Annotated in this window: 111 protein-coding genes (2 of these 111 cut by a window edge); 65 read left to right on the top strand and 46 right to left on the bottom strand. The window is 65.5% G+C overall.

Features of this window, described 5'->3' with window-relative positions:
* Together AB4099_RS17160 and AB4099_RS17155 are read right to left on the bottom strand one after the other, a co-directional pair.
* Positions 1-211: the 5' portion of a GYD domain-containing protein gene (locus AB4099_RS17160; RefSeq protein ID WP_441478918.1), read on the bottom strand. Its footprint begins 83 nt before the window's first position; 211 of the gene's 294 nt are visible here — the first part of the coding sequence; it begins with the start codon at positions 209-211; the stop codon falls past the left edge of the window.
* A gap of 200 nt (positions 212-411) precedes the next feature.
* Complete coding sequence (locus tag AB4099_RS17155) at positions 412-1017, bottom strand: TetR/AcrR family transcriptional regulator (RefSeq protein ID WP_113515457.1); 606 nt, start codon at positions 1015-1017, stop codon at positions 412-414.
* 117 nt (positions 1018-1134) lie between these two features.
* Between AB4099_RS17155 and AB4099_RS17150 the strand changes: the two genes are divergently transcribed.
* On the top strand, positions 1135-2358 hold the full coding sequence (locus tag AB4099_RS17150) for an MFS transporter (protein ID WP_441478917.1): 1224 nt from the start codon (positions 1135-1137) through the stop codon (positions 2356-2358).
* A 148-nt stretch (positions 2359-2506) separates the two neighbouring features.
* Here AB4099_RS17150 and AB4099_RS17145 read toward each other — a convergent pair whose 3' ends face one another.
* A complete protein-coding gene (locus tag AB4099_RS17145; protein ID WP_441478916.1) occupies positions 2507-3499 on the bottom strand; it encodes an aldo/keto reductase in 993 nt (330 codons plus the stop codon).
* A 96-nt stretch (positions 3500-3595) separates the two neighbouring features.
* Here AB4099_RS17145 and AB4099_RS17140 point away from each other — a divergent pair, with 96 nt between their 5' ends.
* From AB4099_RS17140 to rplT, 4 genes are all read left to right on the top strand, one after another.
* Positions 3596-4489 (top strand): LysR family transcriptional regulator, encoded by an 894-nt coding sequence (locus AB4099_RS17140; RefSeq protein WP_441478915.1) that lies wholly within the window; start codon positions 3596-3598, stop codon positions 4487-4489.
* Between the two features lie 102 nt (positions 4490-4591).
* Positions 4592-4921, top strand: a complete 330-nt coding sequence (locus AB4099_RS17135; protein WP_441478914.1) for a VOC family protein — start codon at positions 4592-4594, stop codon at positions 4919-4921.
* A gap of 212 nt (positions 4922-5133) precedes the next feature.
* The gene (rpmI, locus tag AB4099_RS17130) at positions 5134-5334 is read left to right on the top strand and encodes a 50S ribosomal protein L35 (protein WP_043233081.1); all 201 of its coding nucleotides are present in this window, start codon (positions 5134-5136) and stop codon (positions 5332-5334) included.
* Between the two features lie 28 nt (positions 5335-5362).
* A complete protein-coding gene (gene rplT, locus AB4099_RS17125; RefSeq protein ID WP_043233082.1) occupies positions 5363-5737 on the top strand; it encodes a 50S ribosomal protein L20 in 375 nt (124 codons plus the stop codon).
* Between the two features lie 59 nt (positions 5738-5796).
* Here the strand turns inward: rplT and AB4099_RS17120 are convergent, their stop codons facing one another.
* From AB4099_RS17120 to AB4099_RS17105, 4 genes are all read right to left on the bottom strand, one after another.
* Positions 5797-6558 (bottom strand): LOG family protein, encoded by a 762-nt coding sequence (locus AB4099_RS17120; protein WP_441478913.1) that lies wholly within the window; start codon positions 6556-6558, stop codon positions 5797-5799.
* A 113-nt stretch (positions 6559-6671) separates the two neighbouring features.
* A complete protein-coding gene (locus AB4099_RS17115; RefSeq protein ID WP_441478912.1) occupies positions 6672-7268 on the bottom strand; it encodes an SCO family protein in 597 nt (198 codons plus the stop codon).
* On the bottom strand, positions 7265-7780 hold the full coding sequence (locus AB4099_RS17110; RefSeq protein WP_441478911.1) for a hypothetical protein: 516 nt from the start codon (positions 7778-7780) through the stop codon (positions 7265-7267). Before AB4099_RS17110 ends, AB4099_RS17115 begins: the two co-directional genes overlap by 4 nt.
* A 3-nt stretch (positions 7781-7783) precedes the next feature.
* Positions 7784-8218, bottom strand: coding sequence for a hypothetical protein (locus AB4099_RS17105; RefSeq protein ID WP_113515463.1), 435 nt, complete (start codon positions 8216-8218; stop codon positions 7784-7786).
* A 129-nt stretch (positions 8219-8347) separates the two neighbouring features.
* Here AB4099_RS17105 and pheS point away from each other — a divergent pair, with 129 nt between their 5' ends.
* The 8 genes from pheS to AB4099_RS17065 all read left to right on the top strand — a co-directional run bounded on the left by pheS (position 8348) and on the right by AB4099_RS17065 (position 17259).
* Positions 8348-9430 (top strand): phenylalanine--tRNA ligase subunit alpha, encoded by a 1083-nt coding sequence (pheS, locus tag AB4099_RS17100; protein ID WP_113515464.1) that lies wholly within the window; start codon positions 8348-8350, stop codon positions 9428-9430.
* Positions 9431-9458: 28 nt separating this feature from the next.
* The gene (locus AB4099_RS17095; protein ID WP_441478910.1) at positions 9459-10646 is read left to right on the top strand and encodes a ceramide glucosyltransferase; all 1188 of its coding nucleotides are present in this window, start codon (positions 9459-9461) and stop codon (positions 10644-10646) included.
* Between the two features lie 2 nt (positions 10647-10648).
* Positions 10649-11065 (top strand): ASCH domain-containing protein, encoded by a 417-nt coding sequence (locus AB4099_RS17090; protein WP_113515466.1) that lies wholly within the window; start codon positions 10649-10651, stop codon positions 11063-11065.
* Positions 11062-13485, top strand: coding sequence for a phenylalanine--tRNA ligase subunit beta (gene pheT, locus AB4099_RS17085; protein WP_441478909.1), 2424 nt, complete (start codon positions 11062-11064; stop codon positions 13483-13485). Before AB4099_RS17090 ends, pheT begins: the two co-directional genes overlap by 4 nt.
* A gap of 363 nt (positions 13486-13848) precedes the next feature.
* Positions 13849-14646 (top strand): alpha/beta fold hydrolase, encoded by a 798-nt coding sequence (locus tag AB4099_RS17080; RefSeq protein ID WP_441478908.1) that lies wholly within the window; start codon positions 13849-13851, stop codon positions 14644-14646.
* Entirely contained in the window at positions 14643-15722 is a 1080-nt protein-coding gene (locus AB4099_RS17075; RefSeq protein ID WP_441478907.1) for a tartrate dehydrogenase, read from the top strand. The genes AB4099_RS17080 and AB4099_RS17075 overlap by 4 nt, the downstream gene beginning before the upstream one ends.
* Before the next feature lie 73 nt (positions 15723-15795).
* Positions 15796-16500 carry a TerC family protein gene (locus AB4099_RS17070; protein WP_441478906.1) on the top strand — a complete coding sequence of 235 codons (705 nt, stop codon included), beginning with the start codon at positions 15796-15798 and terminating at the stop codon, positions 16498-16500.
* Positions 16501-16518: 18 nt separating this feature from the next.
* A complete protein-coding gene (locus AB4099_RS17065; RefSeq protein WP_113515470.1) occupies positions 16519-17259 on the top strand; it encodes a TerC family protein in 741 nt (246 codons plus the stop codon).
* 8 nt (positions 17260-17267) lie between these two features.
* Here the strand turns inward: AB4099_RS17065 and AB4099_RS17060 are convergent, their stop codons facing one another.
* A complete protein-coding gene (locus tag AB4099_RS17060) occupies positions 17268-17876 on the bottom strand; it encodes a 4'-phosphopantetheinyl transferase family protein (protein WP_441478905.1) in 609 nt (202 codons plus the stop codon).
* Between the two features lie 134 nt (positions 17877-18010).
* Between AB4099_RS17060 and AB4099_RS17055 the strand changes: the two genes are divergently transcribed.
* From AB4099_RS17055 to AB4099_RS17040, 4 genes are all read left to right on the top strand, one after another.
* A complete protein-coding gene (locus tag AB4099_RS17055) occupies positions 18011-18739 on the top strand; it encodes an AzlC family ABC transporter permease (RefSeq protein WP_441478904.1) in 729 nt (242 codons plus the stop codon).
* Positions 18726-19043 (top strand): AzlD family protein, encoded by a 318-nt coding sequence (locus AB4099_RS17050; protein WP_113515472.1) that lies wholly within the window; start codon positions 18726-18728, stop codon positions 19041-19043. Before AB4099_RS17055 ends, AB4099_RS17050 begins: the two co-directional genes overlap by 14 nt.
* Positions 19044-19168: 125 nt before the next feature.
* Positions 19169-20035 carry a branched-chain amino acid aminotransferase gene (locus AB4099_RS17045; RefSeq protein ID WP_113515473.1) on the top strand — a complete coding sequence of 289 codons (867 nt, stop codon included), beginning with the start codon at positions 19169-19171 and terminating at the stop codon, positions 20033-20035.
* 8 nt (positions 20036-20043) lie between these two features.
* Positions 20044-21021, top strand: a complete 978-nt coding sequence (locus AB4099_RS17040; protein WP_441478903.1) for an NAD(P)H-dependent flavin oxidoreductase — start codon at positions 20044-20046, stop codon at positions 21019-21021.
* A gap of 12 nt (positions 21022-21033) precedes the next feature.
* Here AB4099_RS17040 and murJ read toward each other — a convergent pair whose 3' ends face one another.
* On the bottom strand, positions 21034-22560 hold the full coding sequence (gene murJ, locus AB4099_RS17035; protein WP_441478902.1) for a murein biosynthesis integral membrane protein MurJ: 1527 nt from the start codon (positions 22558-22560) through the stop codon (positions 21034-21036).
* Positions 22561-22699: 139 nt separating this feature from the next.
* The gene (locus AB4099_RS17030) at positions 22700-23734 is read right to left on the bottom strand and encodes a glycosyltransferase family 2 protein (protein WP_441478901.1); all 1035 of its coding nucleotides are present in this window, start codon (positions 23732-23734) and stop codon (positions 22700-22702) included.
* A 163-nt stretch (positions 23735-23897) separates the two neighbouring features.
* Here AB4099_RS17030 and AB4099_RS17025 point away from each other — a divergent pair, with 163 nt between their 5' ends.
* Both AB4099_RS17025 and AB4099_RS17020 read left to right on the top strand, forming a co-directional pair.
* Positions 23898-24728: a ChbG/HpnK family deacetylase gene (locus AB4099_RS17025; RefSeq protein ID WP_441478900.1), complete on the top strand. Its 831-nt coding sequence runs from the start codon at positions 23898-23900 to the stop codon at positions 24726-24728.
* Between the two features lie 170 nt (positions 24729-24898).
* The gene (locus AB4099_RS17020) at positions 24899-26560 is read left to right on the top strand and encodes a methyl-accepting chemotaxis protein (RefSeq protein ID WP_162768149.1); all 1662 of its coding nucleotides are present in this window, start codon (positions 24899-24901) and stop codon (positions 26558-26560) included.
* Between the two features lie 73 nt (positions 26561-26633).
* On the opposite strand, the gene AB4099_RS17015 is transcribed toward AB4099_RS17020, so the two are convergent.
* Entirely contained in the window at positions 26634-27233 is a 600-nt protein-coding gene (locus AB4099_RS17015; RefSeq protein ID WP_069877416.1) for a superoxide dismutase, read from the bottom strand.
* A gap of 326 nt (positions 27234-27559) precedes the next feature.
* On the opposite strand from AB4099_RS17015, the gene AB4099_RS17010 reads away from it, so the two are divergent.
* Positions 27560-28984, top strand: a complete 1425-nt coding sequence (locus tag AB4099_RS17010) for a hypothetical protein (RefSeq protein ID WP_441478899.1) — start codon at positions 27560-27562, stop codon at positions 28982-28984.
* Here AB4099_RS17010 and AB4099_RS17005 read toward each other — a convergent pair whose 3' ends face one another.
* Positions 28985-31111, bottom strand: coding sequence for a S9 family peptidase (locus tag AB4099_RS17005; protein ID WP_441478898.1), 2127 nt, complete (start codon positions 31109-31111; stop codon positions 28985-28987). It lies immediately after the preceding gene.
* A gap of 471 nt (positions 31112-31582) precedes the next feature.
* On the opposite strand from AB4099_RS17005, the gene AB4099_RS17000 reads away from it, so the two are divergent.
* Positions 31583-31999 carry a Ros/MucR family transcriptional regulator gene (locus AB4099_RS17000; protein WP_043233741.1) on the top strand — a complete coding sequence of 139 codons (417 nt, stop codon included), beginning with the start codon at positions 31583-31585 and terminating at the stop codon, positions 31997-31999.
* 275 nt (positions 32000-32274) lie between these two features.
* Here AB4099_RS17000 and AB4099_RS16995 read toward each other — a convergent pair whose 3' ends face one another.
* Complete coding sequence (locus tag AB4099_RS16995) at positions 32275-32700, bottom strand: SufE family protein (RefSeq protein WP_113515478.1); 426 nt, start codon at positions 32698-32700, stop codon at positions 32275-32277.
* A gap of 110 nt (positions 32701-32810) precedes the next feature.
* Positions 32811-33086, bottom strand: coding sequence for a hypothetical protein (locus tag AB4099_RS16990; protein ID WP_113515479.1), 276 nt, complete (start codon positions 33084-33086; stop codon positions 32811-32813).
* Positions 33087-33413: 327 nt separating this feature from the next.
* Between AB4099_RS16990 and AB4099_RS16985 the strand changes: the two genes are divergently transcribed.
* From AB4099_RS16985 to AB4099_RS16975, 3 genes are read left to right on the top strand one after another with little or no spacing between them, the layout of a single operon-like run.
* A complete protein-coding gene (locus AB4099_RS16985; protein ID WP_113515480.1) occupies positions 33414-35237 on the top strand; it encodes a PAS domain-containing sensor histidine kinase in 1824 nt (607 codons plus the stop codon).
* Positions 35238-35250: 13 nt separating this feature from the next.
* Entirely contained in the window at positions 35251-35856 is a 606-nt protein-coding gene (locus AB4099_RS16980; protein ID WP_441478897.1) for a hypothetical protein, read from the top strand.
* A gap of 24 nt (positions 35857-35880) precedes the next feature.
* Entirely contained in the window at positions 35881-36216 is a 336-nt protein-coding gene (locus AB4099_RS16975) for a DUF1491 family protein (protein WP_113515482.1), read from the top strand.
* A gap of 22 nt (positions 36217-36238) precedes the next feature.
* On the opposite strand, the gene AB4099_RS16970 is transcribed toward AB4099_RS16975, so the two are convergent.
* Positions 36239-37372 (bottom strand): DUF2336 domain-containing protein, encoded by a 1134-nt coding sequence (locus AB4099_RS16970; protein ID WP_441478896.1) that lies wholly within the window; start codon positions 37370-37372, stop codon positions 36239-36241.
* A 181-nt stretch (positions 37373-37553) separates the two neighbouring features.
* Here AB4099_RS16970 and AB4099_RS16965 point away from each other — a divergent pair, with 181 nt between their 5' ends.
* Together AB4099_RS16965 and AB4099_RS16960 are read left to right on the top strand one after the other, a co-directional pair.
* Positions 37554-37763 carry a hypothetical protein gene (locus tag AB4099_RS16965; protein WP_441478895.1) on the top strand — a complete coding sequence of 70 codons (210 nt, stop codon included), beginning with the start codon at positions 37554-37556 and terminating at the stop codon, positions 37761-37763.
* A complete protein-coding gene (locus tag AB4099_RS16960) occupies positions 37760-38554 on the top strand; it encodes a hypothetical protein (protein ID WP_162768150.1) in 795 nt (264 codons plus the stop codon). Before AB4099_RS16965 ends, AB4099_RS16960 begins: the two co-directional genes overlap by 4 nt.
* On the opposite strand, the gene AB4099_RS16955 is transcribed toward AB4099_RS16960, so the two are convergent.
* From AB4099_RS16955 to AB4099_RS16945, 3 genes are read right to left on the bottom strand one after another with little or no spacing between them, the layout of a single operon-like run.
* Positions 38555-39196 (bottom strand): DUF1254 domain-containing protein, encoded by a 642-nt coding sequence (locus AB4099_RS16955; RefSeq protein ID WP_441478894.1) that lies wholly within the window; start codon positions 39194-39196, stop codon positions 38555-38557.
* The gene (locus AB4099_RS16950) at positions 39193-39768 is read right to left on the bottom strand and encodes a DUF1214 domain-containing protein (RefSeq protein ID WP_113515486.1); all 576 of its coding nucleotides are present in this window, start codon (positions 39766-39768) and stop codon (positions 39193-39195) included. Before AB4099_RS16950 ends, AB4099_RS16955 begins: the two co-directional genes overlap by 4 nt.
* A gap of 12 nt (positions 39769-39780) precedes the next feature.
* Positions 39781-42006, bottom strand: a complete 2226-nt coding sequence (locus AB4099_RS16945) for a transglycosylase domain-containing protein (protein WP_113515600.1) — start codon at positions 42004-42006, stop codon at positions 39781-39783.
* Between the two features lie 274 nt (positions 42007-42280).
* On the opposite strand from AB4099_RS16945, the gene AB4099_RS16940 reads away from it, so the two are divergent.
* The 11 genes from AB4099_RS16940 to nadC all read left to right on the top strand — a co-directional run bounded on the left by AB4099_RS16940 (position 42281) and on the right by nadC (position 54073).
* A complete protein-coding gene (locus AB4099_RS16940; RefSeq protein ID WP_113515487.1) occupies positions 42281-42778 on the top strand; it encodes a YcgN family cysteine cluster protein in 498 nt (165 codons plus the stop codon).
* A 178-nt stretch (positions 42779-42956) separates the two neighbouring features.
* Positions 42957-45641: a pyruvate, phosphate dikinase gene (ppdK, locus tag AB4099_RS16935; protein WP_441478893.1), complete on the top strand. Its 2685-nt coding sequence runs from the start codon at positions 42957-42959 to the stop codon at positions 45639-45641.
* 128 nt (positions 45642-45769) lie between these two features.
* Positions 45770-46591, top strand: a complete 822-nt coding sequence (locus AB4099_RS16930; protein WP_441478892.1) for an alpha/beta fold hydrolase — start codon at positions 45770-45772, stop codon at positions 46589-46591.
* A gap of 3 nt (positions 46592-46594) precedes the next feature.
* Entirely contained in the window at positions 46595-47299 is a 705-nt protein-coding gene (locus tag AB4099_RS16925; RefSeq protein ID WP_441478891.1) for an HAD-IA family hydrolase, read from the top strand.
* Between the two features lie 526 nt (positions 47300-47825).
* Positions 47826-48035, top strand: a complete 210-nt coding sequence (locus AB4099_RS16920; RefSeq protein ID WP_043233725.1) for a cold-shock protein — start codon at positions 47826-47828, stop codon at positions 48033-48035.
* A gap of 193 nt (positions 48036-48228) precedes the next feature.
* Entirely contained in the window at positions 48229-49674 is a 1446-nt protein-coding gene (locus AB4099_RS16915) for a DEAD/DEAH box helicase (RefSeq protein ID WP_113515491.1), read from the top strand.
* A gap of 83 nt (positions 49675-49757) precedes the next feature.
* Entirely contained in the window at positions 49758-50030 is a 273-nt protein-coding gene (gene infA, locus AB4099_RS16910) for a translation initiation factor IF-1 (protein WP_054207590.1), read from the top strand.
* An 8-nt stretch (positions 50031-50038) separates the two neighbouring features.
* Positions 50039-50308 (top strand): hypothetical protein, encoded by a 270-nt coding sequence (locus AB4099_RS16905; protein WP_113515492.1) that lies wholly within the window; start codon positions 50039-50041, stop codon positions 50306-50308.
* A gap of 179 nt (positions 50309-50487) precedes the next feature.
* Positions 50488-51591: a quinolinate synthase NadA gene (gene nadA / locus AB4099_RS16900; RefSeq protein ID WP_441478890.1), complete on the top strand. Its 1104-nt coding sequence runs from the start codon at positions 50488-50490 to the stop codon at positions 51589-51591.
* Between the two features lie 54 nt (positions 51592-51645).
* On the top strand, positions 51646-53205 hold the full coding sequence (locus AB4099_RS16895) for an L-aspartate oxidase (protein ID WP_441478889.1): 1560 nt from the start codon (positions 51646-51648) through the stop codon (positions 53203-53205).
* A gap of 13 nt (positions 53206-53218) precedes the next feature.
* Positions 53219-54073: a carboxylating nicotinate-nucleotide diphosphorylase gene (gene nadC / locus AB4099_RS16890; protein ID WP_113515495.1), complete on the top strand. Its 855-nt coding sequence runs from the start codon at positions 53219-53221 to the stop codon at positions 54071-54073.
* A gap of 84 nt (positions 54074-54157) precedes the next feature.
* Here the strand turns inward: nadC and AB4099_RS16885 are convergent, their stop codons facing one another.
* The 4 genes from AB4099_RS16885 to AB4099_RS16870 all read right to left on the bottom strand — a co-directional run bounded on the left by AB4099_RS16885 (position 54158) and on the right by AB4099_RS16870 (position 57319).
* Positions 54158-54754, bottom strand: a complete 597-nt coding sequence (locus AB4099_RS16885; protein WP_441478888.1) for a hypothetical protein — start codon at positions 54752-54754, stop codon at positions 54158-54160.
* A gap of 103 nt (positions 54755-54857) precedes the next feature.
* A complete protein-coding gene (locus tag AB4099_RS16880; RefSeq protein ID WP_441478887.1) occupies positions 54858-55472 on the bottom strand; it encodes a class I SAM-dependent methyltransferase in 615 nt (204 codons plus the stop codon).
* A gap of 49 nt (positions 55473-55521) precedes the next feature.
* A complete protein-coding gene (locus AB4099_RS16875) occupies positions 55522-55767 on the bottom strand; it encodes a GDCCVxC domain-containing (seleno)protein (RefSeq protein WP_441478886.1) in 246 nt (81 codons plus the stop codon).
* Between the two features lie 259 nt (positions 55768-56026).
* The gene (locus AB4099_RS16870; protein WP_441478885.1) at positions 56027-57319 is read right to left on the bottom strand and encodes a cell wall hydrolase; all 1293 of its coding nucleotides are present in this window, start codon (positions 57317-57319) and stop codon (positions 56027-56029) included.
* Between the two features lie 267 nt (positions 57320-57586).
* On the opposite strand from AB4099_RS16870, the gene AB4099_RS16865 reads away from it, so the two are divergent.
* Both AB4099_RS16865 and acuI read left to right on the top strand, forming a co-directional pair.
* Positions 57587-58825: an MFS transporter gene (locus tag AB4099_RS16865; RefSeq protein ID WP_113515499.1), complete on the top strand. Its 1239-nt coding sequence runs from the start codon at positions 57587-57589 to the stop codon at positions 58823-58825.
* A 95-nt stretch (positions 58826-58920) separates the two neighbouring features.
* On the top strand, positions 58921-59907 hold the full coding sequence (gene acuI / locus AB4099_RS16860; RefSeq protein WP_441478884.1) for an acrylyl-CoA reductase (NADPH): 987 nt from the start codon (positions 58921-58923) through the stop codon (positions 59905-59907).
* Between the two features lie 103 nt (positions 59908-60010).
* Here acuI and AB4099_RS16855 read toward each other — a convergent pair whose 3' ends face one another.
* Both AB4099_RS16855 and AB4099_RS16850 read right to left on the bottom strand, forming a co-directional pair.
* Complete coding sequence (locus AB4099_RS16855) at positions 60011-60916, bottom strand: LysR family transcriptional regulator (protein WP_441478883.1); 906 nt, start codon at positions 60914-60916, stop codon at positions 60011-60013.
* Between the two features lie 70 nt (positions 60917-60986).
* A complete protein-coding gene (locus tag AB4099_RS16850) occupies positions 60987-61985 on the bottom strand; it encodes an L-threonylcarbamoyladenylate synthase (RefSeq protein ID WP_441478882.1) in 999 nt (332 codons plus the stop codon).
* A gap of 162 nt (positions 61986-62147) precedes the next feature.
* Here AB4099_RS16850 and AB4099_RS16845 point away from each other — a divergent pair, with 162 nt between their 5' ends.
* Positions 62148-63923, top strand: coding sequence for an acyl-CoA dehydrogenase (locus AB4099_RS16845; protein WP_441478881.1), 1776 nt, complete (start codon positions 62148-62150; stop codon positions 63921-63923).
* 17 nt (positions 63924-63940) lie between these two features.
* Here the strand turns inward: AB4099_RS16845 and AB4099_RS16840 are convergent, their stop codons facing one another.
* Positions 63941-64729: a class I SAM-dependent methyltransferase gene (locus AB4099_RS16840; RefSeq protein WP_441478880.1), complete on the bottom strand. Its 789-nt coding sequence runs from the start codon at positions 64727-64729 to the stop codon at positions 63941-63943.
* A 74-nt stretch (positions 64730-64803) separates the two neighbouring features.
* Between AB4099_RS16840 and AB4099_RS16835 the strand changes: the two genes are divergently transcribed.
* The 3 genes from AB4099_RS16835 to AB4099_RS16825 all read left to right on the top strand — a co-directional run bounded on the left by AB4099_RS16835 (position 64804) and on the right by AB4099_RS16825 (position 67633).
* Positions 64804-65667, top strand: a complete 864-nt coding sequence (locus AB4099_RS16835; RefSeq protein ID WP_441478879.1) for an SDR family NAD(P)-dependent oxidoreductase — start codon at positions 64804-64806, stop codon at positions 65665-65667.
* Between the two features lie 14 nt (positions 65668-65681).
* Positions 65682-66542, top strand: a complete 861-nt coding sequence (locus AB4099_RS16830) for an SDR family oxidoreductase (RefSeq protein WP_441478878.1) — start codon at positions 65682-65684, stop codon at positions 66540-66542.
* Between the two features lie 101 nt (positions 66543-66643).
* Positions 66644-67633 (top strand): magnesium transporter CorA family protein, encoded by a 990-nt coding sequence (locus tag AB4099_RS16825; RefSeq protein WP_441478877.1) that lies wholly within the window; start codon positions 66644-66646, stop codon positions 67631-67633.
* A 93-nt stretch (positions 67634-67726) separates the two neighbouring features.
* Here the strand turns inward: AB4099_RS16825 and AB4099_RS16820 are convergent, their stop codons facing one another.
* Both AB4099_RS16820 and AB4099_RS16815 read right to left on the bottom strand, forming a co-directional pair.
* Positions 67727-68293 (bottom strand): hypothetical protein, encoded by a 567-nt coding sequence (locus AB4099_RS16820; protein WP_441478876.1) that lies wholly within the window; start codon positions 68291-68293, stop codon positions 67727-67729.
* A gap of 4 nt (positions 68294-68297) precedes the next feature.
* Positions 68298-69344 carry a cysteine synthase A gene (locus AB4099_RS16815; RefSeq protein ID WP_441478875.1) on the bottom strand — a complete coding sequence of 349 codons (1047 nt, stop codon included), beginning with the start codon at positions 69342-69344 and terminating at the stop codon, positions 68298-68300.
* Between the two features lie 192 nt (positions 69345-69536).
* Between AB4099_RS16815 and AB4099_RS16810 the strand changes: the two genes are divergently transcribed.
* Both AB4099_RS16810 and AB4099_RS16805 read left to right on the top strand, forming a co-directional pair.
* A complete protein-coding gene (locus AB4099_RS16810; protein WP_441478874.1) occupies positions 69537-70790 on the top strand; it encodes a class I SAM-dependent RNA methyltransferase in 1254 nt (417 codons plus the stop codon).
* A gap of 13 nt (positions 70791-70803) precedes the next feature.
* A complete protein-coding gene (locus AB4099_RS16805) occupies positions 70804-72210 on the top strand; it encodes an FAD-binding oxidoreductase (RefSeq protein WP_441478873.1) in 1407 nt (468 codons plus the stop codon).
* A gap of 41 nt (positions 72211-72251) precedes the next feature.
* Here the strand turns inward: AB4099_RS16805 and AB4099_RS16800 are convergent, their stop codons facing one another.
* Complete coding sequence (locus AB4099_RS16800) at positions 72252-72989, bottom strand: SOS response-associated peptidase (RefSeq protein WP_441478872.1); 738 nt, start codon at positions 72987-72989, stop codon at positions 72252-72254.
* Between the two features lie 105 nt (positions 72990-73094).
* Here AB4099_RS16800 and AB4099_RS16795 point away from each other — a divergent pair, with 105 nt between their 5' ends.
* Positions 73095-73580 carry a hypothetical protein gene (locus AB4099_RS16795; RefSeq protein WP_441478871.1) on the top strand — a complete coding sequence of 162 codons (486 nt, stop codon included), beginning with the start codon at positions 73095-73097 and terminating at the stop codon, positions 73578-73580.
* A 102-nt stretch (positions 73581-73682) separates the two neighbouring features.
* Here AB4099_RS16795 and AB4099_RS16790 read toward each other — a convergent pair whose 3' ends face one another.
* Positions 73683-74411: a TlyA family RNA methyltransferase gene (locus tag AB4099_RS16790; protein ID WP_441478870.1), complete on the bottom strand. Its 729-nt coding sequence runs from the start codon at positions 74409-74411 to the stop codon at positions 73683-73685.
* 18 nt (positions 74412-74429) lie between these two features.
* Positions 74430-76340 (bottom strand): 1-deoxy-D-xylulose-5-phosphate synthase, encoded by a 1911-nt coding sequence (gene dxs, locus AB4099_RS16785; RefSeq protein WP_113515513.1) that lies wholly within the window; start codon positions 76338-76340, stop codon positions 74430-74432.
* 163 nt (positions 76341-76503) lie between these two features.
* On the opposite strand from dxs, the gene AB4099_RS16780 reads away from it, so the two are divergent.
* A complete protein-coding gene (locus AB4099_RS16780; RefSeq protein ID WP_113515514.1) occupies positions 76504-77745 on the top strand; it encodes an MFS transporter in 1242 nt (413 codons plus the stop codon).
* Between the two features lie 126 nt (positions 77746-77871).
* Here AB4099_RS16780 and AB4099_RS16775 read toward each other — a convergent pair whose 3' ends face one another.
* Positions 77872-78792: a pirin family protein gene (locus tag AB4099_RS16775; protein ID WP_441478869.1), complete on the bottom strand. Its 921-nt coding sequence runs from the start codon at positions 78790-78792 to the stop codon at positions 77872-77874.
* Positions 78793-78915: 123 nt separating this feature from the next.
* Between AB4099_RS16775 and AB4099_RS16770 the strand changes: the two genes are divergently transcribed.
* On the top strand, positions 78916-79584 hold the full coding sequence (locus AB4099_RS16770; protein ID WP_441478868.1) for a GntR family transcriptional regulator: 669 nt from the start codon (positions 78916-78918) through the stop codon (positions 79582-79584).
* Between the two features lie 109 nt (positions 79585-79693).
* On the top strand, positions 79694-80284 hold the full coding sequence (locus AB4099_RS16765; protein WP_441478867.1) for a biotin transporter BioY: 591 nt from the start codon (positions 79694-79696) through the stop codon (positions 80282-80284).
* Here the strand turns inward: AB4099_RS16765 and AB4099_RS16760 are convergent.
* Positions 80238-80723 (bottom strand): DUF6220 domain-containing protein, encoded by a 486-nt coding sequence (locus AB4099_RS16760; protein ID WP_441478866.1) that lies wholly within the window; start codon positions 80721-80723, stop codon positions 80238-80240. The genes AB4099_RS16765 and AB4099_RS16760 overlap by 47 nt on opposite strands.
* Positions 80720-81277 (bottom strand): NAD(P)H-dependent oxidoreductase, encoded by a 558-nt coding sequence (locus AB4099_RS16755; RefSeq protein ID WP_441478865.1) that lies wholly within the window; start codon positions 81275-81277, stop codon positions 80720-80722. The genes AB4099_RS16760 and AB4099_RS16755 overlap by 4 nt, the downstream gene beginning before the upstream one ends.
* 85 nt (positions 81278-81362) lie before the next feature.
* On the opposite strand from AB4099_RS16755, the gene AB4099_RS16750 reads away from it, so the two are divergent.
* Entirely contained in the window at positions 81363-82259 is an 897-nt protein-coding gene (locus tag AB4099_RS16750) for a LysR family transcriptional regulator (RefSeq protein ID WP_441478864.1), read from the top strand.
* A gap of 19 nt (positions 82260-82278) precedes the next feature.
* Here AB4099_RS16750 and AB4099_RS16745 read toward each other — a convergent pair whose 3' ends face one another.
* From AB4099_RS16745 to AB4099_RS16730, 4 genes are all read right to left on the bottom strand, one after another.
* Complete coding sequence (locus AB4099_RS16745; protein ID WP_441478863.1) at positions 82279-82536, bottom strand: exodeoxyribonuclease VII small subunit; 258 nt, start codon at positions 82534-82536, stop codon at positions 82279-82281.
* Positions 82537-82597: 61 nt separating this feature from the next.
* On the bottom strand, positions 82598-83062 hold the full coding sequence (locus AB4099_RS16740) for an Lrp/AsnC family transcriptional regulator (RefSeq protein WP_441478862.1): 465 nt from the start codon (positions 83060-83062) through the stop codon (positions 82598-82600).
* Between the two features lie 123 nt (positions 83063-83185).
* Entirely contained in the window at positions 83186-84175 is a 990-nt protein-coding gene (locus AB4099_RS16735) for an NUDIX hydrolase (protein WP_113515520.1), read from the bottom strand.
* Between the two features lie 34 nt (positions 84176-84209).
* A complete protein-coding gene (locus tag AB4099_RS16730; protein WP_441478959.1) occupies positions 84210-84722 on the bottom strand; it encodes a tyrosine phosphatase family protein in 513 nt (170 codons plus the stop codon).
* Positions 84723-84843: 121 nt separating this feature from the next.
* Between AB4099_RS16730 and AB4099_RS16725 the strand changes: the two genes are divergently transcribed.
* Complete coding sequence (locus tag AB4099_RS16725) at positions 84844-85404, top strand: thioesterase family protein (protein WP_441478861.1); 561 nt, start codon at positions 84844-84846, stop codon at positions 85402-85404.
* Between the two features lie 18 nt (positions 85405-85422).
* Here AB4099_RS16725 and AB4099_RS16720 read toward each other — a convergent pair whose 3' ends face one another.
* Positions 85423-88986 (bottom strand): hybrid sensor histidine kinase/response regulator, encoded by a 3564-nt coding sequence (locus tag AB4099_RS16720; protein ID WP_441478860.1) that lies wholly within the window; start codon positions 88984-88986, stop codon positions 85423-85425.
* A 329-nt stretch (positions 88987-89315) separates the two neighbouring features.
* On the opposite strand from AB4099_RS16720, the gene mscL reads away from it, so the two are divergent.
* The 3 genes from mscL to AB4099_RS16705 all read left to right on the top strand — a co-directional run bounded on the left by mscL (position 89316) and on the right by AB4099_RS16705 (position 92231).
* Positions 89316-89735, top strand: coding sequence for a large conductance mechanosensitive channel protein MscL (mscL, locus tag AB4099_RS16715; RefSeq protein WP_113515523.1), 420 nt, complete (start codon positions 89316-89318; stop codon positions 89733-89735).
* Between the two features lie 121 nt (positions 89736-89856).
* The gene (locus AB4099_RS16710) at positions 89857-91047 is read left to right on the top strand and encodes a pyridoxal phosphate-dependent aminotransferase (protein WP_113515524.1); all 1191 of its coding nucleotides are present in this window, start codon (positions 89857-89859) and stop codon (positions 91045-91047) included.
* Between the two features lie 119 nt (positions 91048-91166).
* Positions 91167-92231 carry an AbrB family transcriptional regulator gene (locus AB4099_RS16705; protein WP_113515525.1) on the top strand — a complete coding sequence of 355 codons (1065 nt, stop codon included), beginning with the start codon at positions 91167-91169 and terminating at the stop codon, positions 92229-92231.
* A gap of 7 nt (positions 92232-92238) precedes the next feature.
* Here AB4099_RS16705 and AB4099_RS16700 read toward each other — a convergent pair whose 3' ends face one another.
* Positions 92239-93174 carry an SMP-30/gluconolactonase/LRE family protein gene (locus tag AB4099_RS16700; RefSeq protein ID WP_113515526.1) on the bottom strand — a complete coding sequence of 312 codons (936 nt, stop codon included), beginning with the start codon at positions 93172-93174 and terminating at the stop codon, positions 92239-92241.
* A 100-nt stretch (positions 93175-93274) separates the two neighbouring features.
* Complete coding sequence (locus AB4099_RS16695; protein WP_113515527.1) at positions 93275-94180, bottom strand: LysR family transcriptional regulator; 906 nt, start codon at positions 94178-94180, stop codon at positions 93275-93277.
* Between the two features lie 136 nt (positions 94181-94316).
* Between AB4099_RS16695 and AB4099_RS16690 the strand changes: the two genes are divergently transcribed.
* The 8 genes from AB4099_RS16690 (at position 94317) to AB4099_RS16655 (ending at position 103586) form a co-directional block, all read left to right on the top strand.
* Complete coding sequence (locus AB4099_RS16690) at positions 94317-95753, top strand: FAD-linked oxidase C-terminal domain-containing protein (RefSeq protein ID WP_441478859.1); 1437 nt, start codon at positions 94317-94319, stop codon at positions 95751-95753.
* The gene (gene glcE / locus AB4099_RS16685) at positions 95750-96937 is read left to right on the top strand and encodes a glycolate oxidase subunit GlcE (RefSeq protein ID WP_441478858.1); all 1188 of its coding nucleotides are present in this window, start codon (positions 95750-95752) and stop codon (positions 96935-96937) included. The genes AB4099_RS16690 and glcE overlap by 4 nt, the downstream gene beginning before the upstream one ends.
* A 92-nt stretch (positions 96938-97029) precedes the next feature.
* Positions 97030-97584 carry a DUF2585 domain-containing protein gene (locus tag AB4099_RS16680; protein WP_441478958.1) on the top strand — a complete coding sequence of 185 codons (555 nt, stop codon included), beginning with the start codon at positions 97030-97032 and terminating at the stop codon, positions 97582-97584.
* A gap of 3 nt (positions 97585-97587) precedes the next feature.
* Complete coding sequence (gene glcF / locus AB4099_RS16675; protein ID WP_441478857.1) at positions 97588-98976, top strand: glycolate oxidase subunit GlcF; 1389 nt, start codon at positions 97588-97590, stop codon at positions 98974-98976.
* 119 nt (positions 98977-99095) lie between these two features.
* A complete protein-coding gene (hisS, locus tag AB4099_RS16670) occupies positions 99096-100619 on the top strand; it encodes a histidine--tRNA ligase (protein WP_441478856.1) in 1524 nt (507 codons plus the stop codon).
* A 205-nt stretch (positions 100620-100824) separates the two neighbouring features.
* The gene (locus AB4099_RS16665; protein ID WP_441478855.1) at positions 100825-101937 is read left to right on the top strand and encodes an ATP phosphoribosyltransferase regulatory subunit; all 1113 of its coding nucleotides are present in this window, start codon (positions 100825-100827) and stop codon (positions 101935-101937) included.
* On the top strand, positions 101934-102908 hold the full coding sequence (gene hisG, locus AB4099_RS16660; RefSeq protein WP_441478854.1) for an ATP phosphoribosyltransferase: 975 nt from the start codon (positions 101934-101936) through the stop codon (positions 102906-102908). The genes AB4099_RS16665 and hisG overlap by 4 nt, the downstream gene beginning before the upstream one ends.
* A 195-nt stretch (positions 102909-103103) precedes the next feature.
* Positions 103104-103586, top strand: coding sequence for an META domain-containing protein (locus tag AB4099_RS16655; protein ID WP_113515608.1), 483 nt, complete (start codon positions 103104-103106; stop codon positions 103584-103586).
* A gap of 104 nt (positions 103587-103690) precedes the next feature.
* On the opposite strand, the gene AB4099_RS16650 is transcribed toward AB4099_RS16655, so the two are convergent.
* From AB4099_RS16650 to groES, 5 genes are all read right to left on the bottom strand, one after another.
* Complete coding sequence (locus tag AB4099_RS16650) at positions 103691-105790, bottom strand: ABC transporter ATP-binding protein/permease (protein ID WP_441478853.1); 2100 nt, start codon at positions 105788-105790, stop codon at positions 103691-103693.
* A 130-nt stretch (positions 105791-105920) separates the two neighbouring features.
* Positions 105921-106307, bottom strand: a complete 387-nt coding sequence (locus tag AB4099_RS16645; RefSeq protein WP_113515536.1) for a DoxX family protein — start codon at positions 106305-106307, stop codon at positions 105921-105923.
* A gap of 182 nt (positions 106308-106489) precedes the next feature.
* Complete coding sequence (phnD, locus tag AB4099_RS16640; protein WP_441478852.1) at positions 106490-107404, bottom strand: phosphate/phosphite/phosphonate ABC transporter substrate-binding protein; 915 nt, start codon at positions 107402-107404, stop codon at positions 106490-106492.
* Positions 107405-107593: 189 nt separating this feature from the next.
* The gene (gene groL / locus AB4099_RS16635) at positions 107594-109231 is read right to left on the bottom strand and encodes a chaperonin GroEL (RefSeq protein ID WP_113515538.1); all 1638 of its coding nucleotides are present in this window, start codon (positions 109229-109231) and stop codon (positions 107594-107596) included.
* Positions 109232-109277: 46 nt separating this feature from the next.
* Positions 109278-109565 carry a co-chaperone GroES gene (gene groES / locus AB4099_RS16630; RefSeq protein ID WP_112578552.1) on the bottom strand — a complete coding sequence of 96 codons (288 nt, stop codon included), beginning with the start codon at positions 109563-109565 and terminating at the stop codon, positions 109278-109280.
* Between the two features lie 333 nt (positions 109566-109898).
* On the opposite strand from groES, the gene AB4099_RS16625 reads away from it, so the two are divergent.
* The 3 genes from AB4099_RS16625 to AB4099_RS16615 all read left to right on the top strand — a co-directional run bounded on the left by AB4099_RS16625 (position 109899) and on the right by AB4099_RS16615 (position 111328).
* The gene (locus tag AB4099_RS16625; RefSeq protein WP_441478851.1) at positions 109899-110285 is read left to right on the top strand and encodes a MarR family winged helix-turn-helix transcriptional regulator; all 387 of its coding nucleotides are present in this window, start codon (positions 109899-109901) and stop codon (positions 110283-110285) included.
* 81 nt (positions 110286-110366) lie between these two features.
* A complete protein-coding gene (locus tag AB4099_RS16620; RefSeq protein WP_113515539.1) occupies positions 110367-110852 on the top strand; it encodes a PaaI family thioesterase in 486 nt (161 codons plus the stop codon).
* Positions 110853-110914: 62 nt separating this feature from the next.
* Entirely contained in the window at positions 110915-111328 is a 414-nt protein-coding gene (locus AB4099_RS16615; protein WP_441478850.1) for a DUF1801 domain-containing protein, read from the top strand.
* Positions 111329-111425: 97 nt separating this feature from the next.
* Here the strand turns inward: AB4099_RS16615 and AB4099_RS16610 are convergent, their stop codons facing one another.
* A protein-coding gene (locus AB4099_RS16610) for a helix-turn-helix domain-containing protein (RefSeq protein WP_441478849.1) crosses the window boundary here: on the bottom strand, positions 111426-111513 show its end. Its footprint extends 680 nt past the window's final position; only the last 88 of its 768 coding nucleotides appear in the window; its start codon lies beyond the right edge, outside the window; its stop codon occupies positions 111426-111428.

Raw genomic sequence — 111513 nt, 5'->3', positions numbered from 1 at the left:
CCAGTTGCAGGCAGAAGCGTGCCAGCACGGCATCGTCGGGTGCCTCGCAGACGATGACCATGTCGTATTTCCCCATCGTCATGAAGAAGGCCTTGAAGTCGCCGCCCATGTCGCGCAGCAGCTTCCTGGCCGTATCGAGGCGGGTGGGCGAGTCCTTGACGTTGCGCGCACCCTGGTCGGTCCAGTTGGTCAGCAGGATATAGGTCGTCATCACGCTTCTCCCTGGCTGGGCCCGGCCCTTGCGTCGGAAGCGTCATGCGGCGGCCCGATCGTCGCCGCTCGGTCTAGGATGGGATATTGCGCCATCCTCCGGGCCTCTGGCGCCAGTCTAGCACGCCCGTAAGGGGGGCGCGGCAGAACTTCTCGGCCAATTATAGGGAGCGGCGGGCGAGGCGCTGGAGGATCAAGCCCTTAATCAATCATGGCAGGGCGAAGCAGCAATCCGTCCAGCATGGCATCGAAGGCCGCGATCGCCCGGTGCGACGCGGTCTGCGGATCCTCGGCATGGGCGATCCACTGCGCGGCATGCAGCGTCGCTCCGGCGATCAAGCGGGCAGCCGCCTCCGGATCGATCGCGCGCAGGGTCGTATCCTCGACAAGGCTATCGAGGCTGGCGGTCATAGAGCGGATACAGGCGCTCTGCGTTGGCCAGTTCCAGGGATCACCGAGAACGGCTGGCCCATCGCGCAGGACGATGCGCTGAATCTCCGGCTCCAGGGCCATCTCGATATAGGCGGTGCACTCGTCGCGAAAGCCGGCCCATGCATCTGCTGCGCTGGTGGAAACGATGCGAAGGCGCTCGTTCATTTCATCGTCGATCTCGGCGATCACGGCCCTGAGCAGGCCTTTCTTGTCACCGAAGTGATGGTAGAGCGCCCCGCGAGTCAGTCCGACTGCGGCGGTCAGTTCATCCATCGAGGCGTCGGCATAGCCCACGGTGCCGAAGGCATGGCGCGCCGCGCCGAGGAGCTTGGCTCGCGTCTCGGCGATCATCTCCGTGCGTGGTCTGCGAGCCATCCATGTTCCCTTCGCATACGCGGCGTATGTCAATTGACACGGGCCGGGTCGGCTCCTACTTCCCTCACATACGCTCCGTATGTAAGTGGTACAGAAACTTCTGGAAAGAGGCCCGTCATGGCCAACCCCTATCGCGAGATCTTCAGGGCGCCAGGCGCTATCGCGTTCTCGGCGACGGGCTTCATCGCGCGCATGCCGGTCTCGATGGTGACGCTCGGCGTCGTCACCATGCTGTCCCAGGCGCGCGGCGAATACTGGCTGGCAGGGGCGGTCGCGGCGACCTTCGCCTTGTCCAACGCGCTGATCGCGCCTCAGCTCTCCAGGCTGGTCGATCGCTACGGGCAGCGTCGGCTGCTCGTTCCCGCAACACTCGCGGCGATTGCGGCGCTATCGGGCCTGATGCTGTCGACCCGCTACGAAGCGCCAGTCTGGGCTCTTTTCGTCTTCGCCATGCTGTCAGGAACGATGCCGAGCATATCGGCGATGGTCAGGGCTCGCTGGACCGAGCTTTATCGCGATACGCCGAAGCTGCGGACCGCCTTCGCCTTCGAGTCGGTCGTCGACGAGGTCATCTACATGACCGGGCCGGTCATCGCGATCGGGCTGAGCGTATCCTTCTTTCCAGAGGCCGGGCCGCTCGCCGCAACGCTGCTGCTGACCGTCGGAACTGCGCTGTTCGTCGCGCAGCGTGCATCCGAACCGCCCGTGCATCCGCAGGGGGCGAGTGGCGGTGCCTCGGTCATTCGCCTCGCGTCGGTGCGGATCATCGCCTTCATCCTGATCGCGATCGGCACGATCTTCGGAACGGCCGAGGTCACCGCCGTCGCCTTCGCCGAGGCGCAAGGGAACAAGGCCGCCGCCAGTTTCGTCCTGGCGAGCTATGCCGCGGGATCGCTGATCACGGGGATCGTGTTCGGCGCGCTCAAGCTGCGCATGTCGCTGGCCAGCCAGTTGCTGATTGCGATTACGCTTGCAGCGGTGACCACGCTGCCTCTGCTCGCCGTCAACAGCATCGGCAGCCTTGCCGTCGTGGTGTTCCTGGCCGGCGCTGCCGTTTCGCCGACGATCATTGTCTCGATCGGCCTGATCGAGCGTCTCGTCCCGGCCGCGAAACTGACCGAGGGCATCACCTGGGCCATGACGGGCATCGGTATCGGCATGGCGGTCGGCTCTTCCGCCTCGGGCTGGGTCATCGACGGATTTGGCGCGCGCAGTGGCTTCTGGATTTCGGTCGGCGCTGGCGGCGTTGCTCTCGTGACGGCGTTGCTGGGTTATCGCCGGCTCCTGGGCGAGAAGCCGCAGCCCGCTCTGCGTGAGGCTGCAGCCTGCACCGGTCCTTAGCGGCAGAACGCCGAAAGGGGCAGAGCCTTCGCATGGTCGAGGCCGCGCCGGACCATCCGATCCTGGGGGCCGCCATCATTGGCCTGCGTGAGCGCTCGTGGAAGCAGGAGGCGCGCAGAGCGCGCCTCCCGAACGATGCCCGACGGGGCTAGCCGTCGACCAGGGCGAGCGAGGCGTCGGTGTAACGTTTGCCTGCCACATCGGCCGGCGTGAGCGCTTCGCCAATGGCCGCCGCTTCGTCGGAGGTCAGGACGATGTCGGCTGCCGCCCTGTTCTGCTCCAGATGGGCGATCTTGCGCGCGCCGGGGATCGGCACGATGAAGTCCCCCTGGTGCAGCACCCAGGCGAGCGCAAGCTGCGCGGCGGTGGCGTTCTTGCTCGCGGCCAGCCGTTCCAGCCGTTCGACGAGCGCCGCATTGGCCTCCAATGCCTGGGCCTGGAAACGCGGCAGGGTCCGGCGCCAGTCCTCGCTGCCGAGTTCGTCGAGTGTCCGGATCTTGCCGGTGAGCAAGCCGCGTCCGAGCGGGCTGTAGGGCACGAAACCGATTCCAAGCTCGCGGCAGACGGCGAGCACACTGTCTTCAGGCTCGCGCCGCAGCGAATATTCGCTCTGGACGGCCGCGATCGGATGCACTGCGTGCGCCCGGCGGATCGTCGAGGCATTGGCCTCGGAAAGACCGAGCGTCCGGACCTTGCCCTCGCGCACAAGGTCGGCCATGGCGCCGACCGTATCCTCGATCGGCACATTGGGGTCGACGCGGTGCTGATAATAGAGATCGATCACGTCGATCCCGAGCCGCCTGAGCGAGGCCTCCGCCACGGCCCTCACATGTTCCGGCCGGCTGTCGAGCCCCGCCATGCGCTCCGCTCCCTTGCCCTCTTCGAGGATCTTGAATCCGAACTTCGTGGCGACCACCACCTGGTCGCGCACAGGCCTGAGCGCCTTGCCCAGCAGGATTTCGTTCTCGAATGGACCATAGACTTCGGCGGTGTCGAAGAGGGTCACTCCGATATCGACGGCGCGCCGCAAGGTGGCGATCGCGGCGCTCTCTTCCTGGCCACCATAGGCGAAGGTCATGCCCATGCAGCCGAGACCGACGGGGAAGACTTCAAGTTCTTGACCAAGCTTGCGAGTTTGCATCACGGGCTCCTCTGCTGTGATCCGATACAGATGAGGCTTGCGTCACTGATCGATAATCGCCTGGAGAAAGCACGGCCCGTTCGATAAAATAGATCAATGAACCGCGCCGATCTCCCGCATCTCGCCGTCCTGGCGGCCGTCGCCCGCAATCGCGGTTTCCGTGGTGCGGGCCGCGAGCTCGGCATTGCGCCATCCGCTGTCAGCCATGCCGTGTCGCTGCTGGAGGCCCGGCTCGGCGTGCGCTTGCTCGCGCGCAGTACGCGCAGCGTCGCCCCCACCGAGGCCGGGGCGCAGCTTCTGGAACGGCTGCTGCCGGCGATGTCCGAGATCGCCCTGGCGCTAGAGGTGGCGGCCGCCTCGCGCGACGAGCCCGCCGGCAATCTTCGCCTCACCGTGCCGCGCACCGCCGCTCATTTGGTACTGGCGCCGAAGCTCGGCGCCTTTGCCGCGGCCTATCCGGAGATCGTGCTCGAGATCGTCATTGACGACAGATTCGCCGATGTCGTCGCGGGCGGGTTCGATGCCGGGATCCGGCTCGGCGAGAGCCTGCAGCGCGACATGATCGCCGTTCGCATCGGGCCGCGCATGCGCGGCGTCGCGGTTGCGGCCCCGTCCTATTTCGCCGGGCGGGACATGCCGCTGACGCCGCACGACCTCTCAGGGCATCGCTGCATCCGCTTCCGCTTCGAAAGCGGCGTGATCTATCGCTGGGAGTTCGAGAAGGACGGTCTCGTCGTTGAGCCCGACGTCTCGGGGCCGCTGATCCTGGGCGATGACCGGCTCGTCCTCCAGGCCGCGCTTGATGGGGCCGGCATCGCATTCCTCTTCGATGACTATGTCCGCGATGGGCTCGGGCAGGGCAGGCTGGTGCCTGTTCTGGAGGATTGGTGTCCGCCATTCGACGGGTTCTACGTGTATTATCCGAGCCGCCGGCAGATGCGTCCGGCGCTGCGGGCTTTCATCGACTTCTTCCGGGCTGATAAGGGGTAGCGCCGCCGCGTGCGTCCGGGCCCGCTCGGCTCCCCTCCGATCATGACCACGAGGATTTCCGTGACGGGTTCTATTTCGGCCGTTCTGATTCACGTCTCGGACGTGGTCGCGGGGCTCGCTTGGTATCGCAGCGCATTTCCCCGGGCCGTTCCGGCGACAAGCCAGCCTTCGGGATTCGCCTTTCTGCAAATTGGCGAGACGCAACTTGAAATCGTTCCGGCCGACACGAAGGTGCCCAGCGGCGCCGCCGGCTCGATCGTCTATTGGCGGGTGGAAGATTTCGAGCGATCGCTTGCCCATTTGCAGGCGGTCGGTGCGGTGCTCTATCGTGGGCCGCTGGCCATCGACGGTGATCTGTGGATGTGCCAGGTTCGCGATCCCTGGGGCAATTGCATCGGGATCAGAGGGCCCCGCGCCGAAAAACGGGGCTGATCAGGATATTGAGGAGCCGGATCCGCTCCGGCTCGCCCTGCGGCCTTTTCGGCATGGGCGGTGCCTGCACTTGCCAGCCCCAGGCTTTTCTGTCATATGCGCGCCCTTCGATCGCCCGGCTGATAAGGGCTGCCGTGGCGGTCGTTCTTTGCTTCCAGCAAGCAAAATCGAAGCGGCGCATCTCGCGCGTCCGCGACCATTGAGGAGCTGAAATGCCCAAGATCAAGACGAAGTCGAGCGCCAAAAAGCGCTTCAAGATCACCGGAACCGGCAAGGTGCTCTACGCCCAGGCCGGCAAGCGTCACGGCATGATCAAGCGGACCAACAAGCAGATCCGCAATCACCGCGGCACGGCAACCCTCTTCGAGGGCGATGCCGCCAACGTGAAAAAATACTTCCTGCCGAACGGCTGACGCCCTCTAACCTTTCCGGAGATCACACATGGCTCGCGTGAAACGGGGCGTAACGTCCCACGCCAAGCACAAGAAGACACTCAAGGCTGCCAAGGGCTTCTATGGCCGCCGCAAGAATACGATCCGCGCTGCCAAGGCGGCCGTCGATCGTTCGATGCAATATGCCTATCGCGACCGTAAGAACCGGAAGCGCTCGTTCCGCGCGCTCTGGATCCAGCGTCTCAACGCTGCGGTGCGTGAGCATGACTTGACGTATTCGGTCTTCATTGGCGGTCTCGCCAAGGCCGGTATCGAGCTCGACCGCAAGACGCTGTCGGCGCTGGCCATCGACGACGCAGCCGCCTTTGCGGCCGTGGTCGAGACGGTGAAGGGTGCCCTCGGCGCGGAAGCCAAGGCCGCCTGAGTTTCGCCTCAGCGAAGTGAATTGGAAGAGGCCGGCAGCGATGCCGGCCTTTTTCGTTGTCAGGTCTGCATGCTGTCGTTGGCCGGAAGGATCCAGTTCTGGCCGGCACCTTCGACGACACGCTGGTAGGCCTCCTCCGGCGTGTCGGCGTAGCAGAACAGCGACAGATCTTCGGGCCGGATGAATTTTGCCGCCGCCATGGCATCGAGATTGAGCAGGTCACGCCAGAAGGCGCTGTCATAGAGCACGATCGGCACGGCCGGCATCTTTCCGGTCTGCTTCAGCGTCATGATCTCGAAGAGTTCGTCGAGCGTGCCGAATCCGCCGGGAAACACGACGAGCGCCGCGGCGCGCATGGCCAGGTGCATCTTCCGCATCGCGAAATAGTGGAAGCGGAAGGTCAGGTCCGGCGTCGACCACGGGTTCGGCTCCTGCTCGTGCGGCAGCGTGATGTTGAAGCCGATCGAGAGCGCACCCGCTTCCGTCGCGCCGCGATTGGCAGCCTCCATGATGCCCGGCCCGCCGCCAGTGGCGATGACATGATGGCGCCCGCTTTCGCCGTCGATGAGCGCGCCGCCCCGCTCGGAGGCAATGCGGGCGAATTGCCGCGCCGCTTCGTACCAGCGGTCTCCTTCCCGGACGCGGGCCGAGCCGAAGACGACAACGGTCGAGACGATGCCGCGCGCGCGCAAATGGTCCTCGGCCTTCTGGTATTCGAGCATGAAGCGCACGCCGCGTGTCGAATCGCCAAGGATGAAATCGGGGTCGAGCGCCGCCAGGCGATAGGAGGGGGAATTCTTCTGGGCCTGGCTGTCGGGCATGATGTCTGTCTCCATGATGCCACCTGCATAGCCGCATCGCAGCGGCGCTGTCGCCTGCATCGCTGGCAGGGCTGCTCCGCCAGGCGAGGGACTTGTTCGGGCCGGAGGCTTGTTCAGACCAGGTACTTGTTCAGGATCTCGGCCAGTCGTGGCGCGCCGACATTGTGCGGCAGCAGGGTCAGAAAGCGCCCTTGGCGGTCCATCAGATAGGTGAGGGAGCCGTGATCGACGGCGTACTCCGCTGCGCCATGATGCGGCAGCGTGAGCTTGCGGCGATGCACCTTGTAGGCGTGGGCGATCGCGGCGATCTCCGATTCGCTGCCGGTTAGTCCGATCAGGCGCGGATGGAGGGCTGTGACATAGCTCGCCATGACGGGGGGCGTGTCATGGGCCGGATCGACCGTGACGAAGAGCGGCGCGAGCCGCTCGGCCCGCGGACCGATGGCGTCGAGCGCCTGCGCGATGATCGTAAGATCGATCGGGCAGGTATCGGTACAACGGGTGAAGCCGAAATAGACCAGCATGAATCGGCCGCGGAAGTCCGTGTCGCTCACGCGCCTGCCGGTGTGATCGACGAGCGTGAACGGGCCACCGAACCGGGTGGCGAGCGGGTCGATCGGGCTGGCGCCAGGTGCGGGTGGCTGCTGCGAGAACGCGCCCGCGGCTGGCAGGATGGCACCAAGGGCCAACAGCACCCGCCGCGAGATCATTTCGGCCGAAGTCCCTTGATTCCGTAGGGGCCGTCTTCGGCGATGATGTGGTTCGCTTCAGGATCGGCCCGCCACCACTCGGCGGCCTTGCCGTTGCGGGCCTCCCAGTCGGTCTTGAAGCGTTCGGCCGGAATCCAGGGTTGCGAGGGGCGTTCGCGGACCGCCTGCACGAAGAATACTGTCACTGCCGGGTTGGCGATCAGCAGGCCATCGGCCTCGATCTCGCGGCCGCAATAACCGATCAGGTCCCTGACCGAGCCGGCAAAGTCGACGTTCGATTTCGCGACAAGCCGGAAGGTGCCGTCGGCCAGGACAAGGCCGAGCTGACGCTTGCCGCTGCCGCAATCGGGCGTGCAACGGCCCTTGAGATGGCAGAGCGCATCGACGACCCGCCCCTTGAGGATTGTCGCAGTCTCGTACGGGATGTTCCAGGCTTCGGCCGCGCGCGCGGTTGTCACGGGGATGCCGGCGAGAAGCGCGGCCACACCCAGCATATGCCGCAGCATTCGCATCGCTCAGTTCCCGAACGGCTGGATGCCGTGTTCTTCATGCGTCATGCTGATCACGCCCTTGTCGTCGGCGATCCTGTCGACGAGCAGGTACTTCACGCCGTCGCGCTCGAGCAGCTCGCCATCGACCGTGACCTGGTGTGTGGCCATCCGCGCGATACGCGGATTGGCGGCGCTCTCATCGTCATCGCCGATCTTGAGAATGAGATAGAGATTGCCGGCCGGGTCGCGGATGCTGACCGGAATGCCGCCAAGTGCACACCAGATTGCGCATTGGTGATGGGCTGTGCCCCTGGCGAACATCAGCCCGCTGATCGTGCACCAGGTATCGCTGATTTCCCCGGTGATCGTGACGCGCTGCCCGTCCTGTGCCCCTGCCGGGGCGGCGCTCAGCGTGACGATCAGGAATGCCCATGCGCGCCAGTGAGACAGGATTGTCATGATGCTGCGCTCATTTCGGCCAAACAGGTGCTCTGCCGTCGTGCCTGCGATGCTTTGCCAGCACGATTGCCCCTAGCATCGCTCAAGATGACACCCTAGAAGATGCCTCGCAATCGGACCAGATCAGGCATGAATGAGATCGATACCCTCAGCGATTCACTTCTTGGTGAGATCGCCGCTGCACAGGACGAAGCCGCGCTCGAGCAGTTGCGCATCACTGCGCTCGGCAAGTCGGGCTCGGTGTCCGCGCTGCTGAAGACGCTGGGCGCGATGACGCCGGACGAGCGCAAGGAAAAGGGCCCGCTGATCAACGGCCTGCGCGACAAGGTCCAGGGCGCCATCACCGAGCGCAAGGAGGCGTTGGGGCAGGCTGCGCTCGACGCGCGCCTTGCTGCCGAGCGGATCGATGTCTCCCTGCCGGTGCGCGAGGGGCCGGAGGCGCGCGGGCGCATCCACCCGATCAGCCAGGTCATCGACGAGATCACCACGATCTTCGGCGACATGGGCTTTTCGATCGCGGAAGGTCCCGATGTCGAAACCGACGATCTCAACTTCACCAAGCTGAACTTCCCTGTCGGCCACCCGGCGCGGGAGATGCACGACACCTTCTTCTTCGCGCCTGACGCCAATGGCGAGCGCAAGCTGCTGCGCACGCACACCTCTCCGGTGCAGGTGCGTACGATGATCTCGCAGGAGCCGCCGATCCGCGTCGTCTGCCCGGGCCGGACCTATCGTATGGATTCCGACCAGACCCACACCCCGATGTTCCATCAGGTCGAAGGTCTGGTGATCGACAAGAAGGCCAATTTCGGCCACATGAAATGGGTGCTCGAGGAGTTCTGCAAGGCCTTCTTCGAGGTCGACAGCGTCAAGATGCGCTTCCGCCCCTCATTCTTCCCCTTCACCGAACCGTCGGCCGAAGTGGATATCCAGTGTTCGCGCAAGGGCGGCGAGATCCGCTTCGGCGAGGGCGATGACTGGCTGGAGATCCTCGGCTGCGGCATGGTGCACCCGAACGTGCTGCGCAATTGCGGCCTCGATCCCGATGTCTACCAGGGCTTCGCCTGGGGCATGGGCATCGACCGTATCGCCATGCTGAAATACGGCATGCCGGATCTGCGCCCCTTCTTCGAGGCCGATATCCGCTGGCTCTCCCATTACGGCTTCCGCCCGCTCGACCTGCCGACCCTGACCGGCGGCCTGACGTCGTGAAGGAGCCGGTCGTGCAGGGGAGGGCGGGATGACAGTCGCAGCAGGAGCAGGACTGTTCGCGGTGCTTGCCGTCGCGCTCAACCTGCTGTGCCTCGCGATCGCCTATTTCCGCCTGCGCCACCGCGCTTTGGGCTCGGCCCTGCTCGACCAGTGCCCGCCCGTCACGATCGTGCGGCCGGTGCGCGGTCTCGAGACGTTCAGCCGCGAGACGTTGAGCTCGGGGCTGGTGCTCGACTACCCCCGCTACAGGACGATCTTCTGCGTTGCCGACGGCGACGACCCTATCGTGCCGCTGATCGAGGATCTGATCCGGCGCTTCGGCGACGATCGCGTGCGGCTGATCGTCGGCGATGTCGCCGTCAGCGCCAATCCGAAGCTCAATAACTGCGTCAAGGGCTGGGATGCGGCGGAAACCGACTGGGTCATTCTCGCCGATTCCAACGTGCTGATGCCGAAGGACTATATCCAGCGGATGCTGGCGGCGTGGCGGCCCACGACGGGGCTCGTCTGCTCGACACCGGCCGGTTCGCGCCCGCAGGGCTTTTCCGCCGAACTCGAATGCGCCTTCCTGAATACCTTCCAGGCGCGTTGGCAATATGCCGGCGAGGCGCTCGGCTTCGGCTTCGCGCAGGGCAAGTCGATGCTCTGGAACAAGCCCTTTCTCGACTCCAATGGCGGCATTGCAGCGTTGGGGGCGGAGATCGCCGAAGATGCGGCGGCGACGAAGCTGGTGCGCCGGGCCGGCAAGCACGTCCATCTCGTCTGCCAGCCCTTTGAGCAGCCCTTGGGCAAGCGCAGCCTGCGCGACGTGGTGCAGCGCCAGTTCCGCTGGGCCAGGCTGCGCCGGGTGACGTTCCTGCCCTTCTTCGCACCGGAGATCCTGTCGGGACCGCTGCTGCCGGTGCTGGCGGCGGTTGTTGCGGCGCCGGCATTTGGGTTGCCGGCCTGGGCCGCGCTATGTGCCGTGCTGCTGCCCTGGTACGCGGGCGAGATGCTTCTGGCCTATGGCGTCGGCTGGTACCTGTCGTGGCGGCTGCCTTTCGCCTTCCTGGTGCGCGATATCGTCTTCCCGGGGATCTGGGCCTATGCCTTCGTCGCGGGCGAGGTGACGTGGCGCGGCAACGCGATGAAAATCCGGATCGATGGCGAGGACCGGTTGAACGATGGTCAGTCCCAGCTGTCGCCGGTCGTGGCTCGGCGGGATGGGGCGGCGTGACCATGGGCACGACCACGATCCCCGAGCGCTACAGGGACTGCCCGAGCTTCTCCTTTGGCGACAGCCCGGAGCTGGCCTCCGAACTGGCCGCCCTCGTCGTCAGCGGCCGCAAGCGGGCGACGGTGAACACGCCGGACGATCCCGACTGCCCGGAGGTCGGCCAGATCTGGATCGTCCTCGACGGCGGCAAGCGACCTGTCTGCGTCATCGAGACGCTCGAACTGACGACGCGGCGGTTCGACGAGATCGATGCGGAATTCGCCTTCGAGGAAGGCGAGGATGACCGTACTCTGGCCTCATGGCGCCAAGCCCATGAAGCCTATTTCCGACGCCTCGGCGTCTTCAGTCCCGACATGACCTTGATTTGCGAACGCTTCCGTCTGGTGGAAGTGCTCGCTCCGATGGACGCACACGCATGAAATTCACGCTCTCCTGGCTCAAAGACCATCTCGACACCACCGATACGGTCGACACCATCACCGAGACCCTGACCCGTGTCGGGCTCGAGGTCGAGGGCGTCGAGGACAGGGCGAAGGCGCTCCAGGCCTTCACCATCGCCTATGTGATCGAGGCCAAGCAGCATCCGAATGCCGACCGGCTGCGCGTCTGCCTGGTCGACACCGGCACCGGCGAGCCCGTGCAGGTCGTCTGCGGCGCGCCCAATGCTCGCACCGGCATGAAGGGAGTGTTCTCGCCGCCTGGCAGCTACATTCCCGGCAAGGACATCACCCTCGGCAAGGGCGTCATTCGTGGCGTCGAGTCGAACGGCATGCTGGTCTCCGAGGCCGAGCTCCAGCTCTCCGAGGATCATGACGGCATCATCGAGCTGCCGGAGGATGCTCCGGTCGGAATGCCCTACGCGACCTATGCCAAGCTCGACGACGCCACGATCGAGATCGCGGTCACGCCGAACCGGGCCGACGCGCTCGGCGTCAGCGGTGTCGCGCGCGATCTTGCCGCCGCAGGTCTCGGCACGCTGAGGACACCGTCGATCCAGCCGGTGCGCGGTTCGTTCCCATGCCCGGTCAAGGTCGCGCTCGACTTCGCGCCGCAGGACAAGAAGCTCTGCCCGGCCTTCGCCTTGCGCCTGATCCGCGGCGTGAAGAACGGCCCGTCGCCGGAATGGTTGCAGGCCCGCCTGCGCGCCATCGGCTTGCGGCCGATCAATACGCTCGTCGACATCACCAATTTCATGACCTTCGATCGCAACCGGCCCCTTCACGTCTTCGACGCGGCCAAGGTCAGGGGAGATCTCACGGTGCGCCGGGCCAAGGCGGGCGAGGAGATTCTCGCGCTCGACGGACGCACCTACAAGCTGAGCGACGAACAGGTGGTGATCTGCGATGCGCATGGCGTCGAATCGCTCGCCGGCATCATGGGGGGCGAGGCTTCGGGCTGCGACGAGAACACGGTCGATGTCCTGGTCGAGAGCGCGCTCTGGGACCCGCTCAACATCGCCCGTTCGGGCCGGGCGCTCGGCATCAACTCCGATGCGCGCTATCGCTTCGAGCGCGGTGTCGATCCCGATTTCTGCCGGCCGGGCCTCGATCTCGCGACAGTGATAATCATCGACCTCTGCGGCGGCGAAGCCTCCGAAATGGTTTTCGAGGGCGAGCTTCCGGAGTCGCGCCCCGCGATCGATTTCCCGTGGTCGGAAGTGAAGCGTCTGACGGGGCTCGACCTGCCGCAGGTCGAGATGAAGCTCGCGCTGACCTCGCTCGGTTTCCATGTCTCGGGTGCGGGCGAGCGGGTGAAGGTCGCGGCGCCGTCCTGGCGCGGCGATGTCGAGGGCAAGGCCGATCTGGTCGAGGAGATCCTGCGCATTGCCGGGCTCGACCGCGTGGCCTCCACGCCGCTGCCGCGCATCAAGGCAGAGGTGGTGAAGCCGGTTCTCACCGTGCTGCAGAAGCGCACCCGTGCCGCCAAACGCCTGCTTGCCAGCCGTGGCCTGGTCGAGGCCGTGACCTGGTCCTTCATCTCGCATGAAGCGGCCACGCTCTTCGGTGGCGGTTCGCCCAAGCTGGTTCTGGCCAATCCGATCGCCGCCGATCTCTCCGATATGCGGCCCTCGCTGCTGCCGGGGCTGATCCGTTCGGCCCAGGCCAATGCGGCGCGCGGCTTTGGCGATGTCGCATTGTTCGAGGTCGGCCAGGTCTTCTTCAGCGATGAGCCCGAAGGCCAGGTGATCGCGGCCGCCGGCTTGCGCCGCGGCACGGCCCGGCTCGAGGGCGTCGGCCGTCATTGGGACGGTGCGGCCGAGCCCGTCGATGCCTTCGATGCCAAGGCCGACGTCATGGCCCTGCTCTCCGGTCTTGGAATCCCTGTTGGCGGCTTGCAGGTCGTGGCCGGCGGCCCAGCCTGGGCTCATCCGGGACGGTCGGCGACATTGCAGTTCGGGCCGAAGGGCGTCATCGGCGCCTTCGGGGAAGTCCATCCCAAGATCCTCAAGGCTCTGGACGTGAAGGGGCCGCTCGTTGCCTTCGAGATCCATCTCGACGCCCTGCCTTTGCCGAAGGCCAGGCCGACCAAGGTCAAGCCGAAATTGAACCTCTCCGGCTTCCAGCCGCTGACGCGCGATTTCGCCTTCATCGTCGATGCCAAGGTCGCTGCGGGTGACATGATGCGCACCGCGCAGAATGCCGAGCGCAGCCTGATCTCGGATGTCACGGTGTTCGATCTCTATGAGGGACCTGGCGTCGAGGCCGGCAAGAAATCCGTGGCGCTCGCCGTCACGCTCCAGCCTGCCGAGAAGACGCTGACCGATGTCGAGATCGATGCGGTCGGCAGCAAGATCGTCACCGAGATGGCCAAGCGCTACGGCGCGACCCTGCGGGGCTGATCCTCAGGGACGGGAGCACCGGTTCCTCGGAGCCGACATGCGGGAGGGCGGGAGCGACAATGGGCGCGCCCGCCTTTTGCATATCTGGCAGGCCTGTCATCAGGCTGTCTCGGGGGAGGGCGTTGGGGCGCCTGCGGGGGGCGATGGGTCAGTGCCGCGTTATTGATCCAGATTGTGTAATAATCCGCCCGCGCAATCCGTGAACAATCGCGCTATCGGCTGCTGATCGTTTCAATGCGCGCTGGCTGTATGACCATCTCCGAATGTCCCGTTGCGGACAGCCTTTTCCCTGGCTTTCGCCTGCTCGACGTTCAGACGTCGGGTGCGCGAATTCGCGTGCGGACAGGCGGGGAGGGGCCGGCCTTGTTGCTGCTGCACGGTTATCCTCAGACGCATGTGCTCTGGCACAAGGTCGCGGACCAGCTGAAGCGGCGTTTTACCCTGGTGTGCGCAGATCTGCGGGGCTATGGCGACAGCGAGAAGCCTGCCTCCGATGCCGCTCATCTTGTCTATTCCAAGCGTGCGATGGCGCAGGACATGGTCGAGGTCATGATTGCGCTTGGACATGATCGGTTTGCCGTTGGGGCGCATGATCGCGGCGCGCGCGTGGCCCATCGCATGGCGCTCGACCACGCAGGCCATGTGACGAGGCTCGCCACGCTCGACATCGCGCCGACGCGCGAGATGTATGCCAACACCACCGACGCCTTCGCGCGTGCCTATTGGCACTGGTTCTTCCTGATCCAGCCCGCGCCCTTTCCCGAGCGCATGATCGGTGCTGATTCCAAAGCCTATTGGCTGAAGAAATGCGGCTCGGGCTCCGCCGGGCTGACCCCTTTCGCTCCTGAGGCGCTTGAGCACTACCTGCGCTGCTTCGCCGATCCGGCGACGATTCACGCGAGCTGCGAGGATTATCGCGCGGCCGCGACCATCGACCTCCGTCATGACGACGAGGATGGTGGCCGCAAGCTTGAGCAGCCCCTGCTGGCGCTCTGGGGCGAGCAGGGCGTGATCGGGCGCTGCTTCGATCCCTTGGCGCTCTGGCGCCAGCGTGCACAGAATGTCCAAGGCCGGCCCTTGCCCGGTGGCCATTATTTGGCGGAGGAGATCCCCGATCTCGTCGCCGCCGAATTCACGGCTTTCTTCGGAGAAGACATATGACCGGAACCAATCGCGTCTACCGCATCGCCGTGATCGCCGGCGACGGCATCGGCAAAGAGGTCATGCCTGAAGGCCTGCGGGTGCTCGAAGCGGCGTCGAAGAAGTTCGGCTTCGAGCTGCGCTGCGACAGCTTCGATTTCTCCTCCTGCGACTACTACGCCAAGCACGGCAAAATGCTCCCTGACGACTGGAAGGACCAGATCGGCGGGCATGACGCGATCTATTTTGGTGCTGTCGGCATGCCGGCGCAGGTGCCGGACCACATCTCGCTCTGGGGCTCGCTGCTGCTGTTCCGGCGTGAATTCGACCAGTATGTCAATCTCCGTCCCGTGCGGCTGATGCCCGGCGTGCCTGGCCCGCTGGCGAACCGCAAGCCGGGCGATATCGATTTCTTTGTCGTGCGCGAGAACACCGAGGGCGAGTACTCCTCTGTCGGTGGGCGCATGTATGCCGGCACCGAGCGCGAGATCGTGCTGCAGGAGACGGTGATGAGCCGCGTCGGCGTCGACCGCGTGCTGAAATACGCATTCGAGCTCGCCCAGCGCCGGCCGCGCAAGAAGCTGACGTCGGCCACCAAGTCGAACGGCATCTCGATCACCATGCCCTACTGGGACGAGCGGGTGAAGGAGATGGCGAAGAGCTACCCCGACATCGCGGTCGACCAGTACCATATCGACATCCTCACCGCGCATTTCGTGCTGAATCCCGACCGTTTCGACGTCGTGGTCGCCTCCAACCTGTTCGGTGACATCCTGTCCGATCTCGGTCCGGCCTGCACCGGCACGATCGGCATCGCGCCTTCGGGGAACATCAACCCGACCCGTGAATTCCCTTCGCTGTTCGAGCCCGTTCACGGCTCGGCGCCCGACATTGCCGGCCAGGGCATCGCCAATCCCGTCGGCCAGATCTGGTCAGGTGCGATGATGCTGGACCATCTCGGCGAGCGCGAGGCCGCAAAGGCGATCGAGGCAGCGATCGAGCGGGCGCTCGGAGATGCCCGGACCCGCACGCGCGATCTCGGCGGAACCTTGAGCACCGAGGCCGCCGGCAGAGCAGTTGAGCAAGCGTTGGGCTGAGCAAGAAGGGCGCGACTCTAGCCAGAGTATTGGCTAGAAAAGCGATCATATTCCGCGAGAGGCTGCTTCATCCATGGATTTCATCGCTGCTTCGCTGGCCGATCCCCTCCTCTGGGGCAAGCTCTTTGAAATCATCGTGCTGAACATCGTGCTGTCGGGCGACAACGCGGTCGTGATCGCGCTCGCCTGTCGGGCGCTGGCCCCGGCGCAACGCACCAAGGGCATTGCGCTTGGTGCTATTGTCGCCGTGCTGCTCCGGGTTGTGTTCACGGTCGTGGTCGCCTCGCTCCTGAGCGCGCCTTTCCTGCGCATCGCCGGCGCCGTGCTGCTGTTCTGGATCGCCGTGAAGCTGGTTCTGGAGGATGGCGAGGGTGACGAGGACGCCATCGCCGCCAGCAGCAAGCTCTGGAAGGCCGTCCAGACGGTTGCGATCGCGGATATCGTCATGAGCCTCGACAATGTCTTGGCGATCGCCGCGGTCGCCAAGGACTCGCTCCCGCTCCTGGTGGCTGGGCTGGTGATCTCGATCCCGCTGATCGTCGTCGGCGCCTCCTTGATCACCCGCCTGCTGGCCCAGTTCCCGCTCCTGGTGTGGGCGGGGGCGGGACTGCTCGGCTGGGTCGCAGGCGAGATGCTCGATAGCGACCCCTGGTTCGCATCCCAATTCGGTGCAGCGATGATGCACCAGCTTGAATATCCGGCGGCGATCCTTGGAGCGCTGCTGGTTCTCGGCCTTGGCTATTGGCTGAAATCACGCCGGCCCGACCCGGCAACTTGATAAAGGACTGACCGCAAAATGGATTTTTCGTCGAGCCAATTCTGGATCTCGCTGCTGCAGATCATCTGGATCGATCTGCTCTTGTCCGGCGACAACGCGGTGGTGATCGCGCTTGCCGTCCGCTCCCTTCCGGAGAACCAGCGCAAGGTCGGCATCTGGCTCGGCGCGGGTGCGGCGGTTGGCCTGCGTATCGTCTTCGCTCTTGTTGTCACTTATCTGCTGGCGGTGCCCTACCTAAAGGTCGTCGGCGGCCTCTTGCTGTTCTGGATCGCGGTCAAGCTCGCCAAGGGTGAAGAGGAAGCGCATACCGACATCAAGGCAGCGGACAATCTCTGGAAGGCAGTGCGCACCATCGCCATCGCCGATGCCGTGATGAGCCTCGACAACGTCATTGCGATCGCCGGCGCCGCCAAGGGGCACCCTGAGCTCTTCATCTTCGGCTTGCTGCTCTCGATCCCCCTGATCATCATGGGTGCCCAGCTCCTGACCTCGATCATCGAGCGTTTCCCGATTCTGATCTGGATTGGCGCGGCGCTGCTCGGCTGGATCGCGGCAGAGATGATTCTGGGGGATATTGCCGTGCTGCAGTGGCTGCAGGTGAACATGCCGACCTGGATCAAGGCGGTCTCGACGGACGTCAACCCGCTCGGAATCGGGCCTGCGAACCTGCCCCATTATGTCAGCGCGGTTCTCGGCGCGGCGCTTGTCTGCATCATGGGCTACGTCCTGAAACGCAAGCCGGTGAACCAACCCGGCTGAACCGCCCTTCAGGCGAGAACGACAATTGCGGCGGCCAGGTCTTCCTGGTCGCCGTTTTTCATGAGGTGGGCCGATCCGATCCCGATGGAGCGAACGCCTGCGTCTTCGACCGTGAAGAATCCTTCCGCCAGGAATCTCACGCAAAAGCGTTCGGGTGCGTGCGCAAAGCCCATTCCCAGTGCCTTCACATAGGCCTCCTTCGCGCTCCAGAGCTGCGCGAAGGCGAGCGGCCTTTCAGCCGCAGGCAGGGCAAGCAGAATGTCCCTTTCGTCGGGGTGAAGAACGGCCAGCGGCGGCTCTGTTCCTTGTTCCACCCGCTCGACATCGACGCCGATCGGCCGCTCGGCAAGGCCGACCGCAACGATGCCTGAGCGCGTCGCGAGAGAAAGATGCAGGTCGTGGCCGGCGGGGCGGACGAGAAGCGGTCGGCCCCGCTCGTCATGGCCGATCTCTATGGTGTCGGCCGGCTGGCCGAGCTGGTGGTCCAGCACGAGCCCAGCCACGCTACGCCTGAGCCGCGCGCGCTCCATCAGATTGGCCGGCCGCTCGCTGGTCGGGATCAGCCAGGCGGCGGGGAGTGTGGAGGCCTTTGTATCGATCGAGGTCAGCCAGAGCATCGTGGAATGCTAGCGGGCCCCGGGCGTTCCGTCGCCTCTGTTGATCCGGGTTGCGCCGCCCTGCATGGAATTCATGCAGCGGGGCTGCTTGCGCCCGTTGACGTGGGGCCTGCTTGGCCCTTGGAAGAAGCATGATGTCGTCACCCGACCCACTCCCGAAGGAAACGCGTGCGCCGGTGACCTGGCGCGGCATGATCCTGGGAGTCCGCAAGATTTCCGTGGTGCTCCCGGGCATCATCGTTTTCGCGGTTGCCTTCGGTGCTGCCGCTGCGGCGAAAGGCTTGAGCCTGCTGGAAACCGTGATGATGAGCGCGATCGTCTATGCCGGGGTCGCGCAACTCGTGGCGATGGAACTCTGGCGGCCGGAATGGACCTGGGGCGCGATTGCCGGTCTTGCAGCCGTCACCGCGACGGTCAATGCGCGGATGGTGCTGCAAGGTGCGTCGCTTCAGCCCTGGTTCGCGCGTTTTCCACGGGCCCTCAACGCCTTGCATCTGTTCTTCTTCACCGATGCGAACTGGCTGGTCGGAACGCGTTATCATGCCGAGGGGGGGCGCGATCTCGGCGTGCTGATCGGTGGCGGGCTGCTGCTCTGGGTTGTCTGGGTTCTTGCCACGGTGCCGGGATATCTGCTCGGCTCCCTGGTGAGTGATCCGCGACGCTATGGCATCGATCTCGTGATGCCGATCTTCTTCGCCGCGATGATCGTGCCGCTCTGGCGCGGCCGGAGGGCGGCGCTACCCTGGCTGGTTGCGGGCATCGTGGCGCTCGTCACGGCCAAGCTGGTCGATGGCTATGCCTTCATCATCGTTGGAGCGCTCTCTGGCGCGGTCGCTGGAGCTTTCCTCGATGACGCTGCCTGATCTCGCCGGCTGGGGAGCCTGGGCAGCGATCGCCGCCATGGCGATCGCCACCTATCTCTGTCGCATCTCCGGCGTGGTATTGATGGGCTTCATCCCTCTCACGCCTCATGTCCGGCGCGGGCTGGCCGCCTTGCCGGGCTCGATCGTCGTCGCAACCGTTCTGCCATTGGTCGAGCGTCTGGGGCTTGCCGCGGCCCTGGCGCTGCTGGCTGCCGTCGGCAGCATGGTGCTGCGCCGCAGCGAGCTTCTGGCCCTCGTCGTCGGCATGGCGGTGGTTTCGCTCGCCCGCGCCTTCGGCCTGTGATCCATCACCCGGCTGCATTGCTTCCATCACATGACGTCATTGCCGGAGGGCCTTCGGCATGTTGACGCGCGCGGCGGGGCGGCAGACGGTGTCGGTCAATAACACTGACAAAATCGAGGATGGTTATGGCTTGGTATTCGCAAACCTGGAGCTGGTTCGAAGGTGAATGGCATGAGGGAAATCCGGGCATCATGGGCCCGCGGACCCATGCCAGCTGGCTGGCTTCGACCGTCTTCGACGGGGCTCGCTATTTCGAGGACAAGGCGCCCGATCTCGACAAGCATGCGGCCCGCGTAAACCGCTCGGCCAATGCGCTCGGCCTGAAGGCGACGATGTCGGCCGAGGAGATCATCGCCAAGACCTATGAAGGCGCGAAGAAATTCGCCCCGGGCACGGCGCTCTATGTCAAGCCGATGTACTGGGGCGAGGCCGACGGCCTCTCGACCATCATGGCCGACCCTGAGTCGACCAAGTTCTGCCTCTGCCTCTTCGAGGCCCCGATGCCGGTGCCGTCAAACGGTTTCTCGGTGACGCAGGGCGCCTATCGCCGCCCGACGCTCGAGACCATGCCGACGGACTCGAAGGCCGGCTGCCTTTACCCCAACAATGCCCGTGTCCTGCGCGCCGCCAAGGCGGCCGGTTTCGACAACGCGCTGGTGCTCGACATGCTCGGCAATGTCGCGGAGACGGCGACGTCCAATATCTTCATGGCCAAGGACGGCGTGGTGAAGACCCCGGTCGCGAATGGCACCTTCCTGAACGGCATCACCCGCCAGCGCGTAATCTCGCTGCTGCGCCAGGACGGTATCACGGTCGAGGAGACCAGCCTGCGCTACAGCGATTTCGAGCAGGCCGACGAGATCTTCATCTCCGGCAACTACTCGAAGGTCATGCCGGTTTCGCGGATCGACAACACCGCGCTCCAACCCGGCCCGCTGTTCCGCAAGGCGCGCGAACTCTACATGGACTTCGCGCACTCCAAGACCGCCTAGTCACTGTGGTGTGCCTCGCCACCCGGCTCACCGAGCGCTTCGGGATCGATCATCCGATCCTGTCTGCGCCGATGGCTCTGGCTGGGGGCGGGGCGTTGGCCGCGGCTGTGACGCGCGCCGGCGGGCTGGGCCTGATCGGCGGCGGATACGGCGATGATGCCTGGCTGGACCAGCAATTCGCTGCGGCCGGCAATACCCGGACTGGCTGCGGCTTCATCACCTGGTCGCTCGCCAGGCAGCCGCATCTGCTCGGCAAGGTTCTCCAGCATCAACCAGCGGCGCTGATGCTCTCCTTTGGCGATCCCGCGCCTTTTTCGGGCGAGATCGCGGCGGCTGGCGTGCCGATGATCTGCCAGTGCCAGTCGATTGCTCATGTCCGGCAGGCTCTGGAGGCCGGCGCGGCCGTCATCGTCGCGCAGGGCGGCGAAGCCGGTGGTCACGGCCATGCGCGCGGAACCCTGCCTTTCGTGCCGGAAGTGGCCGATCTGCTTGCACGCGAAAGCCCCGATACCTTGCTGCTGGCGGCGGGCGGCATCGCCGATGGCCGTGGGCTCGCGGCGGCCCTGATGCTGGGGGCCGACGGCGTCTTGGTCGGCACGCGTTTCTGGGCGAGCCGCGAGGCGCTGGTTCACGTCAGCCATCATGCGGTTGCCATTGCCGCGACGGGGGACGAGACGGTGCGTTCCTCGCTGCCCGACATTGCGCGTCAGCTCGACTGGCCGAGGCCCTTCGATATCCGCGTCAGCGCCAAAGGCTTCGCTGCGAAATGGGCTGGCCGCGACCGCGAACTCAAGGACGCGGTTGAAGCGGAGGGCCCGGCCTACAAGGCGGCTTTCACGGCCGGTGACCCGCAGAATGCTGCGGTGATATTCGGCGAAGCCGCCGGATTGATTTCGGATATCCCGACGGCAGGCGAGATCGTCGAACGCATGGTTACGGAGGCCGCCGCGCGCATTCGTTCCGGAGCAGGTCGGCTCAAGGCCTGACGAATCAGACGGTCAGCGCAGGAGCCGGAACAGGCCTGCCGCCTTTAGCCCGCCGGCAACGATCACGAGATAGAGGCTCGCGGCCACCAGCCCGATCGCGGTCAGTGCCAGAAGGCGGGGCTCGACCGGGACATGCGCCAGCGCAGCCAGGACTGCGGGCGCGAGCACGCGCGCGGCCAGCCCGGCAATCACGCCACCTGCGAGGGTGATGACGATCAGCCCGGGAAGCTGCCGGTCCGGTTTCGTCCAGCCGCGCCGCAGCGCCAGAACGAACAAGGCACCGACATTGATCCAGGCCCCGGTTGCCGTTGCCAGTGCAAGCCCGGGTGCGCCGAAATCGCGCCAGAGCACCAGTTTGAGCGCGACATTGGCGGCGATGGCGGCAAGCGAAACCAACATTGGCGTCGTGGTGTCGCCGCGAGCCTGGAAGGCGGAGACCTGCGAGCGGATCAGCACGATGGCCGGAAGTCCGATGGCATAGGCAAACAGCACTGCGCCCGCCGCCTGGCTTGCTGCCGCATCGAAACGGCCGCGTTCGAACAGAGCCGAGACGATCAGCTCCGGGATGGCGAGGAAGGCTGCGGCAAAAGGGGCGGCCATGACCAGGGTCAGCGCCACGGCCCGGTTCTGCGCCTTGTCCGCGCCGTGGATATCGCCCGCCGCGATCAGGCGGCTCATGGTCGGCAGCAGCACCGTGCCCACCCCGATCGCGATCACGCCGATCGGCAGCTGGTAGAGCCGTTCGGCATAGTAGAGCGAGGCATAGGCGCCGCGCGGCAGCAGCGAGGCGATGATCGTGTCGGCGAAGAGCGCGATCTGCACACCGGCGGAGCCGATCACGGCGGGGCCGAAAGCCTTGAGAAAGCTCTTCACGTCGGCATCGACGCGCGGGCGCGTCAGCGCCGCCGACACGCCGGCCTGCCGGGCCGCAAGCACCAGCAGCAGCCATTCGAGCAAACCCGCGACGGCGACGCCCCAGGCGGCGGCATAGGCTGCGCTCGGGAACAGGAAGGCGATGAACAGGGCGGCGATCAGGCAGATGTTGAGCAGGACAGGTGCCGCTGCTGCCGCCGCGAAACGGTCGACGGCGTTCAGATTCGCGGCGAGCAGCGTCACCAGCGTGATGAAGAGCAGATAGGGAAAGGTGATCCGCGTCAGTGCGACCGCAAGATCGAAGCGCTGAGGATCGTTGGCAAAGCCGGGCGCGAGCAGGCGCACGACCTCGGGCATCAGCGGCAGGGCGAGTGCGAGCAGCGCGACCTGCACGATCAGGTTCAGCGTGAAGACGCGGTTGCCGAAGAGCGCCGCCGCGGCTTCTCCCGTCTGCTGCCTGATGCGGGCATAAGCCGGGATATAGGCCTGGTTGAAGGCGCCCTCACCGAAGATCGCCCGGAAATGATTGGGCAGCCGCAAGGCGACTGAAAAGGCATCCATCATCGCGCCGGCGCCGAGCACGGCGGCGAGAGCGATGTCGCGCAGGAAGCCGCTCAGGCGGGAAAGCAGCGTGAAGCCGCCAACGGACAGGATCTTTCTGAACATCAGCGCATGAGGCCGAAATGTGGTTTCCGGCGTGCGGACGGCGTCATGCTCGAACTCCAGGCCTCGCTCTTGCCCCAAGGCGCTCTTGCCCAAAGCGCGCTCGCCTGCGCCGGAACAAGCCGAATCGTCTGCACCATTCTTAGCGGATCAATGGCGGCAATGCGTCGCCGCGCGGATGATCGACGGCGCGCGCGTTGAAACCGACCCGCTCGCCGATCAGGTAGAGCGGCCGGCGCTTCACTTCCGCGAAGATGCGTCCGACATACTCGCCGATCAGGCCGAGCGAAATCAGCTGGATGCCCGAGAAGAACATGATCGACACGATCAGCGAAGGGAAGCCGGGCAGGTCGGTGCCGTAGAGCAGCGTCCGCAACAGGAAGAACAAGGCGCTGAAGGTCGAGATCAGGGCGATGATGACCCCCGTCCAGGTCGCTATCTTGAGCGGCACGGTCGAGAACGAGGACAACCCGTCGAAGGCGAAGCTGAACAGCTTGCGGAAGCTGAACTTGGTGACGCCGTGCTGGCGGTCGGCGACTTCGAAGGTCACGCCGGTCGAGGGGAAGCCGACCCAGGCATAGAGACCCTTGGAAAACCGTGCCCGCTCCGGCAGGGCGCGCAATGCGTCCACGACACGGCGGTCGAGCAGGCGGAAATCGCCCGCGCCCTCCGGCAACTCCGTCTCGCCGAAACTGGCGAAGACCCGATAGAAGGCCTTGGCGAAGCCGCGTTTCAACCGGCTCTCGCCGGAGCGGTCGGCACGTTGGCCGTAGATGTTGAGATATCCCTCGCGCCACTTGGCGAGGAATACCGGGATGGTTTCCGGCGGATGCTGCAGATCGGCGTCCATGATCACCACCGCGTCGCCCGAGGCATGGTCGAGCCCCGCGGCAATGGCGACCTCCTTGCCGAAATTGCGGCTGAACGACACGGCATTGATGCGTGGGTCGCTGGCGTTCAACAGGCGCAGCACCGAGAGCGAGCCGTCGCGGCTGCCATCATCGATGCAGATCATTTCCCAGGACGATACCACGCCTGCCAGTACGGATTTCAGGCGCTCTACGAGAAGCGGCAGATTATCGGCCTCGTTATGAACGGGGACGACGATGGAAAGCTCCGGCCGGGCAGGCGCGGAGCGCTGCACTGCGAGGCTGGGAGCGGGCGATGTTTCCGACACGACTGACCTCTTGATCCGGCCAGGACGGGCCGGCCCCGCCTTCCGGCGAAGCCGGGCTCGACACGGGTGACGCGATGGGCACAGAACCGTAAAGCTGTTGTGCTCACAAGTCCTGCGACGGGCCCCTTACACCATCGCGGATGAACCCTGGACAACGAAATCGATGACGATCCGTTTCGTTCTTTGTGCCGATGATTTCGCCATGACCGAAGGCGTCAGCCGTTCGATCCTGGAATTGCTTGCGCTGGGGAAGCTCTCGGCGACGGGCGCCATGACGAACCGGCCGCATTGGCAGCGTCTTGCCGCCGAACTGGGCAGCTTTTCCGGCAAGGCCGATCTCGGACTTCATCTCAATCTGACCTGCGCTGCTCCGCTTGGACCGATGCAACGGGTCGCCCCGGCGGGGATGCTCCCAAGGCTCGGCGATCTCGCACGGGCAGCGGCGACATCGGCCACAGCCCGTGCCGAGATCGCGGGCGAGATCGGCCGTCAGCTCGAAGCCTTCGAGGACGCGCTGGGCCGCGCGCCGGATTTCGTCGACGGCCATCAGCACGTCCATGTGCTGCCAGGCGTCCGCGGAGCAGTGCTGCGCGCGATCCAGCGCCGCTACCCGGAAGGGACCGTCTATTTGCGCGATCCGGCGGACTCGGCCCGAGCGATCCGCCAGCGCGGCGTGGCGGTGGGCAAGGCGCTGGTGATCGCCGGTCTGGCAGTGGGCCTGCGCTCGCAGGCCTTGCGGCGTGGGATCCCTGTCAACCGGGGTTTCTCCGGCGTTTCGCCGTTCGATCCCGAACGCGACTTCGGTGCGGATCTGCGCCACTTCCTGATCGCGCCGGGAGCGGGACATCTCGTGATGTGTCATCCCGGACATATCGACGACGAACTGGCGACGCTCGATCCGGTGATCGCCACGCGCGCGCTCGAACATACCGCCCTTGCCGCGTTCGTGCCTCCACCGGGCTTCAGAATTGCGCGATTCTCGGAGCTGTTTTGACCGCAGGCGGGTGCCGGCTAAAAACTTTGGCGCGAAGCTGACCCTACGCAATCGAAAATTTACCGTGATCGCTCAGTTTGTAAGCACCGGTCCGTTCGGATCCTACCCTTGCAGCCTCCGGCGGAGATCTCGGCGCTATGGCATGGTTGAAGCGATCTGGGGCGAGCGCGATGGTTGCATCGAAGCGCTCGGCTGGAACACGCGGTTCGCTCTCCCTGGGTAGCAGGATTGCTGGAGCGGCGATTGCCATCGTCGCCGCGGCCATCCTCATCCTCGTGATCGTGGCGTCACGCTATAATCAGGCCCAGACCCGCGACGATCTCGAGCACAAGATCGCCGCGCTGACCAGCATGGTCACGAATGCCGCTCCGGCGCTGATCCTGTCCCGTGACACAACGACCCTGGGATACATTCTCGAATCCCTGCGCCAGGATCCCGATTTCAATGCCGGCTTCGTCGCCGATGACATCGTTGCCCTGGCGAGCGCCGGCGAATCCACCGAGAGCAGGCTTTCGCTCACTCCGCGCTCACTGGCGGCGGCCCTTGGACGCGAACCCTGGGACGCCTTGAAGGAGCGCGATACTCTTCAGCTCGAGGACTCGGTCTACCTTGTTCAGCTTCGTTCAGTGCGGATTGGGCCGAACCAGAAGCAGGTTGGTTATGTCGCCGTCCGGTTCGACAAGACGCGCCTCAATGCACGGGCCTCCTTCGAGCAGTTCGTCACGATCGGCATCGGCGTTCTGATCCTGCTCGTTCTCGGGCCGCTGCTCTGGGTTTCTCTGTCACGTACGATGCGGCCTCTCAAGAGCATGACTGAGGCCATCGTCAGCATCTCCGATGGCAAGCTCGACACACCGATCGATGCGGCCGACCGGAGCGACGAGATCGGCGCGATCGCGCAGGCGCTCAGCGTGCTCAAGGTCCGGTTGGGGGAGCGGGCAGCCCTCCAGGAGGCCCAGCACGTCACCGAGGCCGAACGCCGCTACCAGCAGCGTCGCGTCGACGAATCGATTGCCTTGTTCCGGGGCGAGGTTGGTGCTGCGCTGGAGGCATTCAAGAACAACGCTGAACGGATGAGCGAAGCGTCGGATGGTCTGGCGCGTGTCGCGGCAGAGTCGTCGGGACGTGCGGCCCGCGCTGCCCAGAATTCGCACGGGGCCTCGGCCAATGTCGAGAATGCCGCTCAGGCCGCCGAAGAGATGGGCGCCGCCATCCGCGAGGTCGAGTTTCAGATCCGGCATGTCCGCACGGAGATCGTCGAGGCAGCCTCGGCCTCGCGCGACACCGCGGGTTCGGTGCAGGCTCTCGACGAAACAGCTCGTGCGATCGGCGAGGTGGTGAATCTGATCCGGGACATCGCAGCACAGACGAACCTGCTGGCGCTCAACGCGACGATCGAGGCTGCGCGCGCCGGCGACGCGGGGCGCGGCTTCGCGGTCGTCGCCTCGGAGGTGAAGAGCCTCGCGGCGCAGACGGCTGATGCAACCGATCGGATCGTGACGCAGGTTGGTGCCATCCAGGGGGCGACCGGTGAGGTCGTGGGCGCCATTTTGAACATCGCCAACCGGATGGGGGCGATCGAGAACTTCACGAATGCAGTCGCGACCTCGATCGAGCAGCAGGCGATCGCGACCGGCGAGATTGCCAGCGGCGTTGCGATGGCAAGCTCTTCCGCGCTGTCGGTGTCGAGCGATCTCAGCGTGCTGGCCGACAGTGTCGAGGAGACCGGACAATCTGCGGGGCAGGTTCGGGATGCCGCCGGCGAGGTCGCGGCCCAGGCCTTGCGGCTGCGCGCGACGGTCGACCAGTTTCTGCACAGCGTGGCGGCCTGACCGTCACCCCGCCGAGAATGCAAAACGGGGCCCCAAAGGGCCCCGTCGCATAGGGTCTCGGCTGCGCTTGCCGTCAGGCTTTGGCGCCGTCGTAGAGTTCGGCAACATAGTCCCAGTTCACCAGGCTCTCGAGGAAGGCCTTGAGGTAGTCGGGACGGCGGTTGCGATAGTCGATGTAGTAGGAGTGCTCCCAGACATCGACGCCGAGGATCGGCGTGCCGCCATGAACCAGCGGGCTCTCGCCATTCGGGGTCTTGCTGATCGCGAGCTTGCCGCCCTTGACCTCGAGCCAGGCCCAGCCGGAGCCGAACTGGCCAACGCCGGCCGCAACGAAGTCTTCCTTGAACTTGTCGACGGAACCGAACGAATCGACGACGGCCTTCTCCAGCGCGCCCGGCAGCTTGCCGCCGCCATTGGGCTTCATCCACTTCCAGAAATGGAGGTGGTTGTAGTGCTGGCCGGCATTGTTGAAGACAGCCGGATTCTTGCCGTAGGAGCCCTTGACGATTTCTTCGAGCGATTTGCCCTCGAATTCGGTGCCCTTGATCGCGTTGTTGCCGTTGGTGACATAGGCCTGATGGTGCTTGTCGTGGTGATATTCCAGCGTCTCCCGCGACATGAACGGCTGGAGCGCGTCATGGGCATAGGGCAGATCGGGAAGGGTAAAGGTCATTTGGCCTCTCCTTAGGCTGTCAAATCACACTGCTGAGAATGGCTTCGTCATGAACGGCTTGGGACTTGCCAGCCCGGCGGAACAGCCGCCATTCCACGCGATAGTTAAGCCTCCCGCTTCCAGCCGGCAACCGGCTTGGCGCGCCGTGGGCCATGATATTGCGTCGGAGCAAATGGCCCGAAACATGCGGGACAGGGCATAATGAACAGGCCATTTGCAGGCATAGTTCGGTGCGAATTGTGAAACAGTCTCTTATTCAATACGTTAGAAGATGATCGGAGAGGCGATGAAACCGCCTGCCTCCGGTGGATACTGAGGGTACTGCGTTGATAACGATCTTCGTTCTGTCGGGCCTTGGGCTCATTGCCGGTGGCGTTGCTGCCATCGTTAATGGCTGGCCCTACCTCGTGCTCGAGCGCGGCTTCACCCTGGTCATAGCCGGCAGCGTGGCTGTCGCTGCTGGGATCATCTTGCTCGCACTGTCGCGGGTCCTGGTCGAACTGCGGCGGGTCAGATTGGCGATCGCCGATGCCTTGGCCGCGCCCTCGGTCGGGCTTTCAGCTGGTGAGGCGGCACGAGCTTCCGTGCAAATGGGTGAGCACGCACGAAGCGCGCCTATTGAGGCCCAGTCGACGCTTCCGGGCCTCGGCACCGTGGCAGCCGGCGCCGGGCTTGTTGCCGCCGGCGGAGCGCTCGCATCTTCAATGCGCGGTGGCGCTGAAGATGCTCCCACTGCTGCCCAGGACCTGCCGGAGCCTGTGATCAGCGATCTGTTCGATGAGATCACGCACCCTTCCGAGCTGCCTGCCGAGCGGCGCGAGGAGGCCGTTGACGCGGTCGAGGAGCCCGAAGAGGGCGGGGGGGATGTCCCCGCGGCCGAAATGCATCAGCCGCACGAAGCCGAAGCGGTGCTGCCCGAGCTTGCGCCAGACGCTGCGACCCCATCGGTTGCCGCTTCCTTCGTGACGCAGCATGAGGACGAAGCTGCCGGAGAGGACGAGGACGCCGACACGGGCGCTGTGGCGGGCGACGAGGAGCTGCGTTCGCGTTCGCCTCAAGCGCCAGCCTGGTGGCCGCAGGTCGATAGGCCGCGTCCGGAGGAGGTCGAGCCCCCTGTGGAACCGGATGATTTCGGCGCCTTGCGCCAGCATCTCTCGTTCGGCCCGCAGCGCCCGGAACCCGATTTCGAACCCGAGCCTGAGCCTGAGCCCGAGCCCGAGCCCGAGCCTGATCTGCCGGCGGGGGAAACGTCGTTCGATCAGCGCGATCGTGAGATCGACGAGGCAGCCGCCTGGATGGCACCCGCCTTCGGCCGGCGTGAGCCGCCTTTTGGCGAGCCCGAGCAGGTGGCGGATGAGCCCGCGATACCGCGCTGGCCGCCGCTGACCAGCGGAGCGCCACGGCTGGAGCCGGATGTCGAGAGCATGGACACGCCGGAGGTCCAGCCGGAAACGACGGAGGCGGAAGCTCGGATCGAACCGGTCATCGAGGAGACCGAGGCTGAGGGCGAGCCGCGGGATGAAGCCGAGGAGGCAATTTCCGACGAAGAGACGGAAACGGTTCCCGAGCCTCCCCGCCCGGCGACCTCTGACGAGGGCGTCGTCGGAGCTTATCAGGTCGGCGACACGCATTTCACGATGTATGCCGATGGCTCGATCCAGGCGCGTACGCCCGATGGCGAATACAAGTTCGCCTCGATGGACGAGCTCAAGACCTATCTCGCCAGCGAGAAGAGCAGGCTTGGCGGCTGATCAGCGCTTCAAGGCTGGTTGCTCCGGCCATCCCTCGCGGACCGTGTGGATGGCGAAGGCATAAGCCAGCGCCACCTCCTTCAGCGAGTCGAAGCGCCCGGCCGAGCCGCCATGGCCGGCCTCCATATTGGTGTGCAGCAGGACAGGCCCGCCGCCGGTCATAGTGGCGCGCAGTTGCGCGACCCATTTCGCCGGTTCCCAATAGGTCACGCGCGGATCGGTGAGCCCACCCATCGCGAGGAGCGGCGGGTAGGCTTGCGCCCTGACATTGTCATAGGGCGAATAGCTCTTGATCATGTGGAAGGCTTCGACGTCCCGAATCGGGTTCCCCCATTCCGGCCATTCCGGCGGGGTGAGCGGCAGCGTATCGTCCAGGATCGTGTTGAGCACATCGACGAAGGGGACCTCGGCGATGATGCCGGCGAACAGCTCCGGGGCCATGTTTGCGATTGCACCCATCAGCATGCCGCCGGCGCTGCCGCCCTGCGCGACGATGCGACCGCGCGCGGTAAAGCCGGTATCCGCCAGCATCTCGGCTGCCGCGATGAAGTCCGTGAAGGTGTTGGTCTTCTTTTCACGCTTGCCGTCGAGATACCAGCGCCAGCCCTTGTCGGTGCCGCCGCGGATATGGGCAATGGCATAGACGAAGCCGCGATCGACCAGGCTGAGCGGATTGGTCCGGAACGAGGCCGACATGGCCGCGCCGTAGGAGCCGTAGCCATAGAGCAAGCAGGGCGCTGAACCATCGAGGGCAAGGTCCGCCCTGTGCAGCAGGGAGACGGGTATCCTGGCTCCGTCCTTCGCCGTCGCGAAAACGCGTCGCACCCGATAAGCCGCCGGATCATGGCCGGACGGAACCTCCTGGCGCTTCAGCAGCGTTCGCTCGCCTGTCCTCATGTTGTAGTCGTAGGTTTCGGCAGGGCGCGCCATCGAGGCATAGATGAAGCGCAGTGTGTGGGTTTCGAATTCGTAGCCGGCATCGAGGCCGAGACCATAGGCCTCTTCGTCGAAGGAGATGCTGTTCTCCGCGCCGCTGGCGAGGTCCCGGATGACGATGCGCGGCAGGCCATCCTCGCGTTCGAGCCGGATGAGCCGATCCTTCAGGCAGACATGGCTGAGGATCAGACGACCGGATCGGTGCGGTATCAGGTCGCGCCAGTTCTCCGATGAAGGCGCTTCCAGCGGGGCCGAGACGATTCTGAAGTCCTCGGCATCAGCATTGGTCAGGATCAGGAATTCATCGCCGTGATGCTCGACGCTGTACTGGCGGCCCGTCTCGCGCGGCGCGATCAGGACCGGGGCAGCCTGCGGTGCCGCAAGATCGACGAAGCGGGTTTCCGAGGTTTCATGATCGCTGATCGAGATCAGCAGGAAGCGGCCGGACTGGGTCTCGTCGATATCGACAAACATACCTGCATCCTGCTCGTCATGCAGGAGCTCGTCCGCGTCCATCCCGGTGCCAAGTCGATGGCGGAAGACCTGCGAAGGGCGGTGATCGGCGTCGAGGCGGACATAGGCGAAGGAGCGTGAATCGGGCGCCCAGACGATGTCGCCGGTGGTGTCGGTGATCCGGTCTTCCAGATCGGTTCCGGTCGCAAGGTCGCGAACCTTGATGTCGTGGAGCTCCGAGCCAGCCTCGTCCGCACTCCAGGCAAGCAAACCGTGATCGGGGCTGTGGGCCGCGTCGCCGAGCTCGAAGAAGTCCTTGCCCTTCGCCAGGGCGTCGGCATCGAGCAGGAGCTGTTCGCGTGCTTCGCCCTTTTCAGGCCCGATGCGCGGCTTGCGGCAGATCAGCGGATGTTCGCCGCCGCGCCGATAGCGCGAATAATAGAGGAAGGGGCCGTCCGGCTGCGGGACGGCTGTATCGTCTTCCTTGATCCGGCCGCGCATTTCCTTGACGAGATCGCGCTGCAGAGCGCGCGTCGGCGCCATCAATGCTGAGCAATAGGTGTTCTCAGCTTCAAGATAGGCGCGAATATCTGCCGGCAGTTTGCCGGGGTCCCGGAGAACATCCTTCCAGTTCTCGGCCCTGAGCCAGCCATAGGCGTCGCTCAGCGCAACTCCGTGAACGGTACGGGTCTCCGGCCGCTTCTCGGCGCGGGGAGGCAAGGGGAGGCGTTTGGTCACGGCAGGGCTCGCACTGTCTTAAGATGGCATTAAGGATTGAGGGCGATGTGGGTATCGTTGCGTAGTCAACGTCATTTGTTGCGATGTTCACGAAGGTTCGGAGTTCAAATCCGGAGAGGCATAGGACACTTGGGTACTTCGCGCGCGCAATGAACAGGTAAGGCCGGTGTGTGGCGCGAGCAAGACAACCAGACCGAGCATGATCATGGCCGCGACACAATACGGAGGCTACGAACAATGTTCGCCGGGGCAGTAAGTCGGGCGTTTGAATGTATTCATGCGATCGATTATTGTCTTGCGAGAGTGTTTTCTATGCATTAAACCGTTTCCTCGTCGTCTCGCTTTTTGCGATTCTGGCTCGGGCAGCTCTTGACCAGCTGCTTGGTTGGAAGAACGAAGGCTTCAGTCGCGGGACGGTCAGGTCGATCCGACGATTTTTTTGTCCAAGAACACATAAGGAGTATTTTCGCCATGACCGACAACGACGGCTCGGATTTCATCGAGCTGACCGCGGACATCGTGTCCGCTTATGTGTCGAACAATTCTGTTCCTACGTCCGAACTGCCCGCTTTGATCAGCGATGTGCATGCCGCCCTGAGCCGCGTTGTTGGTGGTGTTGCGCCGGTTGTGCCTGCCGAGGCTCCCAAGCCGGCCATTCCGGTCAAGAAATCCATCACGGCCGACTATCTGATCTGCCTTGAGGACGGGAAGAAGTTCAAGTCGCTGAAGCGTCATCTTCGTACGCAGTACAATATGTCGCCCGAGCAGTATCGCGAAAAGTGGGGCCTGCCGCCCGACTACCCGATGGTGGCTCCCAACTACGCCGAGGCGCGCTCGCAGCTGGCGAAGAAGATGGGCTTGGGTCAGCAGCGCCGCAAGCGCCGCTGATCGCTTGTCGCGGGGGACGGCGCTGCCAATGCGAGCAGCGCTTGCGACCAAACAGTTCGTCTGGCCGCCGGGTTCCCGGCGGCCTTTTTCATGGCATTTCCGCTTGCCGGTGCGCTCGGTCGGGATCGCCTCGTTCCTCGGCTCATCGGTCTCTGCCCTCGCTGGGGGAACCGACATTCCCCCAGCGAGGCATGTGGAGGAAGAGGCAGGAGGCGAAGCCCGACCTGCCGCGCGACAGCTCTCGGTGCGCCCGACGCATTCGGTCTTGAGCAGTCTTACGCGGCTGCCTTGTGGGCATCCGTCTTGATGCGTTCGATCATCGCGCGCACGCCGTTGGAGCGCTGCGGCGTCAGATGGGCTGCGAGCCCGAGGGATTGGTAAATCGCGAAGGCATCCGTCGCGAGAATCTCCTGGGCGGTGCGGCCCGAATAGATCGCGAGGGCCAGGGCAACGAGGCCACGTACGATATGGGCATCGCTGTCCCCCAGGAAATGCAGGCGCGTGCCTGCCCCGGGGCCGCCTTCCCGGCGCGCCGCGAGCCAGACCTGACTGGCGCAGCCGCGCACCTTGTTGTCGTCGTTATGCGCTTCTTCCGGCAGCGGGGCGAGGCTGCGGCCGAGTTCGATCAGATATCGGTAGCGGTCGTCCCACTCTTCGAGCAGCTCGAAATTGGCGATGATCTCGTCGAGGCTTGCGCTCATGTCCTGTCCGCTCGGAGCCGCGCCATGGGCGGGGCGGCAATGGCGAGCGTCTTCCGCCGACAGGCGGCCCCCGTCAAGCGCTCGCCCCCTAAGATATAGGTTGAAGCCCGCTAGCGGGTAGTAGCCAGAGGTTTCTGGTTTGCCGCGCTGAGTGTGAGCGCCAGGAAGCGCGAGCGCGTTTCCGGGTCGAGGCCGGCCAGGATTTCTGCGGCTTCGCGGGCGGCCATGGCGCCATTTGCCACCGTCCTGACATCGATCTGGCTCGCAGCCTTCGCGACGGTACGCAGGGTATCAGTCGTGCCGCCATCTTCGGCTTTGCCGCCATGGACGGGTGAGTTGAGGGCGATGACCCCGATCACCGCCAGGCTGCGCAGAAGATAGGCCATCGCTCGTTTCCCCGGTTGCAGGCAACGCCGGCTCGCCCCTGATCCCGAAGGCATCCTAGACCGGGATCTCGAAAGATCGCGTCATTTGTAAGCAACGCATTTGAATCGAAGGCGATGCTCTATCTTCAGCTTCCGTTCACCCTGCTACGAACATCGAAATGGATGGAATTCGCGGGCGGATCGTCTCTAACTATCTGTATGATTTGTCGAATTTCTCCTCGCGGAACAGGGCCGGCGCGTTCTGTCGGCAATCGCCTTAAACCCCGCTTAAACCCGGGTCGGCAAGGATCGGGATGTTACAGGCAAGTCGGCCTGCCGAGGTGAGCGTTGCGTTTTCCCATCACGATGACGGCGATCAGGACACAGGTGGCAGCGATGGTTCATCCGTCGGTGCTGCCGAATTCCATTGAGCGCATCCGCCACGAGCGCTTCATGCTGACGCGGCTGGCGCTTGGTGCGGTGGCCCTGAGCCTTGCCCCGGCCTATCTCGCCTGGCGGGGTACGATGGGCGCGCTTGAGCTGCTCGTGCTGATTGCGGTGACGCTTCCGTTGCTGGCTGTCTTCATTCTCTCGCGCAGCGGGCGGCTCGAGCTCGCCCATTGCATTTCCGCCGCAGCGCTGGCGCTTCTGATCGTCGCGCTTTCGGGCATGACCGGCGGGGTCGCGTCGCCGCTCCTGCTATGGCTCGCCGCCATTCCGGCGGAGGCGCTGTTCTTCGGTTCGCGGGCTTATGTTGCCCGCGCCGGAGCCATCGCTGCCGGCGCCCTGGGGTCCGTTGCGATCGTGCACGCATTCGGCCTGTCTGCGGCGCCTGCTCCCTGGGTTTCCGCTGCCATGCCGCTATTGGCTGCTGCCGCAATCCTGCATGTTGCGGTGGTTGCCTTCGGCTTCCTGTGGCGGCGTGACGACGAGATGCGCGAACATCGCGCCTCCGGTGTGCGCGCGCAACTCCTGCTCGACCATGTTGGAGACCTCGTGACCTGGCATGATGCGACCGGCGCCGTTGTCTTCGCCAATGCGGCTTCGGCCTCCTTGACGGGCGCAGAGCCCCGCGAGTTGATCGGACGAGGGCTGCTCGAGCGTGTCCATGTCGCCGACCGCCCCCTTTTCCTCAAGGCGCTCAGCGATGCAGCTCACGGCGACGGGGTGGCGAGTGCCTGCTTCCGTACGCTGTTCGTACCGCGCCAGGACCAGGCGGGAGTGCCGTCTTCTCCGGTTGCCCTCTGGCTCGAAATGCAGGCGCATCGCGTCGCCAATGCCGGACCGCGGGACGGGGCTGCGGTCGTCTGCGTCATGCGCGACGTCACTGCGCGCCGCGCACTCGACGAAGAGCGGGCGCGCGGCCATGCCGAGGCCGTCCGGGCGAGCGACGAGAAGGGACAGTTTCTCGCCACGGTGAGCCATGAGCTGCGCACACCGCTGAACGCGATCATCGGCTTCTCGGAAATGCTGGGAACCGACACTTACGGCCTGCTCGATGCCGGAAAACGTCTCGAATACGCCAATATCATCCATGCTTCGGGCCATCACCTGCTCGATGTCGTCAATACCTTGCTCGATGTCTCCAAGATCGAGAGCGGAGTCATGGCGATCGAGCAGGAGCCGCTCGACCTTGCGGAGCTCGCCCAGGATGGTTGCAGGTTGATGGCGCTGCGCGCCGAGGCGGAGAAGGTTGCCCTGGAGCGCGTCGTCGGCCCCGATCTGCCGTTGTTGCGCGGCGACCGTCGTGCGCTGAAGCAGGTTCTCCTGAATCTGCTCTCCAACGCGATCAAGTTCACGCCGGCTGGCGGCCGGGTCACGCTGGCCGTGGTGCGTGATGGCGATATGCTTGATCTTTCGGTGTCCGATACCGGCATCGGCATTGCGGCTGCGGATCTGCCACGGTTGGGCGACCCCTTCTTCCAGGCCAAGGGCTCCTATGACCGCGCCTATGAGGGCACCGGCCTCGGCCTGTCGGTGGTGCGCGGCCTCGTCGGCCTGCATGGCGGCCGCCTGACGGTGGAGAGCGCTCCGGGTATCGGCACGCGCGTCTCTGTGAGGTTGCCGGTTGGCGGCGTCGTCCAGGCCTCCGAGCCCGCAAAGATCGTTACCTTCGCCCGAGCGCCGCGCCGCGGCTTCGAAACCAAAGAACCCTATCGTCTGACTGCCTGATCGAGAGCCGACCATGTCCGTCACACTCGCTGCCCGCGCTCACTCGAACGCGACCCTGTCCGCTCCGGCGAGGCGCGGCCCGCCGGCTCGCCGCAAGGCGTCCTTCCTGATGCGGATCTGGCGCGCAACCCTGCGTCGCCCCGGTCGCAGCTTGATCCTGACCCTGTTCTCGGCTGCTGCCGCGGCCATCCTGATGAATGCGCTTCTGTTTCAGAAGGCCCGCCATCCCTCGCCAATCCTGTCGCAATCCACGACGGCCACCCCCTCGTCGCGTAACACCGAGCGGCGCACGGAGCAGGCTCCTGCCGGAGCAGCTCTCGCTCCCGCCCCGGCCACCTCCGTTCCGGCGGAGCCCGCGCAATTGCCCCCTTCGCGGCCGGGTGGCCTGACGCAGGCGGCTCGTGAAGGGGCGCCCCGGCCACCGGCATCCGTCAACGCGGCTCCGCGTCCGGCTCCCGCTGCGCCGGCTCAGGCGACAGCTCAGCGCACTCCTGCTCCGGTGCGCGATCGCGATCCGATCGCCGATCTGATCAACGGCGTCGACATGCGGCCTCCGGCGGAAATCCGTGGCGTGGCTTCGGCCAAACCGGCTTCGCCGCGTCGCACCGTGGAAAACTGAGGCAGATCGCGTACCCTTCCGACGATGGCGCGTCTCACCAGCGATTTTTGGGTCTCAGCCTATTTGCGGCAGGCGGCACTCGACGGCTTCGATGCCGTCCTGCGCCGCCGCGGCGCCAGCGAGGCCGGAGCGATCTTCGTCAAGCTCGACCGGCTTGACGGCACGGCCGCACTCTACGGCCCTGCGCCGCAGGCGCTGGCGGACGAGAGTGGGGCACGCCGCTTCCAGTTGATCCTCGATTCCGACCCGCTAAGCGTTGAGGAGCGGGTTGAGCGCGAACGTCGTTTCGATCCGGACCTCTGGCTGGTCGAGATCGAAAGCCGGAAGGGCGATCCCAGGCTGTCCCTCGCCGAAGGCTGACCCCGGCAGCGTGTACCAACGCTCAGCCGTGCTCGCGCCCGCCGCGCAAGCCCCGCCTGACCTCGTCCAGGACGGAGCGAGTTTCGGGCCTGGCAGCGCCGGAGCGGGCGGGCGTTCCGCTCGGGTCGAGCAAGGGCTGGTGCTGCCCCTTGCGGCTGGGCAGGCCCTTGCTCTCGCCGGATATCTGCATGACGAGCCGATAGGCCACCCCCGGGGTAACCGAGCGCATCAGCGCCACCAGCGCGAAGATGCGCTCCACCGAATGGGCGGCATCGTCGCCAAGCCGGATCAGCAGGCGCGTCGCATCCTCGACGCTGACGCCGCCTGCAATGAGGACGAGCGCCGTCAGATCCCGCGAGTGATCGCGGGCCATGGCTTCGGCAAGGCGGATGCCCGTGCCCAACTGGCTGGAGAGCGCACCGAAAAGGCCGTCGCGGTCCTGTTCGGCGGTGGCGAGCCAGCCCGCGAAGGTCTCCGGCGTGGCCGCCGGGCGTCTCTCCGACGGGCTCACCGCTTCCAGCGCCGCAAGCGATTCGATCGTGGCGCGGCGTCGTTCGGCCCCTGCATGCAGGAAGAGCGGGATAAGGTCCGCGCTGTTGATGTCTCGCCGCACAAGCAGGCCCGGCACATAGGCGGCATCGTCTCGCGACCGATCGAGCAGGAGGTCGAGCACGGGCCGGGGCAGGGGGGCGGACGGGTTGGCAAGCAGCGCCAGATCGACTGCCCGCTCGCCCCGACCCGCCAGCATCAGGCTGGCCTTGGCCGGCAGGTCGGCCCGTTCGGCCACCACGATGGCGGCTGCTGCGTCGCCATGGGCTGCGATGTCTTCGAGCTCGGAGGGCGAGACCGGGCCGCCATGGCGCATCAGCGTCGATAGGACAGCCCCGCCGCGTGCCTTGAGCGCCTGCAGGACATCGGCCTGCGCATGGCGCCACCCGGCAAGCTTGCGCGCCAGGATGATGGCGGTGCCCTCGTCGATCACGGGAATCAGGGCGAGCGCCATCTCGCGAAACGCCTCCAGATCCTCGCTGGAGGGCTGCGTCGTCGACATCAGCAGATCGGCTTTCACACGCAGTGAAACCTGGCTGAGATCGAGCCCGCCGTCACGCGCGAGACGAGCGAGCTGCGCAAGATCGGCGGAGATTCGGGACGGCATACTGACAACTCGTCGGAGACTCGGGTGGTTTGGGTCAACTTATGCCCGACGCGTTAATGTGGCGTTAACCATGTCGAGGCCTGATGCGGTTTGAGGGCCTCGGCTGCCGGCGCCGGCCCGCGCCGTGCCATCCGTTCCCTGCCTCGACCGCAACCCTAGGCGCCAACCAAGGAGGCGCATCATGGCCGTCGTCATTCCTTTCGCGCCGCGTCGGCGCAGCGTTGCTGGCCCGCTCCCGGCGGTTCCCCGGGAAACCGGTGCGATCCTGTTCTTCACCGGTGTTCGCTACGAGCGCCCGCCGGAGCCGGGCGCTCCCGGCAGGGCGGAGCGCAAGCCGGGCCCCCGGTCCCGAGCCAAGCCTGCGCCGAAGAGCGTCAGGCAGCCGGCGTGAGGCTCCTGTTGCGGCGTATGGGCTCCGGTGCGGGCCGAGGAAGCCTGCAATGGGCTCTGGCGGCGGCCTTGTCGGCAGCGGGCTGTACGCCTGGCAGCGGCGACTTCGGTCGCCCGCGTCCCGGTATCTGGAACGATACGATTGCGCCCAGCATCGGCTTCGGCTCCGCGACCGCACGGGGCGAAGCGGCCTCGTATTTCCACATGACAGACGATGAGGAGCAGTTGCGGGATCGTGCCTGGCGCTTCGTCATGCCGGCACATGAGCGCAATGTCTTCGAGCGTCAGGTCTCCGATCTGGCCCATGCCCGAATCCTGCCGGCAGCCGCTCAGTCCAGCAACATCTCCGACTATCATCGATCGCTGATATCCGGCTCCTTCCGGTCGCAGGCCTCGCGCTACAACCGGTTGGCTGAGGATGCCCACGCAGACCGCCTGCTGATCGGGCCGTTCCGCGGCAACGCAGCCAGAGTGGTTGCAGCCGACCGGATCCGTATGAAGACGCTGGAGGCATCGCCTCTCGTGCCGCCCGATCAGAACGACCCGGCCCTGGCGCGCGTGATCGAGAATGAAGGCCTGATTCTCTGGGTTTGCGAGCGTGTCGGCTTCCGGCTGGAAAGCTACCGCTATGCATTGGCCAATCTCGTCGTCGAGATGCCGGCGCGCGACGCGGTCAGGGCCGAACGCAGCATCATGGCGCTCGAGGCCGAGGCCGGGCCCCTCTGCAAACTGCCGCTGATCGGCACCTTCCGGAGTGACGAACCGTCCAGGCCGGTCGTCTACAAGGGCTGATCAATCCGCCAGGCCGCAGGCGACGCCCTTGGCCATCGCCTCGGCATCGGGCCGGTCGGAGGGCAGCTTCGCCAGGACACGCGCGACGATCAAGCCTTGCTCCGTGTCGGACACGACGCGCAGTTCGCGCGTGGTCTCTCCTTCCTCGTCGCGTGCCAGCCGCTCGTCGAGCTGTTCGGCGGTCATCACCACGAATTCCAGGACCCCGCGGATCGCGGCGCGGTCCGTGATGGCGTAGCCGACACCCCCGCCACGCCGGTGCAGCGATAGTCCGAGCGGCAGCGACCCGACACGAGCCACCACCCGCATCGGACCCGCACTCAGATCATAGCTGCAAACCGCGGTCACGAGAGCAGGATCGGCGTCACGCGGGGCCGGCAGATCGGCCGTCTGCGCTGTCACCAGTTCGGCCTGGCCTCCGGTGCCCAACGCCGCATAGGCCGTTGCCGCATCGCGCTCGGACAAGAGCGGGATCAGCAGCACGGTCACGATATGGACGATTCCGGCCAGCACCAGCCCGGCCAGTGTCGCCAGTGCGAAGCGGCGGATCGCGGTCGTGATGCGTTGACGCCAACTCATCGTCCGCTTTGCCTTCGCGACGACAGGGTGGGAAACACCGTGGGAGGGCTCGAACGTCGTCATCGGCAATCGATCCGGCCGATGCGGGGAAGGGACTCGGGGCGCAATTCGCTCGCATGTCCCGAGATCGGGGTATCGTAGAGCCTGAGCCGAAACTGGAACCGCCCGCGAATGGGCAGTGGCAGCCAGTTCCCCGCCTCGGGCGTCGTCCCGGCAATCGCCCGGATACCGGCGCTTTCGTCGCGTACGATCTCGGCATCGGTGAATCCGCTGCGTTCGAGCGGCAGGCGGAAGGCGTGTCCATCGGCGTCCGTGACGTTCAGTGTCCAGCCCCGCGTCGTCGGCGTCGTTCCGGTGATGAGATAACGGCAGCGCCCGTCGAGCGCCTGGCCGCTCTCGTCGCGCTCGGCGATCAACTCGAGCCCTTCGCCGGAGCCAAGCGGCAGGTGCACGCCACGGGCCAGGTACGCCCGCATATAGGGATCGACATCGCGTCCGCCGCTGCGCGGCCAGGCGGTCCACGAGCCGACCTGCAGCCTTCCAAGCGGAGGACGCTCCGCGACGGCATAATGGGCCGAGGCGAGCCCCAGCCCGGCACCGAGTGCGATGATGTAGGACAGCGTGAGGAGGCGCACGGCTAAGCCCGTTCAGCGGAGACGGCTTGCGCCACCAGATGGCGTCAGGTCCTGGATCCCGGCCTGGGCCGTCCGTCCTGACGCCCGCACGGGCTCGATGGTGCGGAACATCGCGCCGACCGCCGAGAGAACTTCGAAGGACTGGCGCGGCATGTGTCCTGCTCCGGCGCCCAGAGCTGCGGCGTCAGTTGCCGGAGCATTGGCCTTGGCGAGCGCTGCGACCTTCGGGTCGGTCACAGGCGTAACGCCCGGGATCGGTTTCAGTTCCAGCCCCTGATGGGCGAACTGCATGATCTCCTTCCAGGTCATCGCCGGCAGGGAGCCGCCCGTCATATTCGCGGTCTCCGACGAGTCGTCATTGCCGAACCACACCGCACCGACCAGATTGCCGGAATAGCCGACATACCAGGCGTCCTTGTAGCCATTGGTGGTGCCGGTCTTGCCGGCCGTGACGACGCCGTCGAGCGCGGCGCGACGCCCGGTGCCTTCGGTCGGAACCTTGGACAGCATGAAGTTCATGTCCTGCGCGACCTGGACGCTCAGCACGCGCTTGCCCGTGCCGTCGTCGCGATCATGCCGGTAGATCAATTCGCCCTGCGAATTATGGATATCGATCGCGGCATAGGGTTTGGCCCGCAGCCCGCCATTGGCGAACACGGAATAGCCCGCGGCCATATCCATGACCGTGACCTCGGCTGCGCCGATGGGCAGCGAGACCGTGTCGGTCAGCGGCGTGGTCAAGCCCATGGCATGCGCCGTCTCGATGATCTTCATCCGGCCGATACGCGCGGCGCGCGCCTCGTGGGTCTCGCCGGTGGCGCGGCCGATCGCGATCGACATCTGCACCGGGATCGTGTTGATCGACTTCGCCAGCGCCACCGTCAGCGGCATCGACCCGGAATAAGAGCGTCCGTAATTGTTCGGGCACCAGTTGCCGATGCAGACCGGGCGATCGGTCACGATCGTGTTGGGACGATAGAGGCCCGCCGAGAGCGCCGCCGCATAGACGAACGGCTTGAACGAAGAGCCGGGCTGCCTTGCTGCGGTCGCGCGGTTGAACTGGCTTGCGCCATAGTCGCGCCCTCCGACGATCGCGCGCACGGCGCCGTCGGGATCCATGACCACGGTCGCCGCCTGTTTCGCATGATATGCCGGGCCATGCTGGCGCAAGATCGTCTCGATTGCGTGGTCGGCACGATCCTGGATCGCCGGATCATGCGGCGTCTTGACGGTCAGAACCCGGTCCGGGCCGATCTTGCCCTCATCGGCCAGCTTGCGAACCTCTTCGAAGGCCCAGTCGAGATAGTAGTCAGGGCTGACATCGCGCTTGCGATCGACTGGGGTGGCCGGGTTGCGCTTCGCGCTGTCGATCTGGCCTGCGGTCATGAATCCGGCATCGACCATCGCGTTCAGCACGTCATTGGCGCGGGCGCGGGCCGCGGGCAGATTGACATGCGGCGCATATTTGGTCGGGGCCTTGAACAGGCCGGCCAGCATGGCGGCCTCGGCAACGCTGACGTCCTTCACGGATTTGCCGAAATAATATTCTGACGCAGCCGCCACGCCGAACGTGCCGCCGCCCATATAGGCGCGGTCGAGATAGAGCTTGAGGATCTCGTTCTTGGTCAGCCTGTATTCGAGCCACAGAGCCAGGAACGCTTCCTTGATCTTGCGATCGAGCGAACGCTCATTGCTCAGGAAGAGGTTCTTGGCGAGCTGTTGGGTCAACGACGACCCGCCCTGAACAACGCCCGAGGCGCGTGCGTTCACCGTGATCGCGCGAAAGGTGCCGAAGATGTCGATACCGAAATGGTCGTAGAAGCGCCGGTCCTCGGTTGCCAGGACGGCTTTGATGAGATGGTCCGGCAGTTCCTCGAGCTTCAGCGAATCGTCATGGCGGGCGCCCCGATGACCGAGCTCGGAGCCGTATCGGTCCAGGAAGGTGACCGCGAAGACCTGATGCTTGAGCGCCTCCTCTCGGCCCTCGCGGAAGGCCGGGATTGCGAGCATGAGCATGACGAGAGCGCCGGCGATCCCGACGTTCAGGCCCTCGCTCGCGAACTCCGCTGCGAGCCGCTTGCCGCCGGAGACGGTCAGCCGGTCGGCATAGCTGCGGATGCGCTCATAGGCTTCACCCGCGCGACGGCCCGCGCCCCAGAGCGTGTCGTCGATCCATGAATCGACGCCAAGCGCGAAGCGCTTGAGACGGGTCGTCCAGTTTGCCTTCCTGAACTCCATCGCCGCCTGGGCCACCCTGACGAAAAACTGCGATTATCTCCTGCCGCGACCGAATGGTGTTGGCAACCCAAAGTGCCCTTTGGAAGGGACATAGGATCGACCTTCGCGCACGGGAAGGCCAGCGTCATCGTTTAGGCAGATGAACAGCAGGTTTTGCGCCAGCCCATCCGTGCCATTGCGAAACATGCTTAACCGGATCAGCGCGGCCGCGGCTCTCGAATGCGCGGCATCGCGGCGCTTTCCACGAACGTCATGAGGGCGCATAAGCGCCTTCATGACGGACGCACTCATCCCGCCAGAGCCATTCTGGCTTAGCAAGACGCTCGACGAGATGACCGCGCAGGAGTGGGAATCGCTCTGTGACGGTTGCGGACGCTGTTGCCTGGTGAAGCTCGAGGACGACGATACGGGTCGCATCCACGCCACCGATATCGGCTGCCGATTGTTCGATGCGGGTACATGCCGCTGCAAGGATTATACCCATCGCTCGACGCTCGTTCCCGATTGCGTGACGCTGACCCCGGAAGACGTTCGCACGCTGCCCTGGCTGCCGCCGACCTGTGCCTATCGTCTCGTCGGGGAGGGGCGCGACCTGCCCTGGTGGCATCCGCTGGTGTCTGGTGACCCCGAGACGGTCGTTGCGGCCGGAGTCTCCGTGCGCGGCCGGGTCTTCGCCAGTGAAGATGACGTGGATGAGGACGACCTGCCCGAACGCATCGTCAATTGGCCGTTGCGCTGGCCGCGCGCGGCGCGCAACCCTTCGCGTGGCTGAGGAGCGTCGCAGATCTGCAGCAATCCTGCTGCAGCCTCGCTCATTGATTGTTCATGCGCTTTTCGGCATGACCTCGCCGGTCCCTGCTGCCCCGGCTGTCTCTGCCGGCGGCGCTTCGCATGAAACTTTTGGATCGCCGGCGCGTTGCTGAGCCCGGCTGGATGAAGAGGTAGTTGTGATGGCTGGTGGGAAGTGGGTCTACACCTTCGGCGACGGCAAGGCCGAGGGCGAAGCGGGCATGAAGAACCTGCTCGGCGGCAAGGGTGCTAACCTCGCCGAGATGAGCAATCTGGGCTTGCCGGTTCCGCCCGGCTTTACGATCACCACCGAGGTCTGCACCCATTATTACGATAACGGCAAGAATTTCCCGGCCGATCTTGCCGGGCAGGTGAAGGTTGCGCTTGCCGAGATGGGCCGTCTCACCGGCAAGATCTTCGGCGATCCCGCCAATCCGCTTCTCGTGTCCGTGCGCTCGGGCGCCCGCGCCTCGATGCCCGGCATGATGGACACCGTCCTCAATCTCGGCCTCAACGACGTCACCGTCGAGGCCGTGGCGAAGGCTTCGGGCGACGCCCGCTTCGCCTGGGACAGCTATCGCCGCTTCATCACCATGTATTCGAATGTCGTGCTCGACGTCGACCACGGCCATTTCGAGGAGGCGCTCGAAGACTACAAGGAGCGCAAGGGCCTGCATCTCGACACTGATCTCTCGGCCGATGACTGGAAGGTGCTGGTCGGTCGTTACAAGGACATCGTGAAGAAGGCGCTCGGTGCCGAGTTCCCGCAGGAGCCGCAAGAGCAGCTCTGGGGCGCTGTCGGCGCCGTGTTCTCGTCCTGGATGAATGCCCGCGCGATCAAATATCGCGAGCTCAACAATATCCCTGCCTCCTGGGGCACGGCCGTCAATGTCCAGTCGATGGTCTTCGGCAATATGGGCGAGACCTCGGCCACCGGCGTCGCCTTCACCCGCAATCCCTCGACCGGCGAGAACGCCCTCTATGGCGAATTCCTGATCAACGCGCAGGGCGAGGATGTCGTTGCCGGCATCCGCACTCCGCAGGACATCACCGAGGTGGCGCGCCAGGCCGCCGGCTCCGACAAGCCTTCCATGGAGAAGGCGATGCCCGCGGCCTATGCCGAGCTCTGCCGGATCTATGGCATCCTCGAGAAGCATTATCGCGACATGCAGGACATGGAATTCACCATCCAGGAGGGCAAGCTCTGGATGCTGCAGACCCGGTCCGGCAAGCGTACCGCCAAGGCCGCGCTCAGGATCGCGGTCGATCTGGCGCAGGAGGGATTGATCGGCGAGGAAGAGGCGGTCGGCCGCGTCGAGCCCGGCGCTCTCGAACAGCTCCTGCACCCTGCGATCGATCCCAAGGCCGAGCGCCGCGTGCTGACGACCGGTCTGCCGGCCTCGCCCGGCGCGGCGGCCGGCGAGATCGTCTTCAATTCAGACGATGCCGAGGCTGCCAGGAAGACGGGCCGCAAGGTCATCCTGGTCCGGGTCGAGACCAGCCCGGAGGATATCCACGGCATGCATGCCGCCGAAGGCATCTTGACCACGCGTGGCGGCATGACCTCGCATGCGGCGGTCGTGGCGCGCGGGATGGGCAAGCCCTGCGTCTCCGGCGCCGGCCAGATCCGGGTCGACTATGCCAAGGGCACGATGACGGTGGGGCCGACCACATTGCGGGCCGGCGATTTCATCACGATTGACGGCACCCTCGGCCAGGTTCTGCTTGGCGAGGTCAAGATGCAGCAGCCGGAGCTCTCGGGAGATTTCGGCATTCTGATGGGCTGGGCCGACAAGGTTCGCCGCCTCAAGGTCCGCGCCAATGCCGAGACGCCGCGCGATGCCCGCGCTGCGCGCGATTTCGGCGCCGAGGGCATTGGGCTCTGCCGCACCGAGCACATGTTCTTCGACGAGGATCGCATCCTGCCGATGCGGGAGATGATCCTCGCCAGCGACGACAAGGGACGGCGCGACGCGTTGGCCAAGCTCCTGCCGATGCAGCGGCAGGATTTCGTCGAGCTCTTCACCATCATGCAGGGGTTGCCGGTCACGATCCGCCTGCTCGATCCGCCACTGCACGAGTTCTTGCCGCATACCGAGGAGGAGGTCGCCGAGGTGGCGCGCGCCATGGCGGTGACCCCGGACGTGCTCCGGCGCCGGGCGGCCGAGCTGCACGAGTTCAACCCGATGCTCGGATTCCGCGGCTGCAGGCTGGCGGTGGCCTATCCCGAAATCGCCGAGATGCAGGCCCGCGCCATCTTCGAGGCTGCCGTGATCTCGGCACGCGAAACCGGCAAGCCGGTTATCCCGGAGGTGATGGTGCCGCTGGTGATGGGCGTCGCCGAATTCGACCTCGTCAAGGCCCGCATCGACGCCATGGCCAAAGCCGTGATCAGCGAGAGCAAGACCGAGTTGACCTACCAGGTCGGCACGATGATCGAGCTGCCACGCGCCGCCCTGCGCGCCGAGGAGATCGCCCGCAGCGCCGAGTTCTTCTCCTTCGGCACCAATGACCTGACCCAGACCACACTCGGAATCAGCCGCGACGATGCCGGTTCCTTCCTCGGCTCCTACACCGCCAAGGGTATTCTGGAATTCGACCCCTTCGTCACCATCGACCAGGAGGGCGTCGGCGAACTCGTCAAGCTCGCGGTCGAGCGCGGTCGCCGGAGCCGCCCGCGGATCAAGCTGGGCATTTGCGGCGAGCACGGCGGCGATCCGGCCTCGATCGGCTTCTGCGAGAGCATCGGTCTCGATTATGTCTCCTGCTCGCCCTTCCGGGTGCCGATCGCACGCCTGGCCGCGGCGCAAGCCGCACTGGGCGCGATCAAGGCCAAGGACGCCTGAGCAGCCAAATCCTGATGGTCGGCCTCGAGCCGATCATCTCCTGACCTGTCTCGGGCCTGCGCCATGCTCGGCCCGAGACCGATCATCCTGCATTGGCGCCAGAACGGCTGCCGGTCTAGTTTCGCTCCATGCAAACGCGTATCGGCCAGCTCTCCCGCCCCTTCGGCAAGCTCTACTACGAGGTCACCGGTTCCGGCCCGCCTATCGTCTTCGCTCATGGGTTGGGCGGCAATCATCTGTCCTGGTGGCAGCAGGTCGCTCATTTCAGCCCGCGGCACAGCTGCGTCACCTTCGCTCATCGCGGTTTCGCACCGTCCGAGCCGGTGGCCGGCGGCCCTGACCCGGCAGATTATGCCGGCGACCTCGCCGCGCTGATCACATATTTGTCGCTGGAGCGACCGGTCCTGGTCGCGCAATCGATGGGCGGCTGGAGTTGTGTGGATTATGCGCTGGCGAACCCCGGTCGGGTGAGCGGGCTCGTCATGGCTTGCACCACCGGCACGCTCGATTTCGGCAAGGCCGGAAGGAATATCTCGAGCGAACTCGCGGCCTGGCAACGGCGGGTCGACGATACTCTGCCGCGCTGGGCCAAGAGCGGCATCCACCCCGCCTGCGGCGAAGCTTTCGCGAAACGCCTGCCGGCGCTCTACGAACTCTACAAATCGATCGACCGCATCAATGCGGGCCTGGACAAGGCCCTGGTTCGGCAACGTATCTGGCAGGCGCGCAACCGCCCGCCGGCCGACCTCGCCGCACTCGATTGTCCCGTCTTGTTCCTTTCAGGCGCCGACGACCTCGTCGTCCCGCCTTGTGGCGTTGAGGCGGTCGCTGCCCATGCCGCGCAGGGCCGCTTCGTCAGCATTCCCGAAACCGGCCATTCCGTCTATTTCGAGGATGCGGAGCGCTTCAATGCCGAGCTCGACCGCTTCGTGTCCGAGTTGAAGGGCTGAACCGTGCCGTCTCGCGCGCTCACCACGATCGGCTTCGATGCCGATGACACGCTCTGGCAGAACGAGCAGTTCTTCCGGCTGACGGAGGAGCGTTTCGTCACGCTCCTCGGCGAGCACGGCGAAGCGGCCGAGATCTCTGGCAGACTGCTGGACGCCGAGCGTCGCAATCTCGGCTTCTACGGATTTGGCATCAAGGGCTTCACGCTCTCGATGATCGAGACTGCGATCGAGATCACCGGCGGCAATGTTCCAGCTTCCGTCATCGCCGAGATCCTTGCCGCCGGGCGGGAGATGCTGGCGCATCCGGTCGAGACGCTTCCGGGCGCACAGGAAACACTGGAGGCGCTGGCCTCCGATTACCGGCTGGTTCTCATCACCAAGGGTGATCTCTTCGATCAGGAACGCAAGCTCGCCCAGTCCGGACTCGGCGATTTCTTCCAGGCGGTCGAGATCGTCAGCGACAAGAATGTCACGACCTATGAACGCATCTTCGCGCGTCACGGTGACGGGCCGAGACATGCGATGATGGTCGGCAACTCGCTGAAGTCGGACATCGTTCCGGCGCTGCAGGCGGGGGCCTGGGCTGTGCATGTACCGCATGAACTGACCTGGGTGCTCGAACATGCCGAGGAGCCGGTCGCAGAGCAGCGCTATCGTCGTCTGCCAGATCTTGGCGGCCTCGTCCGACTTCTTGGCGAGATCGACTGACCGAAGGGGACGCCTCAGGCCGGACCATCCGTCGCGTGAAAATGGCAGCGGTGCACGCGTGGATCGGGTCGGCAGGCCATCCATTCCGAGTCGCAAGCAAGCAGCCCCCGTTCGAGAACCAGATCGACAAAGAGTTCGGTGTATCGATCAACTTCGCACAGTGAGGTTATTCTGTCGGCACGGCCGCGAAGACGTTCATGCGACGGGGCGAGGGATGCAGTCTCGACGCAGAGCGGGACTCGGCTGGGCGCCTTCCTCGATGCTCGCGCCTGGCGCGGGGACCGGGGAGGGCGGCCCGGCACTCATCAGGGCGCTGCGCTGGACCCGCATTGCAATTTATGCTAGTGCCGCCCATGTAAGACGAGATGCGGCCGGGTTCTGGCCAATCCTCCGCGCGGGATTTCCCCGGTCGGCGGGCACGATTCAGATCCACCACACATCGTTATCAAGGCCACGGCGAGGCGTCCGCGCGTCAAGTCGTGTCTTCCACATACGAACGCGGATCTGAAACGTAAGGACTACCCCTATGAACAAGGGCACCGTGAAGTGGTTCAACACCACCAAGGGCTATGGCTTCATCACCCCTGAGGCCGGCGGCCAGGACGTTTTCGTCCACATCAGCGCTGTCGAGCGTGCTGGCCTGCGCGAGCTGCGCGATGGTCAGGTCGTCTCCTTCGAGCTGATCGCCGATCGCAAGACCGGCAAGTCCTCGGCCGGCAACCTCGTCGTCGCCTGAGGCTGAATACTGACCGGGAGGGTGTCCGCACTCTCCCGGCTCTCTCTCTACCGATACCCTTACAACAATACCTTTCGGCGCAGTGGCTAGCGGTTCGCCGGACGGAAATGACGTACTTCAATGCCGAACCCATTCGGTGGCGCAGCCGGTTTCCACATGCGCCCCTTGCGTTTCGGCTTCAGAAAGACCTGTTTTGACACAATTTACAGACCTCGGCCTCGCCGAGCAGCTTCTCAAGGCGCTCGCGGCTGAAGGTTATTCCAAGCCGACGCCCATCCAGGCGCAGGCCATTCCCCCTATTCTCGAAGGCAAGGATCTGTTCGGCGCGGCCCAGACGGGCACGGGCAAGACGGCCGCCTTCTCGTTGCCGATGCTGCACCGGTTGCTGAACAACCCCCGGCGCATGCAGCCGCGCTCGGTGCGCGCACTCATCCTGAGCCCGACGCGTGAGCTCGCGGCGCAGATCGAGACCAGCATCCGCACCTACGCCCAGTTCACCACGGTCAAATCGGCCGTGATCTTCGGTGGCGTGCCCGTCGGCAAGCAGATCCGAGCGCTCGGCCAGACCGTCGACATCCTCGTCGCCACGCCCGGCCGTCTGCTTGATCTTGTCGACCAGCGCGCAGTCTCGCTGCGCGAGATCGAGTTCCTGGTGCTCGACGAGGCCGATCAGATGCTTGATCTCGGCTTCATCCATGCTCTGCGCCGCATCGCGACGCTGATCCCGGCCAAGCGCCAGACGCTTCTGTTCTCGGCGACCATGCCGAAGCAGATCCGCGAGATCGCCTCGGCCTATCTGACCAATCCGGTCGAGGTCGCGGTGACGCCGGTTGCCACGACTGCCGAGAAGGTCGAGCAGCGCGTGATCTTCACCGATCCCGGCCAAAAGCCGGCTTTGCTGGCGAAGACGCTCGGCGTGCCGGAGATGGAGCGCGCGATCGTGTTCACGCGCACCAAGCATGGTGCGGACAAGGTCGTTCGCCAGCTCGAGCAGTCCGGCATCAAGTCGGCTGCCATCCACGGCAACAAGAGCCAGGGTCAGCGCGAGCGCGCTCTCGGCGCTTTCCGTGAGGGCGAACTGCGCATTCTGGTCGCGACCGATATCGCGGCGCGCGGCATCGATGTCGACGGCGTCAGCCATGTCGTCAATTTCGACCTGCCGAACGTGGCGGAAACCTATGTCCACCGCATCGGCCGCACGGCGCGCGCCGGCGCCACCGGCGTCGCCATTGCCTTCTGCACCCCGGAAGAGCGCGGCGATCTGGCGGCGATCGAAAAGCTCACTCGCGTTTCGCTGACCCCGGTCGGCGAGGTGCCGCACTGGGATGGCCGCACGCCGAAGAAGCCGCCGCAGAACCAGGGCCGCGGCCGCAATGGCCAGGGCTCCGGTGGCGGGCGCGATCATGGCCGGCCGCAGGGCCAGCGCCAGGGCGCGAAGCCGCAGCAGGCGGGCAAGCCCCAGCATGCCGGTGGTCAGCGTAGCGAGACTCCTCGCAATGACCGTCCGCCGCAGCGCGCTGAGGCGCCTTCGGCGCGAAAAGACAGCGTTGCCGGCAAGGAAGGACTTGGCGGCGTCGCGTTCTTGCAGCAAAGAACAGAGCAACGTCGCAATGGCGGCGCCCGGCGCCGCGCGAACTGACGCGCGGATAGCCAGGGGACGATCGGGCCGGCGGATCCCTCTGATCCGGTCGTCCGCCCAAGGCGCAGAAGAAGGACCAAGGAATGGCGAAAGAAGAACTTCTCGAGTTCGACGGCACGGTGGTCGAGGTGCTGCCCGATGGAAACTATCGGGTGAAGCTCGACAATGACCATGTGATCCTGGCCTACGCGGCCGGCAAGATGAAGAAGAACCGCATCCGCACGATCGCCGGAGACCGGGTCGTCGTCGAGATGTCGCCTTATGATCTTGATCGCGGCCGCATCAACTTCCGTCAGAAGACGGCGGGACCGGCTCCGGGCGGGCCGCCGCGCAATCAGAACTTCCGTCGGCGTTGAGCCACAGCATGCGCTTCAGCCGGGTTGAACTGCTCTTCCTCGCTGCAGGCGCAGGCCTGGGAAGTCTTGTCGCACTCGCGGCTCACATTGGATGGCTGGCGGGATCGGCAGCTTTCCCGCGCTATCTGTTCGTCCTGATCGGGCTCGGCCTCATCGAAGTCGTCTTTGGTTTCGTGACGGGCCGCCCTCCCGGCGCCCTTGTCGGGATGCCTGCCCGTATCCTGGCCTTCGTGCTCGGTCTTGGCGTCTTGGCGCTGGTCACCGGCGGCATCGCCTGACTGCCTGACATATTCCCTCAACACATGAAGGACCGCGCGCTGGCGCGGGATGCCGAGTGCTGGTCAGCATCGGGGAGACGTGCTAATATCCTTATGCTCAAAACGAGCATAGCTGGCTAGCAACAGGCCGGCGGCGACCCGGGGCGGAGCTCCGGCATCGCAGGGATGAGGAGGATGCCATGTCTTTGGGCTTGGAAAAGTCTCGGGGCTTCGAGGCCGACAACGCTGCCGCCCCGGTCACTGTCGCGCGCCGCAGGGACGATCCGCGCTTCCGGCCACTGCCGATGCCAGATCTGACCTGGACCCCCGAGGTCGAGGCTGCGACCGCGCATCTCTACGAGAAGGTCAAGGCCGTCATTCCGGCGGTCGAATGGCCCTTCTTCGCGCCGACGATCAAGGCGATCAACGAGCTGAAGCAGGTCCGCAATGCGGTCATCCTCGGCCATAATTACATGACGCCGGAAATCTTCCATTGTGTCTCCGACATCGTCGGCGACTCCTTGCAGCTCGCCAAGGTGGCCTCGAAGACCAAGGCAGAGGTCATCGTGCAGGGTGGCGTGCATTTCATGGCCGAGACCTCGAAGCTGCTCAGCCCCGAGAAGATCGTGCTGATGCCGGACATGAAGGCTGGCTGTTCGCTGGCCTCATCGATTACGGGCGCCGATATCCGCCTGCTGCGCGAGCGCTATCCCGGCCGTCCGGTCGTCGCCTACGTCAACACCTCGGCGGATGTGAAGGCGGAGGTCGATATCTGCTGCACCTCGTCGAACGCGGTGCAGGTGGTCGAGAGCCTGGGCGTGCCGGAAGTCATTTTCGTGCCCGACCAGTATCTGGCGAAGAATGTCGCGGCGCAGACCAGGGTGAAGATCATCTCCTGGGCCGGCGCCTGCGAGGTGCACGAGCGCTTCACCGCCGAAGAACTCGTCCGCTACCGCGAGGCCGATCCGAGCATCAAGATCGTCGCCCATCCGGAATGCCCGCCGGAGGTCGTCGCCGTTGCCGATTACGCCGGTTCGACCAAGGGCATGATCGACTGGGTCAAGAATGAGTTGCCGGGCCGCGTCCTGCTCGTCACCGAATGCTCGATGGCGGACAATGTCGCAGCCGAGACGAAGGGCGTCGAATTCGTGCGGCCCTGCAATCTCTGCCCGCATATGAAGCGCATCACCTTGCCCAAGATCCTCGAGTCGCTGGTCTATATGCAGCACGAGGTGGTGATCGATCCGGCTATGGCCGAAAAGGCCCGGCGCTCGGTCGAGCGCATGGTCAACCTGACGATGTAAAGCCTGCATGCCTCTCCCTTGAGGGGGAGGGGCCCTGGCGGCGGATTGGCCCTCATGCCTGACATCCAAGCGCATATCCTCATCGTCGGCGGCGGGCTGGCGGGGCTGTTCACGGCCCTGAAACTGGCGCCGCTGCCCTGCACGGTGCTGGCGCCACGCCCGCTCGGCGAGGGCTCTTCGTCGAGCTGGGCGCAAGGCGGCATCGCCGCTGCGATGTCGGAGGGCGACACGGCGGCAAAGCACGCTGCCGATACGATCGCGGCTGGTGCCGGCATCGTCGACGAGGCCGTCGCGCACATGGTTGCCAATGAGGCCGCCGAACGCGTCCACGATCTTCTGTCCTATGGCGTCCCCTTCGATCGCGATCTTGCCGGGCGGCTCGTACAGTCGCGCGAGGCCGCGCATTCGGAGCATCGTGTCGTCCGCGTCGGCGGCGATGGTGCCGGCGCCGCGATCATGCAGGCACTGATTGCGACGGTGCGGCAGACGCCTTCGATCACCGTGCGGGAAGGGTTCATTGCCGAGGACCTGCTTCTTACCGATGGCGCCTGCACGGGGGTGCTGGCGCGCGGCGAGCACGGGGCGGCGCGCGAGGCGACGCGGTTTCATGCCGTCGCGACCGTGCTGGCCACGGGAGGTATCGGCCATCTCTACGCGCTGACCACGAACCCGGCGGAGGCGCGTGGCGAAGGACTGGCCATGGCGGCACGTGCCGGCGCGACGATTGCCGATGCGGAGTTCGTGCAGTTCCACCCGACCGCGCTGGCGCTCGGGCTCGATCCGGCCCCGCTCGCGACCGAAGCGATCCGGGGCGACGGCGGCATTCTCGTCAATGCCGCCGGCGAGCGTTTCATGCTGGCTGCCCACAAGGACGCCGAGCTCGCCCCACGCGATATCGTGGCGCGCGCCGTCTTTGCCGAGATCGCGGCCGGGCGTGGCGCCTTCCTCGATGCAAGGGCGGCGATCGGTGTTGAGTTTGCCGAGCGGTTTCCCGCCGTCACCGCCGCTTGCCGCAAGGCGGGCATCGATCCAGCGACCGAGCTCATGCCGGTGGCGCCGGCCGAGCATTACCACATGGGTGGAGTCGCGACTGACGCTCATGGCTGCACGACGCTTCCCGGCCTCTATGCCGCCGGTGAAGTGGCCAGCACTGGCCTGCATGGTGCCAACCGGCTCGCCTCGAATTCCCTTCTGGAGGCCGTGGTCTTCGGCGCGCGTGTCGCCGAGTACCTGAAGGCCCGCCCGTTGGTGATGAAAACCAGGGGGAAGCCGGTCCGCATGAGCGGTACGGCAGCCTGCCTGCCGACGGCTGCGGACCAGCGCGCGATCAAGCGCTTGCGAGCGATCATGTCGGAAAGGGCAGGCGTGGTGCGTGACGGGCCAGGGCTGCTTGCCGCGTCGCGTCAGCTCCAGGCCATCGCCGAAGCTGCGGACAGTTCGACGCTCGTCAACATGGCGAGCGCCGCCCTCATCATCGTTGCAGCCGCACTTGCCCGGCGCGAGAGCCGTGGCGGCCATTGGCGCAGCGATTTCCCGCAAGCCAGTGCGGCGCTCGCGACGCGCAGCAAGCTGGTCCTATCGGCGCCGCCTGCCGCGCGCCGCGCCCTGTCCTGATACGGAGCCCGACGTGAGCCAAGCCGTCCTCAATCCCCTGCTCATCACCGAAGCGGTGCGTGCCGCTCTGATCGAGGATCTCGGCCGGGCCGGTGACATCACCACCCTTGCGACGATTCCTGCCGGCAAGCGGGCCAGCGCGGTGATCGCCGCGCGCAAGAGCGGCATCGTTGCCGGTCTGCCCTTCGCCCGCGAGACCTTCCGGCAATACGACCCATCGGTTCGCTTCGAGGCCGCTATGTCGGATGGCGACAGGCTCGAACCTGGCGCCATTGTGGCGCGCATCGAGGGGGAGGCCCGCTCCGTCCTCTCGGCGGAGCGTGTCGCCTTGAATTTCATGGGCCGGCTCTCCGGCATCGCCACGCTGGCGGCGGCCTATGTGGCCAAGGCCGCGGGCACGAAGGCGATGATCGTCGACACCCGCAAGACCACGCCGGGCCTGCGCGCGTTCGAGAAATACGCCGTTCGCTGCGGCGGCGCCGGCAACCATCGCTATGGGCTCGATGACGCCATCCTGATCAAGGACAATCATGTCGCCGTCGCCGGCGGCATTCGCCCCGCATTACAGGCGGCCAAGCGCCAGGCCGGCAACTTCGTCAAGATCGAGATCGAGGTCGACACCCTTGCCCAGCTCGAGGAGGTCCTCGCCGAGGGCGCCGACATCGTCATGCTCGACAACATGTCCGTTGCCGATCTGACCAGGGGCGTTGCCATGGTCGGCGGCCGCATGAAGGTCGAGGCCTCCGGCGGCATCACGCTCGACACCGTCGCGGCGATCGCGGCGACCGGCGTCGACATGATCTCGGTGGGCGCCCTGACCCATTCCGCCAGCGTGCTCGACCTCGGGCTCGATATCGAGATCGCATGAAAAAAAGCCCCGGCCGAAGCCGGGGCGTAAGGTCGTTTCCGTGGTAAAAAAGGGTCTGCGTCTAAACTCTCGGTAGGCGTGAACTCAATAACGGCCGCGCGCCCAGTATTGCGAGCCAGGACTCACCAGCACCTGGCGCTGGCGGGTTTCGTAGAGAGCGGGGATCGTCTCGTGCACGACCTGCGTCTGGCGCACCATCACCTTGCGCTGACGCTGGCCATAGACCGCGGGCAGCGTCTCGTAATCGGTACTCGCCGGGCTGATCTCGACCGTGCGCTGCTGGATGCCGTAGCGCGCGGGAACATCGACCCAGCAGCCGGTGACGTTGCCATAGAGATCGCGGCTCACCTCCCAGCGACGCCCCGCCGGTGAAATCAGGACCTGTTCGGCCACCGTGCTGTACTGGGCCGGGCGATAGCGCGGGATGACCCGCTGCGGATGCACCATCACCTGCTCGGTGACGTATTCATATTCGGCCGGGATGATGCGCGATTGAGTCTGCGCCGGGCGCGCGACAAAGGTCTCGTTGATCGTGCCATAGACCGGGGGCGACTGCTGCAGCGTGTAGCAGGCGGAGCCATAGCAGCCACCGCCAGCCTGGGCGCCCTGGGCGCCGAGCAGCAGCGCGGCCGCAGCCACCGAAGCGGCCAATGCGGAAGCGGAAAATACCTTGCCTCGCATGTCTGACTCCGAACTCCCCGGCGGCGTCCTGGCGCCGCCGTGTTGGAGGCAGAAAGCCAGCCGGCAGTGATGAACGCAAGGTAAACGCGAAAACAAGGTAAAATTAACCATGATCCGCGGCGCCCGGCAAGGCCTCGAATACTGCGCCGTAATGAAAAGGCGGCAGGTCGACGAGCCCTACGCAGCGGAAGCCTGCCGGCTCGACGACAGCGCGAACCTCCTCGGGGGACATCCTGGTCTCGGACCTGGGCCCGCGAGGCAGGCCGAGCACGGTTGTCTCCTCCCGCGGATGACGATGCCAGTTCACGATTCCGAGCAGGCCATGCGGCCGCAGCACCGCGCGCATGGCGCGAGCGAGCTCAGATTGGTCCGGCACGCCGTGAAAGGTGTTCGCCATCAAGACGTAGTCGACGCGCTCACGCAGAAGCGTGGCGATCTCACGGGCGTCGGCGCAATGCCATTGCAGGACTGATGTGGCATTGCGGGCGATTTCAGTCTTGGCCAGTTCGATCATCGCCGGATCGAGATCGAGAGCATGGACGCGTCCGTCGACGAGCCTGGCGAGCGGCGCGGTGAAGTATCCGTCGCCGCAGCATAGATCGAGCACGGTCATCTCGGGCTCGATGCCGATCTGCCGCAGGATATCGCCGGGCGACGGCCACAGCACCGCCCACCAGTCGCGGTCAGGCATCGACGGGGCAGGAAAAGTCTCGCGCATGGCGCACCGGAGATTGGGGTCGGCCTTCGGCTGCGCGCCTGAGCTTATGTCAGGTTCTGTTCGTGCCCGCAGAGGCGCAGCAGGACGCGCCGTCGGATTTTCCGCCCGCTGCTGCCTGAATGGGCGGGCAGGGAACCGAGCCATAGGAACAGAACACGCAGCAATCGCCCTGTTTCGGCCTGAGCAACGCGCCGCATCCCTTGCATTCGTAGAAGAACTGGCAGGCGTCGGTCGGCATCGTCTCGGCCGCAACATGTCGGCAATGCGGGCAGGTAATGAGGGACTGAAGCTGCATTCAATTCACGCGCGATTCTGAGACACGGGCATCATAGAACAACTCCAGGCGAAGGGCCGGATCAAGCTGGCAGGACGACATTCATGGGCGTCCTGCATGTGGGGGCTTTCTCAGCCGGACACAACGCGGCCGCGCTCCTGGAAGTCAGGACCCTGCCGGGTTACTTGAGTCGAGCCGCCCGTGCATGTCCGCTCTTGCGAGAGGATCCAGTATTCAATCTGTCTTAGGTTTGGATCTACTGTTAAGAATTCAGGATAGCCTAGGTCTGCCCCGGCCTCAGCTGATAGAAGACGTGCCGGCCGATCACGTCCATTTTCTTCAGCTTCTTGGCCCAGTAGGGCCGGACATAGTCGGCGTGGTAATGGGTGGAGGCGCCGACATCCGCGAGATAGGTCGTGCCCTCATAGACCTCGCGCGCGATGCGCACGGAGGCGCGCCACGGTTCGGGTTCGGTGATGCGCAGCGACTTGCCCTCGCAGGCGAATGTGAACTGGCAGGCGAGGTAGCGGTTGCGGTTCTGGTAGACCACGCCGCAGACCGTATCTGGATAAAGCCCGCTCTTCACCCGGTTGAGCACGACCTGCGCGACCGCAGCCCGGCCTTCCTCGGATTCCGAACGAGCCTCGAAATAGACGGCCTCCGCGAGGCAGCGCTGCTCGCGCGCCATGTTTTCCGGCAGGATCAGCCCAGTATAGATCTGCTTGGGGCCCGGATCGCTCTTGCGCGCGACGCTGGTTGCGGGGGCGGACGCCTTGCCGATGGCGGCGGGCCGTGCGGCGGCAACAGCCGGGGGCGTCGTCCGCGCGATCGTGGCGACGCTGTAGTTCACGGCTGGGGTCGACGAGAACTGTGCCGAAAACTGCGGAACCGCGGGGGTCGAGCCGTCGATGCTCTCCAGCTGCAGTTCGGCCTCGCGCGGCGAGGTGATGATCGGCTTCGGCGAACTCGGCGAGGAATCCGAAAGGGCCGGGTCGGTCAGCCCCTCGTCATTGGCATAGGGCTCGAAGCCCATTTGCGGACCGTCTGCGCTCTCGCCTTCGCGCACGGCGTCGAGCGCAAAGCCGCCCGAGATCAGGCCCGGCTGGTTGTCTCCGAAGACGACGCGTTCGAGTTCGCGCGGCCGCGGGGTGAGGGTCAGGCCTGGGCGCAGGCCAGGCAGCAGGTCGCCCTTGGCGCTGCGGTCGACCTCGGGGAAGGCGCTTGCCGTGCGCTTCATGTCCTCGCGCGGCTGGCGCGGATCGATGGCGATACGCCGTTCGGGGTCGTCGAAGGAGAGATGAGCCTGCTGGATCGAGGACGACAGCGTGAGGCCGGGCAGGCGGAAGGCACTGGCCGCAACCAGCATCGAAGGGCCTTCCTCGAGCACGGAATCGGGCGAGGGCGCCGCGCGCCGGACGAGGGAATAGGGAAGCGTATCGCCGTCGTGATTTTGCCCGGCGGATGCGGTGAAGGAAACCAGCAGCCCGACGGACAGCGCCCAGGGCGCAACCGTCGCCAGGGCCCATTTCAGACCCAGCGCTCTGATTCGCCTCGTGCGACGCCGTAACCGCAACTGACTCAACGCTCTGCCCGCCTTGACAACACCGGGGGTCGGCCACGCAGCCAAGGGCGCGCTTTTCGACGATCCCGTTATCCATCCGGTAGGGTTGAGAGCCGGTTAATGCGGTGCTCGGGCACGCGCTCTTCGGCGACCCGCGTTCCATGTGCGGCCGTGATGTGGAATTTCACGAAAAGACGTTGTTGCGGCGCGGGACGAAACGATAACGTGCAACCACACGTTCAAGCTTGCCGTCTTTCTGTCCTATCGTCGGAGCTCCCAATGAGTGCGGCCACTCGGCGCAGCTATGCGCCCGAAATCGTCGTCGCTGCCGGCTGTCTGATCGCGCTGATCACCTTCGGCCCCCGCGCCAGCGCCGGTCTGTTCCAGATCCCGATGACGCTGGAATTCGGCTGGGGGCGCGACACGTTCAGTATCGCCATTGCCCTGCAGAACCTGCTCTGGGGCCTCGGCGCTCCCTTTGCCGGCGCCGTGGCCGACCGGTTCGGCACGGTGCGCGTGCTGTGCTTCGGTGCACTGCTCTATGCCGCCGGCCTGGTCGTCATGGCCTATGCCACGACGCCGATGACGATGCATCTCGGCGCCGGCGTGCTGATCGGCTTCGGCCTTTCGGCCTGCTCGTTCAATCTCGTGCTGGCCGCTTTCGGCAAGCTGCTGCCGGAGCAATGGCGCCCGATGGCGTTCGGTGCCGGCACCGCGGCCGGCTCCTTTGGCCAGTTCCTGTTCCCGCCGATCGGCAACATCATGATCGAGCAGATCGGCTGGCATCAGGCGCTTGTCGTCTTCGCCGGCTCGGTGCTGCTGGTGATGCCGCTCGCCATCATGCTGGGAACGCGCAAGACTGGAGACGCCAGGCAGCAGGTTGCTTCGGCCGTCAACCTGCCGAACCAGAGCGTCACGCAGGCGCTGACGGAGGCCTTCAAGCACCGCAGCTATGTTCTGCTCGTGCTCGGCTTCTTCACCTGCGGCTTCCAGCTTGCCTTCATCACCGCGCATATGCCGGCCTATCTCAAGGATGCCGGGATGCCGGCCTGGGTCGGCGGCTGGACGCTTGCCGTGATCGGCCTCGCCAATGCCGCGGGCTCCTTGGGCTCCGGCTGGCTGACCTCCCGCATGCCCAAGCGCCATTTGCTGGCCTGGATCTATCTGGGGCGTGCGGTTGCCATCGCCGCCTTCATCCTGCTGCCCGCCAGCCCGGCCACCGCGCTGGCCTTCGGCGTCGTGATCGGCCTGTTCTGGCTTTCGACCGTGCCGCCGACCTCCTCGCTGGTCATGCTGATGTTCGGCACGAAATACATGGCGATGCTCTACGGCTTCGCCTTCTTCTCGCATCAGGTCGGCGGCTTCCTCGGCGTGCTGCTCGGCGGCATCCTCTATGAGCGGACCGGCTCCTACGAGATCGTCTGGTGGCTTTCGGTCGCTCTGGGTGTCGCCTCCGCGCTGATCAACCTGCCGATCGTCGAGAAGCCGGTGACGCGCGCGGTGCCGCAGCCCGCCTGATCGGGTCGAGGCAAAGGCGCACATGCTTGCGCCTTGCGGATTGGCCGGGCTCGTTCCACTCCTGTCGTGACCAGTTGGCACGACAGGAGTGATGCATGTCCAGCTTCAAGGCGCTCGTCGCGACGAAGGGCGAAATCGGCCCGAACCTCGCCTTCACGGATTTCGCCGAAGCCGATCTGATGGAGGGCGACGTCACCGTCCGCGTCACGCATTCGACGGTGAACTACAAGGACGGGCTCGCAATCACCGGCAAGGCGCCGGTGATCCGGCGCTGGCCGATGATTCCCGGGATCGATTTCTCCGGCCGGGTCGAGACCTCCAGCCATCCCGATTTCAAGCCGGGCGATCTCGTCATCCTCGATGGCTGGGGCACGGGCGAGACCCATCTTGGCGCCTATGCCCAGAAGAGCCGGGTCAAGGGCGACTGGCTGGTGCCGCTGCCCGCCGGCATGACCCCGGCCGACGCGATGGCGATCGGTACGGCGGGCTATACCGCGATGCTTTGCGTGCTGGCGCTAGAGAAGCATGGGCTGAAACCGGCTGATGGCCCGGTCGTGGTCACCGGCGCCGCCGGAGGCGTTGGCTCGGTCGCGATCGCACTTTTGGCGAAGGCTGGCTGGCATGTCATCGCCTCGACCGGCCGCGCCGAGGAAGCCGACTACCTGAAGGACCTCGGCGCAGCCGAGATCATCGACCGCAATGAGCTCTCCAACCCCGGCAAGCCGCTGGCCAAGGAGCGCTGGATTGCAGGCGTCGATGCGGTCGGCTCGCATACGCTCGCCAATCTGCTGGCGATGACCCGGTATGGCGGCGCCGTCGCCGCCTGCGGCCTGGCCCAGGGCATGGACCTGCCGGCTTCGGTTGCGCCCTTCATCCTGCGCGGCGTCTCGCTGCTCGGAGTCGATTCGGTGATGTGCCCGAAGCCGCGCCGACTCGAGGCCTGGGCGCGGCTGGCGTCCGATCTCGACCGCGACAAGCTTGCCGCCATGACCTCGACCATCCCGCTGGAAAGCGTGATCGAGACCGGCAAGGCGATCGTCGAGGGCAAGGTACGGGGGCGCGTGGTGGTCGAGGTGGGCTAGAGCCTGCGACCGAAAAAAGGGGAAATCGCTTTTCGGAGAAATCCGATGCTGCTTGAAGAGATCGATCGCCGGGTGTCCGGCAGAACGTCCTGCGATCCAAGTCTCACCCCGTCCCTTCGATCAGGCCGCGGTGCTTCGCGAGTTCGTTCCCGCAAAAATCCATGAAGGCGCGCACCCGCGGAGCGTTCCGGATATCGGGATGGGTCAGGATCCACAGGCCCGTCGAGAAGTCCGGATTGGGCGCCGTCAGGCGCGTCAGGCTGGGGCGCTGATCGGCGATGAAACAGGGCAGGGGGCCGATGCCGATCCCCTGCTCGACGGCTTCGGTGAGGCCGAGCACGGCCGAGCATTTGAGCGCGATCCGCTCGGGGGCGACATGGTCGCGGACATGGCGTGCCGCCTTCACATAGCCGAGCTGGTCGCCGAGCGTGACCCAGTCCCGTTCGAAGAGAGCTGCAGGGTTGGCGGTTTCCTCCGAGGTGAGCCCGTCCTCGCTGCGGCCATAGATCGCCCAGTTCAGCGTCGCGAGCCGGCGCCCGACCAGGGTTTCGCCAGGCGAATCACTGGCCCGGATCGCGACATCGGCGTCGCGCTTCGAGAGATTGAGCGTCTGGTAGCCGATGGCGACATCCAGCCGGATCGCGGGATGTGCCTTGCGAAACGCCGCGAAGATCGGCAGCAGCATGTTGAGGAAGAGCGTATCGGTCGTGGTCACGCGGACCTCGCCGGACGGGGCGACATCACGCCCGGCCAGGCGGCGGTCGAAGGCGGTGACGTCCTCCTCCATGCGGCTCGCCAGGACGGCCATCTCCTCGCCGGCGCAGGTCGCGACATAGCCCGTCTTGTGGCGTTCGAAGAGCGGCAGGCCGAGCTGTTCCTCGATCTGCCCGAGCCGACGGAACACGGTGGAATGATTGACCCCGAGAGCAGTCGCCGCACCCGTCAGCCCGCCGTGATCGGCGATCGCCTTGACCAGCCTGAAATCATCCCAGGCGAGATTGGACTTCATCGACGCAGGCTCCGGTTGCGGCGGCAGCATCGCGATATCTTGCGCAATTGCAAGGCGCTGTTTGCGGGCTTCAGCGCGGTGCGGCTGCGCGCCTCAGCCGGTCGTTGATGGCTTCGCCGAGGCCGTGCGCGGGCACCGATGCGATCGCGATCGCTCTTGGCCCCCGCGCATCGAGCTGGCGCATGTAGCCGAAGAGATTGGCTGCAGCTTCCGCAAGATCGCCGCCCGGGCTCAGATTGAGCGAAATCTCGGGCGCGACGAACCCCGCCGGGTCCGGTCCGAAGCCGAGCCAGGCCTCACCTGCGCGCGGCGCCTCCGCCTCCAGCCGTACCGCGGCAGCGGGAGCGTAATGCGAGGCGAGCAGCCCCGGCGAAATCGGTGCGGCACCGGCCTCGCCAGCGAGCACCAGCGGGCGGCCGATCACCCCCTCGATCGCGGCGCTGGAGACACCGCCGGGCCGAAGCAGTCTGGGTGCCCCATCGAGGCAGGCGATGATCGTCGACTCGACACCGACCTCGGCTGGCCCGGCGTCGACCACGGCATCGATCCGGCCATTGAGATCGGCCAGCACATGCTCCGCACTGGTGGCGCTGACCCGGCCTGAGCGATTGGCGGAGGGCGCGGCGATCGGGCGTCCTGCCGCTTCGAGAATGGCATGGGCAAGCGGATGCGACGGCACGCGCAACGCGACGGAGGCAAGCCCGGCGCGTGCCAGTTCGCTGACCTGGCAAGAGGGCGAGGCCGGAACCACCAGCGTCAAGGGCCCGGGCCAGAAGGCCTTTGCCAGTGCCAGCGCATTGGCATCGAACAGGCCTTCGCGCCGTGCTGCCTCGACGCTCGGCAGATGCGAGATCAGCGGATTGAAGCTCGGCCGCTCCTTTGCAGCATAGATGCCGGCGACCGCCTGGCCGGATGTCGCATCGGCCGCCAAGCCATAGACGGTCTCCGTCGGCAGCGCGACGAGGCCGCCGGCGCGCAGCAGGCGCGCGGCCTCGGCTATGCCTTCGGCATCGGCATGCAGAATGCGGGTCGGACGTATCCCGGAGCCCGTTGACCTGGAATGGTTCATATATAAACTGTGTTGCGCGGCCGTGCGTATGGCGGAAAGTCGTGAGGCTGGCGCGTGGCGAAGGGGATAGTTCGTCGCTAACATCGCCGTCAACGCATAACGACGGCAGCGGACCTTGCGCCGGCACATTGCCAGGCAGGCAAGGCATTCAGGGAGAAGGCCATGAGCTATCGCGCCCCGGTCGAGGACATCGTCGCCACCATGCGTCATGTGGCAGGGCTGGACCGGCTTGTTGCCGATGGCCTGGCTCCCGAGCTCGACGGCGGCATGACCGAGGCGATCCTCGGGGAAGCTGCAAAATTCGCGGGCGATGTGATCGCGCCGCTCAACATGGTCGGCGACAAGGTCGGTTCGACGCTGAGGGATGGAGCGGTAACCACGCCGCCCGGCTGGAAGGAGGCCTACAAGGCCTGGGCCGAGGCTGGCTGGAACGCGCTGCCGGCCCCGGAAGCCTATGGCGGGCAGGGCCTGCCGGCGCTGGTGCAGTCGGCCTGCACCGAGATGTGGAATTCCGCCGCCTTCGCCTTCGCGCTTGGCCCGCTGCTCACCGTCGGCGCGATCGAGGCGCTGCATGCCCATGGTTCGGCGGAGCTGAAGGAGACCTATCTCGCCAAGCTCGTCTCCGGCGAATGGATGGGCACGATGAACCTCACCGAACCGCAGGCCGGCTCCGACCTCAACGCGCTGCGCTCGAAGGCCGAGCGCGCCGGGGACGGCACCTATCGCATCACCGGCCAGAAGATCTTCATCACCTATGGCGAGCACGACATGACCGAGAATATCGTGCATCTCGTCCTTGCCCGGCTGCCCGATGCGCCTCCCGGCACACGCGGCATCTCGCTTTTCCTCGTGCCGAAATACCTCGTCAACGCAGATGGAACGCTCGGCGCCCATAACGACCTGCGTTGCTCCGGCATCGAGCACAAGCTCGGCATCCATGCCTCTCCGACCTGTTCGATGGCCTATGGCGACAATGGCGGCGCGATCGGCTGGCTGATCGGCGAGGAGAATCGCGGCCTCGCCTGCATGTTCACGATGATGAACAACGCCCGGTTGAATGTGGCGCTCCAGGGCGTTGCCATCGCCGAGCGGGCGTATCAGCAGGCGCTCGCCTTCGCGCATGAACGCAAGCAGGGCGCGGCACTCGATGCGCCGAAGGGCGCGCCGATGAGCCCGATCATCGTGCATCCCGACATTCGCCGCATGCTGATGGAGATGCGGGCCAAGACGCAGGCGGCGCGTGCGATTTCCTACATGGTCGCGGAAGCGCTGGATCGTTCACATCGCGAGACCGATATCGGCAAGCGCAAGCAGGCCGCCGAGCGAACCGCGATCCTGACGCCGGTGGCGAAGGCCTATGCGACCGATATCGGCGTCGAAGTCGCCTCGACGGGCATCCAGATCCATGGCGGCATGGGCTATGTCGAGGAGACAGGAGCGGCGCAGCATCTGCGCGATGCCCGCATCGCCACGATCTACGAGGGGACCAACGGCATCCAGGCTATCGACCTCGTGCAGCGCAAGCTGCCTCTGTCCGGCGGCGATGCCGTCAGGGCGCTGATCGCCGAGATGCGCGGCGTGGTGGGCGAGGTGGCGACGGCCAACACGCCCGGCTTCGGCCGCACCGCCGATCGGCTGAAGAGCGCAGTCGATGCGCTGGAGCGTGCAACCGAATGGATGCTCGCGACCATGGGGGCGAAACCCGCCGAGGTGCTCGCCGGGGCGACGCCCTATCTCAAGCTCTTCGCCCTGGCGCAGGGTGGAACCGGGCTGGCGAAGAAGGCGCTCGCCATGCGCACCGAGGAGAGCGGCGCCGCAGCCGTGGCGACGGCCCGCTTCTTTGCCGAGCACGGCGCCGTCGAGGCCCCGGGGCTGGAACTCGCCGTGACGGAAGGCGCTGGCGCCGTGACCGAGGCCGACATGGTCTTCGCCGCGTGAACGGGGCGCCGTGCGCCTCAGCCGGCCTTGCGCACGCGCATGTGCAGGAACAGCGGCGCGACGCGGGTATCCGCGAGATAGGGCTCGCGCGCCGCGGTTTCCGCGTCGACAGTCGGCTCGTGCATATGCTCGATGGCAACGCCCGCGGCGATGAGGAGATTGACCCATTCGCTCAACGTACGGTGGAAGCGCGGCACCTTGAATGGCTCGACCTTGGCCTTCTCATGCTCGGGCGCAGCTCCGAAGCGCCAGGTCTCGATCTCGCCATTGGTGGCACGGAAATACTCGCGCACCTCAATCCCGAGCACGGTCCTGTTCTCGTCGCGCAGCACCCGGCGGAACGGCGTAGCGAAGCAGGGGTGCAGGATCGAGAATTGCAGGAAGCCGCCGGGCCGCAGGACACGTTCCGCTTCAGCCAGGACGAGATCCTGCCGCGGCATGTCCATCAGGGACATGAAGGCGGTCGCGAAATCGAAGCTGCCATCGGCGAAGGGCAGATCCATGCCGTCGGCAAGCTGGTAGGAGATGCCGAGCGGAGCGGCCTCTTCCGCTTCCCGCGCATGCCGAATGAAGGTCGGCGCGATATCGATGCCGGTCATCCGGGCGCCGGCCTGGGCAATGCGGCGCGTATTGGCGCCTTCGCCGCAGCCGATATCGAGCCCCTCGAGCCCGGCGACGGAGGGAAGGTTGGCCATGAAGGCCGGTGTATTCTGGGCATCACGGTACAGGTCGTACCCGGCGCGCGCATGGCGCGTCCAGGTTTCGGCATTGGCCTCCCAGCAGGCGGCGACGTCTGCGCTGTCCATTCCGGCTCTCCCGATTCGGGGGACGGTTCCTCTAGAGGAATGCCGGCATCTGCGCCACCGGAATTGTCGCTCCGGTGGTGATTGACGCCGACCTTGCGGCAGCGCCGCTCGCCAACCGCATCTGCCTCGTTGCAGGCGCTTCTCGCGGTCTGGGGCGTGGCATCGCCCGCGCGCTCGGCGAAGCCGGCGCAACCGTCATCGTCAGCGGCCGCTCCAGCGAGGCCGGCCCCCGCACTGACCAGCGGCCGGAGACGTTCGAAGACACCGCGCGCGAAGTCGAAGCCGCGGGTGGCAAAGGGCATCCCTATCGGTGCGACCATACGCAGGAGCGCGAGGTCGATCAGCTCGTCTCCTGGGCCCTGCGTCGCTTCGGCCGGCTCGATTGCGTCGTCGATGCCGTCTGGGGTGGCAATGAGGGCTATGACGGCGACAGATATCCCGACGGATCGGCCTTCGGCACGCCGTTCTGGCGCCGCCCGGCGGCGCGACTGGGACAGGGCTTCGAGAGCGGCGTTTATGCGCAGCTCCTGCTGGCGAAGGCCGTCGCGCCGGCCATGGTCCAGATGCGCAAGGGGCTGATCGTCACCGTGGGGTTCGATACTGGCGCAGGCTATCTCGGAGATGTCGTCTACGATCTCGCCAAGGCGGCGATGAACCGGCTGACCTTCGCCATGGCGCAGGAGCTTAGGCCCTACGGTGTGACCGCGCTCGGCCTCTCGCCCGGCCATGTCCTGACCGAGCGCGTGCAGGATGCCGGCATGGCGGCCGAGACGACGGAGACGCCGCTCTATGCCGGCCGGGCCGTTGTCGCGCTTGCTCTCGATCCCGATGTCAGCCGCCACGGCGGGAGCGTGCTGCGCGTTGCCGATCTCGCACGAGCCTATGGCTTCACCGATCAGGACGGCACTCAGCCGGCCCGTTTCACCATTCCAGATTGAGAGGGAGAGAGACCATGTCGCTCAAGAACAAGACGCTCTTCATCACCGGGGGCTCGCGCGGCATCGGGCTCGCGATCGCGCTCAAGGCGGCACGCGACGGCGCCAATGTCACCATTGCCGCGAAGACGGCCGAGCCGCACCCGAAGCTGCCGGGCACGATCCATACCGCTGCCGCCGAGATCGAGGCCGCTGGTGGCAAATGCCTGCCGCTGATGGTCGATGTGCGCGATGAGGCTGGCGTCGCGGACGCCATTGCCAAGACGGCGGCGACCTTCGGCGGCATCGACATCGTCGTGAACAATGCCAGCGCGATCAATCTGACCAACACGCAGATGACCGATATGAAGCGCTTCGATCTGATGCACCAGATCAATACGCGCGGCACCTTCATGGTCTCGAAATATGCGATTCCGCATCTGGAGAAGGCGGAGAACCCGCATATCCTGATGCTCTCGCCGCCGCTCGACATGAAGACGCACTGGTTCGCGCCACATCTCGCCTATTCCATCGCGAAATACGGCATGAGCCTGTGCGTACTGGGCCTGGCCGGCGAACTCGCTCCGAAGGGCATCGCGGTCAACGCGCTCTGGCCTCGCACGACGATCGCGACCGCGGCCGTCCAGAATCTGCTCGGCGGCGACAAGATGGTGCAGGCGAGCCGCACGCCCGAGATCCTGGCCGATGCCGCGCATATGATCTTCCTGAAATCGTCGCGGCAGTTCTCCGGCAATTTCCTGATCGACGACAGCTTCATGGCTGGCGAGGGCGTCACCGACTTCTCAGCTTACCGCGTCGACCCTTCGGTGCCGCTGATGCCGGACTTCTTCGTGCCGGCCGACAGCAAGCCGCCGGCCGGTGTGAAGGGCGGGGTGTGAAGCGCGCCGCAAGGCGCGTCATCGGTTTGACATCGTTGGCGGCTTGGAGTTCCTGCCCTGCAGCAAGGCGCCCTGCCGGCCGCTGACGAGTCGCTCCCCCTATGCTTCTGATCCACAGCATCTGCCCCGACCATGGCGACCGGTTGGCCCATCGCCCGCTCTCCCAGGATGAGCCGATCCCGGTCGGAGCCGTCTGGATCGATCTGCTCAATCCGACTTCCACGGACGACAAGCGGGTCGAGACCCATCTCGGCATCTCGATTCCGACGCGCGAGGAGATGCATGATCTCGAGCCGTCCGAGATCATCTATACCGAGAACGGCGCGCATTACATGACGGCGCGGGTGATCTGCCAGTCGGACAGCAATGTCCCCAAACTGGCGGACGTCACTTTCATCCTGACCGAGAAGGCCTTGGTGACCGTGCGTTATGACGAGCCCGGCGCCTTCGGCATCTTTCTCAACCGCGTCGCCAAACCGGGTGGCTGCGGCATGCAGCCTGAAGCCATCATGGAGGGGTTGATCGAGGCCATCGTCGACCGGGCTGCCGAGGTGCTGCGCGGTGTCGGTGACAAGATCGACGGTGCCTCGCGCCGGATCTTCGATGGCAAGGCGGCCGAGGTCGAGCAGGGCAGCGCCTATCAGGGCGTGATCCAGAAGATCGGCCAATACGAGCACATCATCTCGAATGTGCGCGAGAGCATGGTCGCGATCGAGCGCGTGCTGCTCTTCCTCTCGGCCAATTACAAGCGGCCTAAAAAGGCCGCGAGCGGCTTCGCACCGGAATGGCGCACCTCGATCCGCGACGTCCAGGCCATCGAGGAGCACGCGACCTTCCTCTCGAGCAAGCTGCAATTCATGCTCGATGCGACGCTGGGTCTGGTCAGCATCGAGCAGAACAAGATCATCAAGCTGTTCTCGGTCGTCGCCGTCGCCCTGATGCCGCCGACGCTGATCGCCTCGGTCTACGGCATGAACTTCAAGACGATGCCGGAATTGGACTGGCAGTTCGGATACCCGATCGCGGTCGGCATGATGATCGTCGCGGCCGTGGTGCCCTATGTCTTGTTTCGCTGGAAAAAGTGGCTTTGACGCCCGGATTGAAGGTTGCCTTGGCCGCCTGAGCCTTCCACTGGGCGAGCCCGTCGGGAGCAGCGTCAAGCCGATCGGTAGATCGCGGCGCCGTTAGCGGGGCGCGAGGCGCCGGAGCATCGCCGCTCCGCGCGGCGACAGCCGATAGCCGCTCGCCAAGCTTTCCGTCAGCCCGAGCGCCTTGAGTTTGCGCACATCCTGCTTGAACGGAAGGGCTTCCCTGCCGAGCAGTGCCGCGAGCGCTGGTGCGCGCCGCGCCGGATGAGCCTCGATCAGAGCGAGCGTCGCCAGCGTCCAGGCCCGGCGCGCGTCGAGGCGCATGAGGCGCGCCTCGATATCGTGCATCTCCGGCTCGCCAAGCTCGGTCTCCGCCTGCAGGGCGATGCGTGGATCTGGCCCGGCAAGTCGCAGGCAGATGCGGTAGAGCTGGCCTTCGCGGCTGGAAAGCTCTGCAAGCAGGCGCTCGCGCGTGTCATGTCCGGCGGCACGCGCTTCGTCCTCGCCGATCTCCTCGACTGGTTCGACGTCCTCGATCGCCAGCAGGCCGATGCTCGTCAGGAGCGTGCCGCCGGCCCGGACGCTGGGGCGGCGCCAGCGGCGGAACACAAGCGTGATACGCCCGGCTGCGATGCCGTCCAGTGTCCTGCGGTTCAGCAGCACGGTGTCACGCCAGCACGCGGGCCATCACGTCGTTAAGGCCCTCGCTGCCACGGGTCAGCCAACCAGGAACGGGCAGGCCCTTCGAGCGCAGGAATTCCGGATTGAACAGCTTTGACTGATAGCGCGTGCCGTAATCGGCGAGGATGGTCACGATGGTGTGGCCCGGACCCATCTCCTTCGCCAGCCTGATCGCGCCGGCGACATTGATGCCGGACGAGCCGCCGAGGCAAAGCCCTTCATGTTCCAGCAGTTCGAAGACGAGCGGGATCGCCTCCTCGTCAGGGATCTGGAAGGAGACATCGATCGGAGCGCCCTCGATATTCCGGGTGATCCGGCCCTGACCGATGCCCTCGGTGATCGAGGATCCTTCCGCCTTCAGTTCGCCGGTCGTGAACCAGGAATGCAGGGCCGCCCCCATCGGATCGGCAAGGCCGATGCGGATCTTCGGGTTGAAACCCTTCAGCGCGATCGCGGCGCCGGCAAGCGTGCCGCCGGTGCCGACCGCGCAGATGAAGCCGTCGACCTTGCCCTCGGTCTGTCGCCAGATCTCCGGCCCGGTCGTCTCGATATGACCCTGCCGATTGGCTGTATTGTCGAACTGGTTGGCCCAGATCGCGCCGTTCGGCTCGCTCTTCGCCAGTTCCTCGGCAAGGCGGCCCGAGACCTTCACGTAATTATTGGGATTGGCGTAGCCGACCGCAGGCACCTCGACCAGCGTCGCGCCGGCAAGTCGCAGCATGTCCTTCTTTTCCTGCGACTGCGTCTCCGGGATCACGATCACCGAGCGATAGCCCAGTGCATTGCCGACGAGGGCAAGCCCGATGCCGGTATTGCCGGCCGTGCCTTCGACGATCACGCCGCCAGGTTTCAGCAGGCCGCGCGCCTCGGCATCGCGTATGATTGCGAGGGCGGCGCGGTCCTTGACGGATTGCCCCGGGTTCATGAATTCGGCCTTCCCCAGGATCGTGCAGCCGGTCATCTCCGAGGCACGCTTGAGCTTGATCAGGGGCGTATTGCCGATGGCTTCGATGACACCGTTGCGGATCGTCATGATGGAAATCGCTCCTCGGGCCCAGACGCGTCCCCGGTCGGGCCGGAGCGGCGCTGCACGTCAAGATAGAGAATTTTCTTCTCGTTTCACGGGAAGAATTTTTCGAATTGCGCGGATCGGACGACCGGATTTCCCTCTTTCGGTTCAACCTGATAGGCGAACCTAAACCGAAGGTCACAAACGTAAATCCGCATGTCCATTCTCGCCATGAACGAAACCCTCACGATCGCGCATCTCGGCCAGCGCGGCGACGGCATTGCCGAGACGTCCCAGGGCGCGGTCTTCGTGCCCTATACTCTGCCCGGGGAGACGGTGCGGGTCGTTCGCGATGGCGACCGCGCGCAACTGGTCGAGATCCTGGCGCCCGCTGAATCGCGGGTGGCGGCGATCTGCCCGCTCTACACCCGCTGCGGCGGCTGCGCGGCGCAGCATATGCCTCAGTCACTCTATCAGGACTGGAAGCGGCAGCAGATCGTGACCGCGCTCGCCCGCGTCGGGATCGATGCTCCGGTAGCGGCGGTGGTCGATGCGCATGGAGTGGGTCGGCGCCGCGTGACCTTCCACGCCCGGCGCGAAGGCGCGGGCATGATGGTCGGCTTCATGATGGCGCGCAGTCATGACCTCATTGCCGTCGAGGCCTGTCCGGTGCTGGCTCCCGGCCTTGCGCGCGCCCCTGCCGTCGCGCAGCTGCTCGCAAACCGGCTGGGGGGCTCGAACAAGCCCCTGGACCTGCAGGTCACAGCGTCCGAGGCCGGGCTCGATGTCGATATTCGTGGCCACGGCCCCGCCGGAGACAAGCTGCGCCTGACCCTGACGGACGTGGCCGAACGGCTCGATCTTGCTCGGCTTGCCATGCATGGCGATGTCATCGTCGAGCGCCGCCCGCCCTTGCAGGCGATGGGACGAGCCTATGTCGCGCCCGGTCCCGGCGGTTTTCTTCAGGCGACGGCGGAAGGCGAGGAGCGTCTCGCTGCCCTCGTCGTCGATGCCCTGCCGAAGGTGAAGCGTGTGGCGGATCTCTTCGCCGGGTGCGGACCGTTCACCTTCCGACTGGCCGAGAAGGCGCGGGTTCATGCGCTGGAGAGCGACAAGGCGGCCGTGCAGGCCCTGCTCAGGGCCGCGAGTGCAACGCAGGGGCTGAAGCCCGTCACCGGCGAGCAACGCGATCTCTTTCGCCGGCCTCTGCTGGAGTCCGAGCTGAATGGCTTCGATGCGGTGGTGCTCGATCCGCCTCGCGCCGGGGCGGAGGCGCAGGTGAAGCGGCTGGCCGCATCGAAGGTCGCGACAATTGTCTATGTCTCCTGCGATGCCGGGAGCTTCGCACGCGACGCGGCGCTTCTGGTCGCGGGCGGATATGCGCTGGACGGTGTCACGCCGGTCGACCAGTTCCGGTATTCCGCTCACATCGAGCTGGTCGCCCGGTTTCGGCGCCCAGGCAGGAAGTGACCCCGGAGGCCCTATGAGCGCTCAAGTTCTGGACCGGATGGCCGGCATCGTCGGCGCGCGCAACATCATTGCCGATCCGGATGCGATGCTGCCCTATCTCAAGGAATGGCGGGATCTGTTTCGCGGCCAGGCGACGGCAGTCGTGCGCCCGGGCTCGACCGAGGAGGTCGCGGCGATCGTCAGGCTTGCAGCCGAGACCGGGACGACGCTGGTGCCGCAGGGCGGGAATACCGGGCTTGTCGGGGGGCAGATCCCGGTTGCCGACGGGCGTGAGATCATTCTCTCGCTGCAGCGGCTCGACAAGGTTCGGGCCGTCGACGCCGAAGGCGACACCATGATCGTCGAGGCCGGGGTCACGCTGCAGCGTGCGCAGGAAGCAGCTGAAGCCGCCGGACGGCTCTTCCCGCTCTCGCTGGCCTCGGAGGGCACCTGCACCATTGGCGGCAATCTCTCCACCAATGCCGGCGGCACCGCCGTGATCGCCTATGGCAACGCCCGCGAGCTCTGCATGGGGCTCGAGGTCGTGCTGGCCGACGGCCGCATCTGGAACGGGCTCAGGCAACTGCGCAAGGACAATACCGGCTACGACCTGAAGAACCTCTTCATCGGCGCCGAAGGTACGCTCGGCGTCATCACCGCTGCTGTGCTGAAGCTCTTTCCGCTTCCCGCGGCGCGCGCCACCGCCTTCCTCGCGCTGCCGGGGCCGGCCGAGGCGCTGGCCCTGCTCAACGCCGCCAAGGCCGGCGCGGGCGGCACATTGACGACCTTCGAGCTCATGCCGCGCATCGGGCTTGAATTCGTGTTGCGCCATGCTGCCAGCACCCGTGACCCGCTTTCGGAGCCGTCGCCCTGGTATGTGCTGATGGAGGTTTCGGCCCAAAGCGCGGCGGGTCTCAATGAGGCTGTCGAAGCCTTCCTGGGCGAGGCGCTCGAGAAGGGCCTGATCACCGATGCGGTGCTGGCCGGCTCGCTGGAACAGCGCAAGGATTTCTGGAAGCTGCGCGAGATGCTGTCGGAGGTGCAGCGCTTCGAGGGCGGTTCGATCAAGCACGACATTTCCGTGCCGCTGCACGCAACGCCGGATTTCCTGGCTCGCGCCATTGCGACGGTCGAGGCGATGATCCCGGGCTGCCGCCCGGTGGCCTTCGGCCATCTCGGCGACGGCAATATCCACTTCAATGTCAGCCAGCCCATCGGGGCGGACAAGGAGGTTTTCCTGGCACGCTGGGACGAAATCAATCGTGCCGTCCACGCCATCGTCACCGAAATGCGTGGCTCGATTTCGGCCGAGCACGGCATTGGCCGGCTCAAGCGCTATTTGCTGCCGAGCGTGAAGGACCCGGTCGAGCTCGCGCTGATGAAGACGCTCAAGGCGACGCTCGACCCGCAAGGCATCCTGAACCCCGGCGCCGTGCTGTAAGGCGGCAGCCCCTCAGGCTTGGCCGCACACGGCCAAGCCGCTCAGAACAGGCTCCCCTGCGCCGGTGGCTCGACTGGTCGGCGCGGCTTTGCGGGCGCTGTCCGGTTTTCCGGTGTCGCATCATAGGGGGCCTGGACTTCAGGCCCGTCATTGCTGACGCGGTTCACCGCGGTCCCGATCCGGACCGCTTCCAGCAAATCCTCTGCGGGAGGCTTCAGCAGCATTGCGACATCGTCGTCGCGCGCGCTGGCATCGAGCCAGGCTGCGTGATCCGCAGGCGCGAGGATGACGGGGCAGCGGTGGTGGAAGGCCGACATCAGGCCATTGGCTGGACCGGTGACCATCGCAACCGTGTCGATCTCTGAGCCGTCCTGCGAATGCCAGGTCTCCCACAGGGCGGCGAAGGCAAAGAGGCCGTGATCCGGCCTGCGGAACAGATAGGGGCGGCTCTCCTTGTCGAGCCGATGCCATTCATAGAAGCCGTCGACCGGCATCAGGCAGCGCCTGCGGCTGAAAGCAGCGCGGAAGGACGGTTTCTCGCGTGCGCTCTCGCTGCGGATATTGATCACCAGCGGAAAGTCCTTGGCGTCCTTGACCCAGCCGGGAATGAAGCCCCAGCGCATCAGCAGGAACTGTCGTCCGCCTTCATGATTGCGGATGACAGGCACGGGCTGCGTCGGCGCGATGTTGTAGCGCGGCGGAAAATTGGGCTGCTCGGGATAGGCGAAGTGTTCGCGCATCGCCTGAGGCGGAAGGGTAACGGCGTAGCGACCACACATGTCATGCTGGATGTGCCAAGCCTTACCGCTCGGATCAACACTTTATTCGGGTTTGATCGAGCATAGTCCCGCCAATTCAGAGGCCTGAGGATGACCGCCCCCGCGATGAGAGCGCTGGCCGTTGACGCGGATGAACGGCTGGGTCCGACCGGGAAGCCCCCGCTCTCGACCGACTATCTCAATCGCTACGGCGAAGCGCTGATGCTGATCGAAATGGTGCCGGTGGATCGCGGCATCATCGAGGAGCTCCGCAGCTGGCGGGCAGTCGGGTACCGCGAGCATTTCCAGACCTCGCGGCTGCGCTGCGCACCGGAGGCGCTCGCGGCTTACGACCAGCTCGATTCACGTCAGGTCGAGGCCTTCGAGGAGCTCTGCGGCACCATGAGCCAGCTGATCGCCACGGCGACCGCACTGCTCGGGGATCTGGACGAAGGCGAGGATGTCGCGGCGGTCGTCGAGGTCGCAGCTGGAGCGTTGCGCAGTCTGATCGGTCACACCACGCTCTTCATCAACGTCAACGGCCAGATCGATGCCGACGATTTTGATGTCCGGTCCTTGCAGAACAATATCGACACCCTGTTCGCGAGCTGACGTAGCGTCCCAAGGCATCGGCCCGAAAAGTGGTCTGCGGTTTTCGGGAAGGCCGATGCGTACGCAGAATGCATCGGCCCGAAAAGTGGTCTGCGGTTTGATCTAATCTAGCCGGTAGCCGCCGATCAGAAACTCGCGATTGCCGTCGCCGCCCTCGATCGGTGAGGGGATCGGGCCGCTGACCGCGAAGCCCAGTTCCGCGAACAGCGTCGAAATCTCCGCGCAGACCTGGGCGTGCACGGTTTCATCGCGCACCACGCCCTTCTTGAGCGCCGCTCGTCCGGCTTCGAATTGCGGCTTGATCAGTGCCGCGATCCGGGCCTCGGGCGTCAGCAGGCCAGCAACGGCCGGTAGGACCAGCCTCAGCGAGATGAAGCTGACATCGATCACGGCGAGCGCCGGAGCCGGAGCAAATTCTGCCGCATCCAGTGCCCGGATGTCGCGCGCCTCGAGGCTGGTGACGCGCGCAAGGTCCCTCAGGCTGGGATGAAGCTGGTCCCGCCCGACATCGACGGCGAAGACGTGCTTCGCACCGCGCCGGAGCAGGACGTCGGTGAAGCCACCGGTGGAGGCGCCGACATCGACACAGGTCAATCCGGCTGGATCGAAGCCGAAGGCATCGAGCGCTGCCGCCAGTTTCAGCCCGCCGCGCGAGACATAGGGATGGGGCGCCTCGGCCAGAATCTCGGCGTCGCGCGCGATCATTTCCGAGGCTTTTCGGACGGTGATACCGCCAGCCGAAACCAGGCCGGCGGCAATCGCCGCCTGTGCCCGCGCGCGGCTCTCGAAGAAGCGGCGCTCGACGAGAAGCTGGTCCGCCCGGCTCTTCATGATTTCAGCCGCCCGCGCTCAAGCGCGGCGCACGGCGTCCGGCGTGCCCAGCGCCTGCTCGACGCTGCGCACGATGCCTGCGGCGTCGAGCCCGGCCAGCGCATACATCACGTCCGGCTTGTCCTGATCCTGATAGAGGTCTGGCAACGTCAGCGTTCGCACCTTCAGCCCGCCGTCGAGCATTCCGGTTCTCGCCAGCAGGTGCAGGACATGGCTGCCGAAGCCCCCAATCGAGCCTTCCTCAACGGTGATCAGGATTTCGTGCTCGCGGGCGAGCCGCAGGATCAGCGCCTCGTCCAGCGGCTTGGCGAAGCGCGCGTCGGCGACCGTGGTCGAGAGGCCGCGCTGACCGAGCAACTCGGCGGCCGCAAGGCTCTCCGCAAGCCGTGTGCCCAGCGACAGAATGGCCACGCGCGAACCTTCGCGGACGATCCGGCCCTTGCCGATCTCGAGCGGAATGCCGGTTTGCGGCATCTCCACGCCGACGCCTTCGCCGCGCGGATAGCGGAAGGCGATCGGCCCGGAATCATAGGCGGCGGCGGTCGCAACCATATGGGTCAGTTCCGCCTCGTCGGCTGCGGCCATCACCACCATGTCGGGCAGGCAGGCGAGATAGGCCACATCGAAGGCCCCGGCATGGGTCGCGCCATCGGCGCCGACCAGGCCGGCCCGGTCGAGCGCAAAGCGCACCGGTAGCTTCTGGATGGCGACATCATGCACGACCTGATCATAGGCGCGCTGCAGGAAGGTCGAATAGATCGCACAGAACGGCTTGTAGCCTTCGCTTGCCAGGCCGGCGGCGAAGGTCACCGCATGCTGCTCGGCAATGCCGACATCGAAGGTCCGGCCGGGAAACTCCTTGCCGAAGGCGTCGAGGCCGGTGCCCGAGGGCATGGCGGCGGTGACGGCGACGATCTTCTCGTCCTCGCGCGCCGCCTTGATCAGCGCATTGGCGAAGACCTTGGTGTAGCTCGGAGCATTCGCAGGAGCCTTGGCCTGTTGCCCGGTGACGGGATCGAACTTGACCACGGCGTGGTGCTTGTCGGCGCTCGCCTCGGCGGGGGCATAGCCCTTGCCTTTCTGCGTCACGACATGGACGAGGATCGGCCCGCTCTGCGCATCACGGACATTACGCAGCACCGGGAGCAGGTGGTCGAGATTGTGACCGTCGATCGGCCCGACATAATAGAAACCGAGCTCCTCGAACAGCGTCCCACCGGTCCAGAAGCCGCGCGCAAACTCCTCGGTGCGCCTGGCCTTCTCGTGGAAGAAGCGGGGCAGCTTCTCCGCCAGATATTTTGCGACCTCGCGCAGCGAGCGATAGGTGCGCCCAGAGACCAGCCGCGCGAGATAGGCTGACATCGCGCCGACCGGCGGCGCGATCGACATGTCGTTGTCGTTGAGAATGACGATCAGCCTGGAGCCGAGAGCTCCGGCATTGTTCATCGCCTCATAGGCCATGCCCGCCGACATCGCTCCATCGCCGATCACCGCGATGACATTGTTGGGCTTGCCGGCGAGATCGCGCGCGACCGCCATGCCGAGCCCGGCCGAGATCGAGGTCGAGGAATGAGCGGCGCCGAAGGGGTCGTACTCGCTCTCGCTGCGCCTGGTGAAGCCGGAGAGGCCTCCAGGTTGGCGTAAGGTCCGGATGCGGTCGCGCCGGCCGGTCAGGATTTTGTGCGGATAGGCCTGATGGCCGACATCCCAGATCAGGCGGTCATCCGGGGTGTCGAAGACATGGTGCAGGGCGACGGTCAGCTCGACCACGCCGAGGCCAGCGCCGAGATGGCCGCCGGTGACCGAGACCGCATCGATGGTCTCGGCGCGAAGTTCGTCGGCGAGCTGACGCAACTGGACATCGTCCAGGCGGCGCAATGCGGCGGGATCGCAAACTTGATCGAGAAGTGGAGTGGCAGGGCGGGGCACGGTTGAGCGACACGTTCCTTCGAGGTGATCGACTTCGAATAAAGCCTGCGAGCGGCGCTGGCAAACCGGCGGGTCGTCACAGCGTCGGAAGACAGGAAACGGGTGGGGTTGATGTCCTCGGCGTGGGACGCTGGCGGCAACCTCGCAAAGACGGAAGCCCGCCATGTCGTCGCACCTTCCCCTCGGCCTGCTCCTGGCCGGCATCGTCGCGCAGTTCGCCGACAAGCTGGCGCTCGACACCATCACGCTCGCAGCGACGCAGGCTGGCGCCAGCAGTCGGCTTGTCGGCCTGCTTGTCGCGGCTCAGTCGGCGGCATGGCTCGTCGTCTCGCTGCCTGCGGGGGTGTGGGCGGACCGGGTTGCACCCCGCTCACTGATTCTCGCCGGCGGCGGGTTGTTGTTGTCGGGCTCGCTGATCGGCGCGGCGCTGCTTATCTCGGGGCATACGAACTGGGCGCTGGCCTTCTCGGCCTTCATTGCCGCGACTGGCCCGGTTGTCATCGCATTGTCCATTTTCGTGCTCTTGCCGCGCATGGTGGCGGTTAGTGATCTGCCGCGTGCCAATGGTCGGATGGAACTCGGCCGCGCGGTGCTGAGCCTGGCCGCGCCGCTGCTCGCCGGCTGGGCTGTCGCAAGAGGCATCGGCGCGCTCGGGCTGGCGCTGTGTGCCCTATGTGGGATCGTGGTCCTGGCACTTGCCATGCGCCTGCCATCCGAGCGGCCGGTGGCAGCCGCACGCCAGCCGTTGCACCGGGCCATTGCGGAAGGCGGGGCCTTCGTCCTGCAACATCCCTATCTCAGGCCGATCGCGCTCTGCGCCATCGCCTGGAACCTGGCCTTCTTCGCCTTCATGGCGCTGTTTGCACCCTATGCCGCGCGCATTCTGCTGCTCGCCCCGGAGACGATCGGTCTCTCCTCGTCGGTCTATGGTGCCGGCCTGATCCTCGGCGCGTTCTTCGGCGCCGCACTGATCGCGCGCCTGCCAACCGGGTTGCTTCTCGTGTTCGGCCCGGCTTCATCGCTCCTCGGCGCGCTGCTGCTGGCCATCGCTCCGGCGTCGCTCGGCCTTGCGGCGCTGGCGCTCGCCTTCTTCCTCTTCGGCTTCGGCCCGATTCTCTGGGGCATCATTCAGACCAGTCTTCGCCAGGCGGTGACGCCGCCGGCTTTGCTCGGTCGCGTCAGCGCCACGCTGACGACGGCGATGTATGGCATGCGGCCGTTGGGCGCGATTGCGGGCGGCCTTGCTGGCGAATGGCTCGGACTTGAGCTCGCGATCTGGCTTCCCGTCATCCTCTTTGCGCTCTCGGCCGCCGCGATCCTTGCGTCCCGCATGCCGGCGCTGAGGGCGATTCCTTCGGGCGAACTCTCTTCGGCCGAGCTGCGGTCAGGGTTGCAGGCCGGATGATGGGAAGGCTTCGAATGGCTGTTCCTCCGATGGCCTGCAGGCCCACCCGCTCCCGCAAATCTGGAAACACATTGCTGGCAGCTTCCCGCCAGCGAGCGCTCAGGCCTGAACGTCGCGGAGCGGCCTTCAGCTCTCGGGCAAGGGAATGAACTCGGCCTCGTCGCCCGGGACGGTGTCGAAGCGGCCAGCCTTCCATTCTTCCTTCGCCTGCTCGATGCGCTCCTTCGAGGAGGACACGAAATTCCACCAGATGTGGCGCGGGCCGTCCATCGGCTCGCCGCCGACCAGCATCAGCCGGCTCTGGTCGATCGCCAGGATCGAGATGCGGTCGCCCGGCTTGAAGACGAGCAACTGTCCGGCGCCGAACTCCTCGCCGGCAATGTCGATCTTGCCGGAGACGATATAGACCGCGCGCTCGTCGTAATCGGGGTCGAGCGGCAGGATGGCGCCGGGCGCCAGCACCGCCTCGGCATAGAGCGTATCCCAGGGGAATTTCACCGGCGAGGTTTGGCCATAGGCCGAACCCATGATCAGGCTGATGCGCTTGCCGCCTTCGACGATGCGCGGCAGTTCGGGCGCTGCGTGATGGATGAATTCCGGCGCGACTTCCTCATGGCTCTTCGGCAAGGCGAGCCAGGTCTGGATGCCATAGAGCTTCGGTGCCTTGAGGCGCTCCTCCGGAGCGGTGCGTTCGGAATGGACGATGCCGCGTCCCGCCGTCATCAGGTTGACCGCGCCGGGGCGAATGGGCAGCGCCGTCCCGAGCGAGTCGCGATGCATGATCTCGCCGTCGAAGAGATAGGTCACGGTCGCCAGCCCGATATGCGGGTGCGGGCGTACATCGATGCCTTCGCCGAGCAGGAATTCGGCCGGGCCCATCTGGTCGAAGAAAATGAACGGTCCGACCATCTTGCGGCCGATCGAGGGCAGGGCGCGCCTGACCGAGAAACCGCCGAGGTCGCGCGCGCGCGGCACGATGACTTGCTCGATCGCCTGGCAGGAGCGGGCATCGCCCAGGATGGGGTCGTCAGCGGGAAGTTGCGACATGAAGGACCTCCCAGGATGTGCCGGTGAGTCTGGCCGCAACGCGGTGAAGGGGCAAGCGACATTGGGGTGCCCGGACGGCAAGGGTCGCTCGACACGCGGCCACAACAAAATTATCTATAAAAAATGACCAGCGAACCGAAAGACACACTCGCCATCCGGATCAGCCGCGCCCTGGCTGACCGGATCATCTCCGGAGCGATCGAGCCCGGCACCCGCTTGCGGCAGGACCCTGTCGCGGCCGAGTTCGGCGCCAGCCATGTGCCGGTGCGCGAGGCCTTTCAAAGGCTGGAGGCGCAGGGTCTGGCCGTCAGCGAGCCGCGTCGGGGCGTGCGTGTCGCCGCTTTCGATTTGCGTGAGGTCCGCGAGGTCGCGGAAATGCGGGCGGCGCTGGAGGTGCTGGCGCTGCGTCATGCCGCGCCGCATCTGACTCGGGCGATTCTCGAGCAGGCTGAGGAAGCGACGCGTGCAGGCGACAAATCGCAGGATGTGCGATCCTGGGAGGACGCGAACCGGCGCTTCCACAAGCTGATCCTCGCCCCTTGCGTGATGCCGCGCTTGCTGGCCGCGATCGACGATCTGCATGCCACGAGCGCTCGTTTCCTGTTCGCGGCCTGGCGTTCGGAATGGGAGGCACGCACCGATCACGACCATCGCGCTATCCTTGCTGCGCTGCGCGAGGGGAACATCGAGGCTGCCGCTGCGACCCTCGCGCGGCATGTCCAGTGGATCGGGACGAAGCCCGTTCGCACCTCCTCCGGTGGCACACGCGAGGCCTTTTCGATCGTCGGATGACAGGTGCATGGCGGGAGGGGCTTGCATTCTTCGCCGCGATGTGGAGTCCATCATAGATCAGATGCATTAATTATAGATAATTTACATCTGATCACTGATGGAGATCGCAATGAACGAAATGACCTATGCTCCGACGCAGCCGGGAGGCAGTCCGCTGCGCCTGAGCAGCCGCCCTGTCCTCGTGCAGGCGGGCGCCGTGCTGTTTGGAACCCTGCTCCTGGCTCTGGCCTCGCAAATCAGCGTGCCGATGGTTCCGGTGCCGATCACCATGCAGACGCTGGCGGTGACGCTGATCGGCGCCTTCTATGGCTGGCGTCTCGGCGCCGTCACTGTCCTCGCTTGGTTGTTCGAGGCAGCACTTGGACTCCCCGTTCTTGCGGGCGGCGCGTCGGGCCTGCCGCATTTCATGGGCCCGACTGGCGGCTATCTCTTCTCCTTCCCGATCGTGGCCGCTTTGGTCGGCTGGCTCGCAGAGCGCGGCTGGGGCGGGGATCGTCTCGTGCGGTCCTTCGCGGCAATGCTGCTCGGCAATGCGCTCTGCCTGGTGATTGGCGCAGCATGGCTTGCGGCCCTGATCGGCGTGGAGCGTGCGCTGCTCCTCGGCGTCGTCCCCTTCATCGTCGGCGCCGTCCTGAAATCCGCCCTGGGAGCCGCTATCCTGAAGGCGTCCAGCCGCTCGGCAGGGGCGGGTTCGGCCTGAGTGCTGACAATGCCGCGCTCCAGCCTCTGGAGCGCGGCAACTCGGCCTCTCCAGGCCCGTACTGATGTGCCGTTCTCGCCAGGCTGGCTCCGGCCAGCAGCAGGAGGCCGGCATTGGCGGCGTGGAGGGCCTGGATCGGTCCCGCGCCGATGGTCTCGCCGATTCCGGCCAGCGCGACCTGCAATCCATAGAGCCCGAGAAGCTGCGCCACCTCGCGGCGATGATGGTGCAGCGAGCTGCGCTGGCTCAGCATGAGCAGGGCGAGGATCGGCGCCGCGATCGCGCCGCCGAGCGCCCGGTGCGGTCCCCAGCCGAGACCATCGAAGAACGCAAGTCCGACCAGCAGCAATTGCAGCAGGATGAGCGCCGGGATCAGCCGGGCAAGCGCCAGGAAGAGAGCTGCGTCGCGCGGCCTTGCATTGAAGCCAGGCGACATCATTGCACGCGTTCCGGGATCGGGCACGGAAGGCGGCCGATCCGGCGGGCATAATGCTCTCCGGCGAGCTGCAGCGCCTCAGTGTCGGCCTTGCGTGCCTCGTAGATCAGGAAGGGGTCTTGCCAGTCGAGGCTGCAGCGATGGGCCGTTGCTTCCAGGGGGCGGAGAAGATCGCGAAGCGAAAAGCGGTTCTGGCCCGCGGGCGTATAGGCTTCCGGGACATTGCCGGCGGTCGCGGCGATCAGGACCGGCTTGCCGGCGAGCAGGCGCCCTTCGTCCTGGTAGGCCAGGTAGAACATCCGGGTCAGCACGGCATCCTGCCATGCCTTGAGCAGTGGCGGCGTCGAGTACCACTGAACCGGGAATTGCAGGACGATGCGGTCTGCCGCAAGGAGGCGTGCGACCTCCGCATCGACGTCGATCGCACCATCCGGATACAGGGCCTGCATGTCGACGACGGTGATGCCCGGCAGTCCGGCAGCGGCCTCGCAGAGGGCGCGGTTGGCGTTCGAACTGGCGAAATCGGGATGGAACAACAGGATCAGGGTGTTGGGCATGGCGTCCTCCTTTGCGATGTTCAGAGGATGCGGTCGCCCAACAAATTACTCCAATGGATGATGGATATATCATACTATCCATCTCATGAATTTAAGGTCGATCGATCTCAACCTGCTCGTCGTCCTCGATGTGCTCCTGGACGAGGCCCATGTCTCGCGCGGCGCGGAGCGGGTCGGGCTGTCCCAGCCGGCAGCATCCAGCGCGCTCGACCGCTGCCGGCATCTCTTCGGCGACAGGCTCCTGGAGCGCGGCAAGGGGCAGATGCGGCTGACTGCCAAGGCGCAGTCGCTCCAGCAGCCCATCAAGGATCTGCTGGCTCAGATGACGGCCCTGCTCGATCCGCCGCAGCCCGATCTCGCGACCTTGCAGCAGATTGTCCGGGTGGTGACGGCCGAATTGCCCCCGACACTGCTGGCTGGAGGCTTGTATCGCGAGCTTGCGCGCACGGCGCCTGGCATCACACTGGCGCTCATGCCCTGGCGCGGTGCGCCGGAGGCACTTGAAGGTCTTGCACGAGGCCATGCCGATCTTGCCGTCTCGGTCTTTCCCAGCGTCGAGAAGGATTTTACCCGCAAGGAATTGCTGCGTGAGCGCTATGTCGTGGCGATGCGGAAGGAGCACCCGGCGGCGCAAGCCTTCGATCTTGATCGCTGGCTCGCCTATCCGCATGTCCTGGTCTCGGGCCGCGGCGAGACCTTCGGCGCGCTTGACGAGGCGCTCTCGCTCCTCGGCAGGAAACGCCATGTCGGCATGGTCGTGCCAAGCTTCCTGATCGTTCCGCCGCTGCTGCTCGACTCCAACCTGATCGCACTGCTGCCGAGCCGGACGCTGCCACAGGATGCCGGCGGGCACTATGCGTTGCTGGAGCCGCCGATCCCGGTTGCGGGTTTCCCGCTCCATGTCGCCTGGCACAGGCGCAGTGACCGCGACCCGGCGGTGCAGCATGTGGCCGGGCTGATCGAGTCGTTGCTCTCCGCTTAGCCCGCGGGCTGCGCCGGGCTTACTTGTCGACGTCCAGCGGGGCTGTGCCGGCCGGCTTGCTGTCGGCTCCGAGCGTGATCTTTTCGATCCGGGCCTCGGCCTGCTTCAGCAGGGCGTCGCAGCGTGCCTTGAGCGCTTCGCCGCGGGTGTAGATGTCGATCGATTCCTCAAGTGGAACGTCACCGCGCTCGAGCCGGGCAACGATGCTCTCAAGCTGCTTCAGTGCCTCTTCGAAAGGCAGCGCGGCGATATCGGAATTGGATTTGGCGTCGGTCAAGATCGGCGATTCCCGTTGGGCCACTCTTATCGGCTCTGACCCTGTTCGCCGCAACCCTGCATCAGACCGGCAATGCGGAGGTCTTCTTGATCGTGCGCAGCGTCAGCGTCGACTGGACACGCGTGACGCCCGGGAGCTGGGTGATGATGTCGGTGTGGATCCGCTCGAAATCGGCGCTGTCGCGATAGATGACCCGCATCAGATAGTCGTGCGCGCCAGCCAGCAGATGGCATTCCAGGATTTCGGGCAGATTCTGCACCGCCTGCTCGAACCCTTCGAGCGAGGCGCGCCCCTGCTGGTCCAATGTGACGAAGACGAAGGCCGTGCCGGGGAAGCCGGCGATCTTGTCGTCGAGCATCATCGCATAGCCGCGGATCAGTCCGCTTTCTTCCAATTGCCGGACGCGGCGCAGGCAGGCGGAAGGGGAGAGGTGAACCTTTTCGGCGAGGTCCGAATTGGTGATCCGGCCATCGCTTTGCAGGATGCGCAGAATGGTCCGGTCGCGGGAATCGAGTTCGATCGTCATGGCATGGCCCCCTCTTGAGGGCGATGCATTGTCGCAAATTTCGGAAGAAGCAAGCAATTTTCTGCTCAATTTTTCGGCTGTCGCGCTGATATGCACGACAACTCCCTTCGCAGCCGCACAAAACTACCGCTCTCCTCCGAGGCTGCGGCCGCCGACGCGCAGGCCTGGAGCCGGCCTCTCGGCAATGACTTCGCGGCGATAGCGGAAGAGCGCGGCGGGGCGTCCGGCCGTGCGGGTCATCGTGCCGGTCGGCTCGACCAGCGCTGCGCTTTCGACCAGCCGCCGGAAATTCTGCTTGTGCAGGTGCCGGCCCGAGATCGCCTCGACCGTGTTTTGCAGCGCGGTCAGGGTGAAGGCGTCCGGCATCAACTCGAACACGACCGGGCGATATTTGAGCTTGGCGCGCAGTCGGCCGATCGCGGTCGCGAGGATTCGGCGATGGTCGAAGCGCATCGGCCGGCCAAGCAGGGGACTGGGGGAACGCGGCAGTGCGTCGGGCCGCCGATCGCGCAGCGCTTCATAGGCGAGCCCGGCATCGTAGAGCAGTTCGTAGCGCTCGAGTGTCTTCTCCTCGTCCCAGGGCACGCCACCGAGCCCGAAGCAACTTGCGATGCGCTGCTGGCGCGACAACGCGCGCCGCTCCTGCTCGGCGCGTTCGGCCGCCTTGTCCTGCGCCCAGTCGTCGAGCTGCGGGAGGATGGTCGAGTCGAGTACGGCGGGGCGGCCGGCGCGCCAGTCCTCCCAGGGAAAGAAGCCATACCAAGGCTGGAATGCGACCTGCTCTGGCAGGGATGGCGCGCGGGTCAGCGCGAGATAACCGACCGAGACGACATGGGGGCCGGTATCGCGGACTTCCGCCTGCCGTCCGCGATCGCCAAACGTGTAGAGCTGTTCGACATAGCCGAGCGACAGCGCGGTCTGGTCCGCAACCCAGGAGCGCAGGCCGATCTCGAAGGTGCGATGCGTGAGTGGATCGAACGGACCGTAGGGGAGCCCCGGCGTTGTGTCTCCGTCGTGAACCTGCGCCGTCAGGATATGCGGCTGGTGGCCGGTGAAGGCGACGATCGCTGCCGCGAGGCCGATCTCGATGGCGGGGGATGTGACTTTGGGCATGTCACCACCACGATGCAGCAAGCCCGGCGCCGCCTCAATCGAGATCGATGCGGAACGGTGTGCCTTCGAACGCGTCCGCGCCCCGGCCGATGCTCTCGATCGCCGCCATCATGCGACCGGAGCGTCCCAGGATCTGGTCTGCGATCGAGACGAGCCGGGCATTGGGCGTGGCCGAGGGAGATGCGCTGCGCAGCGCAAGCGCAATCTCCGCCTCGTCACGCTGGGGCCGCAGGGCGCAGGTTGCGATATAGGCCGCAGCAGTCGATCGGCTGATGCCCGCCCAGCAATGAAAGACGATCGGGGCGGCGCGGTCCCAGTCGCGGATGAAGCTCAGGAAGCGCTGGACATGGTCCTCGTCGGGCAGGACATGCCCGTCCAGCGGCGCCGTGATGTCCGACATGCCGATGAAGAGATGCCGCTCGGGCAGAATGCCGGCCGGGCGCTCCACGACCGTGTTGACGTTGATCAAGGTGACGACATGGCTGGCACCGACCGATGCCACCGTCTCGTGAAGCCGGGCGAGGGACGAAACATGGAGTGTCGGCATGGCGAGTTCCGCTGCAGGGCGTGCGAAAGAGTGGCGCGAGTCGGTGACGATGATATGGCCAATCGTCGCGACATCGGGAACGGGGCGCGCCGTCTGACGGCGGCGCTCCACAGGAGCCTGCATGAACCTCTGGCTGCGCCTGCTCTGGCTTCTTGTCACCACACCCTTCCGGCCCAGGCTGAAGCCGCCTTTCGACGTGTCGGCCCTGCCGTTCCGCGTCTGGTTCCACGATCTCGACACCAGCCTGCACATGAACAACGGCCGCTACTGGAGTCTCATGGATCTAGGGCGTACTGACCTGATGCTGCGCACCGGGCTTTGGCGCGCGGTGCTGCGTGAAGGTTGGGTGCCGGTGGTCAATGCCGGGATCGTTCGTTTCAGGCGTGAATTGCGCCTGTTCCGGCCCTTCGAACTTGAGACCCGGATCCTGTGCTGGACCGAAAACTGGCTGGTCATGCAGCATCGCATTCTCAGCCGGGGCCGGGACGGCACGGAGATCGTTGCGGCCGTGGCGCTGGTGCGGGCTGCCCTCTACGATCGCGCGAGCAGGAGCTACGTCCCGGTGGCCCGCATTCTCGCAGATATCGGGATCAGCGCAGAGAGTCCGCCGCAGAGCGCCGAGGTCGCGGCCTTTCTCGCCTCGGAGGAGGCGATGCGCCAGGCCGGTGCTGCCGAGCGCTGAGCGGGACAGGCCTCCCCGCTATTCAGCAGCCAGACGCATCGCACGCCATTGCGCAAGCAGGGCTCTGAGCGCCCCGGGCTTCAGCGGCTTGTTGAGGATATGGACATCGAAGGCAGCAGCCGCCTCCCGCACCTGAGGCGAGCGATCGGCCGTCAGCAGGATCGCCGGAACGCGCCTGGCAGACCGATCGCGCAAGGCCGCGATCGCGCTCAGCCCGTCGCCATGGTCAAGATGGTAGTCGGCGATGATCACGTCCGGCATGCCGTGGGCCTGAACCTGGGCAAGCGCCTCGTCGAGGCCGGGCGCCGTCGCGATGGCACAGCCCCACCCTTCGAGCAGGCGCTTCATGCCATCGAGGATCGTCGGTTCGTTGTCGATGGCCAGGAGCTTGAGACCGGCCAATTGCCCCGCAGGCGTCGGGGGCGGGGCGCTGCTGGTCGCCATGGCCGGGAGCGGCGCCGTTCGCGGCACCATCACCGAGAATCGCGTCCCGCGCCCCGGCGTGGAGGTCAGGGTCAGCTTATGGTCGAGCGTGCGGGAGATGCGCTCGACGATGGAAAGCCCGAGACCGAGGCCACGGGCGACCCTGGCCCCCTGATCGAGTCGCTGGAACTCGCGAAACACCGTCTTCTGCTTGCTGGCAGGTATACCGAGGCCGGTATCGAGCACCTCGATCGAAACCTGATTGCCGCGGCGGCGACAGCCGACCAGGACCTTGCCGTTCGGTGTGTATTTGATCGCGTTCGATATCAGGTTCTGCAGCAGCCGGCGCAGCAGGCGCCGGTCCGAGCGCAGGGCGACGGAACTGGGCGAAAACACCAGTTGCAGGCCTCGTTCCTGAGCGCTCGGCTCGAATTCGCGCTGGAGCTGGCGCATCAGTTCGTCAAGCCTGAAACTGGTCAGTTCCGGCTTGAGTGCGCCGCCGTCGAGACGCGAGATCTCCAAGAGTGCCGTCAGGATTTCCTCGACCGCGTCCAGCGACGCATCAATATTCTCGGCGAGCTCGGGGCTGGTGGCGATCCGGTCGCGCTCGACCAGTGCCGTCGCATAGAGCCTCGCGGCATTGAGGGGTTGCAGAAGGTCGTGGCTGGCGGCGGCCAGGAAGCGCGTCTTTGACGCATTCGCCTCCTCGGCTTCGGCCTTGGCGCGCTGAAGCTCGGCGTTGACGTGGAGAATTTCCTCGGTGCGCTCGGCGACGCGTCGCTCGAGACTTTCATTGGTCCGCTCGAGCTCTTCATGCGCTGCGACGGCCTCGGTGATGTCGGTATAGGTCGTCACCAGGCCGCCATCGGGGAGTGGATTCGAGCGGATCTCGATGACCTTGGTCGAGGGAAAGAGCTTGAGCCGGACGGGCTCGCGGTCATTGACGAAGCTCTCGAGCCGCGCGGCCATCAACTCATCCTGCTCGCCATCGCCATAGGCGCCGCGGGCAGCGTTGAAACGGACGATCTCGTCGAGCCCGGTGCCGAACCGCACCAGCGACTGCGGCAGGTCATAGAGCTCGATGAAGGCCTGGTTCCAGGCGAGCAGCCGCAGGTCCCGGTCGAGCACGGTGATGCCCTGGCCGGCATGGTCGAGCCCGTGCTGCAGGATGTCGCGATTATATTGTAGGGCTGCCGAAGCATCGTCGAGCAGCTTGAAGGCGGCTTCGGTCGACAGGTTCCGGCGGCGCAGCAACAGGGAGAGCACAAGCCGCGAGGATGCTGCGCCGATGGCGGACGAGAGCAGATGCTCGCCGAAGCGCAGCATGTGGATGTCGGCCTCGCGATTGCTGCTGCTGGCAACCTCGCCCCGCCCGATGGAAAAGCCCTCGAACGCGCGCTGCGTTCGCTCCTGGCCGAGATAGCGACCGATGGTCGATTGCAGTTCGGCCTCCGTGACGCTGGACCGCCAGAGCGAGAAGGACTGGGCCATCGTTGCGCGATCGGAGGTGACGAAGGAGTTGGCCTGCAGGCGTTCCATGGCATTGGCCGGTCGCAGCAGGGAGAAACCGATATAACAGAGAAGGTTGAGGCCGAGACTCCACAGCACGCCGTGCGGCAGTGCCGGCAGATCGAGGCCGAGCAGGGCTTCCGGCCGCAATGAAGTGATGCCCAGCGGCCCCTGGGCCACGATCTCGCTCCAGACGCTGGTGGGGTATGCGAGGCTGGGGACCAGCAATGTGTAGGCCCAGGTCAGCGTGCCCGCTGTCAAGCCTGCGACGGCGCCGAGCGCGGTGCCGCGCCGCCAGAGCAATCCGCCGAAGAATGCCGGCGCGATCTGTGCGGTTGCCGCGAAGGACAAGAGTCCGATCGAGACCAGCGCCGCTTCACCCGCCGCCCGGTAATAGGCGTAGCCCATCAGGATCACGGCGAGGATGGCGAAGCGCCGGATGATCACGACCTGCGAACCCAGATCGCCCCCGGTGGGGCCGGAACGCAGCGATCTCGGAATGGCTCGGTCCGGGTCGCTCAGCAGGCCTCGGCCACGCACCAGCAGCGGCATGACGAGATGGTTCGAGATCATGATGGCGAGCGCGACCGAAGCGACGATCACCATCGCGGTCGCCGCCGAGAGCCCGCCGATGAAGACGAACAGCGCGAGCCAGCCTGCACCCCGTTCCAGGGGCAGCAGCAGTACGGTCATGTCGCGATCGATGCCGCTTCCCGGCATCAGCAATTCGCCCGCCGCCGCCAGCGGCAGCACGAAGAGATTGATCAGGACGAGGTAGAGCGGAAACATCCAGGCGGCGCGGCGGACATCGCCAGGGTCCCGGTTCTCGACGATCGTCATGTGGAATTGCCGCGCCAGCAGCAATGCGGCGAAGGACGAGAGCAGCGTCAGCGTCAGGAAGGTCGGCCAGCTCGAGGTTCGCTCCCAGATCGGAGGCGCCCCGTCCGGCATGTTCGCCGCCTGGGCGAGGAGGTCTCCGAAGCCATCGAACAGGCCATAGGCGACGAAGATCCCGAGCGCGAGAAACGCCACCAGCTTGACCAGCGACTCGGCCGCAATGGCCAGCACCAGCCCGTCCTGGTGCTCGGTTGCATCGATATGGCGTGTGCCGAAGGCACAGGCGAAGCCGGCAAGCACCATGGCGACGAGGAAGGCGAGGTCGCTCAGGACCGGGACATCCGGCGTCAGTGCCTGCCCGCCTGTTGCGGTGAGGAACACCGAGAGCGAATTCGCGACGGCCTTGAGCTGCAAGGCGATATAGGGCAGCGCACCGATCACGGCGACGAGACAGACGAGAGCGGCGACTCGCTCGCTCTTGCCGTAGCGTGCCCCGACGAAATCCGCGATCGAGGTGATGTTCTGCGACTTGGCGATCTCGACGATACGCGTGACGAAACGATAGCCGAAGCCGATGACCAGGATCGGCCCGACATAGATGCCGAGGAAATCGAAGCCGGCGCGATTGGCGAAGCCGACGGAGCCGTAGAAGGTCCAGGAGGTGCAGTAGACGCCAAGCGCCAGCGCATAGATCGTCGTGCGCGCCGGGCCGCCCATCAGCTTGCGGCCGAAGGTATCGGCCGCGTGCGCGATCGCAAACAGCACGCAGAGATAGCCGAGCGCGACCAGAACGACGGACCAGGCCGGGATCATCTTGCCTCCATGCCAGAGCGGCAGCAGCGCAGCCTAGTGCATGTGCACGCCGAGCGCGATGCGGCTTTCGGCCGAGGCGCTGCCTAAGCTCTTGATCTCGCGAGCTCTTGGACCGGAGCTTTCCCGCTGGGCGCGGGGCCGCTATTGCCCGGCCGTTGCGCTGCGGCACCGCGCTATCGCCCGTTCAACCAGGACCAAGACTGTGCACTGGCGAAAGGTCGGCGCTCTGACGGGCTTCTAACCGCTGCAACTCTCAATTAGCCTGCGACATCCGTGCACGCCGTCCGGTAGGCGTGAAGCCGATCATCCCGAGGTGAAGGGGCAGGGCCATGCTGAAGGAATTCAAAGAATTTGCGATGAAGGGCAACGTCATCGACCTCGCCATTGGTGTGGTCATCGGCGCGGCCTTCGGCAGGATCGTCGACTCTCTCGTCGCCGACATCATCATGCCGATCTTCGGCGCGATTGGCGGTCTCGATTTCTCGAATTATTTCTTCGGCCTGAACAGTGCGGTCACCAGCCCGATCCTGTCCGAGGCCAGGAAGCAGGGCGCGGTGTTCGCCTATGGCAGCTTCGTCACCGCAGCGATCAATTTCCTGATCATCGCCGCTGCCTTGTTCCTGGTCGTTAAGGGCATCAACCGGGTGAAGCGCGACCAGAAGGCAGCTGCGGCCGAGCCGGCGGCCCCGCCGCAGGACGTCGTGCTCCTCGGCGAAATCCGCGATCTGCTGAAGCAGAAGAACGCCTGACTTCGCTCACCGCTCGCGGGCAATTCATCACCGCGAGCGATCGACCCGATCTCGCGATTTCATGCCTCCCGCCCGCCGCTTCGGCTAAAGGTGAGGCATTGAACTTGCGAGGTCGAAGCCGATGACGACGAGCACGCTGCCGGGCGCCAGCCTGATTGCCGAGTTGAGGCCGGAGGCCCGTAATGCACCCGAAAGCGGCATCGTCGAGGTGGTCAATCACGGCCGGGTCAAGCCCGGCCTGATCCCGCTCTGGGTGGGCGAGGGCGATCTCTCGACGCCCGATTTTATCGTCCGTGCCGCCAACAAGTCGTTGGCTGACGGCGAGACCTTCTACACCTGGCAGCGCGGCATTCCGGAATTGCGCGAGGCGCTCGCGCGCTACCACACGGCGCTTTACGGCCAGCCGCTTTCGGCCGACCGCTTCTTCGTCACCGGCTCGGGCATGCAGTCCGTTCAGATCGCCGTCAGGATGATCGCCGGACCTGGCGACGAACTCGTGATTCCGACGCCAGCCTGGCCCAATTTCGCCGCGGCCATCGGCGTGGCCGGAGCCAAGGCAGTATGCGTGCCGATGGATCTGGAGCACGGACGCTTCACGCTCGATCTCGACAAGCTCGCCGCGGCGATCACGCCGAAGACACGTGCGCTCGTCATCAATTCCCCGGCGAACCCGACCGGCTGGACCGCGACCAAAGACGAGATGGCTGCGCTGCTTGCGCTGGCCCGCAAGCACGGCATCTGGATCATCGCCGACGAGATCTATGGCCGCTTCGTCTATGGCGGAGCGCCGCGCGCGGCCTCCTTCCATGATGTGATGGAGGCGGAGGATCGCGTCCTCTTCGTCCAGACCTTCTCGAAGAACTGGGCCATGACGGGTTGGCGCATCGGCTGGATCGAGGTGCCGGCCGCCTTCGGCCAGGTCGTCGAGAACCTGATCCAGTATTCGACCTCGGGGTCGCCGGTCTTCGTCCAGCGCGCCGCGATCGCCGCCCTTACCGAGGGCGAGCCCTTCGTCGCCGAGCAGATCGCGCGTGCGACCGAAGGCCGGAGGATCATCTTCGAAGGCCTGAAGGCGACGAATCGGGTTTCGCTGACCGCGCCGGACGGCGCCTTCTACCAGTTCTTCAGCGTCGACGGCCGCGAGGATTCGCGCGCGCTGGCGATCGAACTGGTCGACGAGGCCAATGTCGGCCTGGCGCCGGGCACGGCCTTCGGCCCTGGGGGGGAGAAGGGCCTGCGGCTTTGCTTTGCGCGCAAATCGTCCGACCTCGTCGAGGCGGTGGCGCGGCTGCAAAGGGCGCTGACGTCATAGGCACCGCTGGGCGCAGCCCAGCCTTGCGCGGCGATGGCATCTCATCGTTTGACCGGATTGTGCGCCACGGTCATTGATCGGCCCTGCGTCGTGTCTCCTCGGCGCTTGCTCCGAGTGACATGACCGGCCCGGCTTACATTCCCTACAGGCTCAAGACATTGTCGCGTGAAGCGGCCGTGATTGCCTGCGCCGCCCTCGGCGGCGGCATTTTCGCGCTGTTCGACGTGCCGGCCGCCTGGCTCTCGGGTTCGATGCTGATCGTCTCGATCGTCGGCGTCGCCAAGCGCCTGCCCGATCTGCGCAAGCCCTGGTTCGATGCGACCATGCTGATGTCGGGGGTGCTGATCGGCTCCTCCGCCACGCCCGAGGCGCTTGCGGCGACAGCGCGCTATCCCGGTTCGCTGGCGGTCCTGTTCGTCGCGCTCGCTGCCATCATGCTCACCACTGGCGCCTATCTGCGTTACGTCGCGCGCTGGTCCTGGATCGATTCCCTGCTGGCCGCCGCGCCCGGTGCGCTGTCGGCGGTCATCGCCGTTGCCCATGCCAAGGGTGCCAATCTTGGCCGCATCGCGGTGATCCAGCTCTTCCGCATCCTCGTCCTGGTCGCGATCCTGCCCACTCTGATGCGGGCCCTGAGCGATGGCAGCGTGGGGCAGATGCCTGCGGTGATCGTTGCCAGCGTACCGGATATGGCGCTGGTTCTCGGTGCGGCCCTGGTCACCGGGCTGATCTTCGAGCGCATCGGCGTCACCGCGCCCTTTATCCTGGGAGCAACCATGGCCAGTGCCGTGCTGCATGGCACCGGTGCGGTCCATGGCACGCTCCCGCCCGAGATCGCGACCGTGGTGATGGTCATGCTCGGCGCGGCCATGGGCGGCCGCGTCTCTAACCTCAAGCGCGGTGAGATCGCCGGGCTGTTCCCGCTCGCCATTGGCGGCTTCTTCGTCTCGATGGTGGTGGCCTTCGCCTTCGCCTGGCCGGCTGCCTGGCTTGCGGGCGTGCCCTATGCCAGTGCGATGGCTGCGTTCGCGCCGGGAGGGCTGGAGGCGATGGCGATGCTCGCCTTCGCCATGGGGCTCGACCCGCTCTATGTCGGCGCGCATCATCTTGCGCGCTTCATGCTGCTCGGTCTCGCGATGCCGTTGCTGGTGGTACGGATGAAGTCGGAGCCGCCGCAGAGTTGAACGCGCCTCAGCGCTTCGGCCAGGTCGCCCCGTTGGTGTGGGTCATCACCGAATAGAGCGATGTCGTGCCGCAGATGAAGAGACGGTTCAGCTTCGCGCCGCCCCAGCACACATTGGCGACGATCTCGGGAATCAGCACCTTGCCGATCAAGGTGCCGTCGGGGTCATAGACATGCACGCCGTCCGCCGCGCTGGTCCAGACGCGGCCGGTGGCATCGAGCCGGAAGCCGTCGAACAGGCCGGCCGAGCAGGTTGCGAAGATCTCCGAGCGGCCCAGCGGCGCGCCGTCGCCAGTGACGGCGCATTTGCGGATATGGCGCGGTCCGTCCGGGTCATGGCTCGCCCCCGTATCGGCGATATAGAGCTCGCTCTCATCCAGCGAGAAGGCGAGGCCGTTCGGCTTGACGAAGTCGTCGGCGACGATCGAGAGCGCGCCGCTGACCGGATCGATGCGGTAGACGTTGCAATGGCCGATCTCGCCATCCGCCTTGTCGCCCTCATAGTCGCTGCCGATGCCGTAATCCGGGTCGGTGAACCAGATCGAGCCGTCGGACTTCACCACGACGTCATTGGGGGAGTTCAGCCGCTTGCCCTGCCAGTTGTCGGCAAGCACGGTGATCGAGCCGTCATGTTCCGTCCGGGTCACTTGCCGCCCGCCATGCTCGCAGGTCACGAGCCGGCCCTGCGGATCCACCGTATTGCCGTTCGAATTCCGTGCCGGCTGGCGGAAGATGCCAACCTGGCCATTCGCCTCGTCATAGCGCAGCATGCGGTTGTTCGGGATGTCGGACCAGACCAGGCTGCGATGGGCTGGAAACCAGGCTGGCCCCTCGGACCAGCGGGCCCCCGTCCACAGCCGTTCGACCCGCGCCGAGCCCGGTACGACCCGGTGGAAGCGCTTGTCCAGAACCTCGACGCCTGTGCCTTCGATCAAGCCGAACATGAACGGGATTCTCCAGTGATCTGTCGAAAATCGAGCAAGCGACGTGTCCGGGCAATCGGGCGCCGCGCAGATGCCCTATGACGGGCGGGCGGGAGCCGCATCATAGATCAAGCCCCGCGTCCCAGTACGGTGTCGCGCCATAGAGCTCCGCGAGATAATCGACGAAGACGCGCACCTTCTGCTCCATGTGCCGGCGGCTGGGATAGACCGCGTAGACGGCGACACGCTTGCCGACCGCGTAATCCGGCAGGACCCTGACGAGCTGCCCGGTCTTCAGTTCTGGCCCGACATCCCAGGTCGAGCGCAAGGCGATGCCGACGCCGGCGAGCAGCGCCTCGCGTACGACTTCGCTGGAATTGGTCCGAAGCGGTCCGTTGACCCGCACGCCGACCGGACCGGACGGTCCGTCCAGCCGCCACTGGTCGGCATTATGGGCAATCAGCGTGTGGTGAGAGAGCTCCTCGATGCTGGCCGGTACTCCGCGAGCGGCGACATAGTCCGGCGCAGCACAGAGCACGCGGTGATTGGGCGCGAGCCGCTTGGCGACGAGGCTGGAATCCTGGAGGTCGGCGATCCGCACCGCGAGGTCGAACCCCTCCGCGATGATGTCGACGAAGGAATCGCTCAGGATCAGATCGACGGTCACCATTGGGTTGGCATCGAGAAAGGGCTTCAGATGCGGCGCGATATGCAACCGGCCGAAGGAGGTGGGGGCCGAGACGCGCAAGGTGCCGCGCGCTTGGCCGGCGCCACTTGCGACCCAGGCCTCCGCATCCTCGATCGAGGACAGGATCGAGACCACGCGCTCATAGAAACCCTGGCCCGCCTCCGTCAGTGACAATTGCCGCGTGGTGCGCTGCAGCAGCCGCACGCCGAGGCGCTCCTCGAGCCGGCGGATGCGCTTCGAGATCACCGCCGGCGAGAGTTTCAATTCGCGCCCCGCCGCGGACATGCTCTTGGCCGTCACCACATGCGCGAAGACATCCAGATCGCCGAACCGGTCCATGCTCGCCCACCTTTTCCATTTTGGAAATAATCATGGCTTTTGGTCGCGCTGCAAGCGGGTTCGAATTGGTCTAACCTGTTTGTATGAAACCGGGTGTGGGTGATATCGCGAGAGCTGACACCCGGAGGAGGAGACCATGAGCGCCATTGCCTTTCCCGCGCCGCGCGCGGACATCCTGGCGCGCCGCGATGCGATCATCGCCGGGCTCGCCGGACTGGTGGCGCCCGAGGCCCTGATTACCTCCGATGACGAGCGCAGGCCCTATGAGACGGATGCGCTCACCGCCTATCGCCGCATGCCGCTGGCGGTAGTGCTGCCCTCGACGACACAGGAGGTCGCGGCGGTGCTGCGCTATTGCGGCGAGCAGGGCGTTCCCGTCGTCCCGCGCGGCGCTGGCACCTCGCTCGCCGGTGGTGCGATCCCGCAGGAGGATGCCGTCGTCATCGGTGTCTCGAAAATGAATCGCATCCTCGAGATCGACTATGCCAACCGCGCCGCCAGGGTGCAGGCCGGCGTCACCAATCTCGCCGTCACCGGCGCCGTGATGTCCGAGGGCTTTTTCTATGCGCCCGACCCGTCCTCCCAGCTCGCCTGCTCGATCGGCGGCAATATCGGCATGAATTCCGGCGGCGCGCATTGCCTGAAATACGGCGTCACCACCAACAATGTGCTGGGCGTGACCCTGGTGATGCTCGATGGCTCGATCGTCGAGATCGGGGGCGCCCATCTCGATGCCCCGGGTCTCGACCTGCTCGGCCTGATCGTCGGTTCCGAAGGCCAGCTCGGTATCGTTACCGAAGCGACGGTGCGGATCCTGCGCTCGGCCGAGGGCGCGCGCCCGGTGCTGTTCGGTTTCCCGAGCAGCGAGCAGGCGGGTGCCGCGGTGGCCGCCATCATCGGCGCCGGCATCATCCCCGTCGCGATGGAGTTCATGGACAAGCCGGCGATCGAGATCTGCGAAGCCTTCGCCAAGGCCGGCTACCCGATGGATGTCGAGGCGTTGCTGATCATCGAAGTCGAAGGCTCGGACGCGGAAATGGACGCCCAGCTTGCCCGCATCGTCGCGATCGCGCGCGAACATGGCGTCAAGACGGTCAAGGAAAGCAAGTCGGCGATGGAGACCGCCGCGATCTGGAAGGGCCGCAAATCGGCTTTCGGTGCGACGGGCCGGATCGCCGACTACATCTGCATGGACGGTACGATCCCGACCGGGCAATTGCCGTTCGTGCTGCAGCGCATGGCCGAGATCGTCAAAGGCTATGGACTGCGCGTCGCCAATGTCTTCCATGCGGGCGACGGCAATCTTCACCCGCTGATCCTCTATAACTGCAACGACCCCGTCGAGGCGCGCAAAGCCGAGGATGCCGGAAACGACATCCTCAAGCTCTGCGTCGAGGTGGGCGGTTGCCTCACCGGCGAACACGGCGTCGGCATCGAGAAGCGTGATCTGATGCGCGTGCAGTTCAACGAGGCCGATCTCAACCAGCAGATGCGGGTGCGGGCGGTCTTCGACGGCGAGTGGCTGCTGAACCCGGCCAAGGTCTTTCCGCTCGATGGCAGGGTCGCCGCGTGACCATTCACACCCCCACCACGGAAGCCCAGGCCTGCGCCGTCGTCGCCTCCGTCGCTGCCAACGGCACGCCCGTCACCATTCGAGGCGGCGGTACGCGGACCGGTTTGGGCCGCCCGACGCAGGTCGTGAGCACCATCTCCAGCGCCGGGCTGACCGGCATCACGCTCTACGAGCCGTCCGAGATGGTGATTGGCGCCAGGGCCGGCACGCCGCTGGCGGAGATCCAGAGGACGCTGGCCGACCGCGGCCAGATGCTGCCCTTCGAGCCGATGGATCATCGCGCATTGCTGGGCACGGAGGGCGACCCGACGATCGGTGCGGTCGCTGCCGGAAATATCTCCGGTCCGCGCCGGATCAACGCCGGAGCAGCCCGCGACTCGCTGATCGGCATCCGGCTGATCAACGGCCGGGGCGAGGCGATCAAGTCCGGCGGCCGGGTCATGAAGAACGTCACCGGGCTCGATCTGGTCAAGCTGGTGAGCGGTGCCCACGGCACGCTTGGCTTCCTGACCGAAGTCACCTTCCGCGTATTGCCGGCGCCGGAATGTGTGGTCACGCTGGCCTGGCCCGGCCTTGCCGACGAGGCGGCGGTCGCTCTGCTTTCGGCTGCGCTCGGCTCGCCCTTCGAACCGATGGCGGCGGCGCATCTGCCGCCGGGCATCGGGGCCGACCACGCCCGCACGCTGCTCAGACTGGAGAATTTCGCGAGCTCGATCGCCTACCGCGCCGATGCTCTGGACGAATTGCTGAGCCAGTGCGGCAAGCCCGAACGCATCGAGGGCGCCGCCTCGCAGGAGCTGTGGCATTCCGTACGCGACGCGAGGTTCTTCGCCGGCAGCCATGAGGCCGTCTGGCGGCTCTCGCTTGCTCCGACGAGGGCCCCGCGCGCTACGGCTGCGATCACGCAGGCTTTGCCGCAAGCACGGTGGTTCTATGACTGGGGCGGCGGTCTGGTCTGGCTCGCGGTGCCGGCTGACGAGGACGCTGGAGCCGCCGCGATCCGCACTGCGATCAGGTCACTCGGCGGTCACGCGACCCTGGTGCGCGCGCCCCACGCGGTTCGCGCAGTTGTGCCGGTCTTCGAACCACTGGCCGAGCCGCTGATGCGGGTCACGGCCGGGATCAAGAACAGCTTCGACCCGGCCGGAATCTTCGAGCCCGGCCGGATGTATGCGGGGATTTGATGGTGTTCGACCAGATAGCCGCCACGCGTGAGATCCGCGCTGAAGGAGAGCGCCGCGAAGCCTGGGCACCGGGGCGGTTCAAGCCGGGCACGATCGCCCTCGTCGCGGCTCTGATGATCGCAGCAGCCGCCCTGATCCTGTTTGTCATGGGCCGCGAGCCGATCTGCAAATGCGGCTACGTCAAGCCATGGCAGGGCGTCGTGATGTCGTCGGAGAACTCCCAGCATATTGCCGACTGGTACACCTTCTCCCACATCATCCATGGCTTCCTCTTCTATGGCCTGTTCTGGTCGGTGCGCCGGCTGACCGGCCTGCCGATCTCGTTCGGGCAGGCGCTTCTTCTGGCGATCCTGATCGAGAACGCCTGGGAAATCGCCGAGAACAGCCCGGCGATCATCGACCGCTATCGGGAGATGACGATTTCGCTCGGCTATACCGGCGACAGCATCATCAATTCGGTCTCCGATATCGCCGCGATGATCGTCGGCTTCCTTCTCGCCCGCGTCCTGCCCGTCTGGCTCACCATTTCGCTTGCGCTCGGTATGGAGCTGGTGGTCGGCTACCTGATCCGTGACAACCTGACCCTGAATATCATCATGCTGATCTACCCCGCCGACTGGATCAAAATCTGGCAGGGAGGGGCCTGAGCGATGCAGACCAACTTCACGGCCGAACTTCTGGCCTCCGATCCACGCCTGCCGGCGTCGGAGAAGATCCTGCGGACCTGCGTGCATTGCGGGTTCTGCACGGCAACCTGCCCGACCTATCTGCTGCTGGGCGACGAACTCGATTCCCCGCGCGGGCGGATCTACCTGATCAAGGACATGCTGGAGAACGGCAAGCCGGCGACCGAGCAGGTGGTGAAGCATGTCGACCGCTGCCTGTCCTGCCTCTCCTGCATGACGACGTGCCCTTCAGGCGTGCATTACATGCACCTTGTCGATCATGCCCGGGCCCATATCGAGGAGACCTATCAGCGTTCCTGGCATGACCAGGCGTTGCGCCGGGTGCTCGCTGCGATCCTGCCCTATCCTGGTCGCTTCCGCGCCGCGATGCTGGCGGCGATGCTGGGCAAGCCCTTCGGGAGCCTTCTCGGCCTGTTGCCGCAGGTCGGCGGGCGGCTGAAGGCGATGCTGGCGCTGGCGCCTGCACGCCTGCCGGCGCGCTCGACCATGGAGGGGCCGCAGGTTTTCCCCGTCACGGCCGTGCGCCGCAAGCGTGTGGCGCTGCTTTCGGGCTGCGCCCAGCCGGTGCTCGATCCCGCCATCAACGAGGCGACGATCCGTCTGTTGACGCGCCATGGCGTCGAAGTCGTGCTGCCGAAGGGCGAGGGCTGCTGCGGCGCGCTCGTTCATCACATGGGGCGCGAACAGGACAGTCATGTCTTTGCCCGGCGCAACATCGACGCCTGGATGGCTGAGGTCGACGGCGAGGGGCTGGATGCCATTCTGATCACGGCTTCGGGCTGCGGCACGACGATCAAGGATTATGGCTTCATGTTCCGCAACGAGCCGGCCTATGCGGAGAAGGCGGCGACGATCTCGAGCCTCGCGAAGGATGTCACCGAGTTCCTCGAGACGCTCGAGCTGCGCCATGTCCGTGAGGTCGCGCTGCCGGTGACCTATCACTCGGCCTGTTCGATGCAGCACGGGCAGCAGCTCAAGGACGGTCCGAAACGACTTCTGAGCGGAGCGGGGTTCAAGGTGAAGGAGGTGCCGGAGGGCCATATCTGCTGCGGCTCGGCCGGTGTCTACAATATCCTCCAGCCGGAGATCGCGGGGCAGCTGCGCGAACGCAAGATCGGCCATATCGAGAAGACGAAGCCGCAGATCGTCGCCACCGGCAATATCGGCTGCATGACCCAGCTGACGAAGGGCTTCGCCGACCGGGGCGCGACGACGCCGGTCGTCCATACCGCCGAGCTGCTCGACTGGGCCACCGGCGGGCCGCTGCCGGAGAAGTTGGCGAGGGCGGGGATCAAGGACGCCCCCCTCGGTGATCCGCGTCAGCAGAAGGACATGCTGTCCGCGGCCGAATAGGCGCTTCCCGCTCGGGGAGGGGCAAGCATGCTTGCCCCCGTTGCCCGGTCAAGTTACCGAACGCGGGACCTTATCCTGCGGGCTGTTCCGCATCTCGTTCAAGAAGTGAAGCCTGAACCATGTCGAAACCCGACAAGCTGAAAGCCCGCCAGCCGCGTGGTTTCATCGACCGCGGTCCTGCCGATGTGGCGGCGACCGAGCGCATGCTGTCCGTCATTCGCGAGAGCTTTTCGCTCTACGGCTTCGATCCGGTCGAGACGCCCTTCGTCGAATACACCGACGCGCTCGGAAAATTCCTGCCGGACCAGGACCGGCCCAACGAGGGCGTCTTCTCCTTCCAGGATGATGACGAGCAGTGGCTCTCGCTGCGCTACGACCTGACGGCGCCGCTGGCGCGCTATGTCGCCGAGAATTTCGATGCGCTGCCAAAGCCCTATCGCAGCTATCGCGCCGGCTACGTTTTCCGCAACGAAAAGCCGGGGCCCGGGCGCTTCCGTCAGTTCATGCAGTTCGATGCCGATATCGTCGGTTCAGGCTCGGTCGCGGCTGATGCCGAGATCTGCATGCTGGCTGCCGACACGATGGAGCGTCTCGGCATCAAGCGCGGCGACTATGTCGTCAAGGTCAACAACCGAAAGGTGCTCGATGGCGTGATGGAGGCGATCGGGCTTGGCGGCGACGAGAATGCCGGGCGCCGGCTGACCGTGCTGCGCGCCATCGACAAGCTCGACAAGTTCGGCCCCGACGGGGTGCGGCTGCTGCTGGGGGACGGGCGCAAGGACGAGAGCGGCGATTTCACGAAGGGCGCGGGCTTAAGCGCCGAACAGGCCACGCGCGTCCTGTCCATTCTTGAGGCCAGAGCCGCGGACAATGCCGCGACCGCACAGCGTCTTGCAGATGGCTTTGCGTCGACACCCGTTGGCCATGAAGGCGCCGAGGAACTGCGCATGATGGCGGATCTGATCGCAGCGGCTGGCTATGGCGACCGCGTCGTCATCGACCCTTCCGTCGTGCGCGGCCTCGAATATTACACGGGCCCGGTCTACGAAGTGGAGCTGACCTTCCCGGTTACCAATGACGAGGGGCAGGTGGTGCGCTTCGGCTCGGTCGCCGGCGGCGGACGTTATGACGGGCTGGTCGGCCGCTTCCGGCCGGAACCGGTGCCGGCGACGGGTTTCTCGATCGGCGTCTCGCGGCTCTATTCGGCACTGAAGGCGGTGAAGTCGCCATTGGTCGACACGAAGAACGAATTGCCGCTCGTCGTCGTCACCGCCATGGACAACAAGACACCCGAGCATATGCCGGCCTACCAGGCATTCGTGTCGCGGCTCCGCCAGGCCCGGGATGGGGACGGCAAGCCCTTGCTGCGTGCCGATCTCTACCTCGGCGGCTCCGGCTTCAACGCCCAGATGAAATATGCCGACAAGCGTGGCGCGGTCTGCGCCGTGATCCAGGGCTCCTCCGAGCGCGAGGCCGGCACGATCGTGATCAAGGACCTGATCCTCGGCGCGGAACTCGCCGCTGCGAGCCGCGACGTCAAGGATTCGGCCGAGCATAAGGCGAGGCAGGCCGAGGCACAGTTCGCCGTGCCGGTGACCGAGCTTGTCGAGGGGGTGAAGCGGGTGCTGAAGCGACACGGCTGATTGAAGGTCATGCTCGCCCTTGTGGCGAGCATCCACGTCTTGAGTGCTCATCCTAGGCAAAAACGTGGATGGTCGGGACAAGCCCGACCATGACGGAAAGCGTCGGCAACGAGTCGGTCGCCAAATCCCGCTAACCCATTTCCCTAAAAACCATCGAAAATCCATGACGCGGCTGCTAGGACAGCGGCGCAACAGGAAGCTGCCCTTGTCCGCCACACGCGCCAGCATCGACACCGTGATCGCGCTTCTCGCCGCTGAGGGCTATCAGCGCGCCGAGCCGGCGATTCTGCAGCCGGCCGACGTCTTTCTCGACCTCTCCGGCGAAGATATCCGCCGGCGCATCTTCATGACGCAGGATGCCGATGGCCGCGATTGGTGCCTTCGCCCGGAATATACGATTCCGGTGGCGCTGGATCACATCGCGGCGGGCGTGAGTGCGCCGATGGCCTATGCCTATGCCGGACCGGTCTTCCGCATGCGCTCGCGTGAGCCCGGTGAATTCGCGCAGGCCGGGCTCGAGTCCTTTGGCCGCGAGGATTTTGCCGCAGCCGACGCCGAGATCATGGCACTGACGATCGAGGCGGCGGCGGCGCTTGGCTTGACGCAGCCGCGTGTTCTGATGGGCGACGTCGCATTGCTCGGCGCATTGCTCGATGGTCTGTCCGTGCCGCAGGGTGCGCGGCGCCGGCTGATGCGCGCGGTCGTGCAGGGCAAGGCGGCCGAGGCGGTCGAGGCGCTCGATCCGCCGGCAGCCACTGGCGAAACGGCTCATGCAGGACTGCTCAAGGCATTGGAGGGGCAGGATCCCAAGGCGGCCAAGGCCTTTGTCGAGGATGTCTTGTCGATTGCCGGGATCTCGACGGTCGGCGGCCGCTCCGCCGGCGATATCGCCGAACGCTTCCTGGCCCGTGCCGCTGAGCGCGAGAACCCGGTCAATGAGGATGTGAAGGCCGTGCTCGGTCAGGCACTTGCCGTCACGGGTGATCCCGATGCGGCGTCGGCCGCATTGCGGGCACTTTCCGACCAGGCTTCGCTCGACCTGGGCCAGCAACTCGACGCCTTCGACGAGCGCACCGGCTTCCTTGCGGCGCGTGGCGTCGATGTCGGCCAGATCTCCTTCTCAACCGGATTCGCCCGTAATCTCGACTATTACACTGGCTTCATCTTCGAGCTGCATGATCTGAGCCGCAGCGACGGCAGGCCCGTCGCCGGCGGTGGCCGTTACGACAATGTGCTCGGTCGGCTTGGTGCGCCTCAGCCGGCCCCGGCAGTCGGCGCCTCGCTCTGGCTCGACCGGCTGACGGGACAATCATCATGAGCGACGCTCCGCTGGTTCTCGCAGTCCCTTCCAAGGGGCGGCTCCAGGAAAACGCGACTGCCTTTTTCGGCCGCGCCGGGCTGAAATTCGTGCAGTCGCGTGGCTCGCGCGACTATCGCGGCACGATCGCGGGATTGGACGGCGCCGAAGTCGCGTTCCTCTCGGCCTCGGAGATCGTCTCGCAACTGGCTTCCGGCGCTGCCCATCTCGGGATCACGGGCGAGGACCTCGTGCGCGAGCAGGTGGCCGATGCCGATGCCGCCGTCGAGATGCTGACGCCGCTCGGCTTCGGCCACGCCAATGTTGTGGTCGCCGTGCCGCAGGCCTGGATCGATGTCCGCTGCATGGCCGATCTCGACGATGTCGCGAGCCATATGCGCGCACGCCATGGCCGCAAACTGCGCGTCGCCACCAAATATGTGAACCTGACGCGCCGTTTCTTCGCCGAGCACGGGCTTGGCGATTACCGCATCGTCGAAAGCCTGGGCGCGACGGAGGGGGCACCGGCCGCCGGCTCCGCGGAAATCATCGTCGACATCACCACCACCGGCGCGACGCTGGCCGCCAACGCCCTGAAGATTCTGGACGATGGCGTCATGCTGGCCTCCGAGGCCAACCTCGTCGCCTCGGTGCGGGCGCCGTGGAGCCCGCGCGCACGCGCCGCCGCCAATGCCATTCTCTCGCGCATCGCGGCCGAGGAGGAGGGGCGTTCCGTCCGGGAGATCCGCGCGCGGCTCACCGATGCGAAGCCTGCGGCCATCGAGGAGATGGTGGCGCGACATGGCGCGCGGCTGCCCTTCGGTGCGCATGCCGAGAGCGGTATCCTGGCTATCCATTGCCCGGAGAAGGCGGTGTTCGCTCTGGTCGACGATCTGGCCGGAACCGGCGCGGACGAGATCACGGTCAACGCCCCGGCCTATGTCTTCCGCAAGGCCAACCCCCTGCTGGAGCGCTTGCTGGCGCGCATCTGAGCGGCACCGGGCGGCGCCTGGGGCTGAAGCCGGCCGCATTTCCGACGCGATGCCGCGTGACGTTGCTGGCGCTGCGGCTCGGCAAAGCAACGTTGTCGCAATGATCGCAGTTGATCCCGACGCGATACGGTTCTAGGCGTTTCCATGAGAGCGGGGCGTCGGCTATCGTCCCGGCCCCGCATAGGTAGAGAAATGATGAATCGACGCCTTGGCTACGCCGCTGTCTTCGCCCTGAGCCTCGCGCCACTGCTGATTGTCTCGCCGGCTTCCGCCCAGCGGAAGGCGATGTCGCCGCGTGATATGCAGAACCAGCCGGCGCAGGCGCCTGCAGCGCCGCAGCAGGAAAAGACCTTTCCCCTGGGCGCCTCCTGGACGGCGGTTTCGATGAACGGCAAGTCGATCGCCGAGCGCAAGGCGACGCTTCAGATCGACTCGAACCTGCGCGGCACCGGTTACAGCGGCTGCAACACGTTTTCCGCGGCGGCATACCCGCTGCGCCAGCAGGGGATCGCGGTTGGCCCCATGGCCATCACCAAGCGCTCCTGCGACAAGGGCGCCGCCGAATTCGAGCGCGCCTATCTGGTCGCCTTGCGCGGAGCCCGCAATTGGGACCTCGTCGAGGGCAGGCTGGTGATCAAGAGCGCCTCGGGCGAGCTGCGCTTCGATCGCGGCATCTGACGACAGTCAGCCACCGGCTTCGGCGCTCCTGACGATCTGCCTTTCCCGACACGAAGCGTGATGCGGGAAGGCAGATGAGCGCCCGGCTACGGGCGCTCATTGATTCACGACTGAACGACTGGCTCACGGACCATCGCGCGCGGGCTGTGCGTTCCATCCGCGTTCGGCTCCATGACGACGATTTCGTCGTGCATTTCCCGCAATGTCGAGCGATGCCCGATCGAGACAATCTTCGTCTGCGGCAGTGTCCGGTCGATAAGGTCGTAGATCTCTCCTTCCAGCTTCTCGTCGAGCGAGGCGGTGGCCTCGTCAAGGAAGAGCCAGTCGGGCTTGGCCAGCAGGGCGCGTGCAACGGCAAGGCGCTGCTGCTCACCGCCTGACAAGCGCTGGGCCCAGAGGTCGACATCGTCGAGCCGGTCGATCAGGTGGGCGAGCTTGACCTGGGTCATCGCCGTCGCGATGTCGGCATCGGAATAGGTGTCGTCGAGCGCCGGGTAGGACATGGCCGCGCGCAAGGACCCTTGCGGCAGATAGGGGCGCTGCGGCAGCAGCATGATCCGCGCGCCGGCGGGAACCCCGACCTTGCCTTCACCGAAGGGCCAGATGCCGGCTATGGCGCGGAACAGCGTCGATTTTCCCGATCCTGACGGTCCGATCACCAGTGTCGAGCGCGCCCTGCCGAGATCGAGCCCATCGATCCGCACGATCGGCGAGCCGTTCGGCAGCGTCAGTGTCGCGCCGTCGATATGGACCTCGTTCCCGGGAAGTTCGCTCTGATGGATGCCCTTCTCGCCGGCGGTGGCGGCCTGCGCCTGCCCGATCGCCGCCTCGAAAGTGGTCAGGCGGTTGATCGAGGCCAGATAGGAAGCGATGGCCTGATAGCTGTTGATGAAGAACGACATCGCCGTCTGGACACGATCGAAAGCCGATGCGACCTGCGTCATGATGCCGAGCGTGATGATGCCCGTGAAGTAATGCGGCGCGAGCAGCACGTAGGGCACGACCACATTCGCCTGATTATAGGACAGCGTGAAGCTGGTCAGTTTCACCCGGCTCCAGACCAGCCGATAGAAGTTCGTGACGATATCGCCGAAGCGCTGGCTCAGGTGCCGCTGTTCGGAGGCTTCGCCGCGCATCAACGCGATCTGCTCGGAATATTCACGCAGTCGCGCCAGCGAGAAGCGGAAGTTCGCCTCCCGGCGTTCCTGCTCGAATTCGAGCCCGATCAGCGGCTTGCCGATGAGATGCGTGATCCAGGTCGCCGCGATCGCATAGATCAGCGCCATCCAGAGCAGAAAGCCCGGGATGATGATCTCGGTGCCCGGGATGGTGATCGGGACCGGGATCGACCAGAGGATGATCGAGAACGAGACGAGTGTCGAAATCTGCGACAGCAGCGGCAGGGCGAAGTTGTAGGTCTGATTGACGAAGGCGCGGGTATCTTCCGCGATACGCTGGTCGGGGTTGTCGGCAGTACCCGCCAGCGAGATCCGGTAATGAGTGGCATTGCCGAGCCAGCTCTTGCTGTATTTTTCCGCCATCCAGCGCCGCCAGCGGATCAGCAGCGTGTAGTTGGCGAACATCTCGATCAGGTTCGAGACCACCGAGATGGCGGCCCAGACGCTGAAGACATAGATCAGCTGATACCAGAATGACGGCGCATCCTTCTCCTGGATCGCGTTGTAGAAATCGCGATTGAAGAAGCTCAAGCGCAGCGAGATGCCGACCTGCGCTTGATTCAGGATCACCAGAAAGATCAGCAGGATGACGCCAAGGCGACCGAGCTGGATCTGATAGGTGCCGAACGGCCAAAGATACGCAGTCGTCGTCTCGGTCGAGGAAAAATAGGGCGATGCCAGGCGCGAGATGCGCTGGATCATCGGGATGAAGGAGATCGCATAGATCAGGATGCCGAAGACGGCGACTGTCGTGGCGAGGCTGGCAGGGGGGGCGATCGCGGCCCAATCGGCAGGCCAGTAGCCGAGCTGTGCGAGCACCGAGCCGGCCCCGAAGACGACGTACTCAACGCCGAAAATCCCGGAAAAGATCTTCAGGAAGAAGCTGGTCTCGGTCGAGCGATAGGTGGCGAGTGCGAGCAGCACACCCACGGCGCCCATACCGAGCATGCCGCCGCTGCCGCTCTGCTGCCCCGCCACGAGCGCGATGGCGGCAAGAGCAGCGACAAAGAAACTCAAAAGACGCATCAGGTCTTCCTTACCGGGGAATTCGCGCCAGCGTCGGCGCATGCGGATCATATCTTCTAGCCGACCGGATCAGACAAAAAAGCCCGGCTCAAGGCCGGGCGTGTCGATTTCAGCGATTTGTGATGCGGCGTCAGCCGCGATCGAGCGACAGCCGGCCGGGCCCCGCGGCGAACAGCACAAGGAAGCCGCCGACGATGGAGAGGTTCTTCATGAAGAGGAGCTGCTGCATCGGCTGGGCCCAGTTCATGTGGAACAACAGCGTCGCAGCCAGAGTGAAGCCGGCGAGGGCAAGCGCAGCAAGGCGCGTCTTCCAGCCGAGAACGACCATCAGGCCGCCCAGAAGCTCGACCGCGATCACGAGAGGCAGCAGAATGGCGGGCACGCCAGCCGAGGCCATATACTGCTGTGTACCGGCATAGCCGCTGATCTTGGAGTAGCCAGCAAGCACGAACATCAGGGCAAGAAGGATGCGGCCGACGAGCTTGGCGCCGTCGGCAAGGGCGGGCGAGTTCAGCATGGAGCAGACCTTCGCGAGTAAGTGCCACAGAGCGCGGCGGAATGCCGCAGCTTGCGGAAATAGGGCTTACAACCAAAGTCGATGCAAGGGCGGTATGGCCTGCCGAACCAATTCCCGGCTTCCATCGGCGACTTCATTGTTGAAAACGCGTGTCGTGCTGCATTGCGGCAGCAGATCGCCGTTCAGCCTGCGGGCTTCTGCTTGCGTCGGGCTTCAAGTTCCTCCGTCACGGCGATGACATCGAGATAGTCCTCGTGCTTCGCCGGGGCGTAAGCGGAAACCTGACCGTCGGTGTAGATCTTCCAGACCTCGGGCGCCTCCACCTTCATCGCCATCATCGCGGCGACGAAGGCATCCTTCAGTCCCAGTGGCAGGTTGGCCCGTGTCGAGAACGGGCTAGAGGGGATCAGAGGCGAGGTCCAGATCACGCGTGTCGCGCCTGCCGGAATCATGTTGCGCGCGGTGAGACGCTGGACGACGCCGGAGGCCTCGTTGACCTGAAAGGTCGCCACTCCATCGAACTGGCCGCGCACCAGCGCCAGCACGGAGTTGTCGTGCCCGCCGGAGAAGACAGTGCCGCCGAAATGGCTCTGCGGATCAAAGCCCTGCTTGCGCAGGAAATAGGAGGGGAAGGCGAAGCCCGATGTCGAGTTCGGATCGGCGAAGGCGAAGTTCTTGCCCTTCAGATCCGCAACCGACTGGTAGGGGCTGTCGGCGCGAACGACGATGACCGAGTAATAGCCCTCCTGGCCGTTGTTATCGATGTCGCGGAACAGAGGCTGCAGCTTGTCGCCGAGGACACGCCGGCCGAGCGAGTAGACCGCGGGCCCGAAACGGGCGAACTCGAGCTGGTCGGCCCGCAGCGCCTCGACGAGGCCGGCATAGTCGCTGACCCGATAGAGCTTCACGGGAACGCCGAGCTTGGCTGTGAGATAGTCGATCACCGGCTGGTTGCGGGCGATCGCGCCCGCCTCATGTTCCGCCGACGAGACACCGAAGCGGATTTCCTTGACGCTCTGGCGCCAGTCGTTCTGGGCCAGGGCGGGAAGGCAGGTGAGGGCGCCAAGGCCGGCAATCATGGTGCGACGTGTGAGCATGTCTGGCCCCTGAAACAGTGAGCGTCATTTGCTCAGCGGGACGCGACGGCGCGATTACGGCGGGATGGCGGTTGCGTGACGTGTCGGGCCGCTGTCGCGCCCAGCGGCAGAGCCGGGGGCGAGCGCGTATGAAAAAGGCCCGGCTTGCGCCGGGCCTCCGTCGTATTCGCGAGAAGCGATGGACTTCGATCAGAAGTCCATGCCGCCCATGCCGCCGCCGCCCGGCATAGCCGGCATGGCGTCCTTCTTCGGCAGCTCGGCGATCATCGCCTCGGTGGTGATCAGCAGGCCGGCGACCGAAGCCGCATCCTGGATCGCCGTGCGCACGACCTTGGTCGGGTCGATGATGCCGGCCTTGACCAGATCGCCGTACTCGCCGGTCTGGGCATTGTAGCCGTAGGCGTAGTCTTTCGACTCGAGCAGCTTGCCGACCACGACAGCGCCGTCATCGCCGGCGTTGTCGACGATCTGCTTGGCCGGGGCCATGATCGCCTTGCGGACGATCTCGACGCCGGTCTTCTGGTCGTCGTTCTGGGTCTTGATCGACTTGACGGTCTGGAGCGCGCGCAGGAGCGCCACGCCACCACCCGGCAGGATGCCTTCTTCGACCGCAGCGCGGGTCGCGTTCAGGGCATCGTCGACGCGGTCCTTCTTCTCCTTGACTTCGACCTCGGTCGCGCCGCCGACGCGGATCACCGCGACGCCGCCAGCGAGCTTGGCCAGACGCTCCTGGAGCTTCTCGCGATCGTAGTCAGACGAGGTCTCCTCGATCTGCGCCTTGATCTGCGCAACGCGGCCCTCGATGTCCTTCTTCTTGCCGGCGCCGTCGATGATCGTGGTGTTCTCCTTCTCGATACGCACCTTCTTGGCGCGGCCGAGCATGTTGAGCGTCACGGTCTCGAGCTTGATGCCGAGGTCTTCCGAGATCAGCTGACCGGCGGTCAGGATCGAGATGTCCTCGAGCATGGCCTTGCGGCGATCGCCGAAGCCCGGAGCCTTGACGGCCGCGACCTTCAGGCCGCCACGGAGCTTGTTGACGACGAGGGTAGCGAGAGCCTCGCCTTCCACGTCCTCGGCGATGATCAGCAGCGGCTTGCCGGTCTGAACGACGGCCTCGAGGATCGGCAGCATCGCCTGGAGCGACGACAGCTTCTTCTCGAAGACGAGGATGTAGGGGTCCTCGAGCTCGGCGACCATCTTCTCGGCATTGGTGATGAAGTAAGGCGAGAGATAGCCACGGTCGAACTGCATGCCTTCGACGACATCAAGCTCGGTCTCGGCGGTCTTGGCTTCCTCGACGGTGATGACACCCTCGTTGCCGACCTTCTGCATCGCGGTGGCGATCATCTTGCCGACCGACTCGTCGCCGTTGGCCGAGATGGTGCCGACCTGCGCGACTTCCGCGTTCGAGGTGACCTTCTTCGAGTTCTTCTTCAGGTCCGTGACGATGGCGTCGACCGCAAGATCGATGCCGCGCTTCAGGTCCATCGGGTTCATGCCGGCGGCAACCGACTTCAGGCCTTCGCGCATGATCGCGGCGGCGAGCACGGTGGCCGTCGTGGTGCCGTCACCGGCGGCGTCGTTCTGCTTCGAGGCCACTTCGCGCACCAGCTGGGCGCCCATGTTCTCGAACTTGTCGGCGAGCTCGATCTCCTTGGCGACGGTGACGCCGTCCTTGGTGATGCGGGGAGCGCCGAACGACTTGTCGATCACGACATTGCGGCCCTTGGGACCGAGCGTGACCTTGACGGCGTTGTTGAGGATTTCGACGCCGCGCAGCATCCGGTCGCGCGCGTCGGTGGAGAACTTGACGTCTTTAGCAGCCATGCGAGCTACTCCTTAATGAAAACGGGGAATGGAGGTCGCGTGGCGTTCAGCCGACGACGCCCATGATGTCGGATTCCTTCATGATCAGGAGATCCTGGCCATCGATCTTGACCTCGGTGCCCGACCACTTGCCGAAGAGGACGCGATCGCCCTTCTTGACGTCCAGGGCAACGAGCTTGCCGGCTTCGTCGCGGGCGCCAGGGCCGACGGCGATGACTTCACCCTCTTGGGGCTTTTCCTTGGCGGTTTCGGGGATGATGATGCCACCCTTGGTCTTCTCTTCGCCATCAAGGCGACGGACCACGACGCGGTCATGCAGCGGACGGAACTTCATGGTTCTGTCTTCCTCTAAGAAGGTAGAAACGGAACGCGCGGCCTGCGTGGAAACACGGCCGGCATCTGTTAGCAGTCTCGAGGGCCGAGTGCTAACGGATGCCGCGGAGATAGGCTCGCCCCCCGGATGAGTCAAGGAAGCTTCTCGGCGGAAAGTGAATCGAAATTGCGGCGCGGCAGAAATTGCGGCATGCCAGAGGCGTCTCGAGAGGGGCGTGGCAAGAGGAATGCTGCGGAACCCCATGCGACGCGCTATCTTGCTGAAATGACCGAGCCCGTGCCCGATCCCCGGCTTGACGACATCGCCCGCTCCTGCGTCGCCTTGCACGTTCGAATGACTGCGCGCGCCGTCACGCGCGCCTATGACGAGGCGATGCGGCCGAGCGGGCTGAAGATCACCCAGTTTGTCCTGCTCTCGGCGCTCAGCACCGGCGCCTTCCGATCCGTGACCGAACTGGCCGAGCGTTTTGCGCTGGAGCGCACCTCGCTCACCCGCAATCTGCAATTGCTCGCTGCGGAAGCGCTGATCGAGCCGCTGGAGTGCAAGGGCAGGGCCCTGGTCTATGGCGTGACCGACAAGGGCCGAGCGGCGATCGAGGTCGCGATCCCTTACTGGCAGGCAGCGCAGGAGCGCATCGAGGGCGGGCTTGGCCGGGAAAGGTGGAACGAGACCCGCGATGGCCTGCGGGCCCTGCGGCGGGTTGCCCGCGGCGCGACCTGAACGCTATCTCGGGCGGACGCGGATCTTGACCACGCGCGACTTCCCGGTAACGTGTATCTGCACGTTTATCGAGGGCTGCCCATGTCGCGACAGATCGGCGTCGTCTCACGCGAGGTCTTGCTGGCCGAAGACGGTGTGTCCTTCCTGCGTGGCATGATGGAGGGGCGCCATCCCGGCGCGCCCTTCGCCGATGCCATGGATTTCGATCTCGCAGAGGTCGAGGAGGGGCGGGTGGTGTTCGTCGGCAAGCCGTCGGCGCGCTATTTCAATCCGCTTGGCACCATCCATGGCGGCTGGACCGCGACGATCCTCGATTCAGCCATGGCCTGCGCCGCTCACGCGACGCTGAAGGCCGGCGAGGGCTACACGACGCTCGAGATGAAGATCAACTATGTCCGCCCGGTGATGCCGGGTGGCGGGATCGTTCGTTGCGAAGGCAAGCTGATCCATCGCGGCGGCACGATCGCGACGACCGAGGGCAGGCTCACCGACGAGCGCGGCAAGCTGCTCGCGCATGGCACCGAAACCTGCATGATCTTTCCGGTCGGCATTGCGGCAGGCCGCTGAGGTGGCGTCGTCCAGCGGTTCTTGACTAGGATACGCGCCGATGGCCCAGGGCGGAACGGTTCATGCAATTCGCGGCGTTTCAGGATCACGCGGTCGAGGCAGCATTCGAGTCATGCGCTGAGCCGCTGAGAGTGCCGCTATTGCGGCTGCGTCAACTCATCCTCGACACAGGCGCCGGGACGGCCGGGCTCGGCGGACTCGTCGAAACCCTGAAATGGGGCGAACCTGCCTATCTCCCTGTGATGCCGCGTGTGGGGACGACTATACGGGTGGCTGCGCTGAAAGGATCGGGCAAGCACTACGCGATGTATGTCCATTGTCAGACGACACTGGTCGGGACCTTCGCGCGTCACTACCCCGATACCTTTCGCTTCGAAGGCAGCCGGGCCCTCGTCTTCCCATGGGATGAAGAGATCCCCGTCGGACCGCTTGAGCACTGCATCGGACTCGCGCTGACCTACTACCGCTGGCGCTAAAGCATCGGTCCGAAAGTGGATTGCGGTTTTCGGGAAAGCCGATGTGAACCATAATGGGTTAGATCATCGGGCCGGATACGATTTCCGATCCGATGATCTAGGACCGGGCGCGATAGGCACGCGGACTGGCTCCCATCACCTGCCGGAAGCGGCGGTTGAAGGTCGAGAGATCCCCGAACCCTGCA

The organism is Allobosea sp. 2KB_26, assembly GCF_052115715.1.
Classification (GTDB): domain Bacteria; phylum Pseudomonadota; class Alphaproteobacteria; order Rhizobiales; family Beijerinckiaceae; genus Allobosea.
The sequence above is the reverse complement of the archived record's forward strand: the minus strand, read 5'-3'. Positions and strand labels throughout refer to the sequence as shown.

Excerpts from the sequence above, each read along its gene's own strand:
- AB4099_RS16920 (WP_043233725.1), top strand. The coding sequence starts at position 47,826 with ATGAACAAGGGCACCGTGAAGTGGTTCAACACCACCAAGGGCTATGGC.
- AB4099_RS16845 (WP_441478881.1), top strand. The coding sequence starts at position 62,148 with ATGAGCTATCGCGCCCCGGTCGAGGACATCGTCGCCACCATGCGTCAT.
- AB4099_RS17060 (WP_441478905.1), bottom strand. The coding sequence starts at position 17,876 with ATGCTCTGGCTGACCTCGATCGATACAAAGGCCTCCACACTCCCCGCC.
- AB4099_RS16995 (WP_113515478.1), bottom strand. The coding sequence starts at position 32,700 with ATGAGCGCAAGCCTCGACGAGATCATCGCCAATTTCGAGCTGCTCGAA.
- AB4099_RS16620 (WP_113515539.1), top strand. The coding sequence starts at position 110,367 with ATGTCGCGACAGATCGGCGTCGTCTCACGCGAGGTCTTGCTGGCCGAA.
- AB4099_RS16850 (WP_441478882.1), bottom strand. The coding sequence starts at position 61,985 with ATGAACCATTCCAGGTCAACGGGCTCCGGGATACGTCCGACCCGCATT.
- AB4099_RS17055 (WP_441478904.1), top strand. The coding sequence starts at position 18,011 with ATGTCGTCACCCGACCCACTCCCGAAGGAAACGCGTGCGCCGGTGACC.
- AB4099_RS16810 (WP_441478874.1), top strand. The coding sequence starts at position 69,537 with ATGTCCATTCTCGCCATGAACGAAACCCTCACGATCGCGCATCTCGGC.
- AB4099_RS16990 (WP_113515479.1), bottom strand. The coding sequence starts at position 33,086 with ATGGCCTATCTTCTGCGCAGCCTGGCGGTGATCGGGGTCATCGCCCTC.
- AB4099_RS16940 (WP_113515487.1), top strand. The coding sequence starts at position 42,281 with ATGACGGACGCACTCATCCCGCCAGAGCCATTCTGGCTTAGCAAGACG.
- AB4099_RS16945 (WP_113515600.1), bottom strand. The coding sequence starts at position 42,006 with ATGGAGTTCAGGAAGGCAAACTGGACGACCCGTCTCAAGCGCTTCGCG.
- mscL (WP_113515523.1), top strand. The coding sequence starts at position 89,316 with ATGCTGAAGGAATTCAAAGAATTTGCGATGAAGGGCAACGTCATCGAC.
- AB4099_RS17120 (WP_441478913.1), bottom strand. The coding sequence starts at position 6,558 with ATGCCCGACAGCCAGGCCCAGAAGAATTCCCCCTCCTATCGCCTGGCG.
- acuI (WP_441478884.1), top strand. The coding sequence starts at position 58,921 with ATGTCCAGCTTCAAGGCGCTCGTCGCGACGAAGGGCGAAATCGGCCCG.
- AB4099_RS16970 (WP_441478896.1), bottom strand. The coding sequence starts at position 37,372 with ATGCCGTCCCGAATCTCCGCCGATCTTGCGCAGCTCGCTCGTCTCGCG.
- phnD (WP_441478852.1), bottom strand. The coding sequence starts at position 107,404 with ATGCTCACACGTCGCACCATGATTGCCGGCCTTGGCGCCCTCACCTGC.
- AB4099_RS16825 (WP_441478877.1), top strand. The coding sequence starts at position 66,644 with ATGCTTCTGATCCACAGCATCTGCCCCGACCATGGCGACCGGTTGGCC.
- AB4099_RS17155 (WP_113515457.1), bottom strand. The coding sequence starts at position 1,017 with ATGGCTCGCAGACCACGCACGGAGATGATCGCCGAGACGCGAGCCAAG.
- pheS (WP_113515464.1), top strand. The coding sequence starts at position 8,348 with ATGAATGAGATCGATACCCTCAGCGATTCACTTCTTGGTGAGATCGCC.
- AB4099_RS17115 (WP_441478912.1), bottom strand. The coding sequence starts at position 7,268 with ATGATCTCGCGGCGGGTGCTGTTGGCCCTTGGTGCCATCCTGCCAGCC.
- AB4099_RS16625 (WP_441478851.1), top strand. The coding sequence starts at position 109,899 with ATGACTGCGCGCGCCGTCACGCGCGCCTATGACGAGGCGATGCGGCCG.
- AB4099_RS16735 (WP_113515520.1), bottom strand. The coding sequence starts at position 84,175 with ATGCCCAAAGTCACATCCCCCGCCATCGAGATCGGCCTCGCGGCAGCG.
- AB4099_RS16775 (WP_441478869.1), bottom strand. The coding sequence starts at position 78,792 with ATGTCGCAACTTCCCGCTGACGACCCCATCCTGGGCGATGCCCGCTCC.
- pheT (WP_441478909.1), top strand. The coding sequence starts at position 11,062 with ATGAAATTCACGCTCTCCTGGCTCAAAGACCATCTCGACACCACCGAT.
- AB4099_RS16780 (WP_113515514.1), top strand. The coding sequence starts at position 76,504 with ATGTCGTCGCACCTTCCCCTCGGCCTGCTCCTGGCCGGCATCGTCGCG.
- AB4099_RS16755 (WP_441478865.1), bottom strand. The coding sequence starts at position 81,277 with ATGCCCAACACCCTGATCCTGTTGTTCCATCCCGATTTCGCCAGTTCG.
- murJ (WP_441478902.1), bottom strand. The coding sequence starts at position 22,560 with ATGTTCAGAAAGATCCTGTCCGTTGGCGGCTTCACGCTGCTTTCCCGC.
- rplT (WP_043233082.1), top strand. The coding sequence starts at position 5,363 with ATGGCTCGCGTGAAACGGGGCGTAACGTCCCACGCCAAGCACAAGAAG.
- AB4099_RS16615 (WP_441478850.1), top strand. The coding sequence starts at position 110,915 with ATGCAATTCGCGGCGTTTCAGGATCACGCGGTCGAGGCAGCATTCGAG.
- AB4099_RS17045 (WP_113515473.1), top strand. The coding sequence starts at position 19,169 with ATGGCTTGGTATTCGCAAACCTGGAGCTGGTTCGAAGGTGAATGGCAT.
- AB4099_RS16725 (WP_441478861.1), top strand. The coding sequence starts at position 84,844 with ATGAACCTCTGGCTGCGCCTGCTCTGGCTTCTTGTCACCACACCCTTC.
- infA (WP_054207590.1), top strand. The coding sequence starts at position 49,758 with ATGGCGAAAGAAGAACTTCTCGAGTTCGACGGCACGGTGGTCGAGGTG.
- AB4099_RS16690 (WP_441478859.1), top strand. The coding sequence starts at position 94,317 with ATGAGCGCCATTGCCTTTCCCGCGCCGCGCGCGGACATCCTGGCGCGC.
- AB4099_RS17020 (WP_162768149.1), top strand. The coding sequence starts at position 24,899 with ATGGTTGCATCGAAGCGCTCGGCTGGAACACGCGGTTCGCTCTCCCTG.
- AB4099_RS17065 (WP_113515470.1), top strand. The coding sequence starts at position 16,519 with ATGGATTTTTCGTCGAGCCAATTCTGGATCTCGCTGCTGCAGATCATC.
- AB4099_RS16980 (WP_441478897.1), top strand. The coding sequence starts at position 35,251 with ATGTCCGTCACACTCGCTGCCCGCGCTCACTCGAACGCGACCCTGTCC.
- AB4099_RS16795 (WP_441478871.1), top strand. The coding sequence starts at position 73,095 with ATGAGAGCGCTGGCCGTTGACGCGGATGAACGGCTGGGTCCGACCGGG.
- ppdK (WP_441478893.1), top strand. The coding sequence starts at position 42,957 with ATGGCTGGTGGGAAGTGGGTCTACACCTTCGGCGACGGCAAGGCCGAG.
- hisS (WP_441478856.1), top strand. The coding sequence starts at position 99,096 with ATGTCGAAACCCGACAAGCTGAAAGCCCGCCAGCCGCGTGGTTTCATC.
- rpmI (WP_043233081.1), top strand. The coding sequence starts at position 5,134 with ATGCCCAAGATCAAGACGAAGTCGAGCGCCAAAAAGCGCTTCAAGATC.
- AB4099_RS16740 (WP_441478862.1), bottom strand. The coding sequence starts at position 83,062 with ATGACGATCGAACTCGATTCCCGCGACCGGACCATTCTGCGCATCCTG.
- AB4099_RS17110 (WP_441478911.1), bottom strand. The coding sequence starts at position 7,780 with ATGCGAATGCTGCGGCATATGCTGGGTGTGGCCGCGCTTCTCGCCGGC.
- AB4099_RS16700 (WP_113515526.1), bottom strand. The coding sequence starts at position 93,174 with ATGTTCGGCTTGATCGAAGGCACAGGCGTCGAGGTTCTGGACAAGCGC.
- AB4099_RS17150 (WP_441478917.1), top strand. The coding sequence starts at position 1,135 with ATGGCCAACCCCTATCGCGAGATCTTCAGGGCGCCAGGCGCTATCGCG.
- hisG (WP_441478854.1), top strand. The coding sequence starts at position 101,934 with ATGAGCGACGCTCCGCTGGTTCTCGCAGTCCCTTCCAAGGGGCGGCTC.
- AB4099_RS16655 (WP_113515608.1), top strand. The coding sequence starts at position 103,104 with ATGAATCGACGCCTTGGCTACGCCGCTGTCTTCGCCCTGAGCCTCGCG.
- AB4099_RS16830 (WP_441478878.1), top strand. The coding sequence starts at position 65,682 with ATGTCGCTCAAGAACAAGACGCTCTTCATCACCGGGGGCTCGCGCGGC.
- AB4099_RS16720 (WP_441478860.1), bottom strand. The coding sequence starts at position 88,986 with ATGATCCCGGCCTGGTCCGTCGTTCTGGTCGCGCTCGGCTATCTCTGC.
- AB4099_RS16800 (WP_441478872.1), bottom strand. The coding sequence starts at position 72,989 with ATGTGTGGTCGCTACGCCGTTACCCTTCCGCCTCAGGCGATGCGCGAA.
- groES (WP_112578552.1), bottom strand. The coding sequence starts at position 109,565 with ATGAAGTTCCGTCCGCTGCATGACCGCGTCGTGGTCCGTCGCCTTGAT.
- AB4099_RS17070 (WP_441478906.1), top strand. The coding sequence starts at position 15,796 with ATGGATTTCATCGCTGCTTCGCTGGCCGATCCCCTCCTCTGGGGCAAG.
- nadA (WP_441478890.1), top strand. The coding sequence starts at position 50,488 with ATGTCTTTGGGCTTGGAAAAGTCTCGGGGCTTCGAGGCCGACAACGCT.
- AB4099_RS16905 (WP_113515492.1), top strand. The coding sequence starts at position 50,039 with ATGCGCTTCAGCCGGGTTGAACTGCTCTTCCTCGCTGCAGGCGCAGGC.
- AB4099_RS16760 (WP_441478866.1), bottom strand. The coding sequence starts at position 80,723 with ATGATGTCGCCTGGCTTCAATGCAAGGCCGCGCGACGCAGCTCTCTTC.
- AB4099_RS16695 (WP_113515527.1), bottom strand. The coding sequence starts at position 94,180 with ATGGACCGGTTCGGCGATCTGGATGTCTTCGCGCATGTGGTGACGGCC.
- AB4099_RS17015 (WP_069877416.1), bottom strand. The coding sequence starts at position 27,233 with ATGACCTTTACCCTTCCCGATCTGCCCTATGCCCATGACGCGCTCCAG.
- AB4099_RS17140 (WP_441478915.1), top strand. The coding sequence starts at position 3,596 with ATGAACCGCGCCGATCTCCCGCATCTCGCCGTCCTGGCGGCCGTCGCC.
- AB4099_RS16805 (WP_441478873.1), top strand. The coding sequence starts at position 70,804 with ATGAGCGCTCAAGTTCTGGACCGGATGGCCGGCATCGTCGGCGCGCGC.
- AB4099_RS16975 (WP_113515482.1), top strand. The coding sequence starts at position 35,881 with ATGGCGCGTCTCACCAGCGATTTTTGGGTCTCAGCCTATTTGCGGCAG.
- AB4099_RS16650 (WP_441478853.1), bottom strand. The coding sequence starts at position 105,790 with ATGCGTCTTTTGAGTTTCTTTGTCGCTGCTCTTGCCGCCATCGCGCTC.
- AB4099_RS16770 (WP_441478868.1), top strand. The coding sequence starts at position 78,916 with ATGACCAGCGAACCGAAAGACACACTCGCCATCCGGATCAGCCGCGCC.
- AB4099_RS16855 (WP_441478883.1), bottom strand. The coding sequence starts at position 60,916 with ATGAAGTCCAATCTCGCCTGGGATGATTTCAGGCTGGTCAAGGCGATC.
- AB4099_RS16885 (WP_441478888.1), bottom strand. The coding sequence starts at position 54,754 with ATGCGAGGCAAGGTATTTTCCGCTTCCGCATTGGCCGCTTCGGTGGCT.
- AB4099_RS16705 (WP_113515525.1), top strand. The coding sequence starts at position 91,167 with ATGACCGGCCCGGCTTACATTCCCTACAGGCTCAAGACATTGTCGCGT.
- AB4099_RS16895 (WP_441478889.1), top strand. The coding sequence starts at position 51,646 with ATGCCTGACATCCAAGCGCATATCCTCATCGTCGGCGGCGGGCTGGCG.
- AB4099_RS16955 (WP_441478894.1), bottom strand. The coding sequence starts at position 39,196 with ATGACGACGTTCGAGCCCTCCCACGGTGTTTCCCACCCTGTCGTCGCG.
- AB4099_RS16880 (WP_441478887.1), bottom strand. The coding sequence starts at position 55,472 with ATGCGCGAGACTTTTCCTGCCCCGTCGATGCCTGACCGCGACTGGTGG.
- AB4099_RS16930 (WP_441478892.1), top strand. The coding sequence starts at position 45,770 with ATGCAAACGCGTATCGGCCAGCTCTCCCGCCCCTTCGGCAAGCTCTAC.
- AB4099_RS16965 (WP_441478895.1), top strand. The coding sequence starts at position 37,554 with ATGGCCGTCGTCATTCCTTTCGCGCCGCGTCGGCGCAGCGTTGCTGGC.
- AB4099_RS16865 (WP_113515499.1), top strand. The coding sequence starts at position 57,587 with ATGAGTGCGGCCACTCGGCGCAGCTATGCGCCCGAAATCGTCGTCGCT.
- AB4099_RS17105 (WP_113515463.1), bottom strand. The coding sequence starts at position 8,218 with ATGACAATCCTGTCTCACTGGCGCGCATGGGCATTCCTGATCGTCACG.
- groL (WP_113515538.1), bottom strand. The coding sequence starts at position 109,231 with ATGGCTGCTAAAGACGTCAAGTTCTCCACCGACGCGCGCGACCGGATG.
- AB4099_RS17025 (WP_441478900.1), top strand. The coding sequence starts at position 23,898 with ATGACGATCCGTTTCGTTCTTTGTGCCGATGATTTCGCCATGACCGAA.
- AB4099_RS17095 (WP_441478910.1), top strand. The coding sequence starts at position 9,459 with ATGACAGTCGCAGCAGGAGCAGGACTGTTCGCGGTGCTTGCCGTCGCG.
- AB4099_RS16790 (WP_441478870.1), bottom strand. The coding sequence starts at position 74,411 with ATGAAGAGCCGGGCGGACCAGCTTCTCGTCGAGCGCCGCTTCTTCGAG.
- AB4099_RS16710 (WP_113515524.1), top strand. The coding sequence starts at position 89,857 with ATGACGACGAGCACGCTGCCGGGCGCCAGCCTGATTGCCGAGTTGAGG.
- AB4099_RS16750 (WP_441478864.1), top strand. The coding sequence starts at position 81,363 with ATGAATTTAAGGTCGATCGATCTCAACCTGCTCGTCGTCCTCGATGTG.
- AB4099_RS17050 (WP_113515472.1), top strand. The coding sequence starts at position 18,726 with ATGACGCTGCCTGATCTCGCCGGCTGGGGAGCCTGGGCAGCGATCGCC.
- AB4099_RS17145 (WP_441478916.1), bottom strand. The coding sequence starts at position 3,499 with ATGCAAACTCGCAAGCTTGGTCAAGAACTTGAAGTCTTCCCCGTCGGT.
- AB4099_RS16730 (WP_441478959.1), bottom strand. The coding sequence starts at position 84,722 with ATGCCGACACTCCATGTTTCGTCCCTCGCCCGGCTTCACGAGACGGTG.
- AB4099_RS17075 (WP_441478907.1), top strand. The coding sequence starts at position 14,643 with ATGACCGGAACCAATCGCGTCTACCGCATCGCCGTGATCGCCGGCGAC.
- AB4099_RS17000 (WP_043233741.1), top strand. The coding sequence starts at position 31,583 with ATGACCGACAACGACGGCTCGGATTTCATCGAGCTGACCGCGGACATC.
- AB4099_RS16765 (WP_441478867.1), top strand. The coding sequence starts at position 79,694 with ATGAACGAAATGACCTATGCTCCGACGCAGCCGGGAGGCAGTCCGCTG.
- AB4099_RS17090 (WP_113515466.1), top strand. The coding sequence starts at position 10,649 with ATGGGCACGACCACGATCCCCGAGCGCTACAGGGACTGCCCGAGCTTC.
- AB4099_RS16815 (WP_441478875.1), bottom strand. The coding sequence starts at position 69,344 with ATGACGATCCGCAACGGTGTCATCGAAGCCATCGGCAATACGCCCCTG.
- glcF (WP_441478857.1), top strand. The coding sequence starts at position 97,588 with ATGCAGACCAACTTCACGGCCGAACTTCTGGCCTCCGATCCACGCCTG.
- AB4099_RS16645 (WP_113515536.1), bottom strand. The coding sequence starts at position 106,307 with ATGCTGAACTCGCCCGCCCTTGCCGACGGCGCCAAGCTCGTCGGCCGC.
- AB4099_RS16840 (WP_441478880.1), bottom strand. The coding sequence starts at position 64,729 with ATGGACAGCGCAGACGTCGCCGCCTGCTGGGAGGCCAATGCCGAAACC.
- AB4099_RS16875 (WP_441478886.1), bottom strand. The coding sequence starts at position 55,767 with ATGCAGCTTCAGTCCCTCATTACCTGCCCGCATTGCCGACATGTTGCG.